Annotated in this window: 108 protein-coding genes and 1 tRNA gene (1 of these 109 only partly in view); 79 read left to right on the forward strand and 30 right to left on the reverse strand. The window is 61.2% G+C overall.

Features of this window, described 5'->3' with window-relative positions:
- The first annotated feature begins 30 nt into the window (after positions 1-30).
- Together P7C00_RS09665 and P7C00_RS09670 are read left to right on the forward strand one after the other, a co-directional pair.
- Positions 31-963, forward strand: a complete 933-nt coding sequence (locus P7C00_RS09665) for an ABC transporter ATP-binding protein (protein ID WP_346631912.1) — start codon at positions 31-33, stop codon at positions 961-963.
- Positions 960-1,739 carry an ABC transporter permease gene (locus P7C00_RS09670; protein ID WP_102863930.1) on the forward strand — a complete coding sequence of 260 codons (780 nt, stop codon included), beginning with the start codon at positions 960-962 and terminating at the stop codon, positions 1,737-1,739. The genes P7C00_RS09665 and P7C00_RS09670 overlap by 4 nt, the downstream gene beginning before the upstream one ends.
- 53 nt (positions 1,740-1,792) lie before the next feature.
- On the opposite strand, the gene P7C00_RS09675 is transcribed toward P7C00_RS09670, so the two are convergent.
- Positions 1,793-2,308, reverse strand: coding sequence for a DUF2062 domain-containing protein (locus P7C00_RS09675; RefSeq protein ID WP_346631911.1), 516 nt, complete (start codon positions 2,306-2,308; stop codon positions 1,793-1,795).
- A 139-nt stretch (positions 2,309-2,447) separates the two neighbouring features.
- Between P7C00_RS09675 and P7C00_RS09680 the strand changes: the two genes are divergently transcribed.
- The 12 genes from P7C00_RS09680 to P7C00_RS09735 all read left to right on the forward strand — a co-directional run bounded on the left by P7C00_RS09680 (position 2,448) and on the right by P7C00_RS09735 (position 13,924).
- Positions 2,448-4,679, forward strand: coding sequence for a DNA internalization-related competence protein ComEC/Rec2 (locus P7C00_RS09680; RefSeq protein WP_404938764.1), 2,232 nt, complete (start codon positions 2,448-2,450; stop codon positions 4,677-4,679).
- A 102-nt stretch (positions 4,680-4,781) separates the two neighbouring features.
- A complete protein-coding gene (locus tag P7C00_RS09685) occupies positions 4,782-5,417 on the forward strand; it encodes a MotA/TolQ/ExbB proton channel family protein (protein ID WP_025128684.1) in 636 nt (211 codons plus the stop codon).
- Positions 5,414-5,842 carry a biopolymer transporter ExbD gene (locus P7C00_RS09690; RefSeq protein WP_346631909.1) on the forward strand — a complete coding sequence of 143 codons (429 nt, stop codon included), beginning with the start codon at positions 5,414-5,416 and terminating at the stop codon, positions 5,840-5,842. Before P7C00_RS09685 ends, P7C00_RS09690 begins: the two co-directional genes overlap by 4 nt.
- Complete coding sequence (gene lpxK, locus P7C00_RS09695) at positions 5,842-6,852, forward strand: tetraacyldisaccharide 4'-kinase (protein ID WP_346631908.1); 1,011 nt, start codon at positions 5,842-5,844, stop codon at positions 6,850-6,852. Before P7C00_RS09690 ends, lpxK begins: the two co-directional genes overlap by 1 nt.
- A gap of 23 nt (positions 6,853-6,875) precedes the next feature.
- The gene (locus P7C00_RS09700) at positions 6,876-7,061 is read left to right on the forward strand and encodes a Trm112 family protein (protein ID WP_011060103.1); all 186 of its coding nucleotides are present in this window, start codon (positions 6,876-6,878) and stop codon (positions 7,059-7,061) included.
- A complete protein-coding gene (gene kdsB / locus P7C00_RS09705) occupies positions 7,058-7,822 on the forward strand; it encodes a 3-deoxy-manno-octulosonate cytidylyltransferase (RefSeq protein ID WP_346631907.1) in 765 nt (254 codons plus the stop codon). Before P7C00_RS09700 ends, kdsB begins: the two co-directional genes overlap by 4 nt.
- A complete protein-coding gene (locus tag P7C00_RS09710) occupies positions 7,822-8,286 on the forward strand; it encodes a low molecular weight protein-tyrosine-phosphatase (RefSeq protein ID WP_123725733.1) in 465 nt (154 codons plus the stop codon). Before kdsB ends, P7C00_RS09710 begins: the two co-directional genes overlap by 1 nt.
- Entirely contained in the window at positions 8,283-9,302 is a 1,020-nt protein-coding gene (gene murB / locus P7C00_RS09715; protein WP_346631906.1) for a UDP-N-acetylmuramate dehydrogenase, read from the forward strand. The genes P7C00_RS09710 and murB overlap by 4 nt, the downstream gene beginning before the upstream one ends.
- Before the next feature lie 251 nt (positions 9,303-9,553).
- A complete protein-coding gene (locus P7C00_RS09720; RefSeq protein ID WP_317072079.1) occupies positions 9,554-10,024 on the forward strand; it encodes a 2Fe-2S iron-sulfur cluster-binding protein in 471 nt (156 codons plus the stop codon).
- Complete coding sequence (locus P7C00_RS09725; RefSeq protein WP_404938766.1) at positions 10,021-12,336, forward strand: molybdopterin cofactor-binding domain-containing protein; 2,316 nt, start codon at positions 10,021-10,023, stop codon at positions 12,334-12,336. Before P7C00_RS09720 ends, P7C00_RS09725 begins: the two co-directional genes overlap by 4 nt.
- Positions 12,336-13,331 (forward strand): XdhC family protein, encoded by a 996-nt coding sequence (locus P7C00_RS09730; RefSeq protein ID WP_404938768.1) that lies wholly within the window; start codon positions 12,336-12,338, stop codon positions 13,329-13,331. The genes P7C00_RS09725 and P7C00_RS09730 overlap by 1 nt, the downstream gene beginning before the upstream one ends.
- Positions 13,328-13,924, forward strand: a complete 597-nt coding sequence (locus tag P7C00_RS09735; protein ID WP_346631902.1) for a nucleotidyltransferase family protein — start codon at positions 13,328-13,330, stop codon at positions 13,922-13,924. Before P7C00_RS09730 ends, P7C00_RS09735 begins: the two co-directional genes overlap by 4 nt.
- A gap of 62 nt (positions 13,925-13,986) precedes the next feature.
- Here P7C00_RS09735 and rne read toward each other — a convergent pair whose 3' ends face one another.
- Positions 13,987-17,226: a ribonuclease E gene (rne, locus tag P7C00_RS09740; protein ID WP_404938770.1), complete on the reverse strand. Its 3,240-nt coding sequence runs from the start codon at positions 17,224-17,226 to the stop codon at positions 13,987-13,989.
- Between the two features lie 716 nt (positions 17,227-17,942).
- Between rne and rluC the strand changes: the two genes are divergently transcribed.
- Genes rluC through sppA form a run of 3 tightly spaced genes read left to right on the forward strand, consistent with a single transcriptional unit; the run spans position 17,943 to position 20,562 of the window.
- Entirely contained in the window at positions 17,943-18,899 is a 957-nt protein-coding gene (gene rluC, locus P7C00_RS09745) for a 23S rRNA pseudouridine(955/2504/2580) synthase RluC (protein WP_016965316.1), read from the forward strand.
- Positions 18,889-19,551, forward strand: coding sequence for an HAD-IA family hydrolase (locus P7C00_RS09750; RefSeq protein WP_404938772.1), 663 nt, complete (start codon positions 18,889-18,891; stop codon positions 19,549-19,551). The genes rluC and P7C00_RS09750 overlap by 11 nt, the downstream gene beginning before the upstream one ends.
- 21 nt (positions 19,552-19,572) lie before the next feature.
- Positions 19,573-20,562: a signal peptide peptidase SppA gene (gene sppA / locus P7C00_RS09755; protein WP_404938775.1), complete on the forward strand. Its 990-nt coding sequence runs from the start codon at positions 19,573-19,575 to the stop codon at positions 20,560-20,562.
- Positions 20,563-20,613: 51 nt separating this feature from the next.
- On the opposite strand, the gene P7C00_RS09760 is transcribed toward sppA, so the two are convergent.
- Entirely contained in the window at positions 20,614-21,192 is a 579-nt protein-coding gene (locus P7C00_RS09760; protein ID WP_404938777.1) for a Maf family protein, read from the reverse strand.
- A gap of 105 nt (positions 21,193-21,297) precedes the next feature.
- On the opposite strand from P7C00_RS09760, the gene P7C00_RS09765 reads away from it, so the two are divergent.
- The 20 genes from P7C00_RS09765 (at position 21,298) to P7C00_RS09860 (ending at position 39,265) form a co-directional block, all read left to right on the forward strand.
- Entirely contained in the window at positions 21,298-21,825 is a 528-nt protein-coding gene (locus P7C00_RS09765; RefSeq protein WP_011060115.1) for a YceD family protein, read from the forward strand.
- A gap of 13 nt (positions 21,826-21,838) precedes the next feature.
- Positions 21,839-22,021: a 50S ribosomal protein L32 gene (gene rpmF, locus P7C00_RS09770; protein WP_003179396.1), complete on the forward strand. Its 183-nt coding sequence runs from the start codon at positions 21,839-21,841 to the stop codon at positions 22,019-22,021.
- A 3-nt stretch (positions 22,022-22,024) separates the two neighbouring features.
- Positions 22,025-23,035, forward strand: a complete 1,011-nt coding sequence (plsX, locus tag P7C00_RS09775) for a phosphate acyltransferase PlsX (protein ID WP_346631896.1) — start codon at positions 22,025-22,027, stop codon at positions 23,033-23,035.
- A 126-nt stretch (positions 23,036-23,161) separates the two neighbouring features.
- Positions 23,162-24,100 (forward strand): ACP S-malonyltransferase, encoded by a 939-nt coding sequence (fabD, locus tag P7C00_RS09780; protein WP_016968270.1) that lies wholly within the window; start codon positions 23,162-23,164, stop codon positions 24,098-24,100.
- A gap of 16 nt (positions 24,101-24,116) precedes the next feature.
- Positions 24,117-24,857, forward strand: a complete 741-nt coding sequence (fabG, locus tag P7C00_RS09785; protein WP_011060118.1) for a 3-oxoacyl-ACP reductase FabG — start codon at positions 24,117-24,119, stop codon at positions 24,855-24,857.
- 196 nt (positions 24,858-25,053) lie between these two features.
- The gene (gene acpP, locus P7C00_RS09790) at positions 25,054-25,290 is read left to right on the forward strand and encodes an acyl carrier protein (protein WP_003175607.1); all 237 of its coding nucleotides are present in this window, start codon (positions 25,054-25,056) and stop codon (positions 25,288-25,290) included.
- A 110-nt stretch (positions 25,291-25,400) separates the two neighbouring features.
- Positions 25,401-26,645, forward strand: a complete 1,245-nt coding sequence (gene fabF, locus P7C00_RS09795) for a beta-ketoacyl-ACP synthase II (RefSeq protein ID WP_011060119.1) — start codon at positions 25,401-25,403, stop codon at positions 26,643-26,645.
- Complete coding sequence (gene pabC / locus P7C00_RS09800) at positions 26,645-27,460, forward strand: aminodeoxychorismate lyase (RefSeq protein ID WP_404938779.1); 816 nt, start codon at positions 26,645-26,647, stop codon at positions 27,458-27,460. The genes fabF and pabC overlap by 1 nt, the downstream gene beginning before the upstream one ends.
- A gap of 3 nt (positions 27,461-27,463) precedes the next feature.
- Positions 27,464-28,645, forward strand: a complete 1,182-nt coding sequence (gene mltG / locus P7C00_RS09805; protein WP_404938781.1) for an endolytic transglycosylase MltG — start codon at positions 27,464-27,466, stop codon at positions 28,643-28,645.
- 19 nt (positions 28,646-28,664) lie between these two features.
- A complete protein-coding gene (tmk, locus tag P7C00_RS09810) occupies positions 28,665-29,297 on the forward strand; it encodes a dTMP kinase (RefSeq protein ID WP_404938783.1) in 633 nt (210 codons plus the stop codon).
- The gene (locus P7C00_RS09815) at positions 29,290-30,276 is read left to right on the forward strand and encodes a DNA polymerase III subunit delta' (protein ID WP_404938785.1); all 987 of its coding nucleotides are present in this window, start codon (positions 29,290-29,292) and stop codon (positions 30,274-30,276) included. The genes tmk and P7C00_RS09815 overlap by 8 nt, the downstream gene beginning before the upstream one ends.
- Before the next feature lie 84 nt (positions 30,277-30,360).
- Positions 30,361-31,152: a TatD family hydrolase gene (locus tag P7C00_RS09820; RefSeq protein ID WP_404938787.1), complete on the forward strand. Its 792-nt coding sequence runs from the start codon at positions 30,361-30,363 to the stop codon at positions 31,150-31,152.
- 802 nt (positions 31,153-31,954) lie between these two features.
- Positions 31,955-32,593 (forward strand): TetR/AcrR family transcriptional regulator, encoded by a 639-nt coding sequence (locus P7C00_RS09825; protein WP_159897239.1) that lies wholly within the window; start codon positions 31,955-31,957, stop codon positions 32,591-32,593.
- 138 nt (positions 32,594-32,731) lie between these two features.
- Entirely contained in the window at positions 32,732-33,700 is a 969-nt protein-coding gene (locus P7C00_RS09830) for a radical SAM protein (RefSeq protein WP_346631890.1), read from the forward strand.
- A 100-nt stretch (positions 33,701-33,800) separates the two neighbouring features.
- Positions 33,801-34,403 carry a DUF4823 domain-containing protein gene (locus P7C00_RS09835; RefSeq protein WP_102863903.1) on the forward strand — a complete coding sequence of 201 codons (603 nt, stop codon included), beginning with the start codon at positions 33,801-33,803 and terminating at the stop codon, positions 34,401-34,403.
- An 18-nt stretch (positions 34,404-34,421) separates the two neighbouring features.
- Entirely contained in the window at positions 34,422-35,003 is a 582-nt protein-coding gene (locus P7C00_RS09840) for a DUF1285 domain-containing protein (RefSeq protein ID WP_346631889.1), read from the forward strand.
- Between the two features lie 53 nt (positions 35,004-35,056).
- Positions 35,057-35,770, forward strand: coding sequence for a GntR family transcriptional regulator (locus P7C00_RS09845; RefSeq protein WP_346631888.1), 714 nt, complete (start codon positions 35,057-35,059; stop codon positions 35,768-35,770).
- Positions 35,767-36,765: an ADP-ribosylglycohydrolase family protein gene (locus P7C00_RS09850; protein ID WP_346631887.1), complete on the forward strand. Its 999-nt coding sequence runs from the start codon at positions 35,767-35,769 to the stop codon at positions 36,763-36,765. The genes P7C00_RS09845 and P7C00_RS09850 overlap by 4 nt, the downstream gene beginning before the upstream one ends.
- A gap of 123 nt (positions 36,766-36,888) precedes the next feature.
- Positions 36,889-38,355, forward strand: coding sequence for a purine-cytosine permease family protein (locus tag P7C00_RS09855; protein WP_404938789.1), 1,467 nt, complete (start codon positions 36,889-36,891; stop codon positions 38,353-38,355).
- Positions 38,348-39,265 (forward strand): PfkB family carbohydrate kinase, encoded by a 918-nt coding sequence (locus P7C00_RS09860; RefSeq protein ID WP_404938791.1) that lies wholly within the window; start codon positions 38,348-38,350, stop codon positions 39,263-39,265. Before P7C00_RS09855 ends, P7C00_RS09860 begins: the two co-directional genes overlap by 8 nt.
- A 54-nt stretch (positions 39,266-39,319) precedes the next feature.
- Here P7C00_RS09860 and P7C00_RS09865 read toward each other — a convergent pair whose 3' ends face one another.
- Together P7C00_RS09865 and P7C00_RS09870 are read right to left on the reverse strand one after the other, a co-directional pair.
- Positions 39,320-39,646: a hypothetical protein gene (locus tag P7C00_RS09865; protein WP_346631884.1), complete on the reverse strand. Its 327-nt coding sequence runs from the start codon at positions 39,644-39,646 to the stop codon at positions 39,320-39,322.
- A gap of 83 nt (positions 39,647-39,729) precedes the next feature.
- Positions 39,730-40,947 carry an MFS transporter gene (locus P7C00_RS09870; RefSeq protein WP_404938793.1) on the reverse strand — a complete coding sequence of 406 codons (1,218 nt, stop codon included), beginning with the start codon at positions 40,945-40,947 and terminating at the stop codon, positions 39,730-39,732.
- 204 nt (positions 40,948-41,151) lie between these two features.
- On the opposite strand from P7C00_RS09870, the gene P7C00_RS09875 reads away from it, so the two are divergent.
- A complete protein-coding gene (locus tag P7C00_RS09875) occupies positions 41,152-41,631 on the forward strand; it encodes a GNAT family N-acetyltransferase (RefSeq protein WP_346631882.1) in 480 nt (159 codons plus the stop codon).
- 94 nt (positions 41,632-41,725) lie between these two features.
- Here the strand turns inward: P7C00_RS09875 and P7C00_RS09880 are convergent, their stop codons facing one another.
- Positions 41,726-42,778 (reverse strand): NAD(P)-dependent alcohol dehydrogenase, encoded by a 1,053-nt coding sequence (locus P7C00_RS09880; protein WP_404938795.1) that lies wholly within the window; start codon positions 42,776-42,778, stop codon positions 41,726-41,728.
- 180 nt (positions 42,779-42,958) lie between these two features.
- On the opposite strand from P7C00_RS09880, the gene P7C00_RS09885 reads away from it, so the two are divergent.
- Positions 42,959-43,849 carry an AraC family transcriptional regulator N-terminal domain-containing protein gene (locus tag P7C00_RS09885; RefSeq protein ID WP_404938797.1) on the forward strand — a complete coding sequence of 297 codons (891 nt, stop codon included), beginning with the start codon at positions 42,959-42,961 and terminating at the stop codon, positions 43,847-43,849.
- Between the two features lie 171 nt (positions 43,850-44,020).
- Here P7C00_RS09885 and P7C00_RS09890 read toward each other — a convergent pair whose 3' ends face one another.
- Positions 44,021-45,685 (reverse strand): electron transfer flavoprotein-ubiquinone oxidoreductase, encoded by a 1,665-nt coding sequence (locus tag P7C00_RS09890; RefSeq protein WP_346631879.1) that lies wholly within the window; start codon positions 45,683-45,685, stop codon positions 44,021-44,023.
- Positions 45,686-46,233: 548 nt separating this feature from the next.
- Between P7C00_RS09890 and P7C00_RS09895 the strand changes: the two genes are divergently transcribed.
- The 14 genes from P7C00_RS09895 (at position 46,234) to P7C00_RS09960 (ending at position 57,809) form a co-directional block, all read left to right on the forward strand.
- Positions 46,234-46,983, forward strand: a complete 750-nt coding sequence (locus P7C00_RS09895; protein WP_015634720.1) for an electron transfer flavoprotein subunit beta/FixA family protein — start codon at positions 46,234-46,236, stop codon at positions 46,981-46,983.
- 2 nt (positions 46,984-46,985) lie between these two features.
- Complete coding sequence (locus tag P7C00_RS09900; protein ID WP_025128724.1) at positions 46,986-47,915, forward strand: electron transfer flavoprotein subunit alpha/FixB family protein; 930 nt, start codon at positions 46,986-46,988, stop codon at positions 47,913-47,915.
- Positions 47,916-47,996: 81 nt separating this feature from the next.
- A complete protein-coding gene (locus P7C00_RS09905) occupies positions 47,997-48,821 on the forward strand; it encodes a transporter substrate-binding domain-containing protein (RefSeq protein WP_346631878.1) in 825 nt (274 codons plus the stop codon).
- Positions 48,822-48,830: 9 nt separating this feature from the next.
- On the forward strand, positions 48,831-49,187 hold the full coding sequence (locus tag P7C00_RS09910) for a DUF4398 domain-containing protein (protein ID WP_346631877.1): 357 nt from the start codon (positions 48,831-48,833) through the stop codon (positions 49,185-49,187).
- Positions 49,184-49,996, forward strand: coding sequence for an OmpA family protein (locus P7C00_RS09915; RefSeq protein WP_346631876.1), 813 nt, complete (start codon positions 49,184-49,186; stop codon positions 49,994-49,996). The genes P7C00_RS09910 and P7C00_RS09915 overlap by 4 nt, the downstream gene beginning before the upstream one ends.
- Before the next feature lie 205 nt (positions 49,997-50,201).
- Positions 50,202-51,641 carry a PLP-dependent aminotransferase family protein gene (locus tag P7C00_RS09920; RefSeq protein ID WP_011060145.1) on the forward strand — a complete coding sequence of 480 codons (1,440 nt, stop codon included), beginning with the start codon at positions 50,202-50,204 and terminating at the stop codon, positions 51,639-51,641.
- A 76-nt stretch (positions 51,642-51,717) separates the two neighbouring features.
- Positions 51,718-52,227, forward strand: a complete 510-nt coding sequence (locus P7C00_RS09925) for a translation initiation factor 2 (protein WP_404938799.1) — start codon at positions 51,718-51,720, stop codon at positions 52,225-52,227.
- A 169-nt stretch (positions 52,228-52,396) separates the two neighbouring features.
- On the forward strand, positions 52,397-52,651 hold the full coding sequence (locus tag P7C00_RS09930; RefSeq protein ID WP_346631874.1) for a YkgJ family cysteine cluster protein: 255 nt from the start codon (positions 52,397-52,399) through the stop codon (positions 52,649-52,651).
- A gap of 38 nt (positions 52,652-52,689) precedes the next feature.
- On the forward strand, positions 52,690-53,298 hold the full coding sequence (locus P7C00_RS09935) for an START domain-containing protein (protein WP_404938801.1): 609 nt from the start codon (positions 52,690-52,692) through the stop codon (positions 53,296-53,298).
- A 144-nt stretch (positions 53,299-53,442) separates the two neighbouring features.
- Positions 53,443-53,679, forward strand: a complete 237-nt coding sequence (locus P7C00_RS09940) for a hypothetical protein (protein WP_123725764.1) — start codon at positions 53,443-53,445, stop codon at positions 53,677-53,679.
- A 211-nt stretch (positions 53,680-53,890) separates the two neighbouring features.
- Positions 53,891-54,232, forward strand: coding sequence for a ribonuclease E inhibitor RraB (locus P7C00_RS09945; protein ID WP_016964989.1), 342 nt, complete (start codon positions 53,891-53,893; stop codon positions 54,230-54,232).
- 435 nt (positions 54,233-54,667) lie between these two features.
- Entirely contained in the window at positions 54,668-56,077 is a 1,410-nt protein-coding gene (locus P7C00_RS09950; protein WP_346631872.1) for a circularly permuted type 2 ATP-grasp protein, read from the forward strand.
- Positions 56,078-56,088: 11 nt separating this feature from the next.
- Positions 56,089-57,039 carry an alpha-E domain-containing protein gene (locus P7C00_RS09955; RefSeq protein WP_346631871.1) on the forward strand — a complete coding sequence of 317 codons (951 nt, stop codon included), beginning with the start codon at positions 56,089-56,091 and terminating at the stop codon, positions 57,037-57,039.
- Positions 57,036-57,809, forward strand: a complete 774-nt coding sequence (locus P7C00_RS09960) for a transglutaminase family protein (RefSeq protein ID WP_346631870.1) — start codon at positions 57,036-57,038, stop codon at positions 57,807-57,809. The genes P7C00_RS09955 and P7C00_RS09960 overlap by 4 nt, the downstream gene beginning before the upstream one ends.
- A 37-nt stretch (positions 57,810-57,846) precedes the next feature.
- On the opposite strand, the gene P7C00_RS09965 is transcribed toward P7C00_RS09960, so the two are convergent.
- Positions 57,847-58,653 carry a cytochrome c gene (locus P7C00_RS09965; protein ID WP_346631869.1) on the reverse strand — a complete coding sequence of 269 codons (807 nt, stop codon included), beginning with the start codon at positions 58,651-58,653 and terminating at the stop codon, positions 57,847-57,849.
- Positions 58,650-59,099, reverse strand: coding sequence for a rhodanese-like domain-containing protein (locus tag P7C00_RS09970; RefSeq protein ID WP_346631868.1), 450 nt, complete (start codon positions 59,097-59,099; stop codon positions 58,650-58,652). Before P7C00_RS09970 ends, P7C00_RS09965 begins: the two co-directional genes overlap by 4 nt.
- 600 nt (positions 59,100-59,699) lie before the next feature.
- Here P7C00_RS09970 and P7C00_RS09975 point away from each other — a divergent pair.
- The 3 genes from P7C00_RS09975 (at position 59,700) to P7C00_RS09985 (ending at position 63,902) form a co-directional block, all read left to right on the forward strand.
- Complete coding sequence (locus P7C00_RS09975) at positions 59,700-60,905, forward strand: acetyl-CoA C-acetyltransferase (RefSeq protein WP_346631867.1); 1,206 nt, start codon at positions 59,700-59,702, stop codon at positions 60,903-60,905.
- Between the two features lie 25 nt (positions 60,906-60,930).
- Entirely contained in the window at positions 60,931-63,075 is a 2,145-nt protein-coding gene (locus tag P7C00_RS09980; protein WP_404938803.1) for a 3-hydroxyacyl-CoA dehydrogenase NAD-binding domain-containing protein, read from the forward strand.
- A 104-nt stretch (positions 63,076-63,179) separates the two neighbouring features.
- The gene (locus tag P7C00_RS09985) at positions 63,180-63,902 is read left to right on the forward strand and encodes an amidotransferase (RefSeq protein ID WP_123725770.1); all 723 of its coding nucleotides are present in this window, start codon (positions 63,180-63,182) and stop codon (positions 63,900-63,902) included.
- A gap of 42 nt (positions 63,903-63,944) precedes the next feature.
- On the opposite strand, the gene P7C00_RS09990 is transcribed toward P7C00_RS09985, so the two are convergent.
- The 3 genes from P7C00_RS09990 to P7C00_RS10000 all read right to left on the reverse strand — a co-directional run bounded on the left by P7C00_RS09990 (position 63,945) and on the right by P7C00_RS10000 (position 66,696).
- A complete protein-coding gene (locus P7C00_RS09990) occupies positions 63,945-64,916 on the reverse strand; it encodes a magnesium and cobalt transport protein CorA (RefSeq protein WP_346631865.1) in 972 nt (323 codons plus the stop codon).
- A 155-nt stretch (positions 64,917-65,071) separates the two neighbouring features.
- Positions 65,072-65,794: a lysophospholipid acyltransferase family protein gene (locus P7C00_RS09995; RefSeq protein ID WP_404938805.1), complete on the reverse strand. Its 723-nt coding sequence runs from the start codon at positions 65,792-65,794 to the stop codon at positions 65,072-65,074.
- A 212-nt stretch (positions 65,795-66,006) separates the two neighbouring features.
- On the reverse strand, positions 66,007-66,696 hold the full coding sequence (locus P7C00_RS10000; protein WP_123725772.1) for a crotonase/enoyl-CoA hydratase family protein: 690 nt from the start codon (positions 66,694-66,696) through the stop codon (positions 66,007-66,009).
- A gap of 318 nt (positions 66,697-67,014) precedes the next feature.
- Between P7C00_RS10000 and P7C00_RS10005 the strand changes: the two genes are divergently transcribed.
- A tRNA-Ser gene (locus P7C00_RS10005) sits at positions 67,015-67,104 on the forward strand.
- Positions 67,105-67,548: 444 nt separating this feature from the next.
- On the opposite strand, the gene P7C00_RS10010 is transcribed toward P7C00_RS10005, so the two are convergent.
- Complete coding sequence (locus P7C00_RS10010; protein ID WP_346631863.1) at positions 67,549-67,818, reverse strand: hypothetical protein; 270 nt, start codon at positions 67,816-67,818, stop codon at positions 67,549-67,551.
- A gap of 530 nt (positions 67,819-68,348) precedes the next feature.
- Between P7C00_RS10010 and P7C00_RS10015 the strand changes: the two genes are divergently transcribed.
- The 5 genes from P7C00_RS10015 (at position 68,349) to P7C00_RS10035 (ending at position 71,348) form a co-directional block, all read left to right on the forward strand.
- A complete protein-coding gene (locus P7C00_RS10015; protein WP_346631862.1) occupies positions 68,349-68,534 on the forward strand; it encodes a hypothetical protein in 186 nt (61 codons plus the stop codon).
- A 466-nt stretch (positions 68,535-69,000) separates the two neighbouring features.
- Positions 69,001-69,465: a hypothetical protein gene (locus P7C00_RS10020; protein WP_404938807.1), complete on the forward strand. Its 465-nt coding sequence runs from the start codon at positions 69,001-69,003 to the stop codon at positions 69,463-69,465.
- 398 nt (positions 69,466-69,863) lie between these two features.
- Entirely contained in the window at positions 69,864-70,229 is a 366-nt protein-coding gene (locus tag P7C00_RS10025; RefSeq protein WP_047302868.1) for a glycine zipper domain-containing protein, read from the forward strand.
- Positions 70,230-70,338: 109 nt separating this feature from the next.
- The gene (locus P7C00_RS10030; RefSeq protein ID WP_346632082.1) at positions 70,339-70,500 is read left to right on the forward strand and encodes a hypothetical protein; all 162 of its coding nucleotides are present in this window, start codon (positions 70,339-70,341) and stop codon (positions 70,498-70,500) included.
- Between the two features lie 152 nt (positions 70,501-70,652).
- Positions 70,653-71,348 carry an HAD-IA family hydrolase gene (locus tag P7C00_RS10035; protein WP_346631861.1) on the forward strand — a complete coding sequence of 232 codons (696 nt, stop codon included), beginning with the start codon at positions 70,653-70,655 and terminating at the stop codon, positions 71,346-71,348.
- 134 nt (positions 71,349-71,482) lie between these two features.
- Here the strand turns inward: P7C00_RS10035 and P7C00_RS10040 are convergent, their stop codons facing one another.
- Entirely contained in the window at positions 71,483-72,229 is a 747-nt protein-coding gene (locus P7C00_RS10040; protein WP_346631860.1) for a 3-oxoacyl-ACP reductase family protein, read from the reverse strand.
- Positions 72,230-72,355: 126 nt separating this feature from the next.
- Here P7C00_RS10040 and P7C00_RS10045 point away from each other — a divergent pair, with 126 nt between their 5' ends.
- A complete protein-coding gene (locus P7C00_RS10045) occupies positions 72,356-73,279 on the forward strand; it encodes a LysR family transcriptional regulator (protein WP_404938809.1) in 924 nt (307 codons plus the stop codon).
- 22 nt (positions 73,280-73,301) lie between these two features.
- On the opposite strand, the gene P7C00_RS10050 is transcribed toward P7C00_RS10045, so the two are convergent.
- The 3 genes from P7C00_RS10050 to P7C00_RS10060 all read right to left on the reverse strand — a co-directional run bounded on the left by P7C00_RS10050 (position 73,302) and on the right by P7C00_RS10060 (position 76,897).
- Entirely contained in the window at positions 73,302-74,030 is a 729-nt protein-coding gene (locus P7C00_RS10050) for an aspartate/glutamate racemase family protein (RefSeq protein ID WP_346631858.1), read from the reverse strand.
- 55 nt (positions 74,031-74,085) lie between these two features.
- Positions 74,086-75,633 (reverse strand): NCS1 family nucleobase:cation symporter-1, encoded by a 1,548-nt coding sequence (locus P7C00_RS10055; protein WP_346631857.1) that lies wholly within the window; start codon positions 75,631-75,633, stop codon positions 74,086-74,088.
- 529 nt (positions 75,634-76,162) lie between these two features.
- The gene (locus P7C00_RS10060; protein WP_346631856.1) at positions 76,163-76,897 is read right to left on the reverse strand and encodes a phosphoadenylyl-sulfate reductase; all 735 of its coding nucleotides are present in this window, start codon (positions 76,895-76,897) and stop codon (positions 76,163-76,165) included.
- 175 nt (positions 76,898-77,072) lie between these two features.
- Between P7C00_RS10060 and thrH the strand changes: the two genes are divergently transcribed.
- Positions 77,073-77,690, forward strand: coding sequence for a bifunctional phosphoserine phosphatase/homoserine phosphotransferase ThrH (gene thrH, locus P7C00_RS10065; RefSeq protein ID WP_015634738.1), 618 nt, complete (start codon positions 77,073-77,075; stop codon positions 77,688-77,690).
- 232 nt (positions 77,691-77,922) lie between these two features.
- Here the strand turns inward: thrH and pabB are convergent, their stop codons facing one another.
- The 4 genes from pabB to P7C00_RS10085 all read right to left on the reverse strand — a co-directional run bounded on the left by pabB (position 77,923) and on the right by P7C00_RS10085 (position 82,474).
- A complete protein-coding gene (gene pabB / locus P7C00_RS10070) occupies positions 77,923-79,266 on the reverse strand; it encodes an aminodeoxychorismate synthase component I (protein WP_404939945.1) in 1,344 nt (447 codons plus the stop codon).
- A 147-nt stretch (positions 79,267-79,413) separates the two neighbouring features.
- Positions 79,414-80,400, reverse strand: a complete 987-nt coding sequence (locus P7C00_RS10075) for an alpha-L-glutamate ligase-like protein (RefSeq protein WP_346631855.1) — start codon at positions 80,398-80,400, stop codon at positions 79,414-79,416.
- Positions 80,400-81,932 (reverse strand): inactive transglutaminase family protein, encoded by a 1,533-nt coding sequence (locus P7C00_RS10080; protein WP_346631854.1) that lies wholly within the window; start codon positions 81,930-81,932, stop codon positions 80,400-80,402. The genes P7C00_RS10075 and P7C00_RS10080 overlap by 1 nt, the downstream gene beginning before the upstream one ends.
- 5 nt (positions 81,933-81,937) lie before the next feature.
- The gene (locus P7C00_RS10085) at positions 81,938-82,474 is read right to left on the reverse strand and encodes an ATP-dependent zinc protease (protein WP_402890994.1); all 537 of its coding nucleotides are present in this window, start codon (positions 82,472-82,474) and stop codon (positions 81,938-81,940) included.
- Positions 82,475-82,741: 267 nt separating this feature from the next.
- Between P7C00_RS10085 and P7C00_RS10090 the strand changes: the two genes are divergently transcribed.
- The 6 genes from P7C00_RS10090 to prpD all read left to right on the forward strand — a co-directional run bounded on the left by P7C00_RS10090 (position 82,742) and on the right by prpD (position 91,351).
- Positions 82,742-83,464, forward strand: coding sequence for a GntR family transcriptional regulator (locus P7C00_RS10090; RefSeq protein WP_346631852.1), 723 nt, complete (start codon positions 82,742-82,744; stop codon positions 83,462-83,464).
- Positions 83,461-84,354, forward strand: a complete 894-nt coding sequence (gene prpB, locus P7C00_RS10095) for a methylisocitrate lyase (RefSeq protein ID WP_404938812.1) — start codon at positions 83,461-83,463, stop codon at positions 84,352-84,354. Before P7C00_RS10090 ends, prpB begins: the two co-directional genes overlap by 4 nt.
- 175 nt (positions 84,355-84,529) lie before the next feature.
- Complete coding sequence (prpC, locus tag P7C00_RS10100; RefSeq protein WP_404938814.1) at positions 84,530-85,657, forward strand: 2-methylcitrate synthase; 1,128 nt, start codon at positions 84,530-84,532, stop codon at positions 85,655-85,657.
- Between the two features lie 202 nt (positions 85,658-85,859).
- A complete protein-coding gene (gene acnD / locus P7C00_RS10105; RefSeq protein ID WP_346631851.1) occupies positions 85,860-88,454 on the forward strand; it encodes a Fe/S-dependent 2-methylisocitrate dehydratase AcnD in 2,595 nt (864 codons plus the stop codon).
- Positions 88,455-88,515: 61 nt separating this feature from the next.
- Positions 88,516-89,706, forward strand: coding sequence for a 2-methylaconitate cis-trans isomerase PrpF (gene prpF, locus P7C00_RS10110; protein ID WP_346631850.1), 1,191 nt, complete (start codon positions 88,516-88,518; stop codon positions 89,704-89,706).
- Positions 89,707-89,866: 160 nt separating this feature from the next.
- Positions 89,867-91,351: a 2-methylcitrate dehydratase gene (gene prpD / locus P7C00_RS10115; protein WP_404938816.1), complete on the forward strand. Its 1,485-nt coding sequence runs from the start codon at positions 89,867-89,869 to the stop codon at positions 91,349-91,351.
- A 116-nt stretch (positions 91,352-91,467) separates the two neighbouring features.
- On the opposite strand, the gene P7C00_RS10120 is transcribed toward prpD, so the two are convergent.
- Entirely contained in the window at positions 91,468-92,421 is a 954-nt protein-coding gene (locus P7C00_RS10120) for a DMT family transporter (RefSeq protein WP_404938818.1), read from the reverse strand.
- 93 nt (positions 92,422-92,514) lie between these two features.
- Here P7C00_RS10120 and P7C00_RS10125 point away from each other — a divergent pair, with 93 nt between their 5' ends.
- On the forward strand, positions 92,515-93,939 hold the full coding sequence (locus P7C00_RS10125) for a PLP-dependent aminotransferase family protein (RefSeq protein WP_404938820.1): 1,425 nt from the start codon (positions 92,515-92,517) through the stop codon (positions 93,937-93,939).
- 74 nt (positions 93,940-94,013) lie between these two features.
- On the opposite strand, the gene P7C00_RS10130 is transcribed toward P7C00_RS10125, so the two are convergent.
- Positions 94,014-94,832, reverse strand: a complete 819-nt coding sequence (locus P7C00_RS10130) for a pyruvate, water dikinase regulatory protein (RefSeq protein WP_102863851.1) — start codon at positions 94,830-94,832, stop codon at positions 94,014-94,016.
- A 174-nt stretch (positions 94,833-95,006) separates the two neighbouring features.
- On the opposite strand from P7C00_RS10130, the gene ppsA reads away from it, so the two are divergent.
- The 8 genes from ppsA (at position 95,007) to P7C00_RS10170 (ending at position 103,140) form a co-directional block, all read left to right on the forward strand.
- Positions 95,007-97,382 (forward strand): phosphoenolpyruvate synthase, encoded by a 2,376-nt coding sequence (gene ppsA / locus P7C00_RS10135; protein ID WP_346631846.1) that lies wholly within the window; start codon positions 95,007-95,009, stop codon positions 97,380-97,382.
- A gap of 102 nt (positions 97,383-97,484) precedes the next feature.
- Positions 97,485-98,474 carry an alpha/beta fold hydrolase gene (locus tag P7C00_RS10140; protein ID WP_346631845.1) on the forward strand — a complete coding sequence of 330 codons (990 nt, stop codon included), beginning with the start codon at positions 97,485-97,487 and terminating at the stop codon, positions 98,472-98,474.
- A gap of 255 nt (positions 98,475-98,729) precedes the next feature.
- A complete protein-coding gene (gene rraA / locus P7C00_RS10145) occupies positions 98,730-99,221 on the forward strand; it encodes a ribonuclease E activity regulator RraA (protein WP_102863848.1) in 492 nt (163 codons plus the stop codon).
- Between the two features lie 25 nt (positions 99,222-99,246).
- On the forward strand, positions 99,247-100,242 hold the full coding sequence (locus tag P7C00_RS10150) for a zinc transporter ZntB (RefSeq protein ID WP_346631844.1): 996 nt from the start codon (positions 99,247-99,249) through the stop codon (positions 100,240-100,242).
- Positions 100,243-100,305: 63 nt separating this feature from the next.
- Positions 100,306-100,551, forward strand: a complete 246-nt coding sequence (locus P7C00_RS10155) for a hypothetical protein (protein WP_011060193.1) — start codon at positions 100,306-100,308, stop codon at positions 100,549-100,551.
- Between the two features lie 2 nt (positions 100,552-100,553).
- Positions 100,554-101,378, forward strand: a complete 825-nt coding sequence (locus P7C00_RS10160) for a mechanosensitive ion channel family protein (protein WP_016964357.1) — start codon at positions 100,554-100,556, stop codon at positions 101,376-101,378.
- Between the two features lie 86 nt (positions 101,379-101,464).
- Positions 101,465-102,055 carry an RNA polymerase sigma factor SigX gene (gene sigX / locus P7C00_RS10165; protein ID WP_011060195.1) on the forward strand — a complete coding sequence of 197 codons (591 nt, stop codon included), beginning with the start codon at positions 101,465-101,467 and terminating at the stop codon, positions 102,053-102,055.
- A 107-nt stretch (positions 102,056-102,162) separates the two neighbouring features.
- Entirely contained in the window at positions 102,163-103,140 is a 978-nt protein-coding gene (locus P7C00_RS10170; protein WP_025128772.1) for an OmpA family protein, read from the forward strand.
- 78 nt (positions 103,141-103,218) lie between these two features.
- Here P7C00_RS10170 and cobA read toward each other — a convergent pair whose 3' ends face one another.
- The 7 genes from cobA to P7C00_RS10205 form a co-directional block, all read right to left on the reverse strand.
- Positions 103,219-103,959, reverse strand: coding sequence for a uroporphyrinogen-III C-methyltransferase (cobA, locus tag P7C00_RS10175; protein WP_346631843.1), 741 nt, complete (start codon positions 103,957-103,959; stop codon positions 103,219-103,221).
- A gap of 9 nt (positions 103,960-103,968) precedes the next feature.
- A complete protein-coding gene (locus P7C00_RS10180) occupies positions 103,969-106,686 on the reverse strand; it encodes a molybdopterin-dependent oxidoreductase (protein WP_404938822.1) in 2,718 nt (905 codons plus the stop codon).
- Positions 106,686-107,003: a nitrite reductase small subunit NirD gene (nirD, locus tag P7C00_RS10185; protein ID WP_123725797.1), complete on the reverse strand. Its 318-nt coding sequence runs from the start codon at positions 107,001-107,003 to the stop codon at positions 106,686-106,688. The genes P7C00_RS10180 and nirD overlap by 1 nt, the downstream gene beginning before the upstream one ends.
- Positions 107,000-109,453, reverse strand: coding sequence for a nitrite reductase large subunit NirB (gene nirB / locus P7C00_RS10190; protein ID WP_346631841.1), 2,454 nt, complete (start codon positions 109,451-109,453; stop codon positions 107,000-107,002). Before nirB ends, nirD begins: the two co-directional genes overlap by 4 nt.
- 313 nt (positions 109,454-109,766) lie before the next feature.
- Positions 109,767-111,437, reverse strand: coding sequence for a protein kinase domain-containing protein (locus P7C00_RS10195; protein ID WP_404938824.1), 1,671 nt, complete (start codon positions 111,435-111,437; stop codon positions 109,767-109,769).
- A 7-nt stretch (positions 111,438-111,444) separates the two neighbouring features.
- Entirely contained in the window at positions 111,445-112,656 is a 1,212-nt protein-coding gene (locus P7C00_RS10200) for a nitrate/nitrite transporter (protein WP_346631839.1), read from the reverse strand.
- A gap of 273 nt (positions 112,657-112,929) precedes the next feature.
- Positions 112,930-113,046 carry the 3' portion of an ANTAR domain-containing response regulator gene (locus P7C00_RS10205; protein WP_015634757.1) on the reverse strand. It continues 459 nt past the right edge of the window, so the window shows 117 of its 576 coding nt (coding positions 460-576); its start codon lies beyond the right edge, outside the window; the stop codon is at positions 112,930-112,932.

A 113,046-nucleotide genomic window follows, 5' to 3' on the forward strand; every position in this document is an offset into this window, starting at 1 on the left:
AATTCCCCCATCTTGGTGCATGAATCCGATATGAGTTCCGCTCTGTCCATCCGGCAGCTAACCAAAACCTACGGCAACGGTTTCCAGGCCCTGAGTGGTATCGATCTGGATGTCGCCGAAGGTGACTTTTTCGCCCTGCTTGGCCCTAACGGGGCCGGTAAATCCACCACCATCGGCATTCTTTCGACCCTGGTGAACAAGACCAGCGGCACCGTGAATGTCTTCGGTCACGATCTGGATCGTGAACCGGCGGCGCTCAAGCGCTGCATCGGTGTGGTGCCGCAGGAGTTCAACTTCAACCAGTTCGAAAAGACCTTCGACATCGTCGTCACCCAGGCCGGCTATTACGGCATTCCGGCGAAGATCGCCAAGGAGCGGGCCGAGCAGTACCTGACCCAGCTCGGCCTCTGGGACAAGCGCGATGTACCGTCACGCTCCCTGTCCGGCGGCATGAAGCGCCGCTTGATGATTGCCCGGGCCCTGGTCCACGAGCCGCGCCTGCTGATCCTCGACGAACCCACTGCCGGGGTCGATATCGAGCTGCGCCGTTCGATGTGGAGCTTCCTCACCGAGCTCAATCAGAAAGGCATCACCATCATCCTCACCACCCATTACCTGGAAGAGGCTGAGCAGCTGTGCCGCAACATCGGCATCATCGATCACGGCACCATCGTCGAGAACACCAGCATGCGTCAGTTGCTGGGCCAGTTGCATGTGGAAACCTTCCTGCTCGACCTCAAGCACGATCTCAATGTGGCGCCGCAACTGGTGGGCTACCCGACTCGGCTGGTGGACAGCCACACCCTGGAAGTCCAGGTGGACAAGGCTGTGGGTATCACGGCGCTGTTCGGCCAACTGGCTCTGCAGAACATCGAGGTCTTGAGCCTGCGTAACAAAACCAACCGACTTGAGGAGTTGTTCGTGTCCTTGGTGGAGAAGAATTTGTCGAAGGTGGCGGTATGAGTTCGGAGTTGAAACCCAATCTGGTGGCGCTCAACACCATTGTCTATCGCGAGGTCCGACGCTTTACCCGGATCTGGCCGCAGACCCTGCTGCCGCCGGCCATTACCATGGTTCTGTACTTCGTCATCTTCGGTAACCTGATCGGTCGGCAGATCGGCGATATGGGTGGTTTCACCTATATGGAGTACATCGTGCCCGGGCTGATCATGATGTCGGTGATCACCAACTCCTACGGCAACGTGGTGTCGAGCTTCTTCGGCAGCAAGTTCCAGCGCTCCATCGAGGAATTGATGGTGTCGCCGGTATCGCCCCACACCATTCTCATCGGCTACACCCTGGGTGGGGTCCTGCGGGGCTTGATGGTGGGGATCATCGTGACCCTGTTGTCGCTGTTCTTCACCAAGCTGCAGGTGCATCACCTGGGCGTGACCGTGCTGGTGGTGGTGCTGACGGCGACTATCTTCTCGCTGCTGGGCTTTATCAACGCGGTGTTCGCGCGCAACTTCGACGATATCTCGATTATTCCGACCTTCGTGCTGACGCCCCTGACCTACCTGGGCGGAGTGTTCTACTCGATCAATCTGTTGCCGCCGTTCTGGCAGACCGTGTCCCTGGCCAACCCGGTGCTGCACATGGTCAACGCCTTCCGTTTCGGCATTCTCGGGGTTTCGGACATCAAGATCAGCGTGGCCATCACCTTCATGCTGGTAGCCACCGTGGTGCTCTATATCGGTTGTGCCCGACTGCTGGTCAGCGGGCGCGGCATGCGTCAGTAAACGCCGTGATGGTGTACTGAAAACGGCCTCCTTTGGGAGGCCGTTTTCGTTTGTCATCGCCGCTGTTGCTTGCGCCTGTGCCATTGGCGGCCGACCCACCAGCGCCAGTAGAGCATGGTCAGGCAATAGGCCAGCGCCCCCAGCACCAGTCCGGCCACCACCGAGCCGAGAAGGAAGGGTTGCCACAGGGTACTGAGCTGGCTGCTGATCCATTCCCAGGTCAGTTCGTCGGGCAGGGTGCGCGGCGGCACATTCATCAGCCAGGCGCCCAGTTGATAGGTACAGAAGAACACCGGCGGCATGGTGATGGGGTTGGTCAGCCAGACCAGGCTGACGCTGATGGGCATGTTGCCCCGCAACCAGATGGCCAGCACTGCAGCCAGCAGCATCTGCATCGGGATCGGGATAAAGGCCGCGAACAGGCCTACAGCCATGGCTCGGGCTACCGAGTGACGATTGAGGTGCCAGAGGTTGGCGTCATGCAGCAGTGTGCCGAGAAAACGTAAGGACTTGTGTTCCCGGATGCTGACCGGATCTGGCATGTAACGTTTGAATAAGTGCCGGGGCATAAGGCTTCTCGGTCAGGTCAGGCGACGATTATGACCGGATTCTAGTCGGCGAAAATTCAGACATTGTGACAAATGATAAAGCCGCACCTGCGATCCTCGGCTAAGCCAAGAGTAGGGACTGCCAAGGATGGGCTGACTGATGGCTATGGCGATGCTGGCGTTGGCCGCAGGGCTGCTGGCGCTGGGTTTCATGCCGGTGCTGCCGCCCGGCTGGTTGTTGCTGCTGATGGCGATAGGGGGGCTGATGTTGCTGCCTTTTCGTACACATCCGGTGGCATTTTTTTTGTTCGGTCTGGCCTGGGCCTGTGCATCCGGGCAATGGGCGCTAGATGATCGCCTGCCTCAGTCTCTGGATGGGCAAACCCGTTGGCTGGAAGGGCGGGTGCTCGGCTTGCCGGAACCGGGAGCGGGCGTGGTGCGCTTTGAGCTCAAGGATGCCCAGTCTCGACGAGAACGCCTGCCACGGCGAATTCGCCTGGCCTGGCACGGTGGGCCGCCCGTCAATAGCGGCGAGCGCTGGCGCTTGGCGGTCAAGCTGCGGCGGCCTGCGGGTCTGCTCAATCTTCACGGTTTCGATTACGAAGCCTGGTTGTTGGCCCGGCGTATTGGGGCCACCGGCACGGTCAAGGACGGACAACTGCTGGCGCCGGCTCGTCAGGCCTGGCGTGACGGTCTGCGCCAGCGTGTACTTGAGGTCGAGGCCCACGGCCGCGCCGCAGGCCTGGCGGCGTTGGTGATGGGCGACGGTTCGGGGCTGACGCGGGAAGATTGGCAACTGTTGCAGGACACCGGCACGGTGCACCTGATGGTGATATCCGGGCAGCACATCAGCCTGTTGGCTGGAGTGATCTACCTTGCAGTGGCAGGGCTGGCCCGTTACGGACTCTGGCCCGCGCGCTGGCCCTGGCTGCCCTGGGCTTGTGCCCTGGCCTTTGGCGGGGCACTGGGCTACGGCCTGCTGGCAGGGTTCGATGTGCCGGTGCAGAGGGCCTGCGTGATGGTGGCGCTGGTGCTGCTCTGGCGCTTGCGCTTTCGTCATCTGCGGGCTTGGTGGCCCTTGTTGCTGGCGTTGAATGCAGTGCTGTTGTTCGAGCCCCTGGCCAGCTTGCAGCCTGGGTTCTGGCTGTCCTTTGTGGCGGTGGCGGTACTCATCTTCACCTTTGCCGGGCGCCTGGGCACCTGGCGCTGGTGGCAGAGCTGGACCCGTGCCCAGTGGCTGATGGGTATCGGCCTGTTGCCGCCATTGCTGGCCCTTGGCTTACCCATCAGTCTCAGTGGTCCGTTGGCCAATCTGCTGGCCGTGCCCTGGATCAGTCTGCTGGTCCTGCCCCCGGCGTTGCTGGGCTGTCTGTTGCTGCCTGTGCCTTATGTGGGCGAAGGCCTGTTATGGCTGGCGGGGGGCTTGCTGGATGGGTTGTTCCGGTTATTGGGGGCGATGGCCGGATTATGGCCAGCCTGGGTGGCGCCGTTGATACCCCTTTGGTTTTGGGGCATCAGCAGCTTGGGGGCGCTGTTGTTGCTGTTGCCCAAGGGCGTGCCAATGCGGGTGCTGGGTTGGCCGCTGTTGCTGCTGGCGGTCTGGCCTCCCCAGGACCCCGTGCCCGAGGGAGAGGTGGAGGTCTGGCAGTTGGATGTGGGGCAGGGGTTGTCGTTTATCCTGCGTACCCGTGATCACGCGATGTTGTATGACGCCGGTGCGCGAGTCGCGGATTTCGACCTGGGGGAGCGAGTGGTGCTGCCGACGCTGCGTAAGCTTGGCATTCAACGGCTGGACTTGATGCTGCTCAGCCATGCCGATAACGATCATGCCGGTGGCGCCCTGGCAGTCCAGCGCGGGCTACCGGTGAGCCAGGTGCGCAGTGGTGAGCCCGGGGCCTTGCCCGCCGCCCTGCAATCAGCCCCCTGTGATAGCGGACTGAGCTGGGGCTGGAATGGTGCACGCTTCACTCTTTGGCAGTGGGCGGCGGCTGCAGACGGCAACCAGGCTTCCTGTGTGCTGCTGGTCGAGGCCGGCGGCGAACGCCTGCTGCTCACCGGCGATATCGACGTCCATGCTGAGCGGGCCTTGCTCGACAGTCCGCTGGCGGTTCGCACTCATTGGTTGCAGGCGCCCCATCATGGCAGCCGTACCTCATCGTCCATGGCCTTGCTCCGGCGGCTGGCACCGAAGGCGGTGCTGATTTCCCGGGGGCGGGGCAATGCCTTTGGCCATCCTCACCCCCAGGTGGTGGCGCGCTACCGGCAACTGGGCGTGGCGATCCATGACAGTGCCGAGCAAGGCGCACTGAAGCTACGACTGGGGGCTTTCGGGCAGCCTGAAAGCCTGCGGCAACAGCGGCGTTTCTGGCGCGACTTGCCAGCAATGCCTTAAATAACCGTGGGTTATTAAAGCCCCTGAGCATGCGACATCACGGTCTTCGGTGCGTCCAGCCCCTATGTTAGAGTGGCGCACTTTTTCGAGGGGACTGTCACTGTGTGGGAATTGGTCAAATCCGGCGGCTGGATGATGTTGCCGATCATTCTGAGTTCCATCGCGGCTGTGGGCATCATCGCCGAGCGTTTGTGGACCCTGCGGGCCAGCCGAGTCACCCCGCCCCATTTGTTGGGTCAGGTCTGGCGCTGGATCAAGGACAAGCAACTCAATAAGGAAAAACTCAAGGAGCTGCGTGCCGATTCGCCCCTGGGAGAGATTCTGGCGGCGGGCCTGGCCAATTCCAAGCATGGTCGCGAGATCATGAAGGAATGCATCGAGGAGGCCGCGGCCCGGGTCATTCACGAACTGGAACGCTACCTCAACGCCCTCGGCACCATCGCCGCGATGGCGCCCCTGCTGGGCCTGCTGGGCACGGTGCTGGGCATGATCGATATCTTCAGTTCGTTCATGGGGTCGGGGATGACCACCAACGCCGCAGTCCTTGCCGGTGGTATTTCCAAGGCACTGATCACCACGGCTGCAGGCTTGATGGTGGGTATTCCTTCGGTGTTCTTCCACCGTTTCCTGCAGCGCCGGGTCGATGAACTGGTGGTGGGCATGGAGCAGGAAGCGATCAAGCTGGTGGAAGTGATCCAGGGCGACCGCGATGTCGACCTGGCTGAGGGCAAAGCGTGAAATTCCGTCGCAAACCCCGGGAAACCGTGGACATCAACCTCGCGTCGTTGATCGATGTGGTGTTCATCCTGCTGCTGTTTTTCGTCGTCACCACCACCTTTACCCGGGAGACCCAACTGCGGGTCGATCTGCCGGAAGCGGTCAGCGGCTCGCCCGCCGAAGACCAGCAGGTCAAGCAGCTGGATATCGCCATCAGCGCCGATGGCGTGTTCTCGGTCAACAATCAGTTGCTGCCCAAGAATGACCTGGCGACCCTGATGGACGCCTTGCAGAAGGAGTCGGCGGGAGACACCAACCTGCCGCTGTCCATCAGTGCCGACGGCAAGACACAACATCAAGCGGTGATCACTGCCATGGACGCGGCCGGCAAGCTCGGTTTCAGCCATTTGCGCATGACCACCGTCGAGGCGGCGCCGGCACCCTGATGGCACTTTCTGATCGTCTGCTCGCCGCCTGGTACAACGGCCATCCCGCGCTGAAACTGCTGCAGCCCCTGGAATGGCTGTACCGCCGCGTGGTGGTGGGCAAGCGCCAGCGTTTCCTGGCAGGTGAGGGGGCTATCTATCAACCGCCGGTGCCCTTGATCGTGGTGGGCAACATCACCGTCGGTGGCACCGGCAAGACGCCGTTGATCCTGTGGTTGGTGGAGCACTGCCAGCGCCTGGGCCTGCGGGTCGGGGTGGTCAGTCGCGGCTATGGCGCCAAGCCGCCGCAATTGCCCTGGCGGGTGACTGCCGCTGACAGTGCCGGGGTGGCCGGCGACGAACCGCTGTTGATCGTGCAGCGCTGTGGCGTGCCCCTGATGATCGACCCGGATCGCAGCCGCGCGGTGCAGGCCTTGCTGGCTGCTGAACCGCTGGACCTGATTCTTTCCGACGATGGCCTGCAGCATTACCGCCTGGCCCGTGATCTGGAGCTGGTGCTGATCGACGCGGCCCGCGGCCTGGGTAATCGCCGCTGTTTGCCGGCCGGCCCCCTGCGCGAGCCGGTGGAGCGCCTGGAGAGTGTCGATGCACTGCTCTACAACGGCGCCTTTGATGATCGCGCCGACGGTTTTGCCTTCCACCTCAAGCCTTCGGCGCTGGTCAATCTGCAGAGCGGCGAGCGCCGCCCGGTGGAGCACTTCGCGCCAGGGCAGGCGGTGCACGCGGTGGCCGGTATCGGCAACCCCCAGCGTTTCTTCAACACCCTTGAAACGCTACACTGGCGGCCTGTCCCCCATGCATTTGCCGATCACGCCCAATACAGTGCGCAGGCCTTGGCCTTCACCCCGTCATTGCCGCTGGTCATGACCGAAAAAGATGCGGTCAAGTGCCGTGACTTTGCGGCTGCCGACTGGTGGTACCTGGCGGTGGACGCCGTGCCGTCCGCGGCCTTCATCGCCTGGTTCGATACCCAACTGATGCGTCTGCTGCCTGATCGTCTGTTGCCTTAATAGCTTTTATCCAGGGAATCCTCATGGACACCAAACTGCTCGACATCCTGGCCTGCCCGATCTGCAAAGGCCCTCTTAAACTCAGCGCCGACAAGACCGAGCTGATCAGCAAGGGCGCCGGCCTGGCCTATCCGATTCGCGATGGCATTCCGGTGATGCTGGAAAGCGAGGCCCGTACCCTGACCACCGAAGAGCGTCTGGACAAATGAGCAGCGCCTTCACCGTGGTCATCCCGGCGCGTTTCGCCTCCACCCGCCTGCCAGGCAAACCCCTGCAACTGATCGCCGGTAAGCCGATGATCCAGTGGGTCTGGGAGCAGGCCTGCAAGAGCAGCGCCGAGCGGGTGGTGGTGGCCACCGATGATCAGCGTATCGTCGAGGTCTGCCAGGGCTTTGGCGCGCAAGCGCTGCTGACTCGGGAAGACCACAACTCGGGTACCGATCGTTTGGCGGAAGTCGCGGGCAAGCTCGGCTTGGCGGCAGATGCCATTGTGGTCAACGTCCAGGGCGATGAGCCGCTGATTCCACCTTCGGTGATCGATCAGGTGGCGGCCAACCTGGCGGCCCATACCGAAGCGCGCATGGCCACCCTGGCCGAGCCGATCGAGGACGCAGAGACCCTGTTCAATCCGAACGTGGTCAAGGTGGTCACTGACCTCAACGGCCTGGCCCTGACCTTCAGTCGCGCCACCTTGCCGTGGGCCCGGGATGCCTTTGCCAAGTGTCGTGATCAGCTGCCGGAAGGCGTGCCTTATCGCCGGCACATCGGTATCTACGCCTACCGTGCGGGTTTTCTCCATGACTTCGTCAGCTGGGGTCCGTGCTGGCTGGAAAACACCGAGTCCCTGGAGCAGTTGCGTGCCCTGTGGCACGGCGTGCGCATCCACGTCGCCGATGCTCTGGAAGCGCCTCCCACCGGCGTCGATACCGCCGAAGACCTTGAGCGCGTTCGGCGCCTGCTGGAGGCTTGATGCGGGTTCTGTTTGTCTGCCTGGGCAATATCTGCCGCTCGCCCACCGCCGAAGGCGTGCTGCGCCGCAAATTGGATGAAGCCGGCCTGGGTCATCAGGTTCAGGTCGCGTCCGCCGGTACCAGCGATTGGCACGTCGGCAAGGCGCCGGACAAGCGCAGCCAGCAGGCGGCCTTGCGGCGCGGCTACGACCTTTCTGCGCAACGGGCGCAGCAGGTCGGCAGCGCCGATTTCGCCGTGTATGACCTGATTTTCGCCATGGACCAGAGCAACCTGCGCAACCTCAAGGCCTTGCAGCCGGCCCGGGGCAAAGCCGAGCTGGACCTATTCCTGCGCCGCTACGAGGCGCCGCTGGATGAAGTGCCGGACCCGTATTACGACGGTGAGCAGGGCTTCGAGCAGGTACTGGACCTGATCGAGGATGCCTGTGACCGGTTGGTGATCGAATTGAAGGGGCGGTTATGAGCCTGGACATTCAATCCGATGTGTCCCTCAAGCCGTTCAACAGTTTCGGGGTCGAGGTCAGGGCGCAATGGTTCGCCCAGGCCCACAGTGATGACGACGTGCGCGAGGCCCTGGCCTATTGCGCCGATCAGCAGTTGCCACTGCTGGTGATTGGCGGTGGCAGCAACCTGCTGCTGACTGCGGATATCCGGGCACTGGTGCTGCGCATGGCCACCCGTGGCATTCGCTTGCTCAGCGATGATGGGCAGCGGGTGGTGGTGGAAGCCGAGGCCGGCGAAACCTGGCATCCCTTTGTGCAGTGGACTTTGGAGCAGGGCTTGTCCGGGCTGGAGAACCTCAGCCTGATCCCCGGCACCGTCGGCGCCGCGCCAATGCAGAACATCGGTGCCTATGGTGTCGAGATCAAGGACGTGTTCGTCGGTCTCACCGCCCTGGACCGGCAGACCGGCGAGCTGCGGGACTTCGATCTGGCCCAGTGCCAGTTCGCCTACCGCGACAGCCTGTTCAAGCATCAGGCCGGTCGCTGGCTGATTCTGCGGGTGCGTTTTGCCCTCAATCGTGTCGATCACCTGCATCTGGAATACGGTCCGGTGCGTCAGCGCCTGAGTGAACAGGGCATCGAACAGCCGACCGCCAGGGATGTCAGCCGGGCGATTTGCAGTATCCGCAGCGAGAAACTTCCCGACCCGGCGGTGCTTGGCAATGCCGGCAGCTTCTTCAAGAACCCGGTGGTATCGGCGATGTTGGCGGCGCAGATCAAGCAGTCGCATCCGGGGCTGGTGGGTTATCCCCAGGCCGATGGGCAAGTGAAGCTGGCGGCCGGCTGGCTGATCGAGCAGGCGGGCTGGAAAGGCTTTCGCGATGCCGATGCCGGCGTTCATCGCCTGCAATCCCTGGTGCTGGTGAACTACGGTACGGCCACAGGCTTGCAGCTGTTGGAGTTGGCCCGGCGCATCCAGCGCGATATTGCCGAGCGCTTCGGTGTCGAGCTGGAGATGGAGCCGAATCTGTATTGAGGCCGCTCTTGAACTAAGCTCAGCGCTTGAGTCCAAAGCCTTGCACGGTTGACACCCTGCAAGGCTTTTTTATGCATGACGACTTAACTTAGCTTGCTAACAATGTGAGTATTTGTCGTCCCCAAAGGCCTGGTGAAGCCCCGTCTTCACAAGAGAGCCCGATTAGCCTGAGCCGATCTGCGCGTATTGCAGCCGCGCTGCTGCGTGGCAGATGGCTCGACCCCATCACCTCATAGAATGCGGGCGTGCCCATGATTACCCTGAAGCTCAACGGTCAAGATCATCCACTGGACGTCACCGAGGACATGCCGCTGTTGTGGGCCATCCGCGATGTGGCGGGTTACAGCGGTACCAAATTCGGCTGCGGCATGGGCCTGTGCGGCGCCTGCACCGTTCATATCGACGGTGATCCGGCGCGCAGTTGCATTACTCCGGCCGGCTCGGTGCTGGGCAAGAACATCAGCACCATCGATAACCTGCACAACGATCCGATCGGGCAGGTGGTACAGCAGGCCTGGCTGGATACAGCGGTGGCCCAGTGCGGTTACTGCCAGGGCGGACAGATCATGTCCGCCACTGCATTGCTCAAGACCCATCCCAATCCCAGCGACGAGCAGATCGAGGAGGCGATGCTCGGCAATATCTGTCGCTGCGGTACCTATAACCGGATCAAGACCGCAATTCGCCAGGCCGCCAACCATCTGCAGGAGGCCAAGGCATGAACCACCTACCCAGTGATTTTGCCCTGAGCAACCTCAGCCGCCGGAGCTTTCTCAAGGGCGTGAGCGCCACCGGGGCCCTGGTGCTGGCTGCCAGCTGGGGTTGGCAGGAGGCGTTTGCCGAAGACAATAAGTTCGGTGCCGATGGCATGCCTCATGGCTGGGTCGATGATCCCAAGGTCTATGTGAGTATCGCCAGCGATGGCAGTGTGACGGTGATCTGCAACCGTTCGGAGATGGGCCAGGGTGTGCGTACCAGCCTGAGCATGGTGGTGGCTGACGAGCTGGATGCCGATTGGGCTCAGGTCAAGGTCAAGCAGGCGCCAGGGGACGAGGCACGCTTTGGCAACCAGGACACCGACGGTTCGCGCAGCATGCGCCATTGGTACGAGCCCATGCGTCGTTGCGGCGCCGCCGCGCGGACCATGCTGGAACAGGCCGCCGCCGAGCAATGGCAAGTACCGTTGACCGAGTGCCGGGCGCAGTTGCACAAAGTGGTTCACCAACCCAGCGGGCGCGAGCTGGGCTATGGCGCTCTAGCCGCAGCGGCGGGGGCCTTGGCTGTGCCGGCCCGGGACAGCCTGCGGCTGAAGCAGGCGTCGGAGTTTCGCTATATCGGTAAAGAGGCGACCCGCGCCATCGACGGCCAGGACATCGTCAATGGCCGCGCGGTGTACGGCGCCGACGTGCACTTCGAAGGCATGCTGTTCGCGGCGGTGGCGCGGCCCCCGGTCTATGGCGGCAAGGTCAAGTCCGTGGATGACAGTGCTGCCCTGAAGGTGCCTGGGGTGATCAAGGTCATGCCTATCGATGGCCGTCCGTTGCCCTCCGAGTTCCAGCCCCTGGGCGGTGTGGCGGTGGTGGCGAGCAACACCTGGGCGGCGATCAAGGGCCGCGATGCCTTGAAGATCGAGTGGGACGACGGAGTCAATGCCGGGTACAACTCCATCGAATATCGCAAGGAGTTGGAGGCGGCGGCGCAAAAGCCGGGCAAGGTGGTGCGCAGCACCGGCAACCTCGATGAAGCCCTGAGTGGTGCGCAGAGCAGCCTGGAAGCCACCTATTACCTGCCGCACTTGGCCCAGGCACCCATGGAGCCGATGGTGGCCGTGGCGCGCTTCATGGATGGCCGGTGCGAAGCCTGGGCGCCGAGTCAGGCACCACAGGTCACCCGCGAGCGGATTGCCGAGCGATTGGGAATCGGCTTTGACCAAGTCACGGTCAACGTCACCCTGCTGGGCGGCGGCTTCGGACGCAAATCCAAGCCGGACTTCATTCTTGAAGCGGCCATTCTGGCCAAGGCGTTTCCCGGCAAGGCGGTGCGGGTGCAATGGACCCGGGAAGACGATATTCACCACTCCTACTTCCATACGGTGTCGGCGGAGTACCTCAAGGCCGGGCTGAACGAGGACGGCATGCCCGCCGCCTGGCTGCATCGCACCGTGGCACCGAGCATTACCGCGTTGTTCGCCCCGGGGATGAACCATGAAGGCGCCTTCGAGCTGGGCATGGGTTTCACCAACATGGCCTATGCAATCCCCAATGTACGTCTGGAGAACCCCGAGGCCGCAGCCCATACCCGGGTCGGCTGGTACCGTTCGGTGTCGAATATTCCCCACGGCTTTGCCATTCAGAGTTTTATCGACGAACTGGCCCATAAGGCCGGCCAGGACCCGCTGAAGTACCAGCTGAAACTCTTGGGGCCGGATCGTCAGATCGATCCGCGAACCTTGAGCGAAGAGTGGAATTACGGCGAGTCCCCCGAGCGTTATCCCATCGATACCGGGCGCCTGCGTGGCGTGTTGGAAGCGGCGGCCAAGGCCGCCGGTTGGGGGCGTTCGTTGCCCAAGGGGCGCGGTCTGGGGTTGGCAGTGCACTACAGCTTCGTGACCTATGTGGCAGCGGTGATCGAAGTGGAGGTGAAGGAGGATGGCACGCTGATCGTGCACAAGGCCGACATCGCCGTGGATTGCGGTCCGCAGATCAACCCTGAGCGCATTCGTTCACAGTTCGAAGGGGCATGTGTCATGGGCCTGGGCAATGCGGTGTTGGGGGAGATCAGCTTCAAGGACGGCAAGGTGCAGCAGGACAACTTCCATATGTATGAGGTAGCACGCATGTCCCTGGCGCCGAAAGAGGTGCAGGTGCATTTGCTGACTCCGCCGGGTGAGGTGCCGCTGGGGGGCGTTGGTGAGCCGGGTGTACCGCCCATTGCGCCGGCCCTGTGCAATGCCATCTTCGCCGCTACCGGCAAGCGCATCCGCAATTTGCCCGTGCGCTACCAGCTGCAGGGTTGGCAGCAGGCGGGTGACTGATGGACAGCGTCGACCTGAACGTTCTGCGCAGTGTTCTGGAGTGGCGCCGCGCCGGGCGCACGGTGGTGCTCTATAGCGTGGTCCAGACCTGGGGCAGTGCGCCCCGGCTACCGGGGGCCATGTTGGCCTTGCGCGACGATGGGGTGGTGATTGGCTCGGTGTCCGGCGGTTGTATCGAGGATGACTTGATCACGCGCCTGGCGGATGGACGCTTGTCCCTGTCCGGGCCGCCGGTGCAGTTGCTGACCTATGGCGTAACCCTGGAGGAGGCGGCGCGCTTTGGCCTGCCTTGTGGCGGTACCTTGCGCCTGACCGAGGAGCGGGTCGGCGACCCGTCCTGGGTCGCCGAGTTGCTGGCGCGCTGCGAAGCGCACCAGATCGTGGCTCGGGAGTTGAACCTGAGCAGTGGGCAGGTGCTGCTCAAGGCCGCGAGCAAGGCGGATGAACTGGCGTTCGACGGGCTCACTTTGCGGGCGATCTATGGGCCGCGCTGGCGTCTGTTGTTGATCGGTGCCGGGCAGCTTTCCCGCTATGTGGCACAAATGGCTCGTCTGCTGGACTTCGAGGTGCTGGTCTGTGATCCGCGCCAGGAGTTCGTGCAGGGCTGGGAGGATCAGGATGGACGCTTTGTCGCGGGCATGCCTGACGATGCGGTGCTGAGTATCGAGCCTGATGAGCGCACGGCGGTGGTGGCCCTGACCCACGATCCGCGTCTGGATGATATGGCCCTGCTGACGGCGCTCGACTCCCCGGCGTTTTATGTCGGAGCGCTGGGTTCCCGGGTCAACAGCCAGAAACGGCGGGACAATCTGGCGCTCTTGGGGCTGTCGGCGCGGGCCATCGAGCGTTTGCATGGCCCGGTGGGGCTGCACATTGGCAGTCATACGCCGTCAGAGATTGCCTTGTCGCTGATGGCGGAGATCGTGGCGATCAAGAATGGTGTCGAGCCCCTGCAGAAGAAGCCGTTGGCCCGCGCAACCGAGGCGACCACATGACTCCTCTGCCTTGCGCCATCATCCTGGCGGCGGGGCAGGGCAGTCGTTATCGACAGGCGGCAGGGCGCGATCAGGATAAGTTGCTGGCACCTTGTAGAGGTCGCGATGGCGTATTGCGGCCGGTGCTGGAGCAGGTGTTGGTCAACCTGCCGGTGGAAATGCCTCGGCGGGTGTTGGTCACGACGCCGGGACGGCCGCAGGTGGCGGCGCTGGCGCGGGCTTATGGCTGCCAGGTGCTGTTGCTGGACTCCCTTGGCATGGGCCAGAGTCTGGCGGCGGCGGTGGCTGCCAGTGCCGATGCCGGTGGTTGGCTGATTTTGCTGGGAGATATGCCCTTTATCTTGCCTTCCAGCGTAACGCGGGTGATCGAGGGGTTGACCGAGGAGGGCATCAGCGTGCCTCGGCGGGGTGACGATCTGGGGCATCCGGTGGGGTTTGGTCGGGCTTATGGCGCCGCATTGCAAGGCTTGTCCGGCGATCGTGGCGCCAGGTGCCTGTTCGCCCCGGGCAAGGTGGTCGAAGTGTCAGTGAACGACCCGGGAGTGGTATGGGATGTGGATCGACCCGAGGCGCTGGTCTATCGGGATCGCTGAATGGCAGGCATGAAAAAGCCCCGCTCGGTTAACCGGGCGGGGCTTTTTCATTGCCGATGGAATCAGACGAGAGGTTTAGGCTCGTGCTGTTTTTCCTCGACGTGGGCTACGTGCTCAACGGCGTGTTCGACGTTGTGCTGAGCCTCTTCCACGGCTGGGGCAGCGTGCTCGATCGCAGGTTCGGCGACTGGTGCAGGTGCTGCTTCGGTTGCTTCGACAGGCGCTGGAGCGGCCTCGACGACCACTGGCGCTTCTACCGGAGCAGGCTCGGCAGCGACCACGGCTTCAACCGGGGCAGCAGCGGCGGCCAGTTCGGCTTCCTTCTGCAGGCGCTCGGCTTCACGCTTGCGACGACGCACTTCACGCGGATCGTTTGGTGCACGACCGTTGCTGGTCAGGGCGCTGGCAGGAGCAGCCTCGATCACTGGAGCAGGTGTTTCGGCAACCACGGGGGCGGCAACCGGAGCAGGCTCTTCAGTCTGGGCTGGCTGCTGGGCAACCACTGGCTGCTCGACAGCTACAGGCTCGGTTGCAGGCGCTGGAGCTTCCTGAACCGGCTCGATGGCTTTCTCTTCAGCCGCTGGCGCTTGGGCTACAGGTTCTGCAACAGGTTGCTCGGCAACCACTGGCTGTGCTTCCACAACCACGGCAGGTTCTGCAGCGACTTCAACCTGGGCTGGTTCTGCAACAACCGGGGCCACTTCGGCTACAGGAGCAACTTCAACCGCTGGAGCTGCTGGAGCTTCCACTGCAGTGGTCGCCTCAACCGAAGGTGCTTCTGGAGTCTTTTCTTCAACCGCGGCCGTAGCGCGTTCAGCCTGCTGATGAGCTTCGGCTTCAGCGTTGGCGCTGATGGCGGTGCTGGCAACAGCGGCGGTAACCGCGAGGCCGGCAGCCAGATCGGCGCTGCTTGGCTCTTCGCCATTCTCTTCCGAGCCTTCGATCACATTGCCGTTGGCATCGCGCTGACGTTCACGACGGTTGCTGCGACGACGCTGGCCGCGGGAGCGACGACGTGGACGTTCGCCTTCGGCGTTGTCCTGGCCTTCTTCCTGCAGTTGCTCTTCGTTCGGCAGCACTTCTTCTTCGCTGGCGGCAGCGGCCTGAGCCTGCTCGGCACGTGGTTGACGCTCTTCACGCGGTTGACGTGGCTGGCGCTCTTCACGTGGCTGGCGAGCTGGACGCTCCTCAGTCACTACAGCGGCGGTAGCGGCGGCTGCAGCCGGAGCGGCATCCAGAGGCTCACGCAGTTCGCGAACACGTTCTTCACGTTCGCCACGTGGCTTGCGGTCCTCGCGAGGGGCGCGTGGTTGACGTTCTTCACGAGGGGCGCGTGGAGCGCGTTCTTCGCGGGCTACGCCTTGTACTTCTTCACGGGCTTCACGAACTTCTCGCGGCTGACGCTCTTCCCGCGGTGCGCGTTCTTCACGTGGAGCACGTTCTTCGCGCGGCTTGCGTTCTTCATCGCGGCGACCGTTGCGGTTGCGGCTCTGTTGGCGGCCATTGCGACGTTGCTCTTCGTTGCTGCGTGCAGGACGTTCGGTCACTGGCTTCTCGACCACAACCGGAGCCGCTGGCTCTTCCTTGGTGGCGAACAGGCTGACCAGGGACTTCACCAGGCCTTTGAACAGGCTTGGCTCGGCAACAACCGGGGCTGGAGCGGCAACCGGGGCAGGGGCTTCGGTTGGCACTGGTGCGTTGGCGCGGGCCGGAGCGGTCTTCACCGCGGCTTCCTGGCGAACCAGGGTGCGGGTGGCGGCGGTTGGCTGAACTTCTTCGGCTTCGGCAGCAGCAGCAGCGATTTCGTAGCTGGACTGGTTGGTGTTGGCTTCCGGGCTGTCATCGCGCAGACGCTGTACTTCGAAGTGCGGTGTTTCGAGGTGATCGTTCGGCAGAATGACGATGCGGGCACGGGTACGCAGTTCGATCTTGGTGATCGAGTTGCGTTTTTCGTTGAGCAGGAAGGCTGCGACCGGAATCGGCACTTGGGCGCGAACTTCGGCGGTACGGTCTTTCAGGGCTTCTTCTTCGATCAGGCGCAGGATCGCCAGGGACAACGACTCGACGTCACGGATGATGCCGGTGCCGTTGCAACGCGGGCAGACGATGCCACTGCTTTCACCCAGGGATGGGCGCAGGCGCTGACGGGACATTTCCAGCAGGCCGAAGCGCGAGATGCGACCGATCTGCACGCGGGCGCGGTCGGCTTCCAGGCATTCGCGGACTTTCTCTTCCACGGCGCGCTGGTTCTTGGCCGGGGTCATGTCGATGAAGTCGATGACGATCAGGCCGCCGATGTCACGCAGGCGCAACTGGCGAGCGATTTCTTCCGCTGCTTCCAGGTTGGTCTGCAGGGCGGTTTCTTCGATGTCGCTGCCTTTGGTGGCGCGGGCCGAGTTGATGTCGATGGACACCAGGGCTTCGGTTGGGTCAATGACGATGGAGCCGCCGGAAGGCAGCTCAACGACGCGCTGGAAGGCGGTCTCGATCTGGCTTTCGATCTGGAAACGGTTGAACAGCGGAACGCTGTCTTCGTACAGCTTGATCTTGCTGGCGTACTGCGGCATCACCTGGCGGATGAAGGTCAGGGCTTCGTCCTGGGCTTCAACGCTGTCGATCAGCACTTCGCCGATGTCCTGGCGCAGGTAGTCGCGGATCGCGCGGATGATCACGTTGCTTTCCTGGTAGATCAGGAATGGCGCGGAGCGATCCAGCGACGCTTCTTTGATGGCGGTCCAGAGTTGCAGCAGGTAGTCGAGGTCCCACTGCATTTCTTCGCTGCTGCGGCCCAGGCCGGCAGTGCGCACGATCAGACCCATGTCGGCAGGAGCTACCAGGCCGTTCAGCGCTTCACGCAGTTCGTTGCGCTCCTCACCTTCGATGCGACGGGAGATGCCACCGGCACGCGGGTTGTTCGGCATCAGCACCAAGTAGCGACCGGCCAGGCTGATGAAGGTGGTCAGGGCAGCGCCCTTGTTGCCACGCTCTTCTTTTTCGACCTGGACAATGACTTCCTGGCCTTCGCTCAGGACGTCTTTGATGTTGACGCGGCCTTCAGGGGCTTTCTTGAAGTATTCGCGGGAGATTTCTTTGAGGGGCAGGAAGCCGTGGCGCTCAGAGCCGAAATCGACAAAGGCAGCCTCAAGGCTTGGTTCGATACGAGTGATGCGGCCTTTATAGATGTTGGCCTTTTTCTGCTCGCGTGCACCGGACTCGATGTCCAGGTCGTAGAGGCGCTGGCCGTCTACCAGGGCAACACGCAACTCTTCGGGTTGAGTTGCGTTAATCAGCATTCTTTTCATGTAGTACCGTCGGTTTCCGGGCTGCCGGAAACGGCGTTCGGCACACACGACTTCTCACGGTCGGTGTCAGGTGCGTCAGGAGTGGTTGACCACTCGAGTGTCTAGCGAGGTTCGTCCGAATAACTAAGAACGAAGTCGCGACTCACGCGTCCTGCTTGCTGTGGTGACTAAGGCACCGCTTAAGCAAAAGTCTGTCAGGAGGAGGAATCAACCGGCGACTGTGGACGAGATGAAGCGTCTTGAATAAAGCCTAATGCTACACAGTCCGACGGTTGTGCATCTCCACCCTACACGTATCCCTGATAATTCGGGTGCTGCCGCGCGCAGAATCCGCAGCGGGTTGGCATTTACCGTGAACTCCGAAAGGGGAGGTCACGCATCATGGCTAAAGGCGTTGTTTCCGTAACCTTCGCTCGGGGTCGTCTGTCGCCGACTGCACTTTGTGAACTGGCCGTTAATCGCTGCGTATAAAGGCGAGTGATAACTCTGCTTTCTACGGGTTTCAGGCCTCATGTCACCTGCGCTTGTTACAACGTCAAACTCTTCCGGTATGTAGCGAGAGCTGCGTAGGACGGCCTTGCGTCCTTATGAATTGCGTTGGTCAGGGCCGGCTAGTTGCCGCTGTTCCGCTGTCCAGCCGCTTTTGGCGGCGTTCGCGACTATAGCAGCAATCATTAAGTGCTTCAAATCCATAAAAAATTGTTATCATTCGCGCCATGACGACTACTGCCCCCTCGACTCCAGGCGTTCAATTGCTTGAGGTCTCGCCGGAATATGCCGGCCAACGAATTGATAACTTCCTTCTTGCTCGGCTCAAAGGCGTGCCCAAGACCTTGATTTATCGCATTTTGCGCAAAGGCGAAGTGCGAGTGAACAAGGGGCGGATCAAGCCCGAATACAAGCTGCAGGCGGGCGATGTGGTGCGCGTGCCGCCGGTGCGCGTGCCTGAGCGCGACGAGCCGGTGCCGCTGGCGCAAGGTCTGCTGCAGCGTCTTGAGGCCTCAATCGTTTTCGAAGACAAGGCCCTGATTGTGATCAACAAGCCCGCAGGCATTGCTGTGCATGGCGGTAGTGGCCTGAACTTCGGGGTGATCGAAGCCTTTCGTCAGTTGCGTCCGGACGCCAAGGAGTTGGAGCTGGTGCATCGCCTCGACCGTGATACCTCTGGCCTGTTGATGATCGCGAAAAAGCGCAGCATGTTGCGCCACCTGCATGCCGCCTTGCGGGGGGATGGTGTGGATAAGCGCTATATGGCGCTGGTTCGTGGGCACTGGGCTACCGCTCTGAAACAGGTACGAGCGCCGTTGCTCAAGAGCAATCTGCGCTCAGGCGAGCGCATGGTGGAAGTGAACGAAGAGGGCAAGGAGGCCTTGACGGTGTTCAAGGTGCTGCGCCGCTTCGGTGAGTTCGCCACCATGGTTGAGGCCAAGCCGGTCACCGGGCGTACGCATCAGATTCGCGTGCACACCCTGCACGCCGGGCACTGCATCGCCGGCGACAGCAAGTACGGCGACGATGATTTCACGCGTGAGATTCGCGAGTTGGGCGGCAAACGCCTGTTTCTCCATGCCTATATGTTGACGGTGCCGCTGCCGGACGGTGGTGAGCTGAAGTTGCAGGCCCCGGTGGACGAAATGTGGGCCAAAACCGTGGAGCGCTTGAGTGCACCCTGATTACCAGCTGCTGATCTTCGATTGGGACGGCACTCTGGCTGATTCCATTGGTCGGATTGTTGAGTCGATGCACGTGTCTGCCGATCGATCCGGTTTTCCTCGGCGTGATGACTTTGCCGTCAAGGGCATCATCGGGCTTGGTTTGCCGGAGGCGATTCGTACCTTGTATCCGGATATCGACGACGGCCAGTTGGTAGCCTTTCGTCAGCATTATGCGGATCACTACATAGCGCTTGAGGCTGAGCCTTCACCGTTGTTTGCCGGAGTGGTGTCGTCTCTCGAGGCCTTTCGGGCTGAGGGGTATCGGTTGGCGGTCGCTACGGGCAAGGCGCGTCGGGGCTTGGACCGGGTGTTGAGAGCTCATGGTTGGGAAGAGTATTTCGATATCACCCGGGCTGCCGATGAGACTGCCAGCAAGCCCCATCCCTTGATGCTGGAGGAAATTCTTGCTCATTGCGGTGTCGGGCCTCGGCAAGCGTTGATGGTTGGGGATTCGTCCTTTGATCTGTTGATGGCGCGTAATGCGGGCATGGATTCGGTGGCTGTGAGCTACGGTGCTCAGTCCATTGAGGCTTTGCAGGCATTTGAACCGCGCCTGTCCATCGACCGTTTTCCTGAGTTGCACGCCTGGCTCAGCCAGGGTGCCGATTAAGTTTTCGCTGGGGTAGCAAGCATGACTGATGAATGGAAGGCGCCAAGCAAGGCCGGCGCTGAAGGTGGTGACGATAAGAGTTGGAAGTTGTTGGAAAAGACCCTCTTGGCCGGCGTTCAGGAGCAGCGTCGTTCGCGGCGTTGGGGGATTTTCTTCAAGTTGCTGACCTTTGTGTACCTGTTTGTTGCGCTGGCGCTGTTTACTCCGTTGATGACCATGGAAAAGAACGCCACTCGTGGCGGCAGCTACACCGCTGTGATCGATGTCACGGGGGTGATTGCCGACAAGGAGTCTGCAAGTGCGGACAATATTGTCGGTAGCTTGCGCACGGCCTTTGATGATCCCAAGGTCAAGGGCATTGTTTTGCGTATCAACAGTCCTGGCGGCAGTCCGGTGCAGTCTGGCTATGTTTATGACGAGATTCGCCGTTTGCGGGCTCTGCACAAGGACACCAAGGTTTATGCGGTGATTTCCGATCTTGGTGCTTCCGGTGCTTATTACATTGCCAGTGCTGCTGATCAGATCTATGCCGACAAGGCGAGTCTGGTGGGCTCCATTGGGGTGACGGCTGCCGGTTACGGTTTTGTCGGCACCATGGAGAAGCTGGGGGTCGAGCGCCGTACCTACACCTCGGGTGAGCACAAGTCGTTCCTTGATCCGTTCCAGCCGCAAAAGCCAGAAGAGACCCAGTTCTGGCAAAGCGTGCTGGACACAACTCATCGTCAGTTCATCGCCAGCGTCAAGCAGGGGCGTGGCGAGCGTCTCAAGGATAAGGAGCATCCTGAGCTGTTCTCAGGGTTGGTCTGGTCTGGCGAGCAGGCATTGCAGTTGGGTTTGATCGACGGTCTGGGCAACACCAGTTCGGTCGCGCGGGATGTGGTCGGTGAGAAGGAGGTGGTGGATTTTACTGTTCAGGAATCGCCTTTTGATCGTTTCTCGAAGAAACTTGGTGCCAGCGTTGCTGAACAGATCGCCATGTGGATGGGCTTTCAGGGGCCAACCCTGCGTTGACTCCGGGGTAAGTAAAAAAGCCGGCCGCAGTGCCGGCTTTTTAGTGCCTGCTCAGGGTACTTCCACGCCTTCGACCAGTAGCATGTCCACCAGGCGGATCAGGGGCAGGCCTATGAGGCTGGTGGCGTCGCTGCCGGCAGTGCTCTGGAACAGGCTGACTCCCAAGCCTTCGGCCTTGAAGCTGCCGGCGCAGTCGAAGGGTTGCTCTGTGTGCAGGTAGCGTTCTATGCGGGCGCTGTCGAGGGTGCGCATGTTGACGGTAAAGGGGACGTAGTCCACCTGGCATTGGCCGGTCTGGCTGTTGAGCAGGGCCAGGCCGGTCAGGAAGGTCACGCTCGCGCCGCTGGCGTCCAGCAGTTGCTGGCGGGCCTTGTCGAAGGTGTGAGGCTTGCCGATGATGCGCTCCCCTAGTACCGCTACCTGGTCCGAGCCGATGATTAGGTGTGCCGGGTGAGTGGTTGCGAGGGCGCGAGCCTTTTCCTCCGCCAGGCGTTTCACCAGCTCTATGGCGGGCTCGCCGGGGCGGTGGCTTTCGTCAATATCAGGAGAGCTGCAGGTGAAGGGGAGTTGCAGGCGAGACAGCAATTCCCGGCGGTACACCGAGCTCGAAGCGAGTAATAAAGGCAGCATGCGCATCTCCTGGGGTGGGGCTGGAATTCTAGCGGGGCTCGCAAGTGACGGACAGGGCTGAATTTCCTTTGACATGGCCGGGGGCATCCCTATAATGCTGCGCCTATGTTGAATGACCCGATTCCACCTCACGTTGACCCGCGCAAATTGGCTGACCGTGGCACCACCCTTCAAGGTGAACTGCTGCTGGCCGATTTGGAGAGACTCTGCGACCCGCTTTCCGACAATGTCGGTACGGTGCAGGCTAAATTCGTTTTCGAGCGTGACGAGCGTAAAGCTGTGGTTATTCACAGCTCCATCGACGTCGAAGTCAAAATGGTTTGCCAGCGTTGTCTTGAGCTGGTCACCCTGCCGATCCACAGCGAGTGCAGTTATGCCGTGGTGAAGGAGGGTGCGAATACCCAGTCGTTGCCGAAAGGTTATGACGTGCTGGAACTGGGCGAAGATCCTTTGGATCTGCAGGCGTTGGTCGAGGAAGAGCTTTTGCTTGCCTTGCCCATCGTGCCTGCTCATCATCCGGAAGAATGCCAGCAGCCGGCGGGGCTCGATGAGCCCGAACCGAGCGAGGACGAGGTAACGCGGTCCAACCCGTTCAGTGTATTGGCGCAGTTAAAGCGTGACCCAAACGTTTAGGAGTTAATCAATTATGGCTGTTCAGCAGAACAAAAAATCCCGCTCTGCCCGTGACATGCGTCGTTCCCACGATGCTCTCGAGGCTAGCACCCTGTCCGTAGAAAAGACCACCGGTGAAGTTCACCTGCGTCACCACGTATCGCCAGAAGGCGTATACCGTGGTCGTAAAGTGATCGATAAGGGCGCTGACGAGTAATCCTTGTCCGCTCAAGTCATCGCGATTGACGCAATGGGCGGGGACTTCGGTCCCCGCAGCATTGTTCAGGCCAGTATTGCTTGCCTGTCTGCTACCCCCTCGCTGCACCTGACCCTGGTCGGTCAACCCTCCCTTCTTGAAGAGCTGCTCTCCGGTCATTCGGCTGTGGATCGCGCGCGCCTGACGATTACTCCGGCAAGCGAAGTGATCACCATGGATGAGAAGCCTGCTCAGGCATTGCGTGGCAAGCCTGATTCGTCGATGCGGGTGGCTCTTGAGCTATTGCGGGATGAAAAGGTCCAGGCCTGTGTCAGTGCTGGTAATACCGGGGCGCTGATGGCTCTGTCGCGTTACGTACTCAAGACCCTGCCCGGCATCGATCGTCCGGCGATGGTGGCTGCCATCCCCACTCAGCGCGGCTATTGCCAGTTGCTGGATCTGGGGGCCAATGTCGATTGCAGTGCCGAGCACCTGTTGCAGTTCGCCATCATGGGGTCGGTTGCGGCGCAAAGCCTGGGCATCGTCCGGCCACGGGTTGCCTTGCTGAACATCGGTACCGAAGACATCAAGGGCAACCAGCAGGTCAAGCTGGCGGCGAGCCTGCTGCAGCAGGCTCGTGGCTTGAACTATATAGGTTTTGTCGAAGGTGACGGGTTGTATCGGGGTGAGGCGGATGTAGTGGTGTGCGACGGGTTCGTCGGCAATATCTTGCTCAAGTCCAGCGAGGGCCTGGCCACCATGATTGCCTCCCGTATCGAGGCGCTGTTCAAGCGGAATCTGTTGTCTCGGGCTGTAGGGGTGCTGGCCTTGCCTTTGATGCGGCGGCTGCAGGCGGACCTGGCGCCTGCTCGGCACAACGGCGCTAGCTTCCTCGGGCTGCAGGGGATTGTGGTGAAAAGCCACGGTTCGGCAGGGGTTCAGGGTTTTCAGAGTGCGATTCAGCGTGCGCTGATTGAAATCCAGGAAGACTTGCCGCGACGCCTGCATGGGCGTCTTGAAGACTTGTTGCTTTAGGCGTTTTACCTGTGGAGTGCTTAAATGTGACCGCTCAGTTCAATTGGCCATCCAACTGTCAGTTTCTTGCGTCCACTGCGGTGTGACGTCAATTCTCCGACGACAAGATCATTAGGGGCTTGTTACATGTCTGCATCCCTCGCATTCGTCTTTCCAGGACAGGGCTCGCAGTCCCTCGGCATGTTGGCCGAGCTGGGCGCGCAGTACCCGCTGATCCTCGACACGTTCAAAGAAGCCTCCGATGCTCTGGGCTACGACCTCTGGGCTCTGACCCAGCAAGGTCCCGAAGAGCTGCTCAATCAGACCGACAAGACTCAACCGGCCATCCTCACTGCCTCCATCGCCCTGTGGCGCGTATGGCTGGCTGAGGGCGGTGCGCGTCCGGCCTTCGTCGCGGGTCACAGCCTCGGTGAATACAGTGCCCTGGTAGCCGCCGGTAGCCTGACCCTGGCCGAAGCGGTCAAGCTGGTGGAGCGCCGTGGTCAGTTGATGCAGGAAGCCGTGCCTGCGGGGCAGGGCGGCATGGCTGCGATTCTTGGCCTGGACGACGCCGACGTAGTGGCCGCTTGTGCTGAAGCGGCACAAGGCGAAGTTGTCAGCGCGGTGAACTATAACTCCCCGGGCCAGGTGGTCATCGCCGGTGCCAAGGCTGCGGTGGATCGTGCCATTGAGGGCTGCAAGGCTCGTGGTGCCAAGCGTGCCATGCCATTGCCGGTCAGCGTGCCATCCCATTGCGAACTGATGCGCCCTGCGGCTGAGCGTTTCGCTGAATCGATTGCTGCGATCAACTGGCAGGCTCCGCAGATTCCGCTGGTGCAGAATGTCAGCGCCGCTGTAGCGGCCGATCTGGACACCCTCAAGCGCGACCTGCTGGAGCAGTTGTACAAGCCAGTGCGCTGGGTCGAGTCGGTGCAGACCCTCGCGGCCCAAGGCGCTACCCAATTGGTCGAGTGCGGTCCGGGCAAGGTCCTTGCCGGTCTCAACAAGCGCTGCGCTGAAGGCGTATCGACCTCTAACCTGAATACCCCAGATGCTTTCGCTGCCGCTCGTGCAGCGTTGGCCTGAACTAGGAGAAGCTTGCATGAGTCTGCAAGGTAAAGTTGCACTGGTGACCGGCGCCAGCCGTGGGATCGGCCAGGCCATCGCGCTTGAGCTGGGGCGTATGGGCGCCACTGTAGTGGGTACTGCCACTTCCGCTTCGGGGGCCGAGCGCATCGCCGCCACCCTCAAGGAAAACGGCATTCAAGGCACTGGTCTTGAGCTCAATGTCACCAGCGACGAGTCCGTGGCTGCGGTCCTGGCCAGCATCACCGAGCAGTTCGGTGCGCCAGCGATTCTGGTGAACAATGCCGGTATCACTCGCGACAACCTGATGATGCGCATGAAAGATGACGAGTGGTATGACGTGGTCGATACCAACTTGAACAGTCTGTATCGCCTGTCCAAGGGCGTTCTGCGTGGCATGACCAAGGCTCGTTGGGGTCGAATTATCAGTATTGGCTCGGTTGTGGGTGCCATGGGCAACGCAGGCCAAGTAAACTACGCCGCCGCCAAAGCCGGTCTGGAAGGTTTCAGCCGTGCCCTGGCGCGTGAAGTGGGTTCGCGGTCGATCACTGTAAACTCGGTTGCTCCAGGTTTTATCGATACCGATATGACCCGCGAGCTACCGGAAGCACAGCGTGAAGCCCTGCTGACGCAAATTCCGCTGGGTCGTCTGGGTCAGGCTCAAGAGATCGCGCAAGTGGTCGCTTTTCTGGCATCCGACGGTGCGGCATACGTTACTGGGGCTACAATCCCGGTCAACGGCGGGATGTATATGTGAGTCAAATGTGACGGATTGCTTCAAAAAAATGTCATACGAGCTGTCTAAAATCCGTTATAAAGCTGCAATCAATTTATAGGCAGATGGCCAAAGGGTTTGAGGGATGAAGCTTTCAGTTGAAAAGCTGAAAAGCCTTTCTATACACTTACCCACTGGCCAGCTGCCTGAATTTGTCCATTAGGAGTGAAAACAAGGTATGAGCACCATCGAAGAGCGCGTCAAGAAAATCGTTGCTGAGCAACTGGGCGTTAAAGAAGAAGAAGTTGTGAACACCGCTTCCTTCGTTGAAGACCTGGGTGCCGACTCCCTTGACACCGTTGAGCTGGTGATGGCTCTGGAAGAGGAATTCGAGACCGAAATCCCTGACGAAGAAGCTGAAAAGATCACTACCGTTCAAGCAGCTATCGACTACGTTACCAGCCACCAGGCTTAATCGTTTGTAGTCGTCTTTTGCTGTCATGGAAAAACCGCACTGCCGTTACGGCGTGCGGTTTTTTCTTTAGGCCTGATACAAAGTGTCGTCATTAGAAAAAGGAGAGTGCTGTGTCGCGTAGACGCGTCGTAGTCACCGGTATGGGTATGTTGTCGCCACTGGGTACGGATGTACCGAGTAGCTGGCAGGGCATTCTGGCTGGCCAAAGTGGCATTGGTCTGATCGAACACACCGACCTTTCTGCCTATTCCACCCGTTTTGGCGGCTCGGTAAAGGGCTTCAATGTCGAGGAATACCTGTCGGTCAAAGAGGCCCGCAAACTCGACCTGTTCATTCAATACGGTCTGGCGGCCGGGTTTCAGGCGGTGCGTAACGCCGGCCTGGAAGTGACCGATGCCAACCGTGAGCGCATTGGCGTGGCCATGGGGTCAGGTATTGGCGGTTTGACCAATATCGAAGAAACCAGCCGCATCCTGCACGATTCCGGACCACGACGGATTTCTCCGTTCTTCGTGCCTGGCTCGATCATCAATATGATTTCCGGCTTCCTGTCCATCCACCTGGGTGCCCAGGGGCCGAACTACGCCATTTCAACGGCGTGTACCACCGGTACCCATTGCATCGGCATGGCTGCGCGCAACATCGCCTACGGCGAAGCCGACGTGATGATTGCCGGCGGCGCCGAAATGGCCGCCTGTGGCCTGGGCATGGGGGGCTTCGGTGCGTCCCGTGCGCTGTCGACTCGCAATGACGAGCCGACCCGCGCCAGCCGGCCGTGGGACAAGGGTCGCGACGGTTTCGTGCTGTCCGACGGCGCCGGCGCGCTGGTTCTGGAAGAGCTGGAGCACGCCAAGGCCCGTGGCGCCACGATCTACGCTGAGCTGATCGGCTTCGGCATGAGCGGCGATGCCTATCACATGACGTCGCCGCCCGCCGATGGTGCCGGTGCCGCTCGCTGCATCGCCAACGCCTTGCGCGACGCCAAGCTCAATGTCGATCAAGTGCAGTACATCAACGCCCATGGCACTTCGACTCCGGCCGGTGACCTGGCAGAGGCCGAAGCGATCAAGAGCGTGTTTGGCGACCATGCCTACAAGCTCGCAGTCAGCTCCACCAAGTCCATGACCGGTCACCTGCTGGGTGCTGCCGGGGCGATCGAGGCGATCTTCAGCGTACTGGCAATCAACAGTCAGGCCGCGCCGCCCACCATCAACCTGGATGAACCGGATGAGGGCTGTGACCTCGATTTTGTGCCGCACACTGCGCGCAGCATGGACATCGATGTGGTGCTCTCCAACTCCTTCGGCTTTGGTGGCACCAACGGCTCTCTGGTGTTCCGCCGGTTCTCCGAGTGATGCATAGCTGGGTCGACGGTCGGCCGGCTGACGCACTGTCGCTCAAGGACCGCGGCCTGGCCTATGGCGATGGTCTGTTCGAGACCATCGCTGTCCGATCCGGGCAGCCGCAACTGCTGGAGCGGCATCTGCAGCGTCTGGCCGAAGGCTGTCGACGTCTTGCTCTGAATGCGGATCAGTCGCTGATCCGCAGTGAAGTGTTGGCCTATGCGGCCGCTCTGGGTGAGGGCGTGCTCAAGCTGATCCTGACCCGGGGCGACAGTCTGCGAGGATATGCCGCCGATCCTGCAGGCGCTGCGCGGCGGATTCTCCAGGGCGGCGCTTTGCCGGCCTATCCTGCGGTTCATGCCGATCAGGGGGTTGTGCTATTTCCTTGTGTCACGCGTTTATCCGAGCAACCGCTGTTGGCGGGCCTCAAGCATCTCAATCGCCTTGAACAGGTTCTGGCTCGCGCTGAATGGCGCGATCCCGAGCACGCCGAAGGCTTGATGCTTGATGGTGCCGGACGGGTGATCGAAGGCGTATTCAGCAATCTGTTTCTGGTCAGCCAAGGAAGTCTCCTGACGGCTGATCTGAGCCGCTGCGGTGTGGCAGGAGTGATGCGCGCTGAAATTTTGTTTCAGGCCAAGTCACAAGGCATCCCCGTTGAAGTGGCGGATATCAGTCTCGATCAACTGCAACAGGCGGACGAGGTCTTTGTCTGCAACAGTGTCTATGGCATCTGGCCGGTGCGTGCCTGCGCCGGGATGCGCTGGTCGACAGGACCGCTCACCCGTAAACTGCAGGGCATTACCCGCGCACTACTGGATGCTTGATTCGTGAGACGTAAACTTCTGCTCCTGCTGGAAACCGGACTGGTCCTGGCAGGGCTGCTGCTGGGCGCGAGTGCCTGGAAACTGCACTCGGCCCTGGAACAACCGCTGAACCTGGGTCAGGAGCAGTTGCTTGATGTTCCCGCCGGTTCTACGCCCACCGGAACCTTCAATCGTCTGCAGGCTGATGGCGTGATCCAGGATGCGTTCTGGCTGCGCCTGTACTGGCGTTTCAACTTGCCGGGCCAGCCTTTGCACAGCGGCGAGTACCGTATGACTCCGGGCATGACTGCCGAAGGCCTGATCGGTCTCTGGCAGCGAGGCGAGGTGGTGCAGTACAGCCTGACCCTGGTGGAGGGCTGGAACTTCCGTCAGGTGCGCAGTGCCCTGGCCAAGAGCGACAAATTGCAACAGACCCTGGCTGGTCTCAGCGACAGCCAGGTGATGGAGAAACTCGGTCACGGCGGCGTGTTTCCCGAGGGGCGTTTCTTCCCCGATACCTATCGTTTTGTGCGAGGCATGACTGATGCTGAACTCTTGGAGAAGGCCTACGATCGCCTGGACGAAGTGTTGGCCAAGGAGTGGGGCAAGCGTGCGGACGATGCGCCCTACAGCGACCCCTATCAGGCGCTGATCATGGCGTCGCTGGTGGAAAAGGAAACCGGCGTGCCCCAGGAGCGTGGACAGATCGCTGGGGTTTTTGTGCGGCGCATGCAGATCGGCATGCTGCTGCAGACCGATCCTACAGTGATCTACGGCCTGGGCGAGCGCTACACCGGCAAGCTGACCCGGGCGCACCTCAAGGAAGCCACACCCTATAACACCTATGTGATCGCCGGTTTGCCACCCACGCCGATTGCCATGGTCGGGCGCGAGGCGATTCATGCCGCTCTCAATCCGGTACCGGGCAAGAGCCTGTATTTTGTGGCCCGCGGCGACGGTAGCCATGTGTTCTCCGATGATCTGGATGCCCATAACAGCGCCGTGCGCGAATTTCAGCTCAAGCGTCGCGCCGACTATCGTTCCAGCCCGGCGCCTGTAACTGCTCCGGCTGCTTCCGAAGCCGAGAGTCCGGCGCCGGCAGTCGCGCCTCAGGCGGCTCCGGAGAGCTCGCCGCCAGCGTCGCCTGAGCCGGCTGTAGCTCCCACTCCGGTGGAGCCCGAACCCGCGCTGAAAAGCCCGCAATGACTCTGATTAAGGACTGCCTGTGACTGGCTTGTTTATTACCCTGGAAGGCCCGGAAGGTGCCGGCAAAAGCACCAACCGCGAGTACCTCGCCGAGCGTTTGCGCGCCGCAGGTATCGAAGTGGTGTTGACTCGCGAGCCTGGTGGCACGCCCTTGGCTGAACGGATTCGCGAAGTGTTGCTGACTCCGGGTGAGGAGGTCATGAATGCCGATACCGAGCTGCTGTTGGTGTTTGCTGCCCGCGCCCAGCACTTGGCCACCGTGATTCGCCCGGCATTGGTCCGGGGCGCGGTGGTGCTGTGCGACCGCTTCACTGATTCGACCTACGCCTATCAGGGTGCTGGTCGTGGCCTGAGCCTTGCGCGCATCGCTGCCCTGGAGGATTTCGTCCAAGGCGAGCTGCGCCCGGATCTGACCCTGGTTTTTGACCTGCCGGTGGACGTCGGTCTGGCCCGCGCCAGTGCCCGTGGCCGGCTGGATCGTTTCGAACAGGAAGGCCAGGCGTTTTTCCAGAAGGTCCGTGAGGCTTACCTGAAGCGCGCCGAAGCTGCTCCACAGCGTTATTTCCTGGTGGATGCGGCGCAGCCACTGGCGCAGGTCCAGCAGTCCCTGGATGCCTTGCTGCCACAATTGCTGGAGCGCGCCCGTGGCTGAAGTCTTCCCCTGGCAGGACGGCCTCTGGCAGCAGTTGGCGGGGCGCGCGCAGCATGCTCACGCGTACCTGCTGCACGGCCCGGCGGGAATTGGCAAGCGGGCCCTGGCCGAGCGCCTGATGGCGCGGTTGTTGTGCCAGCGCCCCGATGGGCTGGATGCCTGCGGTCAGTGCAAGTCGTGCCTGTTGTTGCAGGCGGGCAGTCATCCGGACAATTACGTGCTGGAGCCCGAAGAGGCGGATAAGGCGATCAAGGTCGACCAGGTTCGTGATCTGGTGAGCTTCGTGGTCCAGACTGCGCAACTGGGCGGGCGCAAGGTGGTGCTGATCGAGCCGGTGGAGTCGATGAACATCAATGCGTCCAACGCCCTGTTGAAAAGCCTTGAGGAGCCTTCAGGCGACACTGTGTTGTTGCTGGTGAGCCATCAGCCCAGCCGGCTGTTGCCCACCATTAAGAGCCGTTGTGTACAGCAGGCGTGCCCATTGCCCAGCGCGGCAATGAGTCGGCAGTGGCTGTCCCAGGCCTTGCCCGAATGCACCGAGGAGGAGCGGTTGGAGCTGCTGACCCTGGCAGCGGGATCGCCGCTGGCTGCCGTCGGCCTGCAGGCACAAGGTGTGCGTGAGCAGCGGGCGTTGGTGGTGGAGGGGGTGAAGAAGTTGCTCAAGCAGCAACAGTCGCCAACCCAGTTGGCCGAGGCCTGGAATGCCATTCCCTTGTTGCTGCTGTTCGATTGGTTCTGTGACTGGTCGAACCTGATCCTGCGGTACCAACTGACCCAGGACGAAGACGGCCTGGGTTTGCAGGACATGCGCAAGGTGCTGCAGTACCTGGCGCAAAAGTCCAGCCAGGACAAGGTGCTGGCGATCCAGGACTGGATCCTGGCCCAGCGGCAAAAGGTGCTGAGCAAGGCCAACCTTAACCGCGTGTTGCTGTTGGAAGCGCTGTTGGTGCAGTGGTCGGCGCTGCCTACCCAGCGCTGACGGGCAACACCTAGAATCAAGCCTGTATCCGGCCGGACTGTGCAGTCCGGCCCTTTCATTTATCGGATGTAGTTGCAGCCTCTTATGCTCGTAGATTCCCATTGCCACCTTGATCGTCTCGACCTTGCCGCCCACGACGGCTCACTGGATGCCGCGCTTGAGGCGGCCCGTCAGCGCGGTGTCGGGCATTTTCTGTGCATTGGCGTCAGTGCCGACAACGCGGCGGACGTCAAAGCCCTGGCCGAGCGTTATGACGACGTCGATTGTTCGGTGGGGGTGCATCCGTTGGATGTGCAACCGGGGGCGGCACCGGCGCTGGACTGGTTGCTGGACGAATTGAACCACCCGCGGGTGGTGGCCATCGGCGAGACCGGCCTGGATTATCACTACGAGCCGGAAGCTGCCGAGTTGCAGCAGGAGTCCTTCCGCTTGCACCTGCAGGCTGCGCAGCAGACTGGCAAGCCGGTGGTAGTGCATACCCGCGGTGCCCGGGCCGATACGCTAGCGCTGTTGCGTGAAGCGGCATTGCCCAATGCCGGCGTACTGCATTGCTTCACCGAGGACTGGGGCATGGCCAAGGCGGCTCTGGACCTGGGGTTCTATATTTCTCTGTCGGGCATTGTCACCTTCCGCAATGCCGACGCGTTGCGCGATGTGGCGCGGCAGGTGCCTGCCGATCGCTTGCTGGTGGAAACCGATTCGCCTTATCTGGCGCCTATTCCCTATCGCGGCAAGCCCAACTTGCCGCAGTACGTACGTGAAGTGGCGGAGTTCCTGGCGATGCTGCGGGGCGAAGCCTATGACGCCTTTGCCGAACAGACCACGACCAACTTCAAGCGTCTGTTTCCCCTGGCGCGAGTCAAGGGCGAGGCCTGAGCCGCCAGTGCGTGGGAGGGCAAATTCCAGGCAAAAAAAACCCGGGTTCTGGGGGGTGAATCCGGGTTAAGACCATTAGGAGTAAAACTAAGGCACGCGGTCCTTCGGTACCTTGATCGGCGTTTCACTTGGGGGAGATGTCCCGCCGACAGTTCAAGTATTGATCACTATTGCATTCAGTCCAGTTGGCCCTGCTCGTTTTTTAAACAAATTTGGAATACGGGCGCTTCGGTTGAGTTCTCATTTGCCATGTTTTAGGGCTTACTTCGCTGAAAATCATCAAATATCAGCCTTTTTTTGCAAAATTTGCGCGATTTAGACGATTTTTCCCGCCCTGTTAAACACACAAGCTGTTGCAGTTTAATTTCCCGGAAGCCTGATCCCCATCAATGGCATCGATACTTTCAGACCTGTCGCCTGTCCTGGGTGGCTCTTTCGAGGCTCATCGGTGATATTTCCTGATGCTGATAAAGGCAACACTCCTGCGAGGCAGTGAAGCCATTGCGACTCATTGCGGTGTTTTCGTCGAGTGTGGGGCTGAGGCCGGTATCGAGAGCCGATTACAGAAAAATTGAGACTTTACGGTCTGATCCGAGGCTATATAGCTATCGATGTTTTCTATTTGAACCGCTTGCCGGCCCCGTATTCACTGGATTTTCCGGATGTTTGCGACTCATCTGCGTCCTGTCGTCTAGTGGGCTTTTACGTCAGAAACAGTGGCAACGACGGATGATCCGTGCATTTTGGCGTAAGTTAGGCATAATACGCGGCTTCGATTTTGACCCCGAACAGACCTTTTCTTATGCAGAAAGAACCTCGTAAGGTCCGTGAGTTTCGTCGCCGTGAGCAAGAAATTCTCGATACCGCGCTCAAGCTGTTCCTCGAACAAGGTGAAGACAGCGTCACCGTCGAGATGATTGCGGATGCCGTGGGTATCGGCAAAGGGACCATCTACAAGCATTTCAAGTCCAAGGCGGAGATCTACCTGCGCCTGATGCTCGATTATGAGCGCGACCTGAACGAGCTGCTGCACTCTGCCGATGTCGACAAGGACAAGGAGGCCCTGTCCCGGGCCTACTTCGAGTTCCGCATGCGCGATCCGCAGCGTTACCGGTTGTTCGACCGCCTGGAAGAGAAGGTGGTCAAGGGCAATCAGGTGCCGGAGATGGTCGAGGAACTGCACAAGATCCGTGCTTCCAACTTCGAGCGCCTGACCCTGCTGATCAAGGGCCGCATCAGCGAAGGCAAGCTGGAAGACGTGCCGCCTTACTTCCACTACTGCGCTTCCTGGGCGCTGGTGCACGGTGCTGTGGCGCTGTACCACTCGCCGTTCTGGAGCAATGTGCTTGAGGATCAGGAAGGTTTCTTCCAGTTCCTGATGGACATTGGCGTGCGCATGGGTAACAAGCGCAAGCGCGACCCCGACACTTCCAACGGCTGAGGCATTTGCCCGTTGTATTGCGCCATCGGGTAACTGTATGGCGCTGTGTCCGAGGAATATACTCAGGCATGGGACTTGCTAAAACCTGATTTTTGAGTCAGGTTTTGCCGGTTCTCCCTTCTTACGCCGGAGTCATCCATGATCGTTGATCGTCAAGGCAGGCGCTTTCGCAACTTGCGGATCAGTCTGACGTCTGCCTGCAACTACGCCTGTACCTACTGCGTGCCCAACGGCAAGCGGCTGGTGGCTGCCCAGGATGAGTTGTCGGCCCAGGCGATGGCTCGGGGCGTGGCGTATCTGATCGAAGCGGCTGGCATCGAACGCTTGCGCATCACCGGCGGTGAACCACTGGTCAGCCCCAAGCTGGAAGCCTTCATGGGGGCGGTGGGGCGGATGGGCCTGGATGACATCAGTCTGACCACCAACGGCCAGTTGCTGGCGCGCAAGCTGCCATTGTTGCTGGACGCAGGGATCCGTCGAATCAACGTTTCTCTCGACACTCTGGATGCCAAGGCGTTTCGCAGTATCGCCCGCGGCGGGGATCTGGCCACTGTGCTGGATGGCATGCAGCAAGCTCGTGCGGCGGGGTTGAAGATCAAGGTCAACATGGTGCCGTTGCGCGGACAGAACCTGGATCAGGTCATGCCGTTGCTCGACTACTGCCTGCAGCAGGGCTATGAATTGCGCTTCATCGAATTGATGCGCATGGGCCACCTGGCCAGTGATGGCAATGCTTTCCTGCAGCAGTTTGTCAGCCTGCAACAGTTGCTGGACTTGATCGGCCAGCGTTACGACTACCTCCAGGCCGACGCGCCATTGGATGCCACGGCCGTGCGCTACGAGATTCCCGGCCTTGGCCATTTCGGAGTGATTGCCAACGAGAGTGTGCCGTTCTGCCGGACCTGCTCGCGCCTGCGGTTGTCTTCCACTGGCTGGTTGCACGGCTGCCTGTCTTCGAGCAATCGTCACTATGTTGGCGATCTGCTGGACAAGCCGCGCCATCAAGCCTTGCCGGCCCTGCAGCGCTTGTTGGTCAAGGCCTTGGGAGACAAGCAGGATGTGGCCTTTTCCGGTGGTGCCACGGTGATGAAGATTATCGGTGGGTGAGGCTGATCTTCAGTGAATTTCCTTCAATCGCGTAGCTGGCGCGGAAGCTGCATCCCGTGGCCATTCGCCGGTTTTCCGTCACCGGATTTTGGAGGGTAGGATGCGTAGCCTGGTTTTGCTGCTGGCCTTTTTGGCGCTCGGCGGCTGCATGAATGTCAGTGATATGGGCGAAGGGGTGCGTTATCACTTGAGTGACGCTGGGGTGCTCGACCACAGTGACACCCGCCGTACCAGCTCATTCCGCATTCAGCCGGATTCGTTCATTTTCATCGCCCAGGGGCCTTTTGCTCCCCCAGGCAGCGCTTACCCGCGACCCAACGTGGTAGCGGAGGAAGCCTTCAACGGCTTTATCGAATATTTCCCCATGGTGCGTCGCGCCCGTGCAGCCGAAGGCCTCAACGAAGCCATGGCCGAAGCCCGGGAACTGGGGGCGCATTATCTGCTCTATGCCCGTTTTGCCAAGGCGGATGACCGTATCGGCAACTCCGATGAGTGGCTGGATCAGGAAGCTGTGGACCGCCTGGGGGTCGATACCAGTACCATCCAGATCATGCTGATCGAAACCAGTACCCAGTATCTGATCGATTCGGCACGTATTCGCAGTCGTGGCGGTTTACTGACGTTCCACGACAACAAGCCCCAGGATCTGCTCGGCCCGCCGTTGCAGCAATACGCCCGCGGTTTGCTGGGCTTGAGCGACTGATTGATTGAGGAGAGCGGTATGAGTGGACCAGGCAAGGCCAACGACCTGTTGGCGCAGATTCCCAAGGCCGAGAAGGGCCTGCCGCCGGTCCACTTGTGGAACCCCGATTTCTGCGGCGATATCGACATGCGCATCGCTCGCGACGGGACCTGGTATTACCTGGGCACACCCATCGGCCGCAAGCCGATGGTCAAGCTGTTCTCCACGATCATCCGTCGCGATGGCGACCAGTACTTTCTCATCACTCCGGTGGAGAAAGTGGGGATCAAGGTTGATGACGCACCCTTCGTTGCCGTGACCCTGGAGGTCGAAGGGCAGGGCGAAAGCCAGGTGCTGCGCTTCACCACTCATGTCGATGAACAGGTGGTTGCCAGCGCTGAACATCCCTTGCGCGTGGTGATCGATCCTCAGACCCAGGAGCCCGCGCCCTATATTCTGGTGCGACACAATCTTGAGGCGCTGATCCATCGCAACGTCTTCTACCAATTGGTGGAGCTGGCGCAGACGCGCACCCTTGATGGACAGAGCTGGTTGGGCGTGTGGAGCAGCGGAACGTTTTTCCCCATAGGTCTTGAGCCTCAGGCAGACGTTTCAAGCTGATGTAAGAAGATATTTCTTGCTCTTGATCCGACCTTTCATGTATCAAACCGGACATGATCAAACATGTCCGATTCGATAAGAAAACAAGAGTGGTCGACGAGCTGATCCGGCGCATTGAAAGCGGTCTGATGGAAGACGGCTTCCAGCTTCCGGGGGAGCACCAGTTGGCCGAGGAGTTCGGTGTCAGTCGCGGCACCTTGCGCGAGGCCCTGGCCGAGCTCAAGCGTCGCAACTACATCGCCACACAGAGCGGCGTCGGCTCCATCGTCACCTTCGACGGTGTGGCCCTGGACCAGCATCATGGGTGGGCCCAGGCCCTGGCCGACAGCGGAGCGCTGGTCAATACCGAGGTGTTGCGCCTGGAAGCGATCTGCCGTCCCGACCTCAAGCACCGCCTGGGCACAGACCAATTCATTGCCCTGGACCGTCGCCGTCGCAGCACCGAGGGCCGGGTGCTATCCCTTGAACGTTCCCTGATCCCGGCATCCGGCGAGCTTGAAGGCCTGCCCCGGGTTGGCCTGATCGATGATTCCCTGACCATTACCCTGGCCGCCTACGGCTATATCGGCGAGCGTGGCGATCAGTGGATCGGCGCTGAACCCTTGAGTGCCGAAGACGCCGAGCTACTGGGCCGTGCTCCCGGGGAGGTGTTCCTCAAGGCCCTGCGCACCACCTATGACCGTCAGGGACGCTTCATGGAGCAGGTGGAGAGCCTGTTGGACCCGCAGCATTTTCGCATGCACCTGCAATTTGGAGAGTCGCGGTGAGCCTGCTCCGGCGGGCGCTTGGAGCTTTTTATGGATTGGCCCTGGGCGATGCCCTGGGCATGCCGACCCAGTCCCTGAGTCGTGAACAGATCCAGCAGCGCTTCGGCGCTATCCGTAGCCTGGAAGATGCCGGCCCGGACCAGCCGATCGCGGCGAATATGCCAGCCGGTTCCATTACCGATGATACCGAGCAGGCGATTCTGGTGGGCCGCCTACTGGTCCAGGGCCAAGGCCGGATCGCTCCCACTGCGCTGGCCAGGAGCCTCATCGAATGGGAAGCCGCGATGCAGGCCAAAGGCTCCCAGGACCTGCTCGGCCCTTCCACCAAACACGCGATTGAACTGATCCTCGCTGGCCATTCGGTGGAAGAGGCCGGCCGCTACGGCACCACCAATGGCGCCGCGATGCGTATCACACCAGTGGGCATCGCCAGCGATGTCGGCCACTCCGACGGTTTCATCCAGGCAGTGGTCCAGGCGTGCCAGGTCACCCACAACACCAGCCTGGGTATCGCCAGTGCAGCGGCGGTGGCGGCGGTGGTGTCGGCCGGGATCAATGGCACATGCCTGGCCGACGCGTTGCCCCTTGGGGTGCAGATTGCCCGGCAGGCGCAGGCTCAAGGGTACTGGGTCGCCGGTGCCAATATTGCCGCGCGCCTGGAGTGGGCCGCCACGCTGAGCGTGGATGGCGACAAGCAGGGGTTTGCCCGGATGCTCTATGAGCTGGTGGGTACCTCGGTGGCTTCCCAGGAGTCGGTGGTGACCAGCTTTGCCCTGGCCGGGCAAGTGGCGCTGGGGCATCTGGAAGCCTTCGAGGCCTTGTGCATGGCTGCCAGCCTGGGGGGCGATACCGACACGATTGCCGCGATTCTTGGGGCCATGCTCGGCGCCTGCCTCGGACTGGAGGCGTGGCCCAGCGATTTGATCGACCGGGTGCAGCAGGTCAATGAACTGGATCTGCAGCCTCTGGTACAAGAGCTGCTGGCTCTGCGCTGAGCCATCTTGCTCTGACAACACCCATGGCTATGGAAAGCTAAAAAACGCGGCCAGGAATGCCGGGATGTTCAGCGACTTCCGAAATTGCCAAAAACCACAACAATGGCAACAGGAGCCTTATTCATGAGTTCATCGACCGTCGGGCCTGGTGCCGGGCAACTGGAAACCCGTGGCATCGAGCCGGTTCCGGAAGCGGAGTGCAACGGCCATCCTTTGCAGCTGTTCTGGGTCTGGTTCGCGGCCAATATCAGTATTCTCGGCTTGCCCCTGGGGGCGACCCTGGTAGCGTTTCGCGGCCTGTCGATCTGGCAGGTGCTGCTGGTGGCGATTCTGGGCTCGGTGGGGTCGTTCGCGGTGGTCGGGCTGATATCAGTGGCCGGTCGTCGTGGTCGGGCGCCGAGCCTGACCCTGTCCCGGGCCATTTTCGGTGTGCGCGGCAATATCGGTCCGACCCTGGTGTCCATGCTGTCGCGAGTCGGTTGGGAGACGGTCAATACCACCACCGCAGCTTTTGTTCTGCTGTCCCTGAGTTCGATCCTGTTCCACACCCCGGCCTCGGCCAAGGACGCGCCGCTGTTGACCCTGCTGTTCATCGGCCTCTTTGTGCTCATGACGCTGAGTGTGTCCGGTCTGGGCCATGCCACGTTGCTGGTGATCCAGAAGTGGGCCACCTATGGATTCGGCGCGCTGAACATACTGGTGGGCGGTTTTCTCTGTGCCACCATCGACTGGAACGCCGTGTTCAATGCCTCCCCCGCGCCCATGAGCGCGATGATCATCGGCATCGGCACCATGGCCGCAGGCACCGGGATCGGCTGGGCCAGCTCTGGGGCAGACATGTCTCGTTATCAGCAACGTTCGGTCACCGCCGGACGGCTGGTGGCCTCGGCGGCCTTCGGTGCCGGTATCCCGCTGGTGCTGTTGATCACCTTGGGAGGCTTGCTGTCGGTCGGCAATGATCATCTGGCTTCAGCGGTGGACCCGATCATCGCGATCCGCGACATGCTGCCAACCTGGATGGCCGTGCCTTACCTGATCGCCGCCTTTGGTGGCCTGCTGCTGTCCAACAACCTGTCGGTGTATTCCGCCGGTCTCACCGTGCTGACCCTGGGCCTCAAGGTCAAGCGGGTCTACGCGGTACTGGTGGAGATCGTGGCGATCTTCCTGGGTTCGATCTACTTCATGCTGATCGCCGACAGTTTCTACGGCCCCTTCATCAGCTTCATTTCCTTGCTGGCGGTGCCGATCACGGCCTGGGTGGGGATCTTCGTGGTGGACCTGATCCATCGCCACTACTACAGCGCCGATGATTTACTGAATATGGGCCCGAGCGGTGCTTACTGGTATCAGGGCGGCATCGAATGGCGGGCCTTTGGTGCCTGGGTGCTGGCCATCGTCCTGGGCTTCTGTTTCACCAGCATCGGCACCACGGCCGAGGATGTTTGGTTCACCGGGCCATTGGCCGATTCCTGGTTGGGGCAAAACGGTCTGGGCTGGATCGTCACCTTTCTCGTGGCCGGTGGTGTTTATGGCTTGCTGGGCGGCGCCCGCGACCGGCGTGGGGCTTTCGTCGAGAATGCCAATGCCTAGATTGCTCCACAGTGGCCAGGTGATCGTCGACCTGGTGATGGCGGTGGATCGCCTGCCGGATTCTGGCGGTGATGTGCTGGCACAGTCGGCCAGTTTCGAGGCTGGTGGCGGTTTCAATGTCATGGCCGCGGCCGCGCGTAATGGCCTGTCAGTGGTCTATCTCGGCCGTCACGGCCAGGGGCGCTTTGGTGAGCTGGCGCGGCAGGCGATGCAGGCCGAAGGCATCCAGATGAGCCTGGAACCCAGTCTGGGGGCCGACACCGGTCTATGCGTGGCCCTGACTGAAGCCTCTGCCGAGCGCACCTTCATTTCCCATATCGGTGCCGAGGGCGAGCTAACGGTCGAAGACTTGGCGCAGGTCGAGGTGAGGGCGGGGGACTACCTCTACGTCAGTGGCTACAGCCTGCTTCAGGCGAGCAAGGCAAAGGCCCTGGTCGACTGGCTGCTGGCATTGCCACCCTCGGTGCCCCTGATGTTCGACCCGGGGCCGCTGGTGGAATCGGCGGATTCTCCGTTGATGGCGGCTTTGCTGCCACGTATCGATATCTGGAGCAGTAACCGAGTCGAGGCGCTGCGCTTGAGTGCCAGCTCGGAGATTGTCGAAGCCTTGCAGCAGCTCGGCTCACTGTTGTCGCCCAAAGCTTTGCTGGTACTGCGGGACGGCCCCCGGGGTTGCTGGATCGGCCAGCAGGGGCGGTCTGTTCTGGTGCCGGGGTTCAAGGTCGAAGCAGTGGACAGCAATGGTGCCGGCGATGCTCATGCCGGTGTCTTCGTTGCGGCGCTTGCTGCAGGTCATGAACCGCTGGCAGCGGCCCGTCGGGCCAATGCGGCGGCGGCTATCGCGGTGACCCGCCGTGGCCCGGCCACCGCGCCGTGCAGCGCTGAAGTGGACGCAATGTTGCGGGCCTGATGGGCCTTCAGCCAGCCTTGCGCAGGGCCAGTTGGATTGCACCGGCGGCAGATGTTACTGGCTGCTGCCTTCAGAGCCTGCGCCGCCGGTGGTGGTTTTCGATCCGCTACCGGTCTTGCCGTTATCCGGAGTCGTGGCATCCAGGGTGCCTGCGCCGCCCTGGCGGCCGTTGTCGTTGCCCTGGATTCGTGGGTCGGTGCCGGTGGCCGGCGGCAGCGAGCCTTCGTCCATGGCCGGCGGGTTGATGTTGATCTTCGGTGTGCTCTGGGGGGCCGGGGATTGTGGGCCTTCTACCGGATTGGTGGGGCCTGTGGTGCCCGCCAGGGCGGCGCTGGACAACAGTCCGGCCAGGGCCAGGGCTGAGAGTTGGACCTTGATCATGGTGTTGCCTCCATTGTTAGAGTCGCTACCTGATATTGGTCTGCCCTGGCGTAGGGTTGGTGCCGGATTATCGACGAACGGCGCTATGGATTGTGGGCCATACGCAGTTGCAACGCTCGGCGCCAGCCCAGGCGGCCGAGGCTGATCAACCAGTTCAGCAGGGCAACGGCCATTACGGTGAACAGCAGCGCCTGCATGCCGGCCTCGACAATGATCCGTCCAGCCAGCCAGGGAAAGCCGAACACCCCGACAAAGTAGGACAGGCTGAACAACAGCAGTGCCTGCGAGGTGCTGCCCTCAGGTGCTTCGTTGGCGGCCAGGCCGTTGATCACCGAGTACGTCAGGCCATAGCCAACCCCCAGTATCACTGCGGCCAGCAGGTAGCTGGTGCTGCTGTCGACGACAAACAGGAACAGCAGGATCGACACCACCATCAACCCCGACAGCAAGCAGCAAGCGCGATAGGGGTCACGCTTGACCACTATGCCGGCGATCAGCATCCGGCTGGCGATGGCGGCGCTCATGAACCCGAGGAAGAACAGCGAATAGTCCACGCCCCGGGACGGTCCGTAGCTGGTCTGGAAACTCGACAGCCCGCCGAACACGCAGCCGCCCAGGCCGACCATCAGGATTGGCCACAGGGCTTTGGAAGACAGCACGCGTGCTGCACCGCTCCAGGTGATCCGGGCTGCCGCAGTGCCCAGGTGATTGGGTTCGCGACTCAAGCGGGCGCCCAGTCGCCAAAAGATCAGCACCCCCAGCAGGCTGGCCGCCGCTGCAATGAAAAAAGCGCTGGTCACGGGATAGCCCAGGGCGCTGCCCAGGCGTCCCAGCAGCGGCCCGGAACCTATGCCGGTCATCATGCTGCCCGACAGCAGGGCGAAGTAACGGGCCCGTTGCGCGGGCTCCACCAGCATCGCCACGATGATCGGCCCCAGGGTGTAGAACACTCCCCAGCCCAGGCCCAGGGTCAGGCCGAAAAGCAGCAGGGTGTCGCCGAACCCGGGGGTCAGGGCAAAGCCCAGGCTGGCCAGGGCCAGCAGGCAGCCGAACAGCGCCACCGAACGTGCGGCGCCGAGCCAGTCCGATAGGTGCCCGGAACCGATCACCGCGACGAAGGTGCTGAGCATCGCTGCCGAAATCACGCTGCCGGCGTTGTGCTCATTGCCGCCGCGGCTGCTGATCAGCAAGGACAGGAGAAAGGTCGAACCGTAAGACAGCGACAACAGATAGCTGCCCAGACAAAACAACCCGAACAAGGGGCCCGGGGCCCTGGATTCCTGCATAGTCCGCACGGACATGAAAGCGCCTCTCTCTTATGCTTGTAGTCGTGGGAGGCTTTCTAACATGGCCCTCTGCGCTGTTTGTTGTGATCCTGCAGGCCTCAGGGTTAGTCGATAGCGGAGTAAGCCTCGGGTCGAGGAATCAGCAGCGCGTAAATGCCCGTGCATGTATTTCGGCTGTCGTTCTAATATGGCCGCCTGATTCCGCCAAGAGAACCGTCGATGACCGTCGTAATCCGTCCAGCACTGCCCAGCGATGCCCCACAGATTCTTGCTTTCATCACTGAACTCGCCGACTACGAGCGGGCTCGTCATGAAGTGATTGCCAGCGTCGCCGATATCGAGCGCAGCCTGTTCAGTGAAGGTGCCACGGCCCACGGCCTGATCTGCTTGCGTGACGGCGTGCCGATCGGCTTTGCGGTGTTTTTCTTCAGTTATTCCACCTGGCTGGGCAGCAACTGCCTCTACCTGGAGGATCTCTACATCACCCCGGAACAGCGCGGTGGCGGGGCGGGCAAGCAACTGCTGCGGCACTTGGCGCAGATCGCCTGTGACAACGATTGCGGACGCTTCGAATGGAGTGTCCTGGAGTGGAATGAACCGGCGATCCAGTTCTACAAGTCCCTGGGCGCGCAGCCTCAGGAGGAGTGGGTCAAGTACCGCATGGACGGCGAAGTGCTGCGGGCTTTCGCTCGGGGCTGACGTCTGCTGGTCGCTGTAGGAGCCGGCTTGCCGACGAAGGCTTACTCCGTGGAGCGCCTCCCAGCGACAAGCCGGAGCGTCATGGCATCGAGATTCAGACCTTCAAGGTCGCCATGTCGATCACGAAGCGGTACTTCACATCCCCTTTGATCATGCGCTCGTAGGCCTCATTGATCTGGCGAATATCCAGCATTTCGATATCGCAGGTAATGCCGTGCTCGGCGCAGAAGTCCAGCACTTCCTGGGTCTCGGCAATGCCGCCGATCAGCGATCCGGCCAGTACTCGACGGCTCATCACCAGCTTGCCGGCGTGCAGTGCCGGGTCCACCGGCTCGATCAGGCCCACCAGGATGTGTACGCCGTCAAAGCGCAGGGTGTCGAGGTAGGGATTGAGGTCGTGGGGCACCGGGATGGTGTCCAGGAGGAAGTCGAAATGCCCGGCTACCGACTGCATCTGGGCCGCATCGGTAGACACGATCACGTGGTCCGCACCCTGGCGGCGGGCTTCTTCAGCCTTGCTCGCCGAGCGGGTGAACAGGGTCACTTCGGCGCCCAGGGCCTTGGCGAACTTGATGCCCATGTGGCCCAGGCCGCCCATGCCGAGAATCCCTACCTTGTCACCGGCCTTGACGCCATAGTGCTTGAGGGGCGAGTAGGTGGTGATGCCGGCGCAGAGAATCGGTGCTGCGCTGGCCAGGTCGAGTTTCTCCGGGATGCGCACGACAAAGTGCTCGCTGACCACGATGCTGTCGGAGTAGCCGCCCATGGTGTTGCTGCCATCGACCCGATCCGGGGTGGCGTAGGTCATGGTCGGACCTTCCAGGCAGTACTGTTCCAGGTTCGCAGCGCAGGCTTCGCAGTGGCGGCAAGAGTCGACCATGCAGCCGACGCCCACCAGGTCGCCGACCTTGTGCTTGCTGACATTGGCGCCGACGGCGGTGACCTTGCCGACGATCTCGTGGCCTGGCATCAACGGGTAGACGGCGATACCCCATTCGTTGCGAGCCTGATGGATGTCGGAGTGACAGACGCCGCAGTAGAGGATCTCGATGGCGACGTCGTCCGCACGGGGGCTGCGGCGCTGGAAGCTCATGGGGGCGAGGGGAGTGGTGGCCGATTGGGCGGCATAACCGATGGCGGTGTACATGATGAACCTCGCAAAAACGCTGACAAGTGAGGCGGTGCATTCTCGGCGTCGAGCCTGAGGGCAACCATGGCGATTCCTCGGCATGTCATGCCTATTCCTCCGGCATTGGCGGTTTTTGCACGGCATTGGCCAGCAGACCTGCGATGATGTTTTCATCCCTTTTTTCGTGAAGATTTCTGCATGCTGCTGACTCGTCATCTGGACGCCAACGCCACCCTGGTTTCGCTGATTCAGCCCCTTGCCAGTCGCGAGGGTTTCGTCGCTACCGCCTTGCCGGGCGTGCAGATCCTGCGGGCCAGCCGGGATGTGACCCGGGGACCGCAGATCTACGAGCCGAGCCTGATGGTCATCGTCCAGGGCAGCAAGCTGGCGTACCTGGGGACGCGGACCCTGGAATATGGCGCCGGGCACTACCTGATCCAGGCCCTGTCGGTGCCCTTCGAATGTGAAACCTTCGCCCTGCCCAATGCACCGCTGTTGGGGGTTTCCATCGCCATCGACCGGGCGGTCCTGGGAGAACTGGTGCTGGCCATGGGCATCACCGAGGGCCGTGCGGCGTCGGCGCAGACTCTGGAGTCCATGACTTCGGCGGTACTCGACGATCATATGCGCGGCTGCGTGGAGCGGCTTCTGCGCTGCCTGCAAGATCCCCTGGAGTGCAAGATCATGGGGGCGTCGCGGGTACGCGAATTGCTCTTCGCCGCCTTGCGCGGGCCCCAGGCCGATGCGTTGCGGGCGCTGGTGGAACAGCAGGGGCAGTTCGCCCGGGTCGCCGCTTCGCTCAATCATCTGCACGAGCATTACACCGAGCCGTTGAACGTCGAGACTCTGGCCCGCTGCGCCAACATGAGCACCTCGACCTTCCACGAGCATTTCAAGCGCAGCACCCTGCTTTCGCCGGTGCAGTACCTCAAGCGTTTGCGGCTGCTCAAGGCTCAGCAACTGTTGCTGGGGGAGGGGCTGGGGGTGGCTCAGGTGGCGCATCGTGTGGGGTATCAGAGCACCTCGCAGTTCAGTCGCGAGTACAAGCGCTACTTCGAGCGTAATCCCGGGGATGAGCGCGCCGCCTGAAAACTCCGCGCACCTTGTAGGAGTTGCCTTGCCAACGAATGCGCCCTTGGGCCGGATCAAGGCTTGGGGGGGGGCTTCGCCGGCAAGCCGGCTCCTACAGGGGGCTGTGCCAGCGAATCCCGAGCATGAAAAAGGCCCCCATAAAGGGGGCCTTTTTTGTACCGCGGTGACTTACATGTTCGGATAAGTCGGGCCGCCGGCACCTTCCGGGGTGACCCAGGTGATGTTCTGGGCTGGGTCCTTGATGTCGCAGGTCTTGCAGTGCACGCAGTTCTGGGCGTTGATCTGGAAGCGCTTCTCGCCGTCTTCCTGAGTGATCACTTCATACACGCCGGCCGGGCAGTAACGCTGAGCAGGCTCGTCGTACAGCGGCAGGTTGCGGCCCAGAGGGATGCTCGGGTCGGTCAGCTTGAGGTGGCAAGGCTGCTCTTCTTCATGGTTGGTACCGGAGATGAACACCGAGCTCAGTTTGTCGAAGCTGAGTTTGCCGTCGGGTTTCGGGTAGTCGATCTTCGCGCAGTCCTTGGCCAGCTTCAGGCAGGCGTAGTCCGGCTTGGTATCACGCAGGGTGAAGGGCAGTTTGCCGCCGAAGATGTTCTGGTCCACCCAGTTGAAGCCGCCGCCGACGATAGCGCCGAACTTGTGGATCGCCGGGCCGAAGTTGCGGCTGGCGAACAGTTCTTCGTACAACCAGCTGGATTTGAACGAGTCGACATAGCCCTTCAGCTCATCAGCACCTTCGGAACCGGTGAACAGCGAGTCGGCCACCGCATCGGCGGCCAGCATTCCGGACTTCATGGCAGTGTGGCTGCCCTTGATCTTGGCGAAGTTCAGGGTGCCCAGGTCGCAGCCGATCAGGGCGCCGCCCTTGAATACCATCTTCGGCAACGAGTTCAGGCCACCTTTGCAGATGGCGCGGGCGCCGTAGCTGATGCGCTTGCCGCCTTCCAGGTACTGCTTGAGCACCGGGTGATGCTTGAGGCGCTGGAACTCGTCGAACGGCGACAGATAGGTGTTGGCGTAAGACAGGTCGACGATCAGGCCCACCACGACCTGGTTGTTTTCCAGGTGATAGAGGAAGGAACCGCCAGTGTTCTCGTTACCCATGATCTCCAGCGGCCAGCCGGCGGTGTGGACCACCAGGCCCGGCTGGTGCTTGGCCGGATCGATTTCCCAGATTTCCTTGAGGCCGATGCCGTAGTGCTGGGCATCGGAGTCGCTGTCCAGGTTGAACTGCTTGATCAGTTGCTTGCCGATATGGCCACGGCAGCCTTCGGCGAACAGGGTGTACTTACCGCGCAGTTCCATGCCTGGGGTATAGAGACCGTCTTTCGGATGGCCTTCACGGTCGACACCCAGGTCGCCGGTGATGATTCCGCGGACCACGCCATTTTCATCGATCAGGGCTTCCTGGGCGGCAAAGCCCGGGTAGATTTCCACGCCCAGGTTCTCGGCCTGCTGGGCCAGCCAGCGGCACAGATTGCCCAGGGAAATGATGTAGTTACCTTCGTTGTGCATGGTCTTGGGCACAAAGAAGTCTGGAACCTTGGTGGAGGTTTCGCCGCTGCGCAGGACATAGATGTCGTCGCGGGTGACCGGGGTGTTGAGCGGGGCGCCCAGTTCCTTCCAGTCCGGGAACAGTTCATTCAGGGCCCGAGGCTCGAACACGGCACCGGAAAGGATGTGAGCACCGACTTCGGAGCCTTTTTCAACCACGCAGACGCTGATTTCCTTACCGGCTTCAGCGGCCTTCTGCTTAAGGCGGCAAGCGGCGGACAAGCCTGCGGGGCCGGCACCGACGATGACCACGTCGAATTCCATGTATTCGCGTTCCACTAGGCTATCTCCTACTCAAGGCTCAACGGTTTTTTCTAATTGGAGGTTTGGCGTTGCATCCCCGCTTTCTCCCATCGCGCATGGGGGGAGAAGGGGAGGACGGCCGACCTTTCTCTCTGGGCGGCGCATTATATCTACACCACTCTCAGCGTCCAATACAAACGTTTGTTTGAATTTGCCGCAGCCCAGATAAATCAAAGAAGCGCGGCTTATAAACGGCTATTTTGCCGTATTGACCGGAAAAGGCGTTCCGGTCAAGATACGGTCGGTTTTGCGCTCGCCGTAGGCTGACTGTTGGTTTCAAGAGCACCTCTAAAGACAGGGCAAAGGCAATAAAGGTGACGCACCGCGCAGCTTGAAAGTGCGCAGTTTACACGCCGCGATAATGAATGACTCGTCGGTCACCACTGACGAACGGTCATCACCCCGTGAGCAAGGTCAACCTGATATGCGCCAGCGTTTTTGGAGGTGCCCTTGTGCCGATGAGCATCAACCGCCAGGTTCTCGCCTAGGCGACTTTCTTTTCACCGGAGAGTAACGAGGAATCCATGAAGGTTCTTGTAGCTGTCAAACGAGTGGTCGACTATAACGTCAAGGTTCGCGTCAAAGCGGACAACTCCGGCGTCGACCTCGCCAACGTCAAGATGTCGATGAACCCTTTCTGCGAAATCGCAGTGGAAGAAGCCGTACGCCTGAAAGAGAAAGGCGTAGCGACTGAAATCGTCGTCGTCTCCATCGGTCCTGCTACTGCTCAAGAGCAACTGCGTACCGCCCTGGCACTGGGTGCCGATCGCGCAATCCTCGTCGAGTCCGCTGAAGAGTTGAACTCCCTGGCTGTGGCCAAGCTGCTCAAGGCTGTGGTCGACAAGGAGCAGCCACAACTGGTGATCCTGGGCAAACAGGCCATCGATAGCGACAACAACCAGACCGGCCAGATGCTGGCGGCCCTGAGCGGTTACGCTCAAGGCACCTTCGCCTCCAAGGTCGAAGTGTCCGGCGACAAGGTCAACGTCACTCGCGAAATCGACGGCGGCCTGCAGACCGTTGCGCTGAACCTGCCAGCCATCGTCACCACCGACTTGCGTTTGAACGAGCCGCGCTATGCGTCTCTGCCAAACATCATGAAAGCCAAGAAGAAGCCGCTTGAAACGCTGACTCCTGATGCTTTGGGCGTTTCCACCGCCTCCACCAACAAGACCCTGAAAGTCGAAGCGCCGGCTGCACGCAGCGCGGGTATCAAGGTCAAGTCGGTGGCTGAACTGGTCGAGAAACTGAAAAACGAAGCGAAGGTAATCTGATCATGACTATCTTGGTAATCGCCGAACACGATAACAAGGCGCTGGCTCCGGCCACCCTGAACACCGTTGCCGCCGCCGCCAAAATCGGTGGTGACGTGCATGTACTGGTAGCCGGCCAGGGCGTTGGCGCCGTGGCTGAAGCCGCTGCAAAAATTGCTGGCGTGGCCAAAGTGCTGGTGGCCGACAACGCCGCCTACGCTCACCAACTGCCGGAAAACGTTGCGCCGCTGGTGGCCGAACTGGGCGCTGGCTACAGCCACATCCTGGCTGCCGCTACCTCCAACGGCAAAAACATCCTGCCGCGGGTTGCCGCTCAGCTGGACGTCGACCAGATCTCCGAGATCATCTCGGTAGAAAGCGCTGATACCTTCAAGCGTCCGATCTATGCCGGTAACGCCATCGCTACCGTGCAGTCCTCGGCTGCCGTGAAAGTCATCACCGTGCGTGCCACCGGCTTCGACGCCGTTGCCGCTGAAGGTGGTTCGGCCGCGGTTGAAGCCGTCGGCGCCGCTCACGATGCCGGCAAGTCGAGCTTCGTTGGCGAAGAGCTGGCCAAGTCCGATCGTCCTGAACTGACCGCTGCCAAGATCGTCGTTTCCGGCGGCCGTGGCATGCAGAACGGTGACAACTTCAAGCACCTGTACGCCCTGGCCGACAAGCTGGGCGCTGCTGTCGGCGCTTCCCGCGCTGCGGTGGACGCAGGCTTCGTGCCCAACGACATGCAGGTCGGCCAGACCGGCAAGATCGTTGCGCCACAGCTGTACATCGCCGTCGGTATCTCCGGCGCGATCCAGCACCTGGCAGGCATGAAAGATTCCAAGGTGATCGTTGCGATCAACAAGGACGAAGAAGCTCCGATCTTCCAGGTGGCCGATTACGGCCTGGTGGCGGACTTGTTCGAAGCCGTACCTGAGTTGGAGAAGCTGGTCTAATCCGGCGGCTTCACTTATAAAGAGCCCGGCCCCTTGGCCGGGCTTTTTTTATGTGTTTTTTTTGCTGGGGAGAATTTCGCCATGGATCTGCGCCGCATGAGTGGCTGGTCAGCGCTGTTGGGCCTGACGTTGTTGCCATCGCTGTCGATGGCTGCAGGCAAGTGCGAACGCCTGGTGGTTACCGGTAGCCCGGATGCACCGCCGTACCTGTGGCGCGACCCGCAAAATCCCAAGCACCTGATCGGGGCCAGCGCCGACCTGTTGCAGCAGGTGGCGGGAGAGCTGGGGCTCAAGGTCGATTTGCTGTATGCCGGCAAACGTTCAGAGGCCCTGGATGAAGTGCGCAGCGGGCGCATGGATCTGCTGGCCGACGCGCCCCTGACCTTGAACGAGCTGGAGTCCCTGGACTACATCCATCCGGCCCTGGTGCAGAATGACTACCTTGTATGGACCCGCAAGGACTCGACCCTGAGCTATACCCAGCCGGCGGATCTTGCCGGCCATCCCGGCGCGGTATCGGAAAAGGCCAGGCTGACCCAGCCCTTTCAGGCGATGGCCAAGGAGCATCTGCAACTCAAGCGTCTGCCGAACCTGACCCAGGTCTTCCAGACCTTGCTCCTGGGGGAAGTGGACTACGTTCTGGCGCCGCGTTACGCGGGCATGGCCATGGCCCAGTCCTTGGGGATGGCGGCGGATCTGGCGTCCTTTGCTCAGCCGGTCGACAAACCGGGGCTGTTCCTTGCCCTGTCCCACAACTCCGCCTGCAATGATCCATGGTTGCGCGGACAGCTGGCAAAAAAGATGACAGAATTGCCCGCGTCCGGTCTGACGGAGGCCTTGCTGCAGCGCAATCTGGAGCGCTGGAAGGCCCAGTTGCAGCAACCCGTCAGCAGCCCAAAACCGTAGGAATCACGTGTGACTATTCGACCTCTTTTCGCTGCCCTGGCCCTGCTGGCCATGGCGGGTTGTGCAACCGATCCGGCGCCCAACGAGCAGATGCGCCTCACTGCCCAGGCCCTGGAACAAGCCAAGGCCGTGGGGGCTTCGGCCGAGGACATGCCTGAGTTGAAACTGGCCGAAGACAAGTTCTCCCGGGCCCAGGGCAATATGCAGGATGAGTCGTACAAGAAGGCGCGGATGCGCGCCGAGCAGGCCGAGTTGGATGCGCGTCTGGCAGAGGCCAAGGTCCTGACCCAGAAAAGCCAGGAGCAGGTGAATGTGCTCAATACCCGCATCACGCGTCTGCGCAAGCAACTGGGAGACGCCCAATGAGCCTCTCTATCCGTATCTTCGGCGGCGCTGTGCTGTTGGCCTGTGCCGGTCTCTATGGTTGTGCCGGCCAGCACAGCGAGGAAGCCTTGCAGCAAGCCGGCAACGACTTCCAGAAGGTCAAGGAAGACTCCAATGTGCTGCGTATCGCGCCCAAGGACGTGATACGCGCCGGTGAGTCCCTGGCCCGCGCCGATCGCCTGTCGACCTACTGGGGCAGCGGTGGCGACGTAGAGCACTATGCCTACCTGAGCCGTCGTTACAGCGAAATCGCCCGTGAGCACACTGAACAGGCGCTGAATCAGGAGCGTGCGGCCAAGCTCGAGCTGGAGCGTCAACGCCTGCAACTGGCCCTGCGTGAGGCCAAGCTGCTGAGCGTGCAGCAGCAGGGCAAATGGCTCGAAGAGCAGATCATCAGCCTCGCCACCACCCAGACCGATCGCGGCCTGGTGATGACTTTGGGAGACGTGCTGTTCGACACCGGTGAAGCTGAGTTGAAGAACTCGGCGAACCGCACCGTGCTCAAGGTGGTGCAGTTCCTCCAGCTGAACCCCAAGCGGGTAGTGCGCATCGAGGGCTACACCGATAACACCGGGGAGCGCCAGAGCAACCTGCAGCTGTCTCGCGATCGTGCCCAGGCGGTGGCCGATGTGCTGGTGGACTTGGGGCTCGACGAGAAGCGTATCCATGTCGAGGGCTATGGCGACGACTACCCAGTGGAAGCCAATGCCTCCGAGCGGGGTCGGGCGCAGAACCGTCGGGTGGAAATTGTCTTTTCCGACGACAAGGGCCAGCTCGGCGCTGCTCGCTGAAACACTGACCCCTTTGCCCCCGAAAAGCCCGACGCCTCGCAAGCGTCGGGTTTTTTTATGTCTGAGGGTGTCGCAAAAACCCTAGAGTTCTACTTTTCACTGCCCCGTGTCCTCGACTATTGTAGAAACTGTCCCAGTACACTTCTAAACTGTGCCGGTATTGTTTCACACAAGAATAAAACGCCGTGAAATCGAGTGCTGCGCCATGACCAATCTCTTGCTCTATCAACGTATCGCTCAGCAACTGGCTGAGGATATTCGCCGTGGTGTCTACCAGCCGGGGGAGCGCGTACCGTCGGTGCGCAAGATGAGCTCGCAGCTCAATGTCAGCCACGCCACGGTGCTCCAGGCCTACGCCAATCTGGAAGACCAGGGGCTGATCCGCGCGCGTCCCCAATCGGGTTATTACGTGCACCAGACTCCAGCGCTGACCGCGCCGACCCCGGACATTGCCCGGGTCGAACGTCCGGGACTGGTCACTCGCAGCAGCATCATCCAGCAGGTGCTGGTGGAGTCCCGTCGTGAAGGGGTGTTTCCCCTGGGGGCCGCGGTGCCCAGCGTTGACTATCTGCCGGTACGGGCGCTGCATCAGCAATTGGCCAAGGTCACGCGCTTTCACAGTCCGCGGGCGTTCAGCTACATGTTCAGTCCGGGATTCGAGCCCTTGCGGCGCCAGGTGGCGATTCGCATGCGCGATGCCGGGGTGGTGGTCGACCCTTCGGAAGTGGTGATTACCCATGGTTGCGTCGATGCCCTGCAGATGTCCCTGCGGGTCTTGACCCGGCCGGGTGATCTGATCGCCGCGGAATCGCCGACCTATTACGGGCTGCTGCAACTGGCGGACCTACTGGGGCTCAAGGTCATCGAGATTCCCAGCGATCCCTCAACGGGCATGAGTCTTGAGGCTCTGCAACTGGCAGCCAACCAGTGGTCGATCAAGGCCCTGGTACTGACAACGCGCCTGAGCAATCCCCTGGGCGGTACCATGCCGGAGGAGCGGCAGAAGCAACTGCTGCGCCTGGCTTCGGACTTTGATATCCAGGTGGTCGAGGACGATATCTACGGCGAATTGATGTTCGAAGTGGGGCGCACCAAGGCCCTCAAGGCCTATGACCGCCTGGACCGGGTGATCTACTGTTCAAGCTTCTCCAAGACCCTATCGCCGGGAGTGCGTATCGGCTGGATGATCGCTGGCAAGTATCAGCAGGAGATCCAGCGTCTGCAGACCTTCAGTACCCATTCTGCATGCAGTGTGACGCAGATGGGGGTTGCGGCGTATCTGGAGAATGGTGGTTACGACCGGCATCTGCGCTACATCCGCCAGGAGTACCGCAAGAACCTCAGCGCCTTTCAACTGGCGGTGCAGCAGTATTTTCCGGAGGGCACGCAGATTACCCGGCCCAACGGCGGGTTCATCCTCTGGGTCAGCCTGCCGGGTCGGGTCAATACCCAGGAACTGCACGTGCGGGCCTTGCAGCAGGGCATCAGCATCGCTCCGGGGCTGATCTTCAGTAACACCGAGCAGTTCAACCACTGCGTGCGCCTGAATTGCGGGACTCCCTGGAATCGTGAGGCCGAGCGAGCCTTGATGACCCTGGGCATGCTCGCCAGTCAGTTGTGCCAAGAAGCGGCCGGCGGATTCTAAACACTGCGGTCCCGTGCTTGTCATGGGGCTTGCAACAAGCGAGCATAGGGCACCTTTTGTCGATCTACCTGCCTTTATGAAAGCCTTTTTTCCTGCCATCTGGTTGAGTGCCTGCCTCTTGGGAGTCGTTGCGGCGCCTGTCCAGGCGGCCTCGACCCCGGACAAACCGGCTGCCAGCGTTACTCATTCAAGCAAGGCCTCCAGCGCCAAGCAGGCTCCGGCGAGCAAGACCAAACCCTCCGCCAATGCCAGCAAAGCCCAGCCCAAGAAAAAGGCCAAGCCTGCGCCCAAGAAGGCCCAGACCAAGTCCAAGTGGGCCTATCAAGATATCAAGACACCTCTGTCCACTCCCAAACTCGACTTGAGCCTGCCTCCGGAAATGGTCAAGCACTTGCAGCCTGTGGGGGCGGTGCCGCTGCCCAAGCGCGAGCCTCTGCTGCCGCAGATGTTTGGCGAGAAGCCCAAGGAAAGCACTCCGTTCCAACTCAACGGCCGGTTGCTCAGCAACGAAATGCAGTTGCAGTTACGCAACGAGGAGCGTCGGGATATCGAGGGTGCGGCCCTGGATTTCGAGTTCAAGCAATAAATTCTTCAACCTCTCTGTGACCGAGTTGACCGACACTTTGTCGGAGACTGATCAGTCACGCACGGTTGTGCGTCAAATCCGTTCTTTGAGTAATTTTAAACGGCTGTTTTAGCGGTTACTCTTGTCCGACCTCATTCAACACTATGCTTGTCGCGAGGAGCTTTTCGTCATGAACTGCCGTGAAGGTTGTGGCGCTTGCTGCATTGCCCCTTCCATCAGTACGCCGATTCCCGGAATGCCCAATGGCAAACCGGCGGGAGAACGTTGCCTGCACCTTTCTGTCGAACACCTGTGTGGTCTTTTCGGCATGCCGGAGCGGCCAGCGGTCTGTGGGGCATTTCAGGCGGATCCTGAGGTGTGTGGCGAAAGCCGAGAAGATGCCATCCGTTTGCTCGGTTGGTGGGAACAAGTGACGGCTGCTTAGTTTTAATGAACGGAACTTCAACAATAAGGAATAAGACAATGGGTTCGCTGCATCGAATTGCTGTGCTCTGTGGTTTAACCGTGCTGCTGTCGGCAACGGCCCACGCCGAAGACTGGCAAACGGCCAAGGATGAAGACGGCATCAAGATCTCCCTGAGTGAAGTGGCCGGTTCCAAGTACAAGGCTTATCGCGGCGTCACCACCATGAATACCTCCATCGCCAAGCTTCGCGCGCTGCAGGAAGACGTGGCCGGTGCCTGCTCCTGGATTCACGAGTGCAAGACCCAGAAGCTGCTCAAGCATGAGGGCGATCAAAGCTGGACCTACACCCAGTTCAATACTCCCTGGCCAGTCACTGCCCGTGACTCGGTACTGCACATCACCAGCAGCGAAGCCGCCGATGGCAGCCTGATCCGTAAGCTGGAAGGCGTGCCGACCTACATTCCCGAAGAGAAAGGCTTCGTGCGTGTGTCTCAGGTCGAGGGTTACTGGAAGTTTGTGCCCAAAGGTGCCGATCAGGTGGAAGTGACCTATCAGGTGCACACCGAGCCGGGTGGTAGCGTGCCGTCCTGGCTGGCCAACAAGTTCGTGGTGGATGCGCCCTTCAACACCTTGAAAGCACTCAAGGCCCGTGCCGAAAAGCCGTAATCGGCTGATTGTCCAAGGGATTCATCAAGGCCGCCTCCGGGCGGTCTTTTTATTGGTTTGGCCCGCCGGCGCTGTGGAACGTTTGCCCGTCACTCAAGGTCGAGATGCTGTAGGCCCACTCATGGGGCTATCGAGGAGGCGTTGATGCAAAAGTGGCAAGTCACTTTCGTGGATGATCATGGCGTCCAGTCCGTCGAGCAGTTCGATTGCGAGCAGCAACCGACGTTGGAGCGCGCCGCACAATTGGTGCGGGCCAGGTTGCTGCCGGTGAGTGCCGAACTGGATCTCAATGATCTGGACGGGCGCACCGATGCCCCCACCCTCAAGAGCCTGAAAGAGCAGAACAGCATTCAGATTCTCAGCATTACGCCGATGCAATGAGAGCAGAGAGGGCTCCGACAGCAATTTCTGGCGTCGTCCAGGTGTTGGCGCTAATCTGCAAACGAGATCAGCGAATTCTTCGCTAAGCTCTGATCTTGTCAGCTCCATGCTTGTTTCCTGACGACCCACCCCGGGTCGTGATGCCGGTCACTTTTGGCTGGCGGGTCGGGAAGCACGGAAAGTCTATCCATCGGTTTGAGGAGGACGTTTCATGAGCACAGCCGTTCAAGAAGACCTCAGCAGCAGTGTGTTGCGCCGCATGAAAGAAGGCGGTTTTGACTTTTCACGATTCCATCCCATCGAGTTCTACGCCATTTTTCCGGATGAGGAGCGGGCGCGCAGGGCGGCAGGACAGTTTCGCGGTGAATCCTTGAATGCCCAGGTCAGCGTGCGTGACGACGGCGCCTGGTATCTGGAGTTGAGCAAGGTGATGTACGCCACTCATGGCGGCATCGGGGATTTTGAACAGGACTTCGAGGCAGTGGTCGAACCCCTGGGCGGCATCATTGAAGGCTGGGGGGTGAAACAGGAAATCCGTGGGCGACTGGTATAACCCAGGTTGTGTGCATCGAGACTGGCAATTGGCTGACCTTCGGGTCGGCCAATTGTGTTTTCAGGGGCTGAAAAGGCAAAAAAAAGCCACCCGAGAGGGTGGCTAAAAGGGAAGACCGGTCAGGAGAGGGAACCGGTCGGGAGAGCCCGGACCCGGTTGTCATCGGCGTCATCAAGGTTGCAGCAGCGACTTCATCAGGCTTGGCGAAGTGTTTGCTCGATGGGGCGATTATCCCCGTGCGCCACCCGGCAGTGAAATCAACTCTGACTATGCTGGTGATAGCCAAAACCCGTGCCTGGCCATTATGCGCAAGGGAGGGCAGCGGCTCCGCGCAACGGAGGGCACCAGATTGCTGCAATTTTTGGATTTCAAGGCGCTTATGCCGATGACACGGGGCTTGCCAGGCCCTGATGTCCGGGTGACAAGGAGTGCGGCATGAACTGCAGCGGATTTGATGAGATGCATGGGGCCGATGGTCAGGTGCGTCCGCACTATCGAGAGTTTGCCAGCTGGTTGGAGCGCACCCCCGACGAGCTTCTGGCCCGCCGTCGTCGTGAGGCCGATCTGCTGTTCCACCGCGCCGGTATCACCTTCACCCTTTACGGCGACGAGCTGGGCACCGAGCGCCTGATTCCCTTCGACACCATTGCGCGCATTATTCCGGCCAGTGAATGGCAGATCATCGAGCGCGGCTGCATTCAACGGGTGCGGGCGCTGAACCTGTTTCTTGCTGACCTCTATCATCAGCAGCGAATTATCCGCGCCGGAATCATTCCCGCCGAGCAGGTCCTGGCCAATGATCAGTACCAATTGGCCATGCAGGATCTGGATCTGCACGGGGACATTTACTCCCATATCAGCGGCATCGACCTGGTGCGTGACGGCGACGGCAGCTATTACGTGCTGGAGGACAATCTGCGTACCCCCAGCGGTGTCAGCTACATGCTCGAAGACCGCAAGATGATGATGCGGCTGTTCCCCGAACTGTTCGCCGCCCAGCGCGTCGCTCCCATCGATCATTACCCCAATCTGCTGCTCGATACCCTGAAGAGCTCCAGCCAGATGGACGATCCGAGTGTCGTGGTGCTGACCCCGGGCCGCTTCAATAGCGCTTTCTTCGAACATGCATTCCTGGCCCGGGAAATGGGTGTGGAACTGGTGGAGGGCGCCGACCTGTTCGTTCGCGACGATCGGGTCTTCATGCGCACCACCGATGGCCCCCAGGCGGTGGACGTGATCTACCGGCGCCTGGATGACGCCTTCCTGGATCCCTTGGCATTCAACCCCGACTCCATGCTGGGTGTTCCGGGGCTGTTGGCGGCCTATCGTTCGGGCAATGTGGTGCTGGCCAACGCCATCGGCACCGGAGTGGCCGACGATAAGTCGGTGTACCCCTTTGTCACCCAGATGATCCGTTTTTATCTGGACGAGGAGCCGATCCTCAAGAACGTGCCCACCTGGCAGTGTCGCAAGCCCGATGAGCTGTCCCACGTGCTGGCGCATTTGCCGGAGTTGGTGGTCAAGGAAACCCAAGGCTCCGGTGGCTACGGCATGCTGGTGGGGCCGACCGCCAGCGCTGCGGAAATCGAGGCCTTCCGTGCCCGGATCAAGGCTCGACCGCAGGCCTATATCGCTCAGCCGACCCTGTCCCTGTCCACCTGCCCGACTTTTGTCGAGAACGGTATCGCTCCACGGCATATCGATCTGCGCCCCTTTGTCCTCGCCGGTCGTGAAACCCGTGTGGTGCCTGGTGGTCTTACCCGTGTGGCCCTGCGGGAAGGCTCCCTGGTGGTGAACTCCTCCCAGGGTGGCGGCACCAAGGACACCTGGGTAGTGGAGGATTAAGGAAGCCTGCCATGTTGAGTCGAACCGCTTCGGACCTGTACTGGATGTCCCGCTATCTGGAGCGCGCGGAAAACCTCGCGCGGATGCTCGACGTCAGCTATTCGTTGTCGCTGATGCCCCAGGATGGGCACGGTGACGGTCTGCACGAACTGGCCATGCCGCTGTTGATCACCGACACCCTGGAAGATTACCGGGCCCGCCATGAGACGCTGCATGCCGAGCGGCTATTGCAGTTCTTTGCCCTGGATGCCGCCAATCCCGCCAGTATCTACAGTTGCCTGGGATCGGCCCGGGCCTGTGCCCATGCGGTACGCGGGCGGATCACCGCCGATATGTGGGAAAACGTCAATGCCACCTGGCTGGATATTCACCAGATTGCTCGCCAAGGCCTCAGTACCTACGGCATGAACCGCTTCTGTGAATGGATCAAGGAGCGCTCCCACCTGTTTCGCGGAGCGTCCTACGGCACCATCATGCGTAATGATGCCTTTCGGTTTATCCGCTTGGGCACCTTTATCGAGCGGGCCGACAACACCCTGCGCCTGCTGGACGCCCGCTACGAGATGGCTGGCGATCAGGTTGATGCGGCCAGTGACGGTACCGCCCACGCTTATTATCAATGGAGCGCCTTGCTTCGTGCCCTGTCGTCTTTCGAGGCCTATACCGAGATCTACCGCGAAGCTCCCGGTGCCCGGCATGTAGCCCAGTTGCTGCTGTTGCGTGCCGACGTGCCGCGCTCGTTGCGCGCCTGCACCGAAGAAATCGACCAGATCCTCGCCAGCCTGCCAGGGGATAACGGGCGTCCGGCCCAGCGTCTGGCGGCGGAGATGGATGCGCGTCTGCGCTACATCGGCATCGATGAAATTCTCGACGAGGGCCTGCATGCCTGGCTGACCGACTTCATTCCCCTGGTGCGCCAGTTGGGCGATGCCATTCACCGCGCCTACCTGGAGGCTGCATGAGACTCTCCATCAGTCATGAAACCGCCTATCGCTACCAGGATCCGGTGCGGGCCAGCATCCAGTACCTGCGCCTGACACCCCACGACAGCGAGCGCCAGCAGGTGCTCTGCTGGCAGCTCGACCTGCCTCGACCCGTGCGGGCGCAACTGGACCCCTTCGGCAACATCCTTCATGTACTGACTCTGGATGAGCCCCATGAGGCCGTGATCATCGGCGCCCGTGGCCAGGTGGAGATCGATGAGCGGCGTGAAGCCGAGCATGAACCTCAGTCGGCCCTGCCGTTCCTGCGTTTCACTCGCCTGACCGAACCCGACGAGGCGCTGCGCGAGTTTGCCAGCCAGCAATGCGCACGGCGCCGCGATCGCATCGGGCTGATCGACCTGATGCACGGGCTCCACCAGCACATGGCCTACACATTGGGGACAACGGATGTGGCTACCAGCGCGGCCCAGGCTTTCGCCGGGCGCTCCGGCGTCTGTCAGGATCACACCCACGCCTTTCTGGCTTGCGCTCGCAGCCTGGGAATCCCGGCGCGCTTTGTCTCCGGCTACCTGTATCGCCAGGACAGCGTGGAACTGGTCAGCCACGCCTGGGCCGAAGCCTGGCTGGACGGCGCCTGGTACAGCTTCGATGTGACCCATCAACTGGTTCGTCCCGAGCGCCACCTGAAGCTGGCGGTGGGCCTGGACTACCTGGATGCCTGCCCGGTGCGGGGCATGCGCCGGGGCGGTGCTGGCGAACAGATGCATGCCAGGATTCTGCAGCAATAGTCACTCCTGCAGGAGCCGGCTCGCCGATGACAGGTCCTCAAGGAGTCTGCTTGCGCCCCGCCATATGCCGAAGATACTCCAGCAACAATTCCAACTCCCCATCCGGCAGGACACTGCTGCTGAATCCCGGCATCTTCGCCTGGGGCCAGCGCCTCAGGCTTTGCGGATCGCGGATATAGCGCTTGAGAAAATCGCCGCCGAAATACTCGGTGGGGTTATAGGGGATATTCAGATCCGGTCCGAACTGGGAGTCGCCGGCACCATTGAGTCGGTGGCAGGCCAGGCAGTTCTTCTGGAACAGGGCGAACCCCTGGTTGACTGGATCATCGACCGCCAGCTTCGGGTCCGGGCCCAGGGCCGGGAAGCGCTCCGCCACCGGCGCCAGGCGCTGAATGCGCGCAACCTGGAACGGCCATTGCTCTGGGCTGATGTGCCCGGCCGCAGGATTGCTCCAGACCAGGTAGAAAGGTCCGGCGCTGGGCTTGTCTGCTGCCAGTGCCGGCCAGGGCTTGTCAGGGTCCTCAATGGCCAACCAGGCCTGGGCGCCCTTGCGGTTGAGCAGGGGCGCGGCGTTCAACTCTGCGGCAAAGCCGTCCAGGGCCACGGCCTGCAGATGGTCATCGGCCTTGAGGCCCTTGAGCAGGGTCGCCATGGGAACGGCTCGGTACTGCATCTCGCGCTTGTAGGACACATCGTCCTTGATGCGGATGTCCCGGGCTTCGGGGTGCTTGAGCAGTTCTTCGGTTTGCCAGGTGCGGCTGCCTGAGCCCAGGTCGATCAACAGTTGCGCAGCGTATAGCGGACTGCTCGACAACAGAGCAGCGCAAAGGATGAGAGCTTTCAATTGATGGCCGTCGGATCGTCGTCAGTGGGTTCGTCGCCGGGGAGTACATCGTCTGGTCGCGACACATGGTCGAACAGGGCGTCCCGGAGTTCTTCGTAGTTACCGCCGTTGACGATACCGAAATAGCCACGTTTGACCAGGGTATCTTCGGCTTCCAGGGCATGCTGGCTGGTGTCGCTGTAGATCACCACCGTAGCGTTGGGGTCCAGCACCACCTTGCGCAACTGGAAGGCCAGGCCCTCGGCGCTGATGCCGGTGCCGTCCTCCAGTTCGAGATTGACCTGCAGCGAGTTGTGGACGTTGCCGGCGGCAAAGTCGCTTTCGTTGCGCAGATCGAGGATTAGCGCACCGTCATTGATTTCGTCTACCGCACGGTTGACGTCGATGATTCCGGCGTGAGCGCCGCAAGCGTTCAAGAGTGTGGCAAGTGCAATCCAATGGCGCATGAATCTTCCTCGTCCAGTTCCTCAGGAAGATTGGCACACAAGTCTGAACCCCGGTAGGAACCGGGGTACGATTTTCTGTCTCGTTGATCGAGCAGCCACAGATCAGCCGATCACTTTGGTGAGGTTCGGCAAGATCAACAGCAGTGTGGTTGCGAAGAGAATGAGCCCCGCCTGACGTACTTTCGAATGTTTGAACATGGCTGAATGCCTTTTGTTGTTATTCCTGAGCATCAATGCATGCCGGTCGCTGATTTTTACGATGAGCCGGCTATGTGTCCTTTTTCTGATCTGTCCCGGCGCAGAATCCGTCTGGGACTTCCTACAGTTTCTACCTTAGGGGCCTTGAATCCTCTGGCTTAGATCCAATTCGTATGAAGTTATAGCTGCATTCCCTTAAAAAGCTATAAATCCGCCCGGATACCGGGTGGCCGCCCTTTGGCTAGACAGCTCGCGACCCTTGATCGCGGGGTCGCTTAGCTGCCTACCGTTCGTCTGAGCGTCACCGTCAAGGCGGCTGAGCGCATCGGTCATTGAATCCGCCGCTGCCGCGCCTAAGGTGGGAGCTCGACATTTTCCCCTGGATAGCGGTTCGAGGACGTCATGACCCAAGCTTTGATATTCGATGCGTTACGCACGCCCCGTGGCAAAGGCAAGGCTGATGGCGCCTTGCACAGTGTGAAACCGGTGAATCTGGTAGCCGGCCTGTTGAGGGCCCTGCAACAACGTTGCGAGCTGGACACCAGCCAGGTGGATGATGTGGTTCTGGGCTGCGTGACCCCCATCGGCGATCAAGGGGCCGACATCGCCAAGACCGCCGTCCAGGCAGCGGACTGGGATGTGAGCGTGGCGGGGGTACAGATCAATCGCTTCTGCGCCTCGGGGCTGGAAGCGGTCAACCTGGGCGCGATGAAGGTGCTCTCGGGCTTCGAGGAACTGGTGGTGGTCGGTGGCGTTGAGTCCATGTCGCGGGTCCCCATGGGCAGCGACGGCGGCGCCTGGGTACTGGACCCCGAGACCAATATGCACAGTCATTTCACGCCCCAGGGGATAGGTGCCGACCTGATTGCGACCCTGGAAGGTTTCTCCCGCGAGGACGTCGACCGGTTCGCCCTGCAATCCCAGCAGAAGGCCGCTCGTGCGCGCTCCAGCGGTGCCTTCAGCAAGTCCCTGGTGCCAGTTCAGGACCAGAACGGCATCGTGCTGCTGGAGCATGACGAGTTCATTCGTGCTGATTCGACCCTGGAAGGCCTGGGTAGTCTCAAGCCGAGTTTCGAGATGATGGGGCAGATGGGTTTCGACGCCACTGCGCTGCGGGTCTACAGCCATGTGGAACGTATCAACCATGTGCACACCCCGGGCAACAGTTCAGGGATCGTCGACGGTTCGGCGCTGATGCTCATCGGCTCGCAAGCCAAAGGCCGTGAGCTGGGTCTCAAGCCCCGGGCGCGGATCGTTGCCACTGCGGTGACCAGCACCGATCCCACCATCATGCTGACCGGTCCGGCGCCGGCCACTCGCAAGGCCCTGGCCAAGGCCGGGCTGCGAGTCGAGGACATCGACCTGTTCGAGGTCAACGAAGCCTTTGCCTCGGTCGTACTCAAGTTCATCAAGGACATGGCCATCGATCCGGCCAAGGTCAACGTCAACGGCGGCTCCATCGCCATGGGTCATCCACTGGGCGCCACCGGTTGCGCAATTCTCGGCACCTTGCTCGACGAACTGGAAGTCCGGCGCCTGCGCTATGGCCTGGCCACCCTGTGTGTCGGCGGCGGTATGGGTATCGCCACCATCATCGAACGCCTCTGAGCCCCGACTTCAAGGAATTTCCTTCATGACCGATGCCATCCGTTACGAAAAGGGCCAGGACCAGATCGCTGTCCTGACCATCGATATGCCGGGCCAGAGCGCCAACACCATGAACGCGGTGTACCGCGATGCCATGGCCGCTGCCGTGGCCCGCCTGCAGGCCGAGCAGGATGCCATTGCCGGGGTGATCATTACCTCGGCGAAAAAGACCTTCTTTGCCGGTGGTGACCTCAATGAGCTGATCAAGGTCGGCAAGGCGCAGGCCAAGGACTTTTACGACATGGTGCTGACCCTCAAAGGCCAGTTGCGTGCCCTGGAAACCCTGGGCAAGCCTGTGGTCGCCGCGATCAACGGTGCCGCCCTGGGCGGTGGCTGGGAGATCTGTCTGGCCTGCCATCGCCGAATTGCACTGGACGACAACTCGGTGCAGATCGGTCTGCCGGAAGTGACCCTGGGCCTGCTGCCCGGTGGCGGTGGTGTGGTGCGCATGGTGCGCATGCTGGGGCTGGAGAAGGCCTTGCCTTATCTGCTGGAGGGCAAGAAAGTGCGTCCGCAGCAGGCGCTGCAGGCCGGCCTGATCGACGAACTGGCGACAGACCGCGACGACCTGCTGGCCAAGGCCCGGGCCTGGATTCAGGCCAATCCGGCGGCCAGGCAACCTTGGGATGTGCGCGGCCATCAGATTCCCGGAGGCACGCCGGCGAACCCAAAAGTGGCGCAAATGCTGGCCATTGCCCCGTCGATCCTGCGGAACAAGACCCAGGGCTGCTTCCCGGCACCGGAGAAGATCCTCTGCGCCGCCGTTGAAGGCGCCCAGGTGGACTTCGACACCGCACAACTGATCGAGACCCGCTACTTCACCGAGCTGACCACCGGCCAGGTGGCGAAGAACATGATCGGTACCTTCTGGTTCCAGCTCAACGAGATCAATGCCGGCGGTTCACGTCCTCAAGGCATAGCGCCGCAGACCACGAAAAAACTCGGGGTGCTCGGTGCCGGGATGATGGGCGCGGGGATTGCCTACGTCAGTGCCGTGGCGGGCATCGAGGTGGTGCTCAAGGACATCAGTCGCGAAGCAGCGGAGAAGGGCAAGGCCCACTCGGCAGCGCTACTGGAGAAAAAAGTCGCTCGCGGACAACTGAGCAACGAGCAGCGGGAGGCGACCTTGGCCCGGATTCTCACCACGGCCGAAGAGGCCGACCTGGCCGGCTGCGACCTGATCATCGAAGCCGTGTTCGAGGATCGAGAACTCAAGGCCAAGGTGTCCAGGGCTGCCCAGCAGGTGGTCGGCGCGGACGCCGTGATTGCTTCCAATACCTCCACCTTGCCCATTACCGGACTGGCCACCTCAGTACCCAATCCGGACAAGTTCATCGGCCTGCATTTCTTCAGCCCGGTGGAGAAAATGCCCCTGGTGGAAATCATCAAAGGGGCGAAGACCAGTGACGAAACCCTGGCTCGAGGTTTCGACTTCGTCCTGCAGATCAAGAAGACCCCGATCGTGGTCAATGACAGTCGTGGCTTCTTCACCTCCCGGGTGTTCGGCACGTTCACCAACGAAGGTATCGCCATGCTGGGCGAAGGCATTGCGGCGCCGATGATCGAAGCCGAGGCGCGCAAGGCCGGGATGCCCATCGGGCCGCTGGCAATTTCCGATGAGGTTTCCCTTAGCCTGATGAGCCACATTCGCCTGCAGACCGCCAAGGATTTGCAGGCCGAAGGCCGGCCTGCCATCGAGCATCCGGCATTTGCCGTGATCGATTTGCTGCTCAACGAATACAAGCGAGCGGGCAAGGCTGCCGGTGGCGGTTTCTACGACTACCCGGCCGGCGGTCAGAAGCACCTGTGGCCGCAATTGCGCACGCGCTTCTACAAGGCCGACGGGCAGATCTCGCCCCAGGATGTGCGCGACCGCCTGCTGTTCATCCAGGCCATCGAAACCGTGCGCTGTGTGGAGGAGGGCGTCTTGCAGTCCACCGCTGACGCCAATATCGGCTCGATCTTCGGTATCGGTTTTGCGGCCTGGAGCGGTGGCGCCCTGCAGTTCATCAATCAGTACGGGGTGCAGGATTTTGTCGCTCGCGCGCAATACCTGGCGGAGCAGTACGGCGAGCGTTTCACCCCGCCGACGCTGCTCCTGGAAAAGGCGCGCCAGGGCCAGTTGTTCTGACATAAGCGGGCAGTAAATGACATCCCCGGGACTTGCCTTGCCGTGGTATTTCAAGGCAGGCTCTGGGGTGTTCATTATTGCCATCGCCTTGTCAGGAATTTTTTATGTCGCTACGCATCTGCATTCTTGAAACCGATATCCTGCGTCCCGAACTGGTCGATCAATATCAGGGTTACGGGCAGATGTTTCAGCGTCTGTTTTCCCAGCAGCCCATCGCCGCCCAATTCAGTGTCTACAACGTGGTCCAGGGCGAGTATCCCGGCGATGAGCTGGAGTTCGATGCCTATCTGGTGACGGGCAGCAAGGCCGATTCCTTCGGTACCGATCCCTGGATTGAAACCCTCAGGACCTACCTGCTGGGTCGCTACGAGCGCGGCGACAAGCTGTTGGGCATCTGCTTTGGTCATCAGTTGCTGGCGTTGCTCCTGGGGGGCAAGAGCGAGCGGGCGAGTCAGGGCTGGGGTGTGGGAACCCACAACTACAAGCTGGCGGCCAAGGCGCCGTGGATGAGCCCGGTGGTGGAGGAACTGACCCTGTTGATCAGCCACCAGGACCAGGTCACCGCGTTACCGGAAAATGCCACGGTGATCGCCTCCAGCGATTTCTGCCCGTTCGCGGCCTACCACATCAACGACCAGGTGCTGTGCTTCCAGGGGCATCCTGAGTTCATTCACGATTATTCCCGGGCCCTGCTGGATCTGCGCCAGGAGTTTCTCGGTGAGCAGGTCTACCAGAAAGGTCTGGCCAGCCTTGAGCATGATCATCACGGCACCACCGTTGCGGAGTGGATGATGCGCTTTGTCGCTCACAAGCCGGAAGCCGCCTGAGTGCGACTGTGGCCCTGCCGCAAGGGCAGGGCCATTGTCTCTTCAGAGCCAGCCTGAACGCTTGAAGCTGGCCCAGAGACCGACACAGCCCACACTGATGAAGCCCAATACCCCGAAGTAGCCGTAGTGCCAGCTCAGCTCCGGCATGTTCTGGAAGTTCATCCCGTAGATCCCTGCTACCGCTGTTGGAAACGCCAGGATCGCTGCCCAGGCGGCGAACTTGCGTTGCACGATGCTTTGCCGAGAAGCCTCCAGCAGTACGCCGATCTCGATGGTCTGGCTGGCGATGTCGCGCAGGGTCGACAGGTCTTCCATTTGCCGAGTGACATGAATCTGCACATCACGAAAGTACGGGCGCATGTTCTTGTCGATGAACGGAAAGCTGAGTTTCTGCAGCTCCTCGCTGATCTCCACCATGGGCGCCACATACCGGCGCAGGCGCAGCACGTCGCGGCGCAGGCCGTGAAGGTTCTGGATATCCCGCTCGTTCAGTGAATTGCACAGCACGTTGCGTTCCAGCTCGTCGATTTCCCCGTGGATGGCCTCGCTGACCGGCTGGTAGTTCTCGGTGACGAAATCCAGCAAGGCATAGAGGACGAAGTCTTCGCCGTGCTCCAGCAGCAGCGGGCGCGCCTCACAGCGCTGGCGGACATAGCCGTAGGACGCCGAGTGGCCGTTGCGGGCGGTGATGATGTAGCCGTTGCCGGCAAAGATGTGGGTCTCGATGAACTCCAGCTTGCCGTCGGTTCGTACCGGTGAGTAGGTGACGATGAACAGCGCGTCGCCGAAGGTTTCCAGCTTGGGCCGACTGTGTTTCTCCAGGGCGTCCTCAATGGCCAGTTCGTGCAGGTTGAACTGGCGTTGCAGATTGGCCAGCTCGTGGGCATTGGGTTCTTCCAGGCCGATCCAGACGAAGTGGCCGGGTTTCGCGGCCCAGGCAGCCCCTTCGTCGAGGCTGATATCAGCGACTTTCTTCCCGCCGCTATATACGGCGGCAGCAACAACTCTACCCATGGTTGCGGTTCACTTCTTCTTATCAATGGTGGCGATGACAGATCAGCAGCTTAGCCTGCAATGCAGCATCAGAGTCACTGGCGGAGCTTGAGTTCGGCGACAAATAAAAGCCCGCGCGATGCGGGCTTGGCGGCGTCACTGATGGGGCGGCAGCTTCAGGCCGCTTGCAGTTGGCGATCCATATTGGCGATGCACTCGCGCATCTGCTCGCGGCACTGGGCAATCAGCATTGGCATGTCGTCCATGGTCAACCCTGCCGTAGGGATAGCCGGCAGCGAACGGATAAGGATCTTGCCACTGTTCCAGCGGTTCAGGCGCATGTGCTTGATGTAACTGCTGACGCACACCGGCACGATCGGCACGCCGGCGGCGATGGCCATCTGGAAGGCGCCTTTCTTGAAGGGCAGCAGTTCTTCGCCGAAGTTGCGTGTGCCCTCCGGGAAGACCCAGATCGAGGTGTCCTTGTGCTGCAGGGTGTGGGTGGTGGTGAGCATCGAGCGTCGGGCCTTGTGCGGGTTGCCGCGATCGATCAGGACGTTGCCCGCCAACCAGAACAGCTGACCGAACAGAGGCACCCATTTCAGGCTTTTCTTACCGATGCACACGGTGCGCCGTGGTACCACGTTGCCGAACACGAACAGGTCGTAGTTGGATTGGTGGTTGGCGATGATCACGCAGCTCTCGGGTTTGTCAATCAGTGGCCCGACTTCGGCTTTGACCCGCAGGCGCAGAATGCACATGGCCGGCCAGGCGTAGAAGCGGGCGCACAGGCGGCTGTTGTCCGGGTTGAACGGGCGGCACAGCCCCAACAGCAGGCCCAGGCTGCCGGCCAGGATAAAGTGCAGGCCCATCAACGACATACGAAACAGATACAGCATCTAAACGGCCCACCGGGGACAAAAGGTGGCGCAGTGTACGGATGTGCACTGTTTTCGGCAATTACCGTTCTCAGCCGGGAGATGGGCGATGTTTAAGGGCATGTTTCCGATTGTGATGACCAGCAGCGGTCTAGAGCGGTTGGTGCTGGTTGTTCAGCCGAATGCAAAAAGCCCGACACGAAGGTCGGGCTGGTTCAGAGGCAGCGGGTGTTTTAGCTCAGGTGTTCCTGATCCTGGATGATGGCGTTGTCCAACGTCTCCAGCAGAGCCTTGCGCACTTTCAGCTTGGTGTTCTTGTGGGCCAGCATGTTGATCTTCTTTAGTTGCCGGGCGGCAGCCAGGGCCGCGCCTTGCAGTTCCTCGGCGCTCACCACTTTGTCGAGGAAGCCGGCATCCACAGCGCTCTGAGGATCGAACATCTCGCCATTGATCACCGAGCGATGGAAGGCCGAGCGCCGCAGACGGTCACGGGCCAGTTCGATGCCTGCGTGGTGCATGGTCATGCCGATCTGTACTTCATTGAGGCCGATACTGAACGGCCCGTCGACCCCAATACGGTAGTCCGCCGACAGCAACAGGAAGGCGCCCTTGGCCACAGCGTGACCGGGGCAGGCCACGATCACCGGGAAGGGGTGGGACAGCAGGCGGCGAGCCAGGGTCGAACCCAGGGTCACCAGCGCCACCGCTTCTTTAGGGCCGGCGGTCATCACCTTGAGGTCGTAACCGCCGGAAAGAATACCCGGCTGACCGGTGATGATCACCACTGCGCGATCGGCCGTTGCTTGATCCAGTGCGGCATTGAAAGCGGCAATCACGTCCGGGGAGATGGCATTGACCTTGCCATTGCTCAAGGTCAGGGTCGCGATACCGTCTTCGAGATGGTAGGAAATCAACTCACTCATGACGCAATTCCTTGTATTGAAGTGCAGCAGAAGTTACCCACCACGACAGATCTGGTAAAGCACCATGACTGACTGGTGAGTCAGGCTTGTGGCCCGACATCGGCCTGTATGGCGCTGCGGGTAACGGGTGGTTTCTTCTATATAGCTGTGGGCAAGGCTGGAGAATGGCCGGTTTGCCTTGTCGTCGATGGGGGGCGAACCCCTTTAAGGAGGGATCGGCCTTAAGCGCATGAAAATTCTGAAAAAAAAGTTTGCCATCTGAAAAGCTATCGACTACATTAGCGCGCCTCGACAGACTGAATCGGTTTGAAGAGATACGGTGAAGTGTCCGAGTGGCTTAAGGAGCACGCCTGGAAAGTGTGTATACAGGAAACTGTATCGAGAGTTCGAATCTCTCCTTCACCGCCACATTCTGAAAACACAAACCCCTGATTTTCCTAGAGAAAGTCGGGGGTTTGTGGTTTTTGGCGTTTGAAAAATGGCCTATGGGGCCAATAGGGGGCTGGCAGGTGTTTTTCGGTAGCGTTGAATGGATAACATCTGCTTAAAAAGTTCGCCCTTTGCGTAGTAGATGGCTGCAGCGATCTCGGCGAAATGACCGAGGCCGAATTCGACGAGCGTTGAGCGTTAAGCGTCGGCAGCATGCGCATGAAAAGGTATTTTGTTGCTGAAGTCCCAGCTCGAATACGCAACAAGGCTCGCCTCTAAACCCCCAGCAATTGTCTGCTGGCGAAGGCTATTGTTGCGTAAGCAGTATGAGGGAATCTGTATCTTCGAAGTCGCATGTGGCTGGACTAGCAGGCTCTGGTGCGTACTGATTAAGTAAGTCACGCACCAGGCCTGGCTGAATAGTTACCACTGGCCGCTTATGAGACAGCCAACGATTTCCCAGCCGCTGTATTCCCACCAGGAATATCGATCATCGGAGCAACTTCTGGCCAGGCTGGCCATCTGGATTTCACCAGCTGTCCGATGGGTTCCGAAAGGAGTGTCAACAGAGGCTGTCACCTGATTAACGGTCTGAGGAGCCTTGATGGGGGTCGGATGCACGGAGGCGTTCGCGACAGTTGCGGTGAAAGCGAGCGTTGCGGATACGGCCAGAGCAGCTATGGACTTTTTCATGTTCGAATCCTTTCAGGTATCTGACATGCGGCTTGTACATTAGCCTGACCTGCCTTTATCAGTAATCCGAACAGATCGGGCACTCGCGCAGTGTGGCGCCATGAAAGCCTACTACTGTGCTGCCTTCCGCACAGTCGCTCAACAGCACTATTGACAAAATGGTAAAAGCCTGGATTTTCATTGGATGGCCGGCCCGAGAGTTCGAGTTTGACGAGCCTGTTGTTAATGTTTTCCCTGAAATGTCTCCATTTCTAGGCGGGTACACCGCCACCCCATAAAGCAATTGGACGCAAAGCCCCCGCTAATTTCTAAATGGACGTGCTGCCATATCAAGCGGCCGTCGGGTTCATGAGTCCGGAAATTTGCTCTGGATCATTTTTTTCTCTGGTCTCTTGCCGCTCGTCGGTGCTTGCCTGGTTTGGACGGCAGGTCTACAAATGACTGGCTAGTCTGAGACGCCGTGACGGTTAGTATTTTCCAGGCAATCAGGAGCTTGCCGGTACTGATCGGTTGTTGGAGGGAGCTGGGATATGAGGAGTCTTGCCTATATCGAAGACAACGGGGATGAGTTCCCAATCAACAACTTGGTGCGTTGCGGTCAGGCCGCATTCGATGTTGAAGAACAATCCCGGGTCAGTAGCAGGAAAAAAACTGCAACGCTGCCGGTAGCCAGTAATACGATGTTCTTTCCCAAGGCCATGCCAAAGAGAAAGTAATATTTAGTTCTGAGTGCCCCGTTTGATGCGGGGCTTTTTATTGTCCGCAAAAAGTTAAATCCGGACGTCTATCAGGATTGAAGTTGCAATCCGAGGGTATGGGTAATTTGAGGAAAATCCTGATATGGCCAACAGCCCTGTTGGCGATAGAGCTTCCTGTTTGCGCCGGACGATGCTCTGTGAAGGGGCTTGGGTGGTTCTGCTGGAGGTGAGGGCCGGTCACAAAGTTGTCAGGTTCATTTGCGGTGGTTGATTGAGGTCATAACTTTCTTGGTCATTGTTTGTGTATTAATTTTTTTTCCAATTTTGGGTAGTCGTATTAATTGTTTGTCGCCAGTGAGATGGGTTAAGTAAAGAGGCATCCTTTGTGCTTTTAGGAATTTTCTTATCTCAATTGGCTATAACTGGCGATATGTTCTTTATCCCGATTCAAACGGGGCTGCGCATCCAGCGATGATGCCTTTATATGAAAAGCGATAAGGAAATAAACGTGAAAGCTATTTTCAAACTCCTCGCACTGTCCACTCTCGTAGCCGCAGCCTCTGGTTGCACCAGCTACAACATCAGCCAGCCATCGTCGCCCATCGATAGCCAGGTCAAGGCTGACCTGAAGGCAGATGTAGCAGTGGGCGAGGCAATTTCGGGCCAGTCGTCGGTGAATATCCTCTTTGGTTTCCTGCAGTTTGGTGGCGATAACCAGTTTGCTGATGGTGTGACCTACGGCGGCGATACCGGCGGCGGTCTGGGTGGTCTGGGCCTGGATCCAGTGAGTGCAGTCAAGTCGGCTGCTGCCTTCAAGGCGGTCAAGTCTTCCGGCGCCGACCTGATCGTGGCTCCACGCTATGAAGTCAGCGAAGAAAACTACTTCGTCTTCAAGAAAGTCTCGGTCACTGTCAAAGGCAACAAGGGCAACATTCGCAGCATTCGCTGAGAACACTGTTGCCAGTGAGCGTTCAGGCCGCTATCGAAGCGGTGGCGGGGCAGCCAACCAAGGGGCTGACCTGCATTGATCGGCTTCGAGCATCTTCAGAAGGTGAACTGAAGATGTTGGCAGGATGAGAAATTGTGTGATCCGCGTCTGTTGCTCCCAGTCGCGGGTACTTTTCACAGAATCTTCACATCTGCCTGAGTACGCTCAAACCATCCGTTAAAAGCAATACCCCTAGCCCGTTCCCCAGCGGGCTTTTTTTTGCGCGGCGATAAAACTCTTTTAGAATCCGCTGTCCAAGCCACCGGAGAGCAACCGGGTGTTGCCGTGACGCTCCGTAGCAGGGCGCGCGGCGCTGGGCTTTTGTGTCAGTTCGACAGTCTTTTTTTGAGGTTCAAGTCATGCGTTCAACTCTACCTGCCCTGGTTGTGGGACTTCTGCTGGCTCAAGGCGCGATGGCCGGCGATGGCACTGCCGCCATTGGCGGCGGTCTCGGCGGTGCGCTGGGCAACGTGGTCGGGCAACAGCTCGGCGGCAGTACCGGCGCGGCCATTGGTGCGGGAGTTGCCGGGGCTGCCGGTAGTGCGGCGGGCGCGCGCAAGGGCAGCCGGGCCAAGGCCGCGATAGGCGGTGGTCTGGGTTCGGCCGGTGGCTCGCTGATCGGCAATCGCCTGGGCGGCAGCACCGGTTCCACCGTGGGTGCCGGCATTGGTGGTGCGGCGGGCGGTGCCCTGGGCAGCAGCATGGGGCACAAGAAGCGTCATTGATTTAGGCGCAACGTTCAAAAAACCCGGCCCTGCGCCGGGTTTTTTGTGCGCGTTACCCAGGGCTTCGCCATACTTGATGCAGCCAGTCCCGCTGTTTAAGGAGAGGATCATGCCCCGCGAAATGCCAGGTAATGTCGAGCCAGCCCCAGCGCAACCGCTGGTGATCAATGACCCGGGGAATGAAGATCCCGGCTCCTTGATGGATGATGCGCTGGTGCCGCTGCAGGAAGGACCTGAAGAAGGTGACGACGAGCTCGATCCTGGCGACTGAAACTATCCAGCTCCCTGTGCCATGCCCCTCGGTTGCTCCTGACCCAGCCCCGCCGCTATGCTGCTGAACCCTTTAATTGACGTGTTGCCGAACATAACGGGCCGTACCTGAGCCGCTCCCTGGAATGTACTTTTGCTAACGGATCAGATGCGATGAATGCACAGTTGAATGATTTGGGGCCGATCAAGGCGGTCATTTTCGATATGGACGGTCTGCTCCTGGATACCGAAGGTATCTACACCGAGATCACGCAGTTGATCGCCGAGCGTTATGGCCGCACCTACGATTGGACCATCAAGCAAAACATCATCGGACGTGGCGCCGCCGATCTGGCGCGTTACGTGGTCGAGGCACTGGACCTGCCCATCAGCGCCGAAGAGTTCCTGGTCATGCGTGAGCCATTGATGCGTGAGCGCTTTCCTCGAGCCGAGGCCATGCCGGGGGCTCAGCAACTGGTGCGTCATTTGAAGCAACACCAGGTGCCTATCGCAGTGGGCACCAGCTCGTCGCAGATGTCCTTCGGCGAGAAAATCACTCGTCATGGCGATTGGTTCGCGTTGTTCGACACCATTGTCACCGCCGATGATCCGGAAGTGACGGCGGCCAAGCCGGCGCCGGATATCTTTCTCACGGCAGCCCGGCGCCTGGGTGTGGCTCCAGAGGAATGCCTGGTGTTCGAGGACTCGCCCTTCGGCGTGACGGCTGCCAAGGCCGCGGGGATGCGGGTGCTTGCGGTGCCCGATCCGGCCATGGCGGATGCCAAGTTCGCCCACGCTGACGGGATTCTGCGCTCGCTCAAGGGGTTTCAGCCCGCCGCCTGTGGTTTGCCGCATCTGGTCTGGGCCTGAGGTCAGCAGATCGCTGTTAGAGAGAAGCAGGGCGTTGCGCGCCGGTTCGCCCTCTGCGGCAGCGGCTGGCGGATGCTGCGTAAGCAACCGGGCCACCTGATACAGGTGGCCCGGTTATTTTTTGTGTTGACCGATCAGGCGCTGAAACCGCCGTCGATGCTCAAGCTGGCGCCGGTGATGTAGGCCGCTTCGGGCCCGGCCAGATAGGCCACGAAGCCAGCGATTTCCTCGGCCCGGCCATAGCGACGCACGGCCATGAAGTCCATCAGACTGTCGGCAAAATCGCTGTCGGCCGGGTTCATGTCGGTGTCCACCGGTCCGGGCTGGACGTTGTTGATGGTGATGCCCCGCGGGCCCAGGTCCCGTGCCAGGCCTTTGGTCAGGCCCACCAGTGCAGCCTTGCTCATGGCGTAGGGGCCGCCACCGGCAAAGGGCATGCGCTCGGCGTTGGTGCTGCCAATGTTGATGATGCGTCCGCCTTCGCCCATGTGGCGTGCGGCCTCCTGGGTGGCGATGAACACACTGCGCACGTTGATGGCCAGGGTCTGATCGAAGTCTTCCAGTTTGAATTCGTCCAGCGGCGCCACCGCCAGTACGCCAGCGTTGTTCACCAGGATATCGAGGCGTCCGAAGGCCTGGACGGTGCTGTTCACGGCATCGCGAATGGCGCCGGCGTCGGCACTGTCGGCTTGTATCGCCAGGGCCTTGCCGCCCTTGGCGATGATGCTGTCCTGCAGGGTTTGCGCCTTGTTCGCGGAACTGATGTAGGTGAAGGCGACGCTGGCGCCTTCGGCCGCCAGGCGCTCGACGATGGCGGCGCCGATGCCGCGGGAACCGCCTTGGATCAAGGCCACTTTGCCGCTGAGGTTGTGCTTGCTCATGTGCTTCTCCAGAGATTGAAGGGCGGGTTGCCTTGTGCTTTGCGTCGAGTATCGACCGTCGATTGGCCGCTGTGTAGCAGGTAATCCCTATACTCTGTGTAAACCAAAAGTTTGGAATGCCCGGTAATGGAAGCTTTCAGCAGTATCGAATGTTTTGTCCGCAGCGCTGAAGTCGGCAGCTTTGCCGAGGCCGCGCGACGCTTGGGATTGACCCCGGCCGCGGTAGGAAAAAGCGTGGCCAAGCTGGAGGCCTGGGTCGGTGTGCGGCTGTTTCAGCGCAGTACTCGACGTTTGACCCTGACCGAAGCCGGACGCTTGTTCCTGGCAGAAGTCAGTGACAGCCTGCTGACCATCCAGAATGCCGTGAGCAGCCTGTCCAACGTCCAGGGGCGTCCGGCGGGCACGCTCAAGGTCAGCATGGGAACGGTGTTTGGCTGTCTGTACATAGTGCCGATGCTGGGGGCCTTCCTGCAGCGTTACCCGGACATCCAGCCGGACTGGCATTTCGACAATCGCCAAGTGGACCTGATCGGCCAGGGCTTCGACGCCGCCATCGGTGGCGGTTTCGAACTGCCGCAAGGGGTGGTCGCCCGTCGCCTGTCACCGGCCCATCGGGTGCTGGTGGCCAGCCCGGCCTATCTCGCAGGGCGGGCGTCGATTGGCGAGCCGGAGGATCTACGGCACTGCCGGGGGATTCTGATTCGCTCACCGCAGACCGGGCGCATCCGCACCTGGCAACTGACTGGCCGCGCCGGCGGTGTGCGCCCACTGGAGCTCAAGGCCAGCATGACCATGAGCGATTCCGAAGCGGCTTGCGTCGCTGCGGCCCAGGGATTGGGGCTGGCCCTGGTGAGCATGCCGTTTGCCGTCAACTACCTGCGCAGCGGCGCTCTGCAGCGGGTCTTGCCGGATTGGTACGTCGATGACGGCTACACCTCGATCTACTACGCCGAACACAAGATGCTCCCGGGCAAGACCCGGGCCTTCGTCGACTTCGTCATCGAGCAGTTCGCCGAACAGGGCCTGGCGCAAACCTTCAGCGCCCTGTAGGCGCCGGCTTGCGCGGCCTGGCTCAGCGCCCCAAGCGCATTGGCCAACCCAGCACCTTCTTCAGCCGCGGCGTCGCATAAGTCCGCACCTTCGATGTGGACAGCCCTAGGCGTACCAGCGACTCGGCGATGGTCACCGCCGCCGTGACCCCATCCACCACCGGCACCCCGGTGCGCTGGCGGATCTGCTCATCCAGCCCCGCCATGCCGCCACAACCCAGGCAGATGACTTCGGCCTTGTCCTGGGTCACCGCCAGCTCGGCCTGGCGCACAATGGATTCCACCGCCCGCAATGGGTCCTCCTCCAGTTCCAGCACCGCCAGGCCGCTGGCCCGCACCGAGGCGCAGCGCTCATACAGGCCGGACAGCTTCAGCCGGTCCTCGATCAGTGGCACGGTACGATCCAGGGTGGTCACCACCGAGTAGGCGTGGCCAAGGAACATCGCGGTGCTGGCGGCGGCGTCGGTGATGTCCACCACCGGAACATCGAGCAACTCCTGCAGACCTTCGCGGCCGTGTTCGCCATAACCGGCCTGGATCACCGCGTCATAGGGCTGGTCGTAGGCCAGTACGCGATCCATCACGGCGATGGCCGCCAGGTAGCTTTCGAAGTTGCCTTCCACCGATTCGGCGCCGAAGTAGGGGGTCAGTCCGACGATTTCCGTGCCCGGCGCTGCCACGCTTTGTGCCTGGCGGGCGATGGCCTGGGTGATGCTGTCGGTGGTGTTGACGTTGACCACGAGAATGCGCATGGGGGTTCCTTACAGGTTGGGCAGTTCAAGGCCCGGCGCGCCGGGCCGTTCAGGTTCAATGACTGACGTTGTCCACGGCGATGGATTCGCCGCTGACATCGGCGTACCCGGGTTGGCGCTTGGCGATGATCAGGTACAGCAGGCCGGCGATACCGGCGCCGATCAGCCAGGAAAAGGGCGAGACGCTGGCAAAGCCCGGCACCAGGGCCAGCACGATGGCAATCAGCGCGGCGGGCACGAAGGCCGCCACCGCCCGCAGATTGACCCCGCGGCTGTAGAAGTACGCGCCTTGCGGGTCTTCGCTGTACAGCTGCGGCACGTGGATCTGGGCTTTGCGCAGGATCCAGTAGTCCACCATGATCACCCCGTACAACGGGCCCAGCAGGGCGCCCAGGCCGGAGAGGAAATACACGATCACCAGCGGGCTGTTGTACAGGTTCCACGGCAGGATCAGCACCGCCAGCGCGGCACTGATCAGCCCGGCGCGGCGGAAGGTCAGGTACTTGGGCGCGAGATTGCTGAGGACGAAGGCCGGGGCTACGAAGTTGGCCATGATGTTCACAGCGACGGTGACGATCAGGAACGCCAGGCAGCCCAGGACCAGAAACAGGGTGTTGGGGATCGAGGCGATGATCTGGGTCGGACTTTCGATGACCTGGCCGTTGATCTGGAACTGTGCGCCGCACAGCAGCACGGTGATCGTGGCGAACACCAGGATGTTCACCGGGAGGCCCCAGAAGTTGCCGACCTTGATGGTCTTGCGGCACGGCGAGGAGCGGGCGAAGTCGCAGAAGTTGAGAATCAGGGTGCCATAGATCGCCAGCCACAATGCGCCGCCGGCGAAGATCTGCCGCCACATTTCGCCACCGGTCAAAGGTTCGCGGATCGACCAGGCAATCTGCCCGTCGGCCTGGGTGTACATCCACCCGGCGAGGCAGGCCACGGTCAGCAGAATGATCGGTCCGGCGAAGGCTTCGTAGCGGCGGATCATCTCCATGCCGTAGGCGAGGATTACCAATTGCACCAGCCAGATCACCACGAAGCAGACCCAACCCAGGGTGGACAGGCCGAGGATCGAATTGTGGTCGTAATCGGCGAAGCCCGGATGGATCGCTGTCAGCAACACGCGAAATACCACCGAGGCCAGGTAGGTCTGGATGCCGAACCAGGCAATGGCGATCACCGCGCGGATCAGTGCCGGAATCTGTGCGCCATGGATGCCGAAGCTGATGCGGCTGATCACCGGGAACGGCACCCCGGTCTTCTGGCCCATGTAGCCGGACAGGTTCATGAAGCAGTACACCAGCGCCGCGCCTATTCCCAGGGACAGGAGGATCTGCCAGCCGCCCAGGCCCAGGGCGTAGAGGCCGATGGCAAAGGAGTAGTTGGCGATGTTGTGCACATCGTTGGTCCATAGGGCGAAGATGCTGTAGCCGCCCCAGCGGCGGCCTTCGACCTTGGTCGGCGCCAGGTCGCGGTTGTGCAGGCGCGGGCTGAGGATGACGCTGTCCGGATCGGTTGCAGTGATGGGCTGTTGCAGGTTGTGCGAGTGCGGCGAGGAGGGCAGATCCAGTGCGATGTTGTTGGAAGGGCTGGTGTGCATTCCGGCGGCTCCTGATTCCGGCCCTGGATGACTGTGCTTGAGCCCAAGGCTCGACAATCTTCGTCGCAGGGGAGGAATCACTGGGTTCGGGGCATCTGCAGCTTGAGTCGTGGATCAGGCGTGCGGACGGTTAGTGTATGTATGTTTTGATTTTTTTGTATACAAAACATAGATCGACTAAAGCCACTTCTGTGCCAATTGCGCAGCTATGAAATGGGCTGCTGATTTCGTTTTGTTATGAGTTGTCCCTAACTGTATGAAACAGTGAGATTAAAAATTGACCGTTTGAACAGGTATTTATTTTTCGTCAGGCACGACAGCGCATGTCATGAAATCTGACGGAAGAAAGGTCTGTAACCTTTTGGGGCGGTAGCTGCTGAAAGTGCACACAAAAATGGCACTGATAGTGACATTTATGTGTACATGTTGGTTGTGGGGGGCGGGCGCCTTGCGTTTGCCAGCGAAGGCGTCCTCAGGGGGGGGAGGGCTCATTCGCCGGCAAGCCGGCTGCTACAGAAGAAGGGAGGGGTCAGGCTTTGCTGATGAGGTTGCCGGCGTGCAGGCCGCATTCCTTCTGGGTGGCTTCTTCCCACCACCAACGGCCTTCGCGCTCGTGCTGGTTCGGCAGCACCGGACGGGTACAGGGCTCGCAGCCAATGCTGATGAAGCCGCGTTCATGCAAGCTGTTGTAAGGCAGCTCGAGCATGCGGATGTAGCCCCAGATCTCTTCGCTGCTCATCTGCGCCAGCGGGTTGAACTTGTACAGGGTGCGCTCCGGCGTCGAGAAGGCGCTGTCGATCTCCAGTGCCGCCACCTGGCTGCGGGTGCCCGGGCTCTGGTCGCGGCGCTGGCCGGTGGCCCAGGCGCTGACGGTGGACAGTTTGCGTCGCAGCGGTTCGATCTTGCGGATGCCGCAGCATTCGCCATGGCCATCCTTGTAGAAGCTGAACAGGCCCTTTTCCTTGACGAAGGGTTCGAGCTTGCTGTGGTCCGGCGAGATCAGCTCGATGTCGATCTTGTAGTGCTCGCGCACCTGATCGATGAAGCGATAGGTTTCCGGGTGCAGGCGGCCGGTGTCGAGGCTGAATACCTTGACGTTCTTGTTCAGCTTCCAGGCCATGTCCACCAGCACCACGTCCTCGGCGCCGCTGAAGGAAATCCACAGGTCATCGCCGAACTGGGCGAAGGCCAGCTTGAGAATGTCCTGGGCGGATTTGTTGGCATAGGTCGCGGCGAGTTCAGTGACGTCGAACGATGGGTTCATCAGGGCGGTTTCCTACAGGTCGGTGGCGCTGTGCGCTCTATAGGGGGGCGATCTTAACAAAATCCACCCGGCCCTGGCGCGCTCCTCTGCGTTGCGCCTGCGCAGGCGAATCGCTAGAGTTCGGCAGTCCTTTTGCTCGCTCAATTTAAATAATCAGAACCAATGGGAGTGTCTTGTGGAAATTGCCTGTCTCGATCTGGAAGGTGTACTGGTCCCGGAAATCTGGATCGCCTTTGCCGAAAAAACCGGGATTGAATCCCTCAAGGCAACCACCCGGGATATTCCCGACTACGACGTATTGATGAAGCAGCGCCTGCGGATTCTTGACGAGCACGGCCTGAAACTCTCCGATATCCAGGAAGTGATCGCCACCCTCAAGCCTCTGGATGGTGCGGTGGAGTTCGTCAACTGGTTGCGCGAGCGCTTCCAGGTGGTGATCCTCTCCGACACCTTCTATGAGTTTTCCCAGCCCTTGATGCGCCAGCTGGGTTTCCCCACCCTGCTGTGTCACCGCCTGATCACCGATGACGGTGGCCGGGTGACCGGCTATCAACTGCGTCAGAAAGACCCCAAGCGCCAGTCGGTGCTGGCCTTCAAGAGCCTGTACTACCGGGTCATCGCTGCCGGGGATTCCTACAACGACACGACGATGCTGGGGGAGGCCGACGCCGGCATCCTGTTCCATGCGCCGGACAACGTGATTCGCGAGTTCCCGCAGTTCCCCGCGGTGCACAGCTTTGCCGAGTTGAAGCAGGAGTTCATCAAGGCTTCCAATCGCACCCTGAGCCTGTAACCCGGTTCGCCGGCGAAGAGGCCCTTGGATTTTTCACAAATCCTGTCGACGCCTTCGCTGGCAAGCCAGCTCCTACGGGGGGGAGAACGACGGGCTCTTGTAGGAGCCGGCTTGCCGGCGAACAGGCCTTTGGATTGTGCGCAAATCCTGCCGACGCCTTCGCTGGCAAGCCAGCTCCTACGGACAGGTGAACGGCGTGCTCTTGTAGGCGCCGGTTGCCGGCGAATAGGCCCTAAAGCCCCTGCAATGTCTCCAGCAACACCCGTACCTTGGTGATGGATTCCTGGTACTCCGCCTGCCAGTCCGAATCCGCGACGATCCCGCCGCCGCCCCAGCAACAGATCTGCCCGTCCTTGGCCAACAGGCTGCGAATGGCGATGGAGCTGTCCATCTCCCCGCGTACGTCCAGGTACAGCAGCGAGCCGCAGTACAACGCGCGCCGGGTGGGCTCCAGTTCGTCGATGATCTGCATCGAACGGATCTTCGGCGCCCCGGTGATCGAGCCGCCGGGGAAGCTGCCGGCGATCAGGTCCAGAGCATCCTTGTCGTCCGCCAGCTCGCCGGTCACGGCGCTCACCAGGTGGTGCACATTGGGGTAGCTTTCCAGGCTGAACAGCTCCGGCACGCGCACCGAGCCGGTGCGGCAAGTGCGCCCCAGGTCGTTGCGCAGCAGGTCGACGATCATCAGGTTTTCCGCCCGGTCCTTGGGGCTGGCCAGCAGCTCGGCGGCGTTGGCGGCGTCTTCTGCGGCATCCCGACCCCGGGGACGAGTGCCCTTGATCGGCCGGGTTTCCACCCGGCCCTGGCTGACATGAACGAAACGCTCCGGCGACAGGCTGAGCACCGCGCCGTCATCCGGCAGGCGCTGGAAGCCCGAGAACGGGGTCGGACAGGCGGCGCGCAAGGCGCAGTAGGCGACCCAGGGATCGCCCTGGTACTGGCCGCGAAAGCGCTGGGCGAAGTTCACCTGATAGCAGTCGCCGGCCTGGATGTAGTGCTGGATGCGTTGGAAGGCCTGGCGGTAATCCTCGGCGCTCAGGTCGGCCCGCATGGCGCTGGTCAGCTTGAACGAGGCTGCTGCCGTCATGGGCGGCTGGTTGAACAGCTGGATCAGGCGCTGGCGCTCGGAGGCTTCCAGGCTGGGGTGGAACAGCAGTTGGCTGGTGCCCGTCTGGTGGTCATTGATCAGCGCCCAGGCATACAGGCCAAAGCGTGCCTCGGGCAATTGCAGGTCATCCCGGGCCTGGCTCGGCAGGCGCTCCAGGTGTCGGCCGAAATCGTAGCTGAGGTAGCCGATCAGGCCGCCGGCGAAGGGCAATTCATAAGGCGCGGGCACTTGGGCCTGGCCCAGGTGCTGGAGGTTATCGCGCAGGCGTTGCAGGAAGTCGCCGCCAGGCTCGTCAGCGGCCAGGGTCAGTTCTGCCAGGGGCCAGGCGCTGAGCAGGTCATAACGGCCGCGCTCGGCGCTGGGGCGGCCGCTGTCCAGTAGCACGGCACCGGGGGCGTGTTCGATTGCCGCGAAATACTCGGCGGGGTTGGCGCGATAGGGAAGCGGGTGTACGGAGCAGGTCAACATGCGGGGCAGATCAGCCATCGGAGCGCGGCTGGCGATTGTATGCCTCTGCAGGAGTTGCTCCTAGAGGGGATGTCGGCGATTGCCCCTTGAACGGCGCATTTACCGACCTGTAGCCGTTGCCTGGGGCAGCGGCTACAGCCGGGGCTGTCAGCCTTCGACGGGAGGAATGTGGCCGAACAGGTCCTGGGCGAAGCGCACACGCTCTGCGACGGTTTCCTCGATGCCACGAGCCTTGAGTTCCTCAAGGTGGGCTTCAATGGCGTGGGTGCGCTGGGTCAGGCCGCAGTCGTTGGCGATCTGGATATTCAGCCCGGGCCGGGCATTGAGTTCGAGAATCAGCGGGCCCTTGTCCTGGTCCAGCACCATGTCCACGCCGATGTAGCCCAGGCCGCACAGCTCGTAGCAGCCGGCCGCCAGCTTCATGAAACCGTCCCAGTAGGGCAGTTGCACACCGTCCACGGCATTGGTGGTGTCCGGATGCTTGGTGATGATGTTGTTCAGCCAGGTGCCGCGCAGGGTCAGGCCGGTGGCCAGGTCGACGCCGACGCCGATGGCGCCCTGGTGCAGGTTGGCCTTGCCTCCGGACTGGCGGGTCGGCAGGCGCAGCATGGCCATCACCGGGTAGCCCATGAGCACGATGATGCGGATGTCCGGCACGCCTTCGTAGCTGATGCTCTTGAAGATCTGGTCCGGGGTCACCCGGTATTCGATCAGTGCCCGGTCGCGGTGACCGCCCAGGGAATACAGGCCGGTGAGGATGCTGGAGATATGATGCTCGATCTCCTCATGGCTGATGATCTTGCCGGATACCGTGCGATAGCGGCCCTCGAAGCGGTCGGCAATCACGATGATGCCGTCACCGCCGGCGCCCTGGGCCGGCTTGATCACGAAGTCGTTGCGCCCTTTGATGATCTCGTCGAGCTTGTCGATTTCCTTCTCGGTGGAGATCACCCCGTACAGTTCCGGTACATGGATGCCGGCCTTGATCGCCCGTTCCTTGGTGATGATCTTGTCATCGACGATGGGGTACAGGCTGCGCTTGTTGTACTTGAGCACGTAGTCGGCGTTACGCCGGTTGATGCCCATGATTCCCCGCGCTTCCAGGGCTTTCCAGGTCTTCCACAGGCCGAACATCAGGAGTCGGCCTTGACGAAGGCTTTGAAGCGCACCAGCTCCGTCAGGCGGTAGCCGCGGTAGCGACCCATCGCCAGCATGAAGCCCACCAGGATCAGCAGCATCGCCGGGAAGGTGAAGACGAAGTACGTAAGCTCCGGCACGCTCATGATCAGGTGTGCCAGGGACGCGGCGAACAGGGTGCCGATGGCGACTTTCATCGCATGGCCGCCGCCGCGTTCTTCCCAGGTAATGGACAGGCGTTCGATGGTCATGGTCAGGATCACCATCGGGAACAGCGCCACCGACAGGCCGCGTTCCAGGCCCAGCTTGTGGCTGAACAGGCTAATGGCGGCGATCAGCACCACCACGAAGGTCAGCACTACCGAAAGCCGCGGCAGCATCTGCAGCTTGAGGTGTTCCAGGTAGGAGCGCAGTGACAGCCCGAGCGCGGTAATCACGGTGAACAGCACGATGCCGAAGCCCAGTTGAGTCTCGCGGAAGGCCAGGGCGATCAGCACCGGGGTGAAGGTGCCCAGGGTCTGCAGGCCGATCAGGTTGCGCAGGATCAGGATCACCAGCACGCCGATGGGAATCATCACCATGATCATGAAGGTCTGCTGGGTCTGCAGCGGCAGGCCGTACAGCGAGTATTCGAGGAAGTTGGCGTCGGTGTTCTCGTCGGTCAGCTTGGCCAGGCGAATGGCGTTCATTTCGCTGTTGTTGAGGCTGAAGGTGACGTTGGCCTTCTTGCCGCCATCGACGGTGATCAGGTTGTCATCGCCGGTCCACCACAGCAGGCGATCGCTGGGCATGCCCTGTTCGCCGGTTTCCGGGTTGAAGTACAGCCAGTCGGTGCCGTTGAAGCTGCGCAGCCAGAGTTCCGGAGTCTGCGGCTGATCGGCCACCAGGCGAATGGTATGGACCTTCTCCATCGGCACGTGGGCGATGGACAGCAGCAGTTCGACGATCTTGGCCTTGTTGGCGCTGGACGGGTCGCCGGCCAGCAGCAGCTTGGCGTTGTCGTCATTGGCGTTGTTGACGCGCTTGATGGCCTCGCTGATGAAGGTCTCGACGTCCGCCGAGTGCTGGCGGATCGGCGCCAGCAGGGCTTCTGCGGCGATCTTTTCCGGGCCTTCCACGGCCATGCTGTCGCGGAAGGTCGGGCCCTTGATCTTGGACTTCTCGGCGCTGTAGCGCTTGGTCAGTACCAGGCGGTAGTACAGGGTCTGGTTGCCCTTGGCCCGGCGTGCCGACCAGGTGACCTTGCGGTTGCCGTCGACGCGGTTGACCGCCACCCCGTAGTTGTTGGAAATGAAGCTCTCGTTGAGGCTCACATAGTCGCGGCTCAGGGGCGGCACGAACATCTGGATCTTGATCGGGTCCTTGCCGTTGGCGACGAACTCGACCTTGGCATCGATGTTCCACAGATCGTCGGTGGCGTCTTCGGTCACCGGAATGCCGAGCACGAAGATCTGATAGGCCGTGATCGAAATGCCCAGCACCACCAGGATGGCGATCAGGACTTTCAGATGAAGGGTAAGAGAGCGCATTGGAATTACTCTGCGGTATGAGCGTCGGTGGCGCAGGCGGGTTTGCCAGCAGCGTATTTAAGACTGGGGTCGACCAGCGCATCGAAGCGTTTCAAGGCTTCGGAGCCAATCAAGAGCGGGTATTGGAAGGCGCTGCGGTCGGTCAAGTTCACTTCGATGCTGCGCAAGGCACTGCCCATGCAGACATCCAGGGCGATCACCGGACGCGCGGTGTAGTTCTTGTCCTCATCGGGGTCATAGTCGCCGGCGCGGCGCTTGATCTTGCTGACTCGGGCCAGCGGCCGTTCGATGGGGTGGGAATGGGCGGCGTCGATGGCCAGGTAGAAACGCACCCAGGATTCGCCGTTGCGCTTGAAGCGCTTGATGTCGCGGGCACTTAAGGAAGCAGTCTTGGCACCGGTGTCGAGTTTGGCTGCAACTTCCAGGTCGATACCTGACAGTTGCGCGTACTCGTTCAAACCGTAGACCGTCTTGCCGGCGGCGGCGCTGATGCCGGGCAGGGCAAGCAGACAGAGGAGTAGGGGAAGGGCCTTGAGTCTCATAGATCCTGATGGGCTTGGGTTCTTCAGTTCAAGGCGACCGGCATTGCTGCGCAAGCTCCCTCGTATGCGTGCCATAAAAAGATGACAGGCCAATGCGGGCGGCATTCTAGCATGCTGGTTTTATGGCGCCAGCGTCGGGGGCGGGCCTTTTGTCTCGTTTTGGTGCAAAGGGTTATTAGACGATTGTCGACAATCTCAATTTTTCCTTTGACTGTTTAGGGTGTATTGGCTAATTTTTGCCTCATTGATTTTCAAGGTGTCGACAATATGCTGGATCAACTGGAACATCCGCTGCCGACGCAGGACGATTCTGAAACCCTGTCCGAAAACGTCTTCCGGCGGATCCAGGCCGCCATCGTCAAGGGCGAGATCGCCCCGGGCAGCAAGATCTCCGAGCCTGAACTGGCCCGTACTTACGGCATCAGTCGTGGTCCGCTGCGCGAGGCCATCCATCGCCTGGAAGGTCAGCGCCTGTTGGTACGAGTGCCGCATGTCGGCGCCCGGGTGGTGTCCCTCAGCCACGCCGAGCTGATCGAGCTTTACGAAATCCGCGAATCCCTGGAAGGCATGGCCTGTCGCCTGGCGGCGGAGCGCATGACCACCGAGGAAATCGACGAGCTGCGCCGGGTGCTCGATACCCACGAGCGCGATGCGGCGTTCCAGGCTGGCGTCGGCTACTACCAGCAGGAAGGGGATTTCGACTTCCATTACCGGATCATCCAGGGCGCCGGCAACCGCACCCTCACGCAAATGCTCTGTGGCGAGCTGTATCAACTGGTGCGCATGTACCGCATCCAGTTCTCCGCGACCCCCAACCGTCCGCACCAGGCCTTTGCCGAACACCACCGGATTCTCGACGCCATTGCCGATCGCGACGGCGAACTGGCCGAGCTACTGATGCGCCGCCACATCGGCGCCTCGAAACGCAACATCGCGCGTCACTACCAGGACAGCGCCCATCAGACAGCCACTCCACGAGGTGAGTCATGAGTTCCAACAAGAGCACTCCAGGCCAGCGTTTCCGCGATGCGGTCGCCAGCGAACAGCCGTTACAAGTGGTGGGCGCGATCAACGCCAACCATGCGTTGCTGGCCAAACGCGCCGGTTTCAAGGCGATCTACCTGTCCGGTGGCGGGGTCGCCGCCGGTTCCCTCGGCGTGCCTGACCTGGGCATTACCGGCCTCGACGACGTCCTCACCGACGTGCGCCGCATCACCGACGTCTGCGACCTGCCATTGCTGGTGGACGTGGACACCGGTTTCGGTTCTTCGGCGTTCAACGTGGCCCGCACCGTCAAGTCGATGATCAAGTTAGGCGCCGCGGCGATCCATATCGAAGACCAGGTGGGCGCCAAGCGCTGCGGTCACCGTCCCAATAAAGAGATCGTGTCCCAGCAGGAAATGGTCGACCGCATCAAGGCCGCGGTGGATGCCCGCACCGACGACAGCTTCGTGATCATGGCGCGCACCGACGCCCTGGCGGTGGAAGGTCTGGAGTCGGCCCTGGAGCGTGCCGCGGCGTGCATCGAGGCCGGCGCCGACATGGTGTTCCCGGAAGCCATCACCGAGCTTGAGATGTACAAGATCTTCGCCGATCGGGTGAAAGCGCCGATCCTGGCCAATATCACCGAATTCGGCGCAACCCCGCTGTACACCACCGAACAGTTGAAATCCGTGGATGTTTCCCTGGTGCTGTACCCGCTGTCGGCGTTCCGTGCCATGAACAAGGCGGCGGAGAATGTCTACACCGCGATCCGTCGCGACGGCACCCAGCAGAACGTGATCGACACCATGCAGACCCGCATGGAGCTCTATGAGCGCATCGACTACCACAGCTTCGAGCAGAAGCTCGATGCGCTGTTCGCCCAGAAGAAAGGTTGAATCAATCCCTGTGGGAGCGAGCGTGCTCGTGATGGCCACCAACAATGACGCGCAATCCCTGACACGCTGGGGCGCGGGGGCCCAGATCGCCAGCAAGCTCGCTCCTCCATGGTCGGGGTGAGTCCCGACCAACGAAGTTGCCAAGTCCCTAACAAATTCAAGATTGGAGAGAGCAATGGCCGAAGCAAAAGTATTGAGTGGCGCAGGTCTGCGCGGCCAGGTGGCCGGGCAAACCGCGCTGTCCACCGTGGGCCAGGCCGGTGCCGGGTTGACCTATCGCGGCTATGACGTGCGCGAACTGGCGGCCGATGCGCAGTTCGAGGAAGTCGCCTACCTGCTGTTGTACGGCGATCTGCCGACCCAGGAACAACTGGCGGCCTACAACAGCAAGCTGGGCAAGCTGCGCGACCTGCCTCAGGCGCTGAAGGAAGTGCTGGAGCGGATTCCGGCCCAGGCCCATCCGATGGACGTGATGCGTACGGGCTGCTCGTTCCTGGGCAACATCGAGCCGGAGAAAGACTTCTCCCAGCAGCATGACGTCACCGACCGCCTGCTGGCGGCCTTCCCGGCGATCATGTGCTACTGGTACCGCTTCAGCCACGAAGGCGTGCGCATCAGCTGTGTCAGCGACGAGCCTTCCATTGGCGGTCATTTCCTGCACCTGCTGCACGGCAAGAAGCCCAGCGACCTGCACGTCAAGGTGATGAACGTATCGCTGATCCTCTACGCCGAGCATGAGTTCAACGCCTCGACCTTTACTGCCCGGGTCTGTGCTTCGACCCTGTCCGACCTGTACTCCTGCATCACCGCGGCCATCGGTTCGCTGCGTGGCCCGCTGCACGGCGGCGCCAACGAAGCGGCCATGGAAATGATCGAGCGCTTCAGTTCGCCGCAAGAGGCGATCAAGGGCACCCTCGGCATGCTGGAGCGCAAGGACAAGATCATGGGGTTTGGCCACGCGATCTACAAAGACAACGATCCGCGCAACGAGGTGATCAAGGGCTGGTCGAAAAAACTCGCCGACGAAGTGGGCGACAAGGTGCTGTTTCCGGTTTCCGAGGCCATCGACCAGACCATGTGGGAGCAGAAGAAACTCTTCCCCAACGCCGACTTCTACCACGCCTCGGCGTACCACTTCATGGGCATCCCCACCAAGCTGTTCACGCCGATCTTCGTTTGTTCGCGCCTGACCGGCTGGGCGGCCCATGTGTTCGAGCAGCGTGGCAACAACCGCATCATCCGTCCAAGCGCCGAGTACATCGGCGTCGAGCAGCGCAAGTTCGTGCCAATCGAACGTCGCTGACCGGGAGGGTGCCGGCACTGTGGCTTGAATGAACCACAAACCTGTAGGCGCGAGCTTGCTCGCGATAGCGATGGATCAGCCGACAGCCATGTCGGATCTGCTTCGGTCATCGCGAGCAAGCTCGCTCCTACAAGGGATAGATGTCCATTCAACACGGCGCCAGGCGCTCCCTTTGAAACTACCGTGATCGAGTCCCCTGACCATGAACACTGAATTTCGCAAGACGCTGCCCGGCAGCCAGCTGGACTATTTCGACGCCCGTGCGGCGGTCGATGCGCTCCAGCCAGGCGCCTACGACAGCCTGCCCTACACCTCCCGCGTGCTGGCGGAAAACCTGGTGCGTCGCTGTGATCCGGCGACCCTCAACGCGTCCCTGGGCCAACTGATCGAACGCCGCGATGACCTCGACTTCCCGTGGTTCCCGGCCCGCGTGGTGTGCCACGACATCCTTGGCCAGACCGCGCTGGTGGACCTGGCCGGCCTGCGCGACGCCATCGCCGACCAGGGTGGTGACCCGGCGCTGGTCAATCCGGTGGTGCCGACCCAGTTGATCGTCGACCACTCCCTGGCTGTGGAATGCGGCGGTTTCGACCCGGACGCCTTCGACAAGAACCGCGCCATCGAAGACCGGCGCAACGAAGACCGTTTCCACTTCATCAACTGGACCAAGAAGGCCTTCAAGAACGTCGACGTGATCCCGCCGGGCAACGGCATCATGCACCAGATCAACCTGGAGAAAATGTCCCCGGTGATCCAGGTGCGCGACGGGGTGGCCTTCCCTGATACCTGCGTCGGCACCGACAGTCACACCCCCCACGTCGATGCCCTGGGGGTCATCGCCATTGGTGTGGGCGGCCTGGAAGCCGAGAACGTCATGCTCGGTCGCGCGTCGTGGATGCGCCTGCCGGAAATCATCGGCGTCGAGCTCACCGGCAAGCTGCAACCGGGCATCACTGCCACCGACATGGTGCTGGCGCTGACCGAGTTCCTGCGCAAGCAGAAAGTGGTGGGTGCCTGGCTGGAGTTCTTCGGCGCAGGCGCCGCGGCGCTGACCCTGGGCGATCGCGCCACCATCTCCAACATGGCTCCGGAATACGGCGCCACTGCGGCGATGTTCTACATCGACCAGCAGACCATCGACTACCTCAAGCTCACCGGCCGTGAAGACGAACAAGTGCGCCTGGTGGAGAGCTATGCCAAGCACACTGGCCTGTGGGCCGACAGCCTGAAGAGCGCACGCTACGAGCGCGGCCTGCAGTTCGATCTATCGTCGGTGGTGCGCAACATGGCCGGGCCGAGCAACCCTCACGCCCGGGTCGCCACCAGCGATCTGGCGGCCAAGGGCATCGCCGGGCAGTGGTCCGAAACCCCGGGGCAGATGCCGGACGGCGCGGTGATCATCGCTGCCATCACCAGTTGCACCAACACCAGCAACCCGCGCAACGTGATCGCGGCCGGCCTGCTGGCGCGCAATGCCAACAAGCTGGGGCTGACCCGCAAGCCGTGGGTCAAGTCGTCCCTGGCCCCGGGTTCGAAAACCGTGGCCATGTACCTGGAAGAGGCCGGCCTGGACCATGAGCTGGAGCAACTGGGCTTTGGCGTGGTGGCCTTTGCCTGCACCACGTGCAACGGCATGTCCGGCGCCCTGGACCCGGTGATCCAGAAAGAGATCATCGACCGCGACCTGTACGCCACCGCGGTGCTCTCGGGCAACCGCAATTTTGATGGGCGTATCCACCCTTACGCCAAGCAGGCGTTCCTGGCTTCGCCGCCGCTGGTGGTGGCCTACGCCATTGCCGGCACCATCCGTTTCGATATCGAGAAGGACGTGCTGGGCCTGGACGCCGACGGCCGCGAAATCCGCCTCAAGGACATCTGGCCGAGCGATGAAGAGATCGACGCGGTGGTCAAAGCGGCGGTCAAGCCGGAGCAGTTCCGCAAGGTCTACATTCCGATGTTCGCCATTCACGAAGACACCGGCCCGAAAGTCGAACCGCTTTACGACTGGCGTCCACAGAGCACCTACATCCGCCGCCCGCCTTACTGGGAAGGAGCCCTGGCCGGGGAGCGCAGCCTCAAGGGCATGCGCCCGTTGGCGGTGCTGCCGGACAACATCACCACCGACCACCTGTCGCCGTCCAACGCCATCATGCTCGACAGCGCGGCCGGCGAGTACCTGGCGAAAATGGGCCTGCCGGAAGAGGACTTCAACTCCTACGCGACCCACCGTGGTGACCACCTGACCGCCCAGCGTGCGACCTTCGCCAACCCGAAACTGTTCAACGAAATGGTCGAGGAAAACGGCAAGGTCAAGCAGGGTTCCCTGGCGCGGATCGAGCCGGAAGGCCAGGTCACGCGGATGTGGGAAGCCATCGAAACCTACATGGAGCGCAAGCAGCCGCTGATCATCATTGCCGGTGCCGACTACGGTCAGGGCTCGTCCCGGGACTGGGCGGCCAAGGGCGTACGGTTGGCCGGGGTGGAGGCGATCGTTGCCGAAGGCTTCGAGCGTATCCACCGCACCAACCTGGTGGGCATGGGCGTGCTGCCCCTGGAGTTCCTGGCGGGCACCGACCGCAAGACCCTGGGTATCGACGGCACCGAAACCTATGACGTGATCGGCGAGCGCACACCACGGGCGCAGTTGACCCTGGTGATCAATCGCCGCAACGGCGAGCGGTTGGAGGTGCCAGTGACTTGCCGCCTCGACACCGCCGAAGAGGTGTCGATCTACGACGCGGGCGGGGTGTTGCAGCGCTTCGCCCAGGACTTCCTGGAATCGGCAGTAGCCAGCTAAGTGACGTACCGGGGGCGGGCCGCAAGGTGCCGCCCCCGGTCTTTATCAGGACCAGAAATCCATGGCATTTGTAGCGCAAATCAAGATTCCTGCCACTTACATGCGTGGCGGCACCAGCAAGGGTGTGTTCTTCAATCTGCAGGACCTGCCCGAGGTGGCCCAGCTGCCGGGCGCGGCGCGTGATGCCCTGCTGCTGCGGGTGATCGGCAGCCCCGATCCCTATGACAAGCAGATCGACGGCATGGGCGCTGCCACCTCCAGCACCAGCAAGACGGTGATCCTGTCCAAGAGCATCAAGGCCGATCACGACGTCGACTACCTGTTCGGTCAGGTGGCCATCGACAAGGCCTTCGTCGACTGGAGCGGCAACTGTGGCAACCTCTCGGCGGCGGTGGGCTCTTTCGCCATCAGCAGCGGCCTGGTGGACGCCAGTCGCATTCCGCAGAACGGCGTGGCGGTGGTGCGCATCTGGCAGGCCAATATCGGCAAGAGCATCATTGCCCACGTGCCGATCACCAACGGCGAGGTTCAGGAAACCGGTGACTTCGAGCTGGATGGGGTGACCTTCCCGGCGGCGGAAGTGCAGTTGGAGTTTCTCGATCCGGCGGCCGAGGAAGAGGGCGCCGGCGGTTCGATGTTCCCCACCGGCAATCTGGTGGACGACCTGGAAGTGCCCGGTGTCGGCACCTTCAAGGCGACCCTGATCAATGCCGGGATCCCCACCATCTTCATCAACGCGGCGGACCTTGGTTATCGCGGCACCGAGCTGCAGGGCGATATCAATGGCGACCCCAAGGCCCTGGCCATGTTCGAGACCATCCGCGCCCACGGTGCCCTGCGCATGGGGCTGATCAAGCACCTGGACGAAGCCGCCCAGCGTCAGCACACGCCGAAAGTGGCCTTTGTCGCCGCGCCGGCGGATTACCAGGCTTCCAGCGGCAAGGCGATCAAGGCCGGGGACGTCGACCTGCTGGTGCGCGCCCTGTCCATGGGCAAGTTGCACCACGCGATGATGGGCACCGCAGCGGTGGCCATCGGCACCGCGGCGGCGATTCCCGGGACCCTGGTCAATCTGGCGGCCGGGGGCGGTGCGCGCAGCGCGGTACGTTTTGGTCACCCTTCGGGCACCTTGCGCGTCGGCGCCGAAGCCACTCAAAGCGGCGGTGACTGGACCGTGGTCAAGGCCATCATGAGCCGCAGCGCCCGCGTGCTGATGGAAGGCTGGGTGCGAGTGCCCGGCGACAGTTTCTAGGCAGAGTAATGCTGGCGGTGGTGGCGGGGCTCCCTCGCCACAACCGCCAGTCGTGACATTGTTATTGAATCGCTGAGCAGGCGCAGACCTGCGATGCCGTTATTGACCTGTACCTGAGGAATGACCCCACCTACAACCTTGCAACTGGAGTGACACACTCATGAGCGCCAACGTTGACCTGAACAACCGTCCCGATTACGACCCGGTCCTGCAGGACATTGCCGACTATGTCCTGAACTATGCCATCGACTCCCGAGAAGCCCTCGATACCGCGCGCAATTGCCTGATGGATACTCTGGGCTGCGGCCTGTTGGCCCTGCGTTTCCCCGAATGCACCAAGCACCTGGGACCGATTGTCGAAGGCACCGTGGTGCCTTTCGGTGCCCGGGTTCCAGGCACCAGCTATCGTCTGGACCCGGTGAAGGCGGCCTGGGATATCGGCTGCATCGTGCGTTGGCTGGATTACAACGACACCTGGCTGGCGGCCGAATGGGGGCATCCCTCGGACAACCTCGGCGGCATTCTCGCGGTGGCCGACCATCTTTCGCAAAAGCGTGTGGCCAATGGTGAAGCGCCGTTGACCATGGGCGATGTGTTGCGAGCGATGGTCATGGCTCATGAGATCCAGGGGGTGATTGCCCTGGAAAACTCCTTCAACCGGGTCGGTCTCGATCATGTGCTGTTGGTAAAGGTTGCCTCCACAGCGGTCTGCGCCAAGCTGATGGGCGCTAACCGCGAGCAGTTGCTGGCGGCGCTGTCCCATGCCTTTGTCGACGGCCAGGCGCTGCGCACCTATCGTCATGCCCCCAATGCCGGTTCGCGCAAATCCTGGGCGGCGGGGGATGCTTCAAGCCGTGGGGTGCGTCTGGCGGACATCGCCCTGCGGGGTGAAATGGGCATTCCCGGTGTCCTGACGGCGCCGCAGTGGGGCTTCTATGACGTGCTGTTCAGTCACACCAACAAGGACCTGGCGTTGAAGCCCGAGGCGCAGCGCTGTTTCAGCCTGCCGCAGAAGTACGCCAGTTACGTGATGGAAAACGTACTGTTCAAGATCAGCTTCCCGGCGGAGTTCCACGCGCAGACCGCCTGTGAAGCGGCGGTGACTCTGCACCCCCTGGTGCGCAATCGCTTGCCCGAGATCGAGCGGATCGTCATCACCACCCATGAATCGGCGATCCGCATCATTTCCAAGGTCGGGCCGCTGGCCAATGCCGCCGACCGCGACCATTGTCTGCAATACATGACCGCAGTGCCCCTGGCCTTCGGCACCTTGGTGGCCGAGCATTACGAAGATGATTTCCATGCTGCGCATCCGATCATCGATCAGTTGCGGGGCAAGATGGAGATCGTCGAAGACCCGCGTTACACCCGTGAATACCTGGAGGCCGACAAACGCTCCATTGCCAATGCGATCCAGGTGTTCTTCAAGGACGGCTCCAGCACCGAACAGGTGGCGGTGGAATATCCCATCGGTCACCGTCGTCGCCGCGCCGAAGGCATTCCATTGCTGGAGGACAAGTTCAGGGCCAACCTGGCCACGCGCTTCACCGCCCAGCGTTCGACGCAGATTTTCCAACTGTGCAAGGACCCGGCTCGGCTTGAGGCAACGCCGGTGCACCGGTTCGTCGACCTGCTGGTGATCTGATCCCCCCTTGTAGGAGCGAGCTTGCTCGCGATGAACGTCAACGATGACATGGGTTTGCCGGGCGAACCTGGCGTTCCGAGAAGCTTCGCGAGCATGCTCGCTCCTACAGTGTCTCTTTAGCGTTGGGTGGGCTTTGTGGACAGCCATTTATCCAATGGCAATTTGGTGATGGCGAAGCCGCCGAGCAGGGTGGCGCAGTACAGCAGCAAGTCCCGGGACAGGCTCTGGCCTTCATACCAGGCGCCGATGATCACCGCGAACACCGGAAAGATGATGAAGACAAAGGACAGGATGACCGGGCTCAGGCGTTTGAGCAGGAAGAAGTAGACGATGAACCCACCCACCGAAGCCGCCAGCCCCAGGTACAGCAGGGCGCCCCAGGAGCGTGGCGTGATGGCGGCAAAATCCGGGTGCTCGATCCAGAGTCCTGCCAGGCACAGCAGCAGGCCGGCGATGCCGATGGGCAGGGTGTTGTAGGTGATGACGCTGATGGCGCTGCCATGTTTCTTGGTGACCACGTAACACAAGGCATGCAGCAGCGCCGCGCCGAGTATGGCCAGTACGCCGCTGAGTCCTTGGTGATCGAGGTGCAGGCCCTGGCCGCGGATGATCTGATACAGGCTGGCAAAGCCGATGGCGATGCCGAGCATTTGCGCCAGATGGATCTTTTCCCGCAGTAGAAGGGCGGAAAAAATCAGGATGAATACCGGCATGCAACTGAACAGCAATGCAGTGAGGCCGGAAGACACGTGCAACTCGCCGTAGTTGAGCAGGGTGTAGGGCAGGCTGAAGTAGCACAGGGTCACAAACAGCAGAAAGCCGCGGCTGCCCTTGGGAAACATCAAGGGTTCGCGCCGCAGCCAGGCAAAACAGGCGAACAGCGGGAAGGCGATCAGAAAGCGCAGTCCGGCAGCGGTCAAGGGGGGAGTGCTTTCTACGGCCATCTTGATCCCCAGCCAGGTGGTACCCCAGCTCAGGCAGACAATCAGGAACAGGCTGCAGGTCACCAGAACGGCGAGCCAGTGGCGCGATGGCGCCTGAGTAATGGGTGCTGCCGTGGTTGTGCTCACACTGACATTCCTTTCGTGATCGGCAATTGACCCCTATATTTAGCGAGTCATTTCCGGTGATTGAACCTGTAAAGCACGTTATTGGGGTAAGTGATGGCTGTCAAAGTAAGTATTGACATGGTGTCAATGTTGCGTTCCGCGTTGCGAGATGGCTCGGGGCCCAAGTACAAGCGTCTGGCAGAGGCGCTGGAGCAAGGCATTGATCAAGGGCTGTTGGCGCCCGGCAGCAAACTGTCCCCCCATCGGCTGCTGGCCGACCAACTGGGCGTGACCATCGGCACCATCAGCCGTGCCTATGCTGAACTGGAGCGCCTGGGGCAGGTGGTGGCGCGGGTCGGCGATGGCACTTATGTGCGCCAGGACGGCTTGCAGCGTCAGCGCGACTCGGGATTCCGCACTGCCGGTGACGAATCGCCCACGCTGTTCGACATGAGTCGCAATACCCATATTCCCGGACCGGAGAGTCGTTTTATCGCCCAGAGCCTGCGGGCACTGGCGGAAGATCCCCACGGGCTGCTGGAGGTGGCTCGCTACAGTCCCGAGGCCGGGTTGCCCCGCTATCGTGAGGCCGGGGCGCGCTGGCTGACCCAGGAGGGGTTGCAGGTCGATCCCCGTCAGGTCATTTGTGTCAACGGGGCCCAGCACGGCCTGCATATCGCCCTGCTGGCGCTGCTCAAGGCCGGGGATACCCTGGCCACCGAGCACCTGACCTATCCTGGCCTGATCAGTACCGCGCGGATGTTGGGGATCAAGTTGCTGGGTTTGCCCATGGATGAGCAGGGGCTGCTGCCCGAGGCGTTGGAGGAAGCTTGCCGACATCACCGACTGGCAGCTCTGTATTGCACGCCGACCTTGCAGAACCCCAGCACTGCGGTGCAATCCCCGGCGCGACGGGGGGCCATTGCCGAGGTCTGTCGGCGGCATAATCTGTTGATTCTTGAAGACGAAACCCATGCCGTGCTGATGGATCGGCGCCCAGCGCCGTTGGCGCATTTTGCCCCGGAGCGCACGGTGCTGATCAGCAGCCTGAGCAAGGCCGTGGCGGCTGGGTTGCGGGTCGGCTTCGTGCATGGGCCGCAGCCTTTGGTGGGACGATTGGCCGCAGCATTGCGCGCGACCTGCTGGATGGCCACTCCGTTAGCCCTGGAGCTTGCTGCCGGGTGGATCGACGACGGCATTGCCGAGCGCCTGCGTCAGCAGCAAATGGCCGAGATCACTCGTCGCAAGGAGCTGGTGGCGGGTTTGCTGCAAGGGTTGGAGTGGCGCAGTCCGCAGGCGTGTCCGCATTTCTGGGTCCGGGTCCCCGAGCCTTGGCGGGCCTCGGAGATCGAAGTGCATCTGAAGCAGCAGCACTATCTGGTGGCCACGGCCGAGGCCTTTGCCGTAGGCCAGGCGGCGGTGCCGCAGTTCATTCGTGCCAGTGTCTGCAATACCACTGCCGATGATCGGAAACTGACCGAGGGCTTTGCTGCGCTGGCGACGGCGCTGAGTCAGGAACCCGGATTGCCGGGGTGGTGAGGCGCTGAAGGAGCAAGGGGAGGTGGCAAGGACGGGTCCTTGCCACCTCGGATCGGCTGAAGTGGCGTCGATGCTTACTTGAAGCGCCGTTCCACACCTTTTTCCACGAGGATCTTGGCCGAAATCTCTTCCACCGAGAAATGCGTGGAGTTGATGTGGGGAATGTTTTCGCGGCGGAACAGGTTTTCCACTTCTCGCACTTCGAACTCGCACTGGGCATAGCTGGAGTAGCGACTGTTGGGTTTGCGCTCGTTGCGGATCGCGGTGAGGCGGTCCGGGTCGATGGTCAGGCCAAACAGCTTGTGTTTATGGGCGCGCAGGGCGTTGGGCAGTTGCAGGCGCTCCATGTCTTCTTCGGTCAGCGGGTAGTTGGCCGCACGGATGCCGAATTGCATGGCCATGTACAGGCAGGTCGGGGTCTTGCCACAGCGGGACACGCCCACCAGGATCAGGTCGGCCTTGTCGTAGTAGTGGGTGCGGGCGCCGTCGTCGTTGTCCAGGGCGAAGTTCACCGCCTCGATCCGTTCCATGTAGTTGGAGTTGTGCCCAATGGAATGGGACTTGCCGACGGAGTAGGAAGAATGCTCGCTGAGCTCCTGTTCCAGGGGCGCGAGGAAGGTCGAGAAGATGTCGATCATGAAACCATTGGAGGTCGCGAGAATCTCACGAATGTCCTGATTGACGATGGTGTCGAAGATAATCGGTCGATAGCCGTCTTTTTCGGCGGCTATATTGATTTGTTGTACCATGGCCCGCGCTTTTTCCATGCTGTCGATATACGGCCGCGTGAATTTGCTGAAGGTAACGTTTTCGAACTGCGCCAACAGGCTCTGGCCGAGGGTTTCCGCTGTGATGCCGGTACCGTCGGAGATAAAGAAAGCAGATCGTTTCATTTGCGGCTTGGGCCTTAAGCTAGTGACGATTCTTGGATATGATAGGCGCGATTTGTCGGCCGGGAATGGCCCGCATTCTCACTTATTTTCCAGGTCCAGGCCATATAGCGGGCAAACGCTCCAAAGAGCAGCCGGCTTCTGAGCTTTTCCAACACAGTTAGTGGAGAGATCACCTTGGTAGAGTACGTAGTTTCCCTCGATAAGCTCGGCAAACACGATGTTGAGCATGTGGGGGGCAAGAACGCATCCCTGGGCGAGATGATCAGCAACCTCGCAGGTGCGGGCGTATCGGTCCCTGGTGGCTTCGCCACGACAGCTCAGGCTTACCGTGATTTTCTTGAGTTGAGTGGTCTGAACGACCAGATCCATGCGGCGCTCGATGCGCTGGATGTCGATGACGTGAATGCCCTGGCCAAGACCGGTGCGCAGATCCGTCAATGGATCATGGACGCCGAATTCCCCGAGCGCCTCAACACCGAGATCCGTACTGCCTTTGCTGCACTGTCGGCGGGCAATCCCGAAGTGGCCGTGGCTGTGCGCTCTTCGGCCACTGCCGAAGACTTGCCGGATGCGTCCTTCGCCGGCCAGCAGGAAACCTTCCTCAACATCCGTGGCGTGGAGAACGTGATTCGCGCTGCCAAGGAAGTGTTTGCCTCCCTGTTCAACGATCGCGCCATTTCCTACCGTGTACACCAGGGTTTCGACCACAAGCTGGTGGCCTTGTCTGCCGGTGTGCAGCGCATGGTCCGTTCGGAAACCGGCACTGCCGGCGTGATGTTCACCCTCGACACCGAGTCGGGCTTCCGTGATGTGGTGTTCATCACCGGCGCCTACGGCCTGGGTGAAACCGTGGTTCAGGGTGCGGTCAACCCGGACGAGTTCTACGTCCACAAGAACACCCTTGAAGCCGGTCGTCCGGCCATTCTGCGCCGCAACCTGGGCAGCAAGGCGATCAAGATGATCTACGGCGATGAAGCCAAGGCCGGCCGTTCGGTGAAAACCGTGGACGTGGACGCGGCCGATCGCGCACGTTTCTGCCTGACCGACGCGGAAGTCAGCGAGCTGGCCAAGCAGGCGATGATCATCGAGAAGCACTATCAGTGCCCGATGGACATCGAATGGGCCAAGGACGGCGACGACGGCAAGCTGTACATCGTCCAGGCACGTCCGGAAACCGTGAAGAGCCGCACCCAGGCCAATGTCATGGAGCGCTACCTGCTCAAGGAAACCGGCACCGTACTGGTGGAAGGCCGTGCCATCGGTCAGCGCATCGGCGCCGGCAAGGTGCGGATCATCAAGGACGTTTCCGAGATGGACAAGGTTCAGCCGGGTGACGTGCTGGTCTCCGACATGACCGACCCGGACTGGGAACCGGTGATGAAGCGCGCCAGCGCCATTGTCACCAACCGTGGCGGCCGTACCTGTCACGCCGCGATCATCGCTCGCGAGCTGGGTATTCCTGCAGTGGTCGGTTGTGGCAACGCCACCGAGCTGCTGAAGGATGGTCAGGGTGTGACCGTTTCCTGCGCCGAGGGTGACACCGGTTTCATCTTCGAAGGCGAACTGGGCTTCGACATCAAGAAGAACTCCGTGGATGCCATGCCGGAGCTGCCGTTCAAGATCATGATGAACGTCGGTAACCCGGATCGTGCCTTCGACTTCGCCCAGCTGCCCAATGCCGGCGTGGGCCTGGCCCGCCTGGAGTTCATCATCAATCGCATGATCGGCGTGCACCCCAAGGCGCTGCTGAACTACGCCGGGCTGCCGCAAGAGATCAAGGACAGCGTCGACAAGCGCATCGCCGGTTACCACGATCCGGTGGACTTCTATGTCGACAAGCTGGTCGAGGGCATCAGCACCCTGGCGGCAGCGTTCACGCCGAAGAAGGTCATCGTGCGTCTGTCGGACTTCAAGTCCAACGAATACGCGAACCTGATCGGCGGCAAGCTCTACGAGCCGGAAGAAGAAAACCCGATGCTGGGCTTCCGCGGTGCTTCGCGTTACATCAGCGAATCCTTCCGTGACTGCTTCGAGCTCGAATGCCGCGCGCTGAAACGCGTGCGCAACGAGATGGGCCTGACCAACGTCGAAATCATGGTGCCGTTCGTGCGTACCCTGGGCGAAGCCAGCCAAGTGGTGGATCTGCTGGCTGAAAACGGCCTCAAACGCGGCGAAAACGGTCTGCGCGTGATCATGATGTGCGAACTGCCATCCAACGCCATCCTGGCGGATGAGTTCCTCGAGTACTTCGATGGTTTCTCCATCGGTTCCAACGACCTGACTCAGCTGACCCTGGGCCTGGACCGTGACTCGGGGATCATTGCTCACCTGTTCGACGAGCGTAATCCTGCGGTCAAGAAGCTGCTGGCCAATGCTATTGCCGCCTGTAACAAGGCCGGCAAGTACATCGGCATCTGCGGCCAGGGGCCTTCGGATCACCCGGACCTGGCCAAGTGGCTGATGGAGCAGGGCATTGAAAGCGTTTCGTTGAACCCGGATTCGGTGCTGGAAACCTGGTTCTTCCTGGCTGAAGGCCAGGGCGCGGCGTAATCGGTGAACGAAGAGCCGGTCGCTCGTGAGACTGGCCGGCTCTTGAAGATTCAAGCAGGGCGTGCTTCTTCTGGATGCCGCCCTTTTTTGTGCAAGAAGAATATGCAAAGCAGCAGCAACCTATTTCCCGTCGCCTTGATCAGTGCCGAGCGTCGAGGCGACCTCAGCGAAGATGTCTATCGCTTGAAACCCGGCAACAGTCCGGACAGCTCCGTGGAGCTGGCGGTGACCCGTCTGGGGCTGGCCGATGAGCCCGAAGCCCGGGGTGTGCCTGTGGTCCTGCTTCACGGCAGTTTTTCCAACCGGCGTTTCTGGTATTCGCCCAAGGGCATTGGCCTCGGGGCCTATCTGGCCCGAGCGGGCTTTGATGTGTGGATTCCCGAGATGCGCGGCCACGGTCTGTCGCGACGCAACGCCGATTACCGCAAGAATCGGGTGGCCGACTACGCCCGTTACGACCTGCCGGCGATTGCTGCCTTCGTTCGTGAGCAAAGTGCGCAAATACCCCACTGGATTGGCCATTCCCTGGGCGGTACCACCCTGGCGGCGGCTTTGGGCGGGCAGTATCTGGGGGATGCGGGGGTGGCTTCGGCGGCGTTTTTCGGCACACAGGTCAGTCGCACCTACTGGCCGCTGAAGATTCCTATGGTGGAGTGGGGTGGGCGCCTGGTGATCAAGCGCTTTGCTCAACTCTCCGGTTCCCGACTCAAGCGCGGTCCGGAAGACGAGCCTATTGGCCTGGCGTTGGAAAGCATGCGCTGGCATGGCCTGTTCGGTCGTTTTGGTGATGCCGAGAAGGATTGGTGGGCGGGGCTCGCGGAGGTTTCAGTGCCGGCGCTGGCGGTCAGTGCAACTGGGGATCATCAGGACCCGACCTGGGCCTGTCGCAAGTTGTTCGATCAGTTGGCCAGCGAGCAGAAACAATTTGTCTGCCTGGGCCGTGAGCTAGGGTTCAGTAGCAATTTCGGTCATGTCGAGATGTTGGTGAGCAAACCGGCGCAGACTGAGGTCTGGCCGTTAGTGGAGCGCTGGCTCAGGGATCAGCAGACGCCGTTGCTGGTTTCCGCGTCCGAGCAGGTGGCTGTGGTCTGACGCGAAGGCTCTGACAAGGGCATTTCGCTCGATAGCGCTTGCGGCTAAGATATGACGAATTGTGCTGTTTTGGTCACATTCAGTTATTGAGTCGACTTTCCGTTCCAGTGGTGCGGCTGCAAAATACGCGACAGGCCGGTCAGCGCCTCAGGCACTGCGGGTTAAACATCTGCCGCCTGAGCTCGTATTTTCAAGGCAGCCCCTGGAATTTGCCGATACCTTCGATCGTGTTCTTTCTGCTACAGGAGTTTCTCGATGAACCATTACCTCACTCCCGACCTATGCGACGCTTACCCGGACCTGGTCCAGGTGGTTGAGCCCATGTTCAGCAACTTTGGTGGTCGCGATTCCTTTGGCGGGGAAATCGTCACCATCAAGTGCTTCGAAGACAACTCGCTGGTCAAGGAGCAAGTGGAACTCAAGGGTCACGGCAAGGTGCTGGTGGTCGATGGCGGTGGTTCCCTGCGTCGCGCGCTGCTAGGCGACCTGCTGGCCGAGAAGGCGGCGAAGAATGGCTGGGAAGGTCTGGTGATCTACGGTTGTATCCGTGATGTGGATGTCATCGCACAGACTGACCTCGGTGTTCAGGCCCTGGCCAGTCACCCGATGAAGACCGACAAGCGTGGCATTGGTGATCTCAATGTAGCGGTGACCTTCGCCGGTGTGACTTTCCGTCCGGGCCAGTATGTCTACGCCGATAACAACGGCGTGATCGTATCGCCGAGCCCGCTGAAAATGCCTGAATAAGCAATTGGCCTGACAAGGGATGAGGATGTTCGAGGAAGAAAACGCGCAATGGGGGCTGGTGCATGCCCTGGTACTGGATGGTGAAGGCGGTGCGCGTTCGATTGCCCGGACTGAGCTTGACGCTCTGCAGCTGCAGGCCCATGAAAGCCTGTGGCTGCATTGGGATCGCAGTCATCCGCAAACCCAGACCTGGTTACGCCGCTCCAGTGGCTTGAGCGAATTCAGCTGTGATCTGCTGCTGGAGGAAAATACCCGGCCGCGCTTGCTGGCCTTGCCGGAGTCGGAACTGCTGCTGTTTCTGCGGGGCATCAATCTCAATCCGGGTGCCGAGCCTGAAGACATGGTCTCGGTGCGCATCTTTGCGTCTGCACAGCGGGTCATTTCCCTGCGTTTGCGGCCTTTGCGGGCCACCGATGAGCTGTTGTTGCAGCTGGCCGAGGGCAAGGGGCCGAAAACCGCCGCCGAACTCCTCCTCTATATGGCCGAGTACCTGACCCATAAAGTGCAGGATCTGGTCAGCGACCTGTCTGAAGTGGTCGATGCTGAAGAGGAAAAGCTAGATGCCGACGAACGGTATACCCCTGAGCATGGAAGCATTTTGCAGATCCGTCGCCGGGCTGCCGGGTTGAAGCGTTTTCTGGCGCCGCAGCGGGATATTTTCTCCCAACTGAGTCGAATAAAACTGCCCTGGTTCGCCGTCGATGATGGTGACTATTGGAACGAACTGCACAACAGCCTGACCCGTTACCTGGAAGAGCTGGAATTGACTCGAGAGCGCGTGGGGCTTGCGCTGGAGGCCGAAGACCGACGCTTGAGCGTACGCATGAATCGCACCATGTATCGCTTCGGAATCATCACCGGGATCTTCCTGCCCATGAGTTTTCTCACCGGTCTTCTGGGGATCAACGTTGGCGGCATTCCGTTCTCCGCCAGCCCTTACGGATTCATCATCGCCTGCCTGCTGCTGGTGTCGGTGGCCCTGGGACAATGGTGGTTGTTTCGCCGTTTGCGCTGGGTGTGATGATGCGTCATGTGACCCGAATAAATCTGATCGCGTCTTTTCCAGACATCACCAGAGGTGCGTATGCACGATCCGTTTGAACAGTCTTTGCGTGACATGCTCAAAGCTTCGCCATCGAGCCGCGATGACGATGCCTGCCTGGGCCGCGTACTGAAAACCGCCAACCGTCAGGTTGGGGCGGGGGATCTGTTCAGCCTGCTGGGCCGTTGGCTGCCGGCGCTGATGATCGCCTTGAATAACGGATCGGCCCATATCGCGCCGGTTTCCCGTCGTAAATCTTCTGCTCGCACTGCTGATAAGGCTGATTGAATATGGAACTTGATCTCTGGACGCAGAGCCTCGTCACGGCGATGACTGCCTTGTGGACCAAGGTGGCGAACTTCATTCCGAACCTGTTCGGCGCGCTGGTGGTGCTGTTGCTGGGCTTCGTGGTGGCCAAGCTGCTGGATACCCTGCTGTCGAAATTGCTGGCCAAGCTGGGCCTGGATCGCCTGATGGGCGGTACCGGTTTGACCAAATTGCTGTCCCGCGCAGGCTTGCAAGTACCGATCTCAACCTTGATCGGCAAGATCGTCTATTGGTTTGTTCTGCTTATTTTTCTGGTTTCTGCTGCTGAATCCCTTGGACTTGAGCGAGTTTCGGCTACGCTCGACATGCTTGCGCTGTATTTGCCGAAGGTTTTTGGTGCTGCGCTGGTGCTGTTGGTGGGGGTTCTGCTGGCGCAATTGGCCAACGGCCTGGTGCGCGGAGCGGCGGAAGGTGTAGGCCTCGATTATGCCAGTGGCCTGGGACGGATTGCCCAGGGGCTTGTCATCATCATCAGTATTTCCGTTGCGATCAGTCAGTTGGAGGTCAAAACCGACCTGCTCAACCATGTGATCGTGATCGTGTTGATTACCGTTGGTCTGGCCGTTGCGCTGGCCATGGGTTTGGGAAGCCGGGAAATTGCCGGACAGATTCTTGCGGGAATCTATGTGCGTGAGTTGTATCAGGTTGGGCAACAAGTACGTGTTGGTGAGGTCGAAGGCCAGATCGAAGAGATCGGCACGGTTAAAACTACATTGCTGACCGAGGAGGGTGAGCTAGTCTCTCTGTCCAATCGGATCCTGCTGGAGCAGCATGTAAGTAGCCGCTAACCCGGCAAACCCTGCTAATGTATGCCGCCGCAAAATGCCCCACCGGGCAGCGGCGGACATTGACCTGACTGTCGGCACGACTCGTTTTGAATAAAACCCAATCGCTATCCACGCGCTATGACCCCCGTGAGCTCTCTGATGAGGAGTTGGTTGCGCGCTCACATACGGAGCTGTTTCACGTAACACGCGCCTATGAAGAGTTGATGCGGCGCTATCAGAGGACCCTATTTAATGTTTGTGCACGTTATCTAGGGAACGATCGGGATGCGGATGATGTCTGTCAGGAAGTGATGTTGAAGGTGCTGTATGGCCTTAAGAACTTTGAGGGTAAATCGAAGTTCAAGACATGGCTATATAGCATCACGTACAACGAATGCATCACGCAGTATCGCAAGGAGCGGCGCAAGCGTCGGTTGATGGACGCTTTAAGTCTTGACCCCCTCGAGGAGGCCTCTGAAGAGAAGGCGCCGAAACCTGAGGAGAAGGGCGGACTTGACCGCTGGTTGGTGCATGTGAACCCGATTGATCGGGAGATTCTGGTGCTACGATTTGTCGCAGAGCTGGAGTTTCAGGAGATCGCGGACATCATGCATATGGGGTTGAGTGCTACAAAGATGCGTTACAAACGTGCTCTTGATAAATTGCGTGAGAAATTTGCAGGCATTGCTGAAACTTAGTTCGGCGCAAATATCTCTTACGTCTAGGTGAGTTCTGATAGACTTACCGCCGAGTTGTCCCCCGGTATGTGGGACTGCTTTACAATCACCAGATGGGGATTTAACGGATGAAACTGAAAAACACCTTGGGCATTGCCATTGGTTCTATTGTTGCCGTGACTTCGTTCGGCGTTCTGGCGCAAGGCCAAGGCGCGGTCGAGGGTGAACTGTTTTACAAAAAACAGTACAACGACAGCGTTAATCACGTTGAAGACGGCTTCAACCCAGGCGCATCGATCGGTTACTTCCTGACCGACGATCTGTCGTTGAACGCCACCTACGACAAGACCAACCACACCCGTTCTAACGACGGTACTGGTAACCAGAAAATCAAAGGCGACAACTTCGGCCTGAACGCTCAGTACCACTTTGGTACCGTGGGTGACGCTCTGCGTCCATACGTTTCCGGCGGTGTTGCTCACAAGAGCATGACCAACGTGATCGCTGACGGTCACAGCGGCCGCGACCAGTCGACTTTCCTGACTGCAGGCGCTGGTGTTAAGTACTACTTCACCGACAACCTGTTCGCCCGTGCCGGCGTTGAAGCTGACTACAAGCTGGACAACGGCAAGTGGGACTACGCTCCTACTATCGGTCTGGGTGTGAACTTCGGTGGCAGCGGCGGCAAAGTTGCTCCAGCTCCAGTAGCTCCAGCTCCGGCTCCTGAGCCAGCTCCAGAAGCTCCAGTTGCTGAAGTTGTTCGTGTTGAGCTGGACGTGAAGTTCGACTTCGACAAGTCGGTCGTTAAGCCTAACAGCTACGCTGACATCAAAAACCTGGCTGATTTCATGAATCAGTACCCACAGACCACCACCGTTGTTGAAGGTCACACTGACTCCGTCGGTCCTGACGCTTACAACCAGAAGCTGTCTGAGCGTCGTGCAAACGCCGTTAAACAAGTTCTGGTCAACCAGTACGGCGTTGGCGCTAACCGCGTTCAATCCGTTGGTTACGGTGAGTCCCGCCCAGTTGCCGACAACGCAACTGAAGCTGGTCGCGCAGTTAACCGTCGCGTAGAAGCCTCGGTTGAAGCTCAAGCTAAGTAATTAGCCTTGTAGCTTGGAAAAACCCGGCCTAGGCCGGGTTTTTCTTTGTCTGCGATTTACCTGGCCCAGAGGTGCGACTCAGGCTTGTCGCGCGCAGGCTTGGATGGCGGACTCAGTGGCCGCCACTGCACCGATCACCAGGATCGCCGGGCTCTTCAACTCGAAGCGCAGGGCATCGCGCTCCATTCCCGTCAGATCGCTGCGGCATTCCCGCTGTTCAGGCAGCGAGGCATTTTCAATCATCGCCACCGGCGTATCGGCTGCCAGACCACCGTCACGCAGGTGTTTGGCAATCTCCGCCAGCTTCGCCACCCCCATGTAGATCACCAGGGTCGTACCGCTTTGAGCCAGAGCCTGCCAGTTCAGGCTGCTGTCATCCTGAGTGTGGGCGGTCACCAGGGTCACGCCCCGAGCCACACCACGCAGGGTCAGGGGAATATCACAACGGGTTGCACCCGCCAGTCCGGCAGTGATGCCGTTGACCAACTCCACCTCGATTCCACGTTCCTTCAGCCACTGGGCTTCCTCGCCACCACGCCCGAAAATGCATGGATCACCACCCTTGAGGCGCACCACGCAGCGCCCTTGACGGGCATAGCGCAGCATCAGGCGATGAATGAAGGCCTGGGGCGTGGAGCGACAGCCACCGCGCTTGCCCACCGGGATGACCCGCGCCGTAGGGCAATGCTCCAGCACCGCGCTGTTCACCAGATCGTCGATCAACACCACATCGGCTTCGCCGAGGGCGCGTACGGCCTTGAGGGTCAACAGCTCGGGGTCTCCAGGCCCTGCTCCTACCAGCCAGACTTTTGCGCTCATACGTTTTCCTCACACAGGGACGGCGACAGGTTGCACCGGAGCCGCCAGCAGGCGCTTGATCTCCGGCACGCAGGAGCCACATTGGCTACCGCAACCCAGTTGTTGTTTCAGTTGGTCGAGGTTCAGGCCTTCAGCGATACCGGCACGAACCGCCCGGTAGCTGACGTTCTTGCAGTTGCACAGGGTGCGCTCCCGTTCCCCGCCCAGGCCACTGGCCCCCGGCGGACTGCTCATCGGCGCCAGCAACCAGCGTCGTAGTTGCTCATCGGCGCGCCCTTCGAGCCACAGTTCTTGCAGCCAGTGCTGGGCCAGGGTTTCCCCGGCCAGGCGAATCGCGGTGATCCGCCCTTGTTCGATGCGCACCCGTTTGCCGATGGCCCGACGCGGATCGTCATAGGCCAGCACCGGCCCGGTTTCCAGCCCCAACTGCTGATCGATGAGCTTGAGCAACGCCGGCTGCGGCGCCGCCTGGTGAGCGGCCCGAATCACCAGGGCCGGACGTTCGCGACCGGTCAGGCTGAGGCTGACATAGGCAAAGGCTTCGCACAGGGGGCGCAGCGCCCTGAAGTGCGCCTGCACGTCGCCCTCGATCAGGGCAAACAATTGCCAAGGCAACTGCACCGGCTCCAGGCGCACACCGCTGTGTTTGAGTTCCGGCTGTTTGGACAGAGGATCGAAGGCCGGCTGGGTGACGGCATTGACCCCGCCCTTGAGGAAGCGATCGCCCCAGTGCATCGGCAGAAAGGCCTGGCCGGGGCGCACGCTGTCATCACTGCTGACGGCGACGATCACGCTGCCACGGCGGCTTTTCAGGTTGACCAGATCACCCTCCCGTAGCCGCTGGCGCCGCAGTTCGTCCGGATGCAGGCTCAGCAGCGCTTCGCTGACATGGCCGAACAGCTGCGCCGCGGTACCGGTGCGGCTCATGCCGTGCCATTGGTCTCGCAGCCGACCGGTGATCAGGGTCAGGGGAAAGCGTGCATCCCGTTGTTCCTTGGCGGCCAGGTAAGGATCACTGACAAAGTGCGCACGGCCAGTGGCGGTGGGAAAACGCCCATCCCCATACAAGCGCGGCGTGCCCTGTGTCGCGCCGCTGGGGAAGGGCCATTGCTGCGGGCCGAGACGGTCGATCAACTCGTGACTGAGGCCGGACAGGTCCAGATCGCGGCCCCGGGTCAGGCCTTTGTACTCATCGAATAGCTGGACGGGGGAATCGAAGCCAAACAGGCTCGGCTGCCCGGGACGCAGGCGTTGCTCCAGGCGCTGAGCGAAATCCACGGTAATGGCCCAATCAGGTCGTGCCTCGCCGGGCGCGATCACGGCCTGGCGCACATGAGAAACCCGCCGTTCCGAGTTGGTCACCGTGCCTTCCTTTTCGCCCCAACTGGCGGCAGGTAACAGCAGGTCGGCGAAGGCCGCGGTTTCCGTGGTGGCGAAGGCTTCTTGAAGGACCACGAAAGGGCAGTGCTGCAGTGCTGCGCGCACAGCGTTCTGGTCCGGCAGGGACTGCGCCGGGTTGGTACAGGTGATCCACAAGGCCTTGATGCGACCGTTTTGCAGCTGTTCAAACAACTCGATAGCGGTCAGTCCGGGGCTGGCGGGCAACTGTTCCACCCCCCAATAAGCGGCGACCTCAGCGCGATGTTGAGGGTCGGCGGCTTCCCGGTGCCCGGGGAGCAGGTTGCTCAGGCTGCCGGTTTCGCGCCCGCCCATGGCATTGGGCTGACCGGTGAGGGAGAAGGGGCCCGCACCCACTCGGCCGATTTGCCCGGTGGCCAGGTGCAGATTGATCAGCGCACTGTTTTTTGCGCTGCCGGCGCTGGACTGATTCAAGCCCATGCACCACAGCGACAGGAAACTGGGCGCCGTGCCTATCCATTGGGCGCACTGCTGCAGTTGCTCGAGGCTGATACCACAGAGTTGCGCCACCATCGCCGGGGTGTAGTCGCGGACCAGGGTTTTCAGCTCGGCCAGGCCCTCGGTGTGTTCACGGATGAAATCCCGATCGACCCAGTCCTCCCACAGCAACAGGTGGAGAATCCCGTGGAACAGTGCGACATCGGTGCCGGGGAGTATCGCCAGGTGCAGGTCGGCCAGATCGCAGGTATCGGTACGGCGCGGGTCGATGACGATGACTTTCATGTCCGGACGCTGGCTTTTCGCCTGTTCCAGGCGTCGAAACAGCACCGGATGGGCATAGGCCATGTTGCTGCCGACGATCACCACGCAATCGCTCTGCTCCAGGTCCTCATAACTGCAAGGTGGCGCATCGGCCCCCAGGCTGCGTTTGTAGCCCACCACCGCCGAGGACATGCACAGTCGGGAGTTGCTGTCGATATTGTTGGTGCCTACCAGGGCCCGGGCCAGTTTGTTGAAGGCGTAGTAGTCCTCGGTCAGCAATTGCCCGGAGACATAGAAGGCCACGCTGTCCGGGCCGTGTTCGGTGATGGTCTGGGCGAACACCCCGGCGGCATGCTCCAGGGCGCTGTCCCAGTCGCAGCGGCTGCGAGCCAGATCCTTGCCCAGGCGCAGTTCCGGGTGCAGGGCGCGGGCGTCGCGATCGCCGGTCAAATGCAGGCTGGCACCCTTGCTGCACAGCTTGCCGAAGTTGGCCGGGTGCGCCGGATCGCCGCTAACCCCGAGGATCTGCCGGCCGTCATGCTCGATCAGCACACCGCAGCCGACCCCGCAGTAGCAACAGGTCGAGGCCGTGCTCTGGGGCTTCATCAGCCAGCATCCCGCAGGGCCAACTGCACCCGGCCACTTTCCACCCGCGCCGGATGGTGATGGGCGCAGCCGGTGTCCGGGGCCTGGGCTTCGCCGGATTCCAGGTCGATCTGCCAGTTGTGCAGTGGGCAGGCCACGCGCTTGCCGTAGATCAATCCCTGGGACAGGGGGCCGCCCTTGTGCGGGCAGCGATCGTCGAGAGCGAAGACTTGATCATCGCTGGTACGAAAAATCGCGATATCGCCTTTGGGGCCCTTGATGATGCGCGAGCCCAGGGCATTGATCTCTTCCAGGGCGCAGATATCCAGCCAGTTCATGCCGGCACCTCCAGTTGTTTTACGGGGATCGACTCGTACTCTTTTTTCAGCTGCGGCTCGGCCAGACGCTGTTGCCATGGGTCCTGCTCGAAGGACAGGGAGAACTGCAAGCGTTCGTTCAGCGCCTTGCGCCGTTCGGGGTCTTCCAGCACGGCCTTTTTCACGTGCTCCATGCCGACCCGTTGCAGGTAGTGCACGGTGCGTTCGAGGTAGAAGGCTTCTTCGCGGTACAGCTGGAGGAAGGCGCCGTTGTACTCGCGCACCTCTTCGGCGGTCTTGAGCTTGACGAAAAACTCCGCCACCTCGGTCTTGATCCCGCCGTTGCCGCCTATGTACATCTCCCAGCCGGAATCGACGCCGATGATGCCCACGTCCTTGATCCCGGCTTCCGAGCAGTTGCGCGGGCAACCGGAGACCGCCAGCTTGACCTTGTGCGGTGACCACATGTTGAACAGGTCGTGTTCCAGCTCGATCCCCAGCTGGGTGGAGTTCTGCGTCCCGAAGCGGCAGAACTCGCTGCCGACGCAGGTCTTCACGGTGCGGATGGATTTGCCGTAGGCGTGGCCAGACGGCATGTCCAGGTCTTTCCAGACTCCGGGCAAGTCTTCCTTGCGGATGCCCAGCAGGTCGATGCGCTGGCCGCCGGTGACCTTGACCATGGGCACCTGGTACTTGTCGGCGACATCGGCGATGCGTCGCAGCTCGGACGGATTGGTCACGCCCCCCCACATCCTGGGGACCACCGAATAGGTGCCGTCTTTCTGGATGTTGGCGTGGGCCCGCTCGTTGATCAGCCGCGATTGCGGATCGTCCCGGGCTTCCCCCGGCCAGGTGGAGATCAGGTAGTAGTTCAGCGCCGGACGGCAAGTGGCACAACCGTTGGGGGTGCGCCAGTTGAGGTAGCTCATGGTGCCGGCGATGGTCAGCAGATGCTGGTCGCGAATTGCCTGGCGGATCTGCCCGTGGTTCAGGTCGCTGCAGGCGCAGATGGCTTTTTCGCTTTTCGGCTTGACGTCCGCCGCGCCGCCCACGGTGTTGATCAGTATCTGCTCCACCAGCCCGGCACAGGAGCCGCAGGAACTGGCGGCCTTGGTGTGCTTCTTGACCTCGTCGACGCTGAACAGCCCCTGTTCCTGAATGGCCTTGACGATGGTGCCCTTGCACACCCCATTGCAACCGCAGACCTCGGCGGTGTCGGCCATGCTCATGGCCTTGTCCTGGCCCTGATGGCCGACGTCGCCCAACGCGTTCTCACCGAACATCAGGTGGTCGCGGATCTCGCCGATGGCCTGCTGCTCGCGGATTTGCCGGAAGTACCAGCCGCCATCCGCGGTGTCGCCATACAGGCAGGCGCCGACCAGCACGTCGTCCTTGATCACCAGCTTTTTGTAGACCCCGCCAATGGGGTCGGCGAGGGTGATGGTTTCGGTGCCGTCGCCACCCATGAAATCCCCGGCGGAAAACAGATCGATGCCAGTGACCTTCAACTTGGTGGAAGTCACCGAGCCCTGGTAGCGGGCGAAACCCAGTTGGGCCAGGTGGTTGGCGCAGACCTTGGCCTGTTCGAACAACGGCGCCACCAGCCCGTAGGCGATACCGCGGTGGCTGGCGCACTCGCCGATGGCGTAGATGCGCGGGTCAAAGGTTTGCAGGGTGTCGTTGACCAGTATTCCGCGGTTGCAGGGCAGGCCGGCCCGTTCCGCCAGCTCGGTGTTGGGGCGGATGCCGGCGGCCATCACCACCAGATCGGCGGGGATGATCTCGCCATTCTTGAACTGCACCGACCCGACCCGACCATTGCCGGCATCGATCAGGGCCTGGGTCTGTTCGCACAGGCGGAACTTCAGGCCGCGGTTTTCCAGGGCGCTTTGCAGCAACTGGCCGCTGGTCTGGTCCAGTTGTCGTTCCAGCAGCCATTCGCCGATATGCACCACGGTCACGTCCATGCCGCGCAGCTTGAGGCCGTTGGCGGCTTCCAGGCCCAGCAGGCCGCCGCCGATCACCACCGCATGCTTGTGAGTCCTGGCCGTGTCGATCATCGCCTGGGTGTCGGCAATGTCGCGATAGCCGATTACCCCCTGCAGGTCCTTACCGGGAATCGGCAGGATAAAGGGCGTGGAGCCGGTGGCGATCAGCAGACGGTCATACTCGGCTTCGCTGCCGTCCTCGGCGATTACCCGGCGCTTGATCCGGTCGATCTCTACCACCTTGCGGTTGAGCAGCAGCTTGATGTTGTGGTCCAGGTACCAGTCCAGGTCGTTGAGGACGATGTCCTCGAAAGTCTGTTCACCGGCCAGCACTGGCGATAGCAAGATGCGGTTGTAGTTGGTGTGGGGTTCGGCGCCGAAGACCGTGATGTCGTACAGCTCATCGCTCAGCTTGAGCAGCTCTTCCAGGGTACGTACCCCGGCCATGCCGTTGCCGATCATCACCAGTTTGAGTCTTTTCATGGGCTTCTCCGGAGCTCAGGCAGGGTCAGTGAGGCCTGGCTCGACAAAATGCGCGCAAACAAAAAAGGCGTCCCGTCAGTGGCCTGACGAGGACGCCTTTGTCCGATCCCGTTCTCTCGGGAAGCCTGCCTTCGTCGTTGAAGGCCGGGCTTTATGTCTGTTGCCTGATCTAATGCAGCGCTTGTGCCAAGTTGCCGAGGGCGCGGTTTTACCGGGCTCAGGCACAGATTTCGTCCTGGCCGATGTTGAGCGCTGCACCGAATCGAGGCGCCACGCCCACTTTCGGTACTGCTAGGCGCTGCCGCAGTGGCAGTCAGCGATGCAGCAACAGCAATACCAGCAGCAGATTGAGCAGCAGGGCGGCCAGGGCGATGCCGCGCCAGACCTTCAGCGGTTCGCGTTCCAGCAAGGGCCGGGGTCGGCTGTTCAGGCTGCGGCGTTCGCCCTGTTCCAGTGCCAGCAGCCATTCTTCGGCGGTTTCATAGCGCTGTGCCGGGGTGCTGGCCACTGCGCGCTCCAGGCTCTGCTCCAGCCATTCCGGCAGGTCCGGGCGATAGCGGCTGGGGCTGGTCGGCACGCCGAAGCGCGGACGCTGGAAGGCTTCGATCTCACCATGGGGGTAGTGCCCGGTCAGCAGGAAGTACAGGCTCACGCCCACTGCGTAGAGGTCTTGCTGTGGGCTGGGCGGTTCGCCATTGAACGCTTCCGGGGCGATGAAACTCGGGGTGCCGGGCAGCAAATGCGCCGGGTCGGCCGACAGGCCCGGGCAGTAGGCCAGGCCGAAATCCAGCACCCGCAGTTCGCCATCGTCCCCCAACAGCAGGTTTTCCGGCTTGATGTCCCGGTGCAGAATCTGCCGCCGATGGATCAGGCCCACGGCCCGCAACAGGCGCTCGGCCAGGGACTGCCACTGAGCCAGGGGCAGGGGGCCGTGTTGTTGGAACAGTTGTGCCAGGGTCTGGCCGGGGTATTCGCGCATCAGGAAATACAGGTGCTGGCGCGAAGGGCTGCCATGTACCTGGGGAAAGTGGCGGCCGGCGATCCGCCGCAGCAGCCATTCTTCGGACAGCAGCGCCTGGCAGGCGCCGGGATCGTCATGCAGGGCTTCGGGCAGGGTTTTCAGCAGCCAGGCTTGGTGTTGCTCGTCACGTACTCGGTACAGCAGGGATTGCTGGCTCTGGTTGATCAGCGCCTCGACCTGCCAGCCCTCAAAGCGCTGCCCGGGTTTCAGCGCCGGCGGCAAGGGCCATTGCCGCAGGTGCAGCAGGGCATCGCCAAGGCTGCTTTCGCCGAGCTCGTCGACCCGCACCAGCAGCGCGCTGGCGTTGTCCTGGCTACCGGCCAGGTGCGCGGCGTTGACCAGGGTCTGTGTCGCACTGTCCAGGTCGGGCTGGTCCCGCAGAATGGCGGCGATGGCGCTGTCGCCCAGGGTGGCCCAGACCCCGTCGCTGAGCATCAGAAAGCTTTCCCCCTGGCGCAGTTCGCCATCGAGGAAGTCCAGCACCAGATGCTGGTCCAGGCCCAGGGCACGCTTGAGCACATGCTGCATACCCGGCTGATCCCAGACGTGGTCCTCGCTGATGCGTTGCAACTGCTGCTGGTGCCAGCGGTAGACCCGGCAGTCGCCAACATGGGCCAGGGTAAAGCGTCGGCCCCGCAGCACCAGGGCGCTGAGGGTGGTGAGCAGGGGCTGACCGCCGCCGTTGGCCTGGAGCCAGCGGTTCTGAGCGGTCAGCAGGCGTTCCAGGGCCTCGGCCACGGCCCAGGTTTCCGGGGTGGCGTAGTAATCCAGGGCCAGGGCCTGCAGGCTCGAACGCGCTGCCAGGCCGCCGTCGGCGCACTGACTGACGCCATCGGCGATGGCGAACAGCAGGCCTTTGCTCGCCGCCAGATCCGGCGCCGGGGTGACCCGGCGCAAGGCGTCCTGATTCTCCGCCCGCGGTCCGGTGGCGCTGGCCTCGGCGTGGCTCAGTTGCAGGCCCATGGCGCGCTCAGACTCGCGCCGCAGTCACGGCGGCGGAGCCCCAGGTGGTTCTCCAGCGGCGCTTGACCCCGTGCAGACCAAACCAGGCCAGGACCCCGAGACTGGCGAACAGCCACAGCGCCAGTTGATAGCTGCCGGTGCTTTGCTTGATCGCGCCCATGCCGGCGGCCAAGGCAAAGCCGCCGATGCCGCCGGCCATGCCGATCAGCCCGGTCATGACCCCGATTTCCCGGCGAAAACGTTGCGGTACCAGTTGGAACACCGCGCCGTTGCCAGCGCCGAGGCCCAGCATGGTGCAGACGAACAGGGCCAGGGCAGCGTAGGAACTGGGCAGGTTGAAACCCACGGCGGCGATGCAGATCACCGCCACGCTGTACATCGCCAGCAAGGTGCGGATACCGCCGAAACGGTCGGCCAGGGCGCCGCCCAGAGGGCGCATCAGGCTACCGCCGAAGACACAGGCGGCGGTGTAGTAGCCGGCGGTGACGGGGCTCAAGCCATACTGGTCATTGAAGTAACCGGGCAGGGCGCTGGCCAGGCCGATGAAACCGCCGAAGGTCACGCTGTAGAAGAACATGAACCACCAGCTGTCGCGGTCCCCCAGGGCCTTGAAGTAGTCGCCCATGGATTTGGCTCGCGGCCGCTCGGGGGCGTTCTTCGCCAGCCAGGCGAACAGCACCAGTGTCAGGATCAGCGGGATCAGGGCGAAGCCGAAGACATTGCTCCAACCGAAAGCCGCCGCCAGCACCGGAGCGATCAGTGCGGCGAACACGGTGCCGGAGTTGCCGGCACCGGCGATGCCCATGGCCTTGCCCTGGTGTTGTGGCGGATACCACTGCGACGCCAGGGGCAGGGCTACGGCGAAGGAGGCGCCGGCCATGCCGAGGAATACCCCCAGTAGCAGCGCTTGCTCATAGCTGTGGATGCCCAGCTTCCAGGCGCCGAACAGGGCGCCGATGACGATGACCTGGCCGATCAGGCCAGCGGTCTTGGGCGACAGACGATCGGCCAGCAGGCCCATGATGAAGCGCAGTACCGCGCCGGCAAGGATCGGCGTGGCCACCATCAGCCCGCGTTGCTGGGTGCTCAGGTGCAGGTCGGCGGCGATCTGCACCGCCAGGGGCCCCAGCAGGTACCAGACCATGAAGCTCAGGTCGAAATACAGAAAGGCCGCGAACAGGGTCGGGGTGTGGCCGGATTTCCAGAAGCTTGAATTCATCGCGCACCTCAGCTGATAAGAATCGTTGGAGTCGTCATGAGCTTGCAGGTGGAGCGCCGCCACGGCCGCGCCACCGACCCCGGTCAATGGGGCCAAAACGAAAAAACGTCGGCACCCGGCTCGTTGAGGGCGAGCAGGGTGCGCGACGTCTTTGTCGTAGGTGGGGCAACCGCCGTTGGTTACCGTTGTGGATCTGATAGCAAGAGCCGCGCCAACCCCGGTCGACACCGGCGGCAGGAACTGGCTCAGGAGCTGGCTCCTACGGGGCGGGGGTCAGCCCAGCAGTTCCTGCATGGCGATGATCTGTTCCGCGACCTGGATCAGCTTCTGTTGTTTGCTCATGGCCTGGCGGCGCATCAGGGTGTAGGCCTGTTCTTCGTCGCAGTCTTT

Source organism: Pseudomonas sp. JDS08PS003, assembly GCF_045013505.1.
GTDB lineage: Bacteria > Pseudomonadota > Gammaproteobacteria > Pseudomonadales > Pseudomonadaceae > Aquipseudomonas > Aquipseudomonas protegens_B.

Excerpts from the sequence above, each read along its gene's own strand:
- P7C00_RS09825 (WP_159897239.1), top strand. The coding sequence starts at position 31,955 with ATGCAGAAAGAACCTCGTAAGGTCCGTGAGTTTCGTCGCCGTGAGCAA.
- fabD (WP_016968270.1), top strand. The coding sequence starts at position 23,162 with ATGTCTGCATCCCTCGCATTCGTCTTTCCAGGACAGGGCTCGCAGTCC.
- P7C00_RS09680 (WP_404938764.1), top strand. The coding sequence starts at position 2,448 with ATGGCTATGGCGATGCTGGCGTTGGCCGCAGGGCTGCTGGCGCTGGGT.
- nirB (WP_346631841.1), bottom strand. The coding sequence starts at position 109,453 with ATGAAAAGACTCAAACTGGTGATGATCGGCAACGGCATGGCCGGGGTA.
- P7C00_RS10160 (WP_016964357.1), top strand. The coding sequence starts at position 100,554 with ATGGAACTTGATCTCTGGACGCAGAGCCTCGTCACGGCGATGACTGCC.
- pabC (WP_404938779.1), top strand. The coding sequence starts at position 26,645 with ATGCATAGCTGGGTCGACGGTCGGCCGGCTGACGCACTGTCGCTCAAG.
- P7C00_RS09720 (WP_317072079.1), top strand. The coding sequence starts at position 9,554 with ATGATTACCCTGAAGCTCAACGGTCAAGATCATCCACTGGACGTCACC.
- prpF (WP_346631850.1), top strand. The coding sequence starts at position 88,516 with ATGGCATTTGTAGCGCAAATCAAGATTCCTGCCACTTACATGCGTGGC.
- P7C00_RS09880 (WP_404938795.1), bottom strand. The coding sequence starts at position 42,778 with ATGTACACCGCCATCGGTTATGCCGCCCAATCGGCCACCACTCCCCTC.
- prpB (WP_404938812.1), top strand. The coding sequence starts at position 83,461 with ATGAGTTCCAACAAGAGCACTCCAGGCCAGCGTTTCCGCGATGCGGTC.
- P7C00_RS10130 (WP_102863851.1), bottom strand. The coding sequence starts at position 94,832 with ATGAAACGATCTGCTTTCTTTATCTCCGACGGTACCGGCATCACAGCG.
- P7C00_RS09970 (WP_346631868.1), bottom strand. The coding sequence starts at position 59,099 with ATGCGCCATTGGATTGCACTTGCCACACTCTTGAACGCTTGCGGCGCT.
- rpmF (WP_003179396.1), top strand. The coding sequence starts at position 21,839 with ATGGCTGTTCAGCAGAACAAAAAATCCCGCTCTGCCCGTGACATGCGT.
- P7C00_RS09905 (WP_346631878.1), top strand. The coding sequence starts at position 47,997 with ATGGATCTGCGCCGCATGAGTGGCTGGTCAGCGCTGTTGGGCCTGACG.
- P7C00_RS09725 (WP_404938766.1), top strand. The coding sequence starts at position 10,021 with ATGAACCACCTACCCAGTGATTTTGCCCTGAGCAACCTCAGCCGCCGG.
- P7C00_RS10075 (WP_346631855.1), bottom strand. The coding sequence starts at position 80,400 with ATGTTCGGCCTGTGGAAGACCTGGAAAGCCCTGGAAGCGCGGGGAATC.
- P7C00_RS10155 (WP_011060193.1), top strand. The coding sequence starts at position 100,306 with ATGCACGATCCGTTTGAACAGTCTTTGCGTGACATGCTCAAAGCTTCG.
- P7C00_RS09900 (WP_025128724.1), top strand. The coding sequence starts at position 46,986 with ATGACTATCTTGGTAATCGCCGAACACGATAACAAGGCGCTGGCTCCG.
- murB (WP_346631906.1), top strand. The coding sequence starts at position 8,283 with ATGAGCCTGGACATTCAATCCGATGTGTCCCTCAAGCCGTTCAACAGT.
- lpxK (WP_346631908.1), top strand. The coding sequence starts at position 5,842 with ATGGCACTTTCTGATCGTCTGCTCGCCGCCTGGTACAACGGCCATCCC.
- P7C00_RS10020 (WP_404938807.1), top strand. The coding sequence starts at position 69,001 with ATGAAAAGCGATAAGGAAATAAACGTGAAAGCTATTTTCAAACTCCTC.
- P7C00_RS10125 (WP_404938820.1), top strand. The coding sequence starts at position 92,515 with ATGGCTGTCAAAGTAAGTATTGACATGGTGTCAATGTTGCGTTCCGCG.
- kdsB (WP_346631907.1), top strand. The coding sequence starts at position 7,058 with ATGAGCAGCGCCTTCACCGTGGTCATCCCGGCGCGTTTCGCCTCCACC.
- rne (WP_404938770.1), bottom strand. The coding sequence starts at position 17,226 with ATGAAAAGAATGCTGATTAACGCAACTCAACCCGAAGAGTTGCGTGTT.
- P7C00_RS10195 (WP_404938824.1), bottom strand. The coding sequence starts at position 111,437 with ATGGGCCTGCAACTGAGCCACGCCGAGGCCAGCGCCACCGGACCGCGG.
- P7C00_RS09955 (WP_346631871.1), top strand. The coding sequence starts at position 56,089 with ATGTTGAGTCGAACCGCTTCGGACCTGTACTGGATGTCCCGCTATCTG.
- P7C00_RS09830 (WP_346631890.1), top strand. The coding sequence starts at position 32,732 with ATGATCGTTGATCGTCAAGGCAGGCGCTTTCGCAACTTGCGGATCAGT.
- P7C00_RS09925 (WP_404938799.1), top strand. The coding sequence starts at position 51,718 with ATGAAAGCCTTTTTTCCTGCCATCTGGTTGAGTGCCTGCCTCTTGGGA.
- acpP (WP_003175607.1), top strand. The coding sequence starts at position 25,054 with ATGAGCACCATCGAAGAGCGCGTCAAGAAAATCGTTGCTGAGCAACTG.
- P7C00_RS09735 (WP_346631902.1), top strand. The coding sequence starts at position 13,328 with ATGACTCCTCTGCCTTGCGCCATCATCCTGGCGGCGGGGCAGGGCAGT.
- P7C00_RS09860 (WP_404938791.1), top strand. The coding sequence starts at position 38,348 with ATGCCTAGATTGCTCCACAGTGGCCAGGTGATCGTCGACCTGGTGATG.
- P7C00_RS09940 (WP_123725764.1), top strand. The coding sequence starts at position 53,443 with ATGCAAAAGTGGCAAGTCACTTTCGTGGATGATCATGGCGTCCAGTCC.
- P7C00_RS09885 (WP_404938797.1), top strand. The coding sequence starts at position 42,959 with ATGCTGCTGACTCGTCATCTGGACGCCAACGCCACCCTGGTTTCGCTG.
- P7C00_RS10040 (WP_346631860.1), bottom strand. The coding sequence starts at position 72,229 with ATGAGCAAGCACAACCTCAGCGGCAAAGTGGCCTTGATCCAAGGCGGT.
- P7C00_RS09875 (WP_346631882.1), top strand. The coding sequence starts at position 41,152 with ATGACCGTCGTAATCCGTCCAGCACTGCCCAGCGATGCCCCACAGATT.
- P7C00_RS10060 (WP_346631856.1), bottom strand. The coding sequence starts at position 76,897 with ATGAACCCATCGTTCGACGTCACTGAACTCGCCGCGACCTATGCCAAC.
- P7C00_RS09985 (WP_123725770.1), top strand. The coding sequence starts at position 63,180 with ATGTCGCTACGCATCTGCATTCTTGAAACCGATATCCTGCGTCCCGAA.
- P7C00_RS10000 (WP_123725772.1), bottom strand. The coding sequence starts at position 66,696 with ATGAGTGAGTTGATTTCCTACCATCTCGAAGACGGTATCGCGACCCTG.
- P7C00_RS10050 (WP_346631858.1), bottom strand. The coding sequence starts at position 74,030 with ATGCGCATTCTCGTGGTCAACGTCAACACCACCGACAGCATCACCCAG.
- P7C00_RS10015 (WP_346631862.1), top strand. The coding sequence starts at position 68,349 with ATGAGGAGTCTTGCCTATATCGAAGACAACGGGGATGAGTTCCCAATC.
- P7C00_RS09845 (WP_346631888.1), top strand. The coding sequence starts at position 35,057 with ATGATCAAACATGTCCGATTCGATAAGAAAACAAGAGTGGTCGACGAG.
- P7C00_RS09950 (WP_346631872.1), top strand. The coding sequence starts at position 54,668 with ATGAACTGCAGCGGATTTGATGAGATGCATGGGGCCGATGGTCAGGTG.
- P7C00_RS09920 (WP_011060145.1), top strand. The coding sequence starts at position 50,202 with ATGACCAATCTCTTGCTCTATCAACGTATCGCTCAGCAACTGGCTGAG.
- P7C00_RS10140 (WP_346631845.1), top strand. The coding sequence starts at position 97,485 with ATGCAAAGCAGCAGCAACCTATTTCCCGTCGCCTTGATCAGTGCCGAG.
- P7C00_RS09730 (WP_404938768.1), top strand. The coding sequence starts at position 12,336 with ATGGACAGCGTCGACCTGAACGTTCTGCGCAGTGTTCTGGAGTGGCGC.
- P7C00_RS09975 (WP_346631867.1), top strand. The coding sequence starts at position 59,700 with ATGACCCAAGCTTTGATATTCGATGCGTTACGCACGCCCCGTGGCAAA.
- acnD (WP_346631851.1), top strand. The coding sequence starts at position 85,860 with ATGAACACTGAATTTCGCAAGACGCTGCCCGGCAGCCAGCTGGACTAT.
- P7C00_RS09990 (WP_346631865.1), bottom strand. The coding sequence starts at position 64,916 with ATGGGTAGAGTTGTTGCTGCCGCCGTATATAGCGGCGGGAAGAAAGTC.
- P7C00_RS09945 (WP_016964989.1), top strand. The coding sequence starts at position 53,891 with ATGAGCACAGCCGTTCAAGAAGACCTCAGCAGCAGTGTGTTGCGCCGC.
- P7C00_RS09820 (WP_404938787.1), top strand. The coding sequence starts at position 30,361 with ATGCTCGTAGATTCCCATTGCCACCTTGATCGTCTCGACCTTGCCGCC.
- P7C00_RS10090 (WP_346631852.1), top strand. The coding sequence starts at position 82,742 with ATGCTGGATCAACTGGAACATCCGCTGCCGACGCAGGACGATTCTGAA.
- P7C00_RS10200 (WP_346631839.1), bottom strand. The coding sequence starts at position 112,656 with ATGAATTCAAGCTTCTGGAAATCCGGCCACACCCCGACCCTGTTCGCG.
- P7C00_RS09840 (WP_346631889.1), top strand. The coding sequence starts at position 34,422 with ATGAGTGGACCAGGCAAGGCCAACGACCTGTTGGCGCAGATTCCCAAG.
- P7C00_RS10085 (WP_402890994.1), bottom strand. The coding sequence starts at position 82,474 with ATGAGACTCAAGGCCCTTCCCCTACTCCTCTGTCTGCTTGCCCTGCCC.
- P7C00_RS10055 (WP_346631857.1), bottom strand. The coding sequence starts at position 75,633 with ATGCACACCAGCCCTTCCAACAACATCGCACTGGATCTGCCCTCCTCG.
- cobA (WP_346631843.1), bottom strand. The coding sequence starts at position 103,959 with ATGAGCGCAAAAGTCTGGCTGGTAGGAGCAGGGCCTGGAGACCCCGAG.
- P7C00_RS10025 (WP_047302868.1), top strand. The coding sequence starts at position 69,864 with ATGCGTTCAACTCTACCTGCCCTGGTTGTGGGACTTCTGCTGGCTCAA.
- P7C00_RS09870 (WP_404938793.1), bottom strand. The coding sequence starts at position 40,947 with ATGTCCGTGCGGACTATGCAGGAATCCAGGGCCCCGGGCCCCTTGTTC.
- P7C00_RS09670 (WP_102863930.1), top strand. The coding sequence starts at position 960 with ATGAGTTCGGAGTTGAAACCCAATCTGGTGGCGCTCAACACCATTGTC.
- rraA (WP_102863848.1), top strand. The coding sequence starts at position 98,730 with ATGAACCATTACCTCACTCCCGACCTATGCGACGCTTACCCGGACCTG.
- P7C00_RS09960 (WP_346631870.1), top strand. The coding sequence starts at position 57,036 with ATGAGACTCTCCATCAGTCATGAAACCGCCTATCGCTACCAGGATCCG.
- P7C00_RS10150 (WP_346631844.1), top strand. The coding sequence starts at position 99,247 with ATGTTCGAGGAAGAAAACGCGCAATGGGGGCTGGTGCATGCCCTGGTA.
- P7C00_RS10045 (WP_404938809.1), top strand. The coding sequence starts at position 72,356 with ATGGAAGCTTTCAGCAGTATCGAATGTTTTGTCCGCAGCGCTGAAGTC.
- P7C00_RS10170 (WP_025128772.1), top strand. The coding sequence starts at position 102,163 with ATGAAACTGAAAAACACCTTGGGCATTGCCATTGGTTCTATTGTTGCC.
- P7C00_RS09765 (WP_011060115.1), top strand. The coding sequence starts at position 21,298 with ATGTTGAATGACCCGATTCCACCTCACGTTGACCCGCGCAAATTGGCT.
- P7C00_RS10035 (WP_346631861.1), top strand. The coding sequence starts at position 70,653 with ATGAATGCACAGTTGAATGATTTGGGGCCGATCAAGGCGGTCATTTTC.
- P7C00_RS09835 (WP_102863903.1), top strand. The coding sequence starts at position 33,801 with ATGCGTAGCCTGGTTTTGCTGCTGGCCTTTTTGGCGCTCGGCGGCTGC.
- P7C00_RS09935 (WP_404938801.1), top strand. The coding sequence starts at position 52,690 with ATGGGTTCGCTGCATCGAATTGCTGTGCTCTGTGGTTTAACCGTGCTG.
- P7C00_RS09675 (WP_346631911.1), bottom strand. The coding sequence starts at position 2,308 with ATGCCCCGGCACTTATTCAAACGTTACATGCCAGATCCGGTCAGCATC.
- rluC (WP_016965316.1), top strand. The coding sequence starts at position 17,943 with ATGACGACTACTGCCCCCTCGACTCCAGGCGTTCAATTGCTTGAGGTC.
- P7C00_RS09700 (WP_011060103.1), top strand. The coding sequence starts at position 6,876 with ATGGACACCAAACTGCTCGACATCCTGGCCTGCCCGATCTGCAAAGGC.
- P7C00_RS09980 (WP_404938803.1), top strand. The coding sequence starts at position 60,931 with ATGACCGATGCCATCCGTTACGAAAAGGGCCAGGACCAGATCGCTGTC.
- prpD (WP_404938816.1), top strand. The coding sequence starts at position 89,867 with ATGAGCGCCAACGTTGACCTGAACAACCGTCCCGATTACGACCCGGTC.
- P7C00_RS09995 (WP_404938805.1), bottom strand. The coding sequence starts at position 65,794 with ATGCTGTATCTGTTTCGTATGTCGTTGATGGGCCTGCACTTTATCCTG.
- fabG (WP_011060118.1), top strand. The coding sequence starts at position 24,117 with ATGAGTCTGCAAGGTAAAGTTGCACTGGTGACCGGCGCCAGCCGTGGG.
- P7C00_RS09710 (WP_123725733.1), top strand. The coding sequence starts at position 7,822 with ATGCGGGTTCTGTTTGTCTGCCTGGGCAATATCTGCCGCTCGCCCACC.
- prpC (WP_404938814.1), top strand. The coding sequence starts at position 84,530 with ATGGCCGAAGCAAAAGTATTGAGTGGCGCAGGTCTGCGCGGCCAGGTG.
- sppA (WP_404938775.1), top strand. The coding sequence starts at position 19,573 with ATGACTGATGAATGGAAGGCGCCAAGCAAGGCCGGCGCTGAAGGTGGT.
- P7C00_RS10010 (WP_346631863.1), bottom strand. The coding sequence starts at position 67,818 with ATGAAAAAGTCCATAGCTGCTCTGGCCGTATCCGCAACGCTCGCTTTC.
- P7C00_RS09665 (WP_346631912.1), top strand. The coding sequence starts at position 31 with ATGAGTTCCGCTCTGTCCATCCGGCAGCTAACCAAAACCTACGGCAAC.
- P7C00_RS09895 (WP_015634720.1), top strand. The coding sequence starts at position 46,234 with ATGAAGGTTCTTGTAGCTGTCAAACGAGTGGTCGACTATAACGTCAAG.
- nirD (WP_123725797.1), bottom strand. The coding sequence starts at position 107,003 with ATGAACTGGCTGGATATCTGCGCCCTGGAAGAGATCAATGCCCTGGGC.
- P7C00_RS10030 (WP_346632082.1), top strand. The coding sequence starts at position 70,339 with ATGCCCCGCGAAATGCCAGGTAATGTCGAGCCAGCCCCAGCGCAACCG.
- P7C00_RS10080 (WP_346631854.1), bottom strand. The coding sequence starts at position 81,932 with ATGCGCTCTCTTACCCTTCATCTGAAAGTCCTGATCGCCATCCTGGTG.
- P7C00_RS09855 (WP_404938789.1), top strand. The coding sequence starts at position 36,889 with ATGAGTTCATCGACCGTCGGGCCTGGTGCCGGGCAACTGGAAACCCGT.
- P7C00_RS10180 (WP_404938822.1), bottom strand. The coding sequence starts at position 106,686 with ATGAAGCCCCAGAGCACGGCCTCGACCTGTTGCTACTGCGGGGTCGGC.
- P7C00_RS09915 (WP_346631876.1), top strand. The coding sequence starts at position 49,184 with ATGAGCCTCTCTATCCGTATCTTCGGCGGCGCTGTGCTGTTGGCCTGT.
- pabB (WP_404939945.1), bottom strand. The coding sequence starts at position 79,266 with ATGTTGACCTGCTCCGTACACCCGCTTCCCTATCGCGCCAACCCCGCC.
- P7C00_RS09760 (WP_404938777.1), bottom strand. The coding sequence starts at position 21,192 with ATGCTGCCTTTATTACTCGCTTCGAGCTCGGTGTACCGCCGGGAATTG.
- P7C00_RS09930 (WP_346631874.1), top strand. The coding sequence starts at position 52,397 with ATGAACTGCCGTGAAGGTTGTGGCGCTTGCTGCATTGCCCCTTCCATC.
- P7C00_RS09865 (WP_346631884.1), bottom strand. The coding sequence starts at position 39,646 with ATGATCAAGGTCCAACTCTCAGCCCTGGCCCTGGCCGGACTGTTGTCC.